The organism is Bacillus sp. NTK034 (genome assembly GCF_017303275.1).
Classification (GTDB): Bacteria; Bacillota; Bacilli; order Bacillales; family Cytobacillaceae; genus Cytobacillus.
Genome location: NZ_JAFKOJ010000001.1, coordinates 517,145 through 632,487, shown reverse-complemented (window position 1 = coordinate 632,487; position 115,343 = coordinate 517,145). Strand labels below are relative to the sequence as shown.

The window sequence follows — 115,343 nt, the reverse complement described above, 5'->3', positions numbered from 1 at the left end:
GGCATCAGGGCGTTCTTTTCGGATGATGCGGCTGACGAATTCCAGCGTAAGCGGCTCTATATATACTGCGTCAGCAATTTCAGTATCTGTCATGATGGTAGCAGGATTTGAGTTTACAAGAATGACGCGATAACCTTCCTCTTTCAATGCAATGCAGGCCTGTGTTCCAGCATAATCAAACTCTGCTGCCTGCCCGATAACAATTGGTCCTGATCCGATTACTAAAATGCTTTTTATATCTGTACGCTTTGGCATGCTGCAGCACCTTCCTCTTTATGTGATTCAATCATTTGCAGGACTTGTTCAAATAATCCATTTGCATCCTCTGGTCCCGGTGAAGCCTCAGGGTGATATTGCACAGTGAACGCAGGGACTTCTTTATGTTTTAAGCCTTCAATCGTTCCATCGTTTAATGCAATATGTGTTACTTCCAGAAGAGTACCCGAAACTGAGTTTTCTTCCACTGAATATCCATGATTTTGAGATGTTAAAGCTACTTTTCCGGTTTGCAGATCTTTAACCGGATGGTTTGAACCGCGATGGCCGAATTTCATTTTTTCTGTATTGGCACCGCATGCAAGGGCAAACAGCTGATGTCCCAGGCAAATCCCAAAAATCGGCACATTTCCTAACAGACCTTTAATCATTGTGATAGCTTCCGGAACATCCTTCGGGTCTCCAGGTCCATTTGAAAGCATAACCCCATCCGGGCTCATGCTGAGTATTTCTTCAGCTGTTGTATTATAAGGTACCACAATCACATCACAATCCCGTTTGTTCAGTTCTCTTAAGATACCGTGTTTCATGCCAAAATCCACAAGGACTACCCTTCTGCCGCGGCCAGGGCTTGGATAAGGTGTCTTAGTGGAAACTTGCTTAACCTGATCGTTCCGAAGCTTTGTTGCACGCAGTTTTTCGATGATTAATTCCGGGCTTTCATTTATGCTGCATATAGCACCTTTCAGCGTACCATGCTGCCTGATAATCCTTGTTAATTTTCTAGTATCAATCCCAGCAATTCCGGGGATGTTTTTCATCTTAAAGTATTCATCAATTGTTTGTTCATTTCTCCAGTTTGAAGGAAACTCGCTTGCTTCTTTAACAATGAACCCGGAGATTGCAGGAGAGATTGATTCAAAATCATCTCGATTAATTCCATAATTTCCGATTAAAGGGTATGTCAATGTTACAATTTGTCCGCAGTAGGAAGGGTCAGAGAGGATTTCCTGATAACCCGTCATTCCTGTATTGAATACGACCTCTCCAATCGAATTCGTATCGCTTCCAAACCCTTTTCCAATAAAAATTGTCCCGTCTTCCAGAATCAGCTGTTTTTTCATGCTCTTACACTCCCTCTGTTCCAAACAATTTTTCCGCCTGCTATTGTCATAACCGGCCACCCTTTACAATCCCAGCCAGTAAATGGCGTATTTTTCCCTTTTGATAAGAACTGGGATGGATCAATTTTTTCCTGGCGGTTTAGATCAAGCAGGACAAGATCTGCTATATTACCTTCTTCCACTCTTCCTGATTGTAAGCCGAATGCCTCAGCTGGCTTGATTGTTAAAAAATCAATCAGCTGTTTTAGTGTGAATATTCCCTTCTCGACGAAGTGTGTGTAAAGGAGCGGAAAGGCTGTTTCAAGTCCAACAATTCCAAAAGGCGCCAGCTCCATCCCCTCTTCTTTTTCTGCTGCAGTATGAGGTGCATGGTCGGTCGCGATAAAATCAATCGTACCGTCCAGCAACCCTTCTATTAAGGCAGCTCTGTCATCTGCACCTCTAAGTGGAGGATTCATTTTAAAGTTTGCATCCAAACCCGGGATATCCTCTTCACATAGAAGGAGGTGATGAGGTGTCACCTCGGCCGTTACCTTGATGCCTGCACGCTTTGCATCTCTTACCACCCTGACAGACTCTTTCGTACTGATGTGGCAGACATGATAATGGCAGCCAGAAGCTTCGGCAAGGAGTACATCCCTTGCGATTTGCACTGATTCACAGACGGAAGGAATACCATTTAAACCATTCTCTTTAGCAAAAACTCCATCATGTACGGAGCCTTTGTTAATGAGGGTATTTTCTTCGCAGTGCGCAACAATCGGCATGCTGATCTCTGCGGCGTTCCTCATTGCCTGCAGCATCATGGCAGCAGATTGCACCCCAACTCCATCATCAGTAAAAGCAAACGCTCCAGCTTCTTTCAGTGCTTTAAAATCTGTTAATTCCTGGCCAAGCTCACGGATTGTAATCGATGCATACGGCAGAACCTTGACCAACGCAGTCTCTTCAATTCGGCTGTTCAATTTTTCAAGCTGTTCCTTCGTATCAGGTACAGGCCGGGTATTCGGCATCGCCGCAACCGTTGTGAAACCGCCTTTGGCTGCTGCCTTTGTGCCAGTTTCAATGGTTTCCTTCTTTTCACCGCCAGGCTCACGCAAGTGTACATGCAGATCTATAAAGCCTGGTGCAATCAATAAGCCTTCTGCATCAATCACTTCCTGTGCCTTTTTCTCGATACCTGCACCTATCCCGGTGATTTTTCCTGACTCTATGTAAATGTCGGTCTTTACAAAATTCCCTTCCTTAGTAAGCAACTGGCCATTTTTGATTAATGTTGACATGATTAGCTCCCCCTTCAATATGTTCAATTGATCTTTTTAGTACAGCCATTCGAATGTACACACCATTTTGCATTTGTTTGAAGATTCTGGAGCGCTCGCATTCCACCAAGCAATCTGCTATTTCTACACCCCGATTTACAGGGGCCGGATGCATGATAATGCTGTTTGGCTTCATTTTTCTTTCACGCTCATCTGTAAGGCCGTATGCCAGGTGGTATTCTTCAGCCGTTTGATTGGCTTTCGATTCATGTCTCTCATGCTGAATTCTCAGCAGCATGACAACATCAGAAGTTTCAATTGCTGTGTCAACATCTTCATACATGCCATTTTCAAGCAATTCTTCATTGAACCATTCTTTTGGACCTGAAAAAACAACCTTCGCACCGAGCCGTACAAGTGCATCTGCATTGGATCTTGCGACACGGCTATGGGCAATATCACCGATGATGGCTACTTTTAATCCTACAAAGGAACCGAATTCCTGTTTAATTGTCAGCAGGTCAAGCAGTGATTGTGTTGGATGATGGCCGCAGCCGTCCCCTGCATTCAGGATGGAAACACCGCTTTTACCTGCCAATTCGTCAAAGTATCGATCCAGGCTATGGCGGATGACGACTGCATGAACACCGATTGCTTCAAGCGTTTTTACCGTATCGTATAATGATTCGCCCTTGGATACACTTGATGTGCTGACTTCAAATGGGATTATGTCCAGTCCAAGCCGTCTTTCCGCCACTTCAAAGCTGCATTTTGTCCTTGTGCTGTTTTCAAAAAAAAGATTTGCGACAAACACCTTTTGTTCAGGACTCCATGTCCCGCCGTTTAAAAAGTATTGTGCATCCTCCAGGATTTTATTGATTTCATTAATTTCTAACTCTGAGGTAGTGAGCAAATGTTTCAAGATTATCCCTCCTCTTTCAGTAAAAAAACACCCTGACAATTGGTCAGGGTGCTGCATAGTTGAGGCAGCCAGATATACGGATACACTGTTCCCGTATAGCCTGCTTGCCGCCAACACCCTTTTAAGTCTCTCTGAACTTAGTTAAAAAGCGTTAAGCTACATTATTTTTTTTTTCGTTTTCAGCTTCAAACATATCTTCCTTGGCCTCTTCTCTGCCAGGAAGAATCAGGTTCAGGAGAACGCCGCTGATCGCTGCCAGTGCCATTCCTTCCAGTTTAAATGCCCAAATTTCGATATGGGCTCCGCCAATTCCGAGTACTAGGATGACCGAAGCAATAACCAGGTTACGGTTGTTTCCAAAATCCACTTTGCTGTCAACAAGCATTCTTAATCCTGATGAAGCGATGATCCCGAACAGAAGGATCGACACGCCGCCCATTACTGGAGTTGGGATCGAGCTGATTAGTGCAGTTACCTTACCAATGAATCCGAAGATGATGGCGATGACTGCAGCACCTGCCAGTACATAGACACTGTATATTTTCGTGATGGCCAGTACGCCTATGTTTTCACCGTAAGTTGTCTTTGGCGGACCCCCGATTAATGCCGAAATCATTGTTCCTGTTCCATCAGCAAGGATGGAGCGGTGAAGTCCCGGTTCTTTAATATAATCTCTCCCAACTACTTTTCCAAGGACAAGCTGATGGCCGATATGTTCAGAGATTGTCACAACAGCTACTGGTATCATTAAAAGAGCCAGATCAAGGGTTACCCTCACTTCATAATCAGCGAAGGGGATTAAGAATTCCGGCATTTCGATCCAGGATGCCTGCTGTACAAGCGAGAAGTCTATCAGGCCCACTGCCAGTGAGTATACATAGCCGATTATGATACCTGCAAGAATCGGCACCATGCTGAGCATTCCTTTTGCATAGATGGAGAAGATGATTGTTGCACCTAAAGTGATGAGCGCTGCTGAGAAATGCAGCATGCTGTATTCACCCGTTTCAGGGTTGTTCATGGCCATACCGACTGCTGTGCCTGCTAATGCCAATCCGATTACAATGATTACCGGGCCGACCACGATTGGCGGAAGCAGATTCATAATCCAGCGGTAGCCCGCTTTTTTGATGATCAACGCTACGGCTCCATATACTAGTCCTGCCATAAAGCTTCCGATCATGGCAGCACCTGGTCCGCCAGCAGCTTTTGCTGCGATGATTGGAGCAATGAAAGCGAAAGATGACCCTAAATATGCCGGCACCTGCCATTTTGTTATGATGAGGAAAGCTATGGTTGCAAGTCCGCTTGAGATTAAAGCTATGGCAGGATTTAATCCTACTAAGAAAGGTACAAGTATAGTGGCTCCGAACATTGCGAATAAGTGCTGTAAACTTAATGTCAGCCAATGGGCTGGTGTTGGAACATCTTTTATATCTAGAATAGGCTTATGCATGCCAATCTCTCCTCTTCAATTTATTAAAAAACCCTCTTTGCCAGAGTCGCAAAGAGGGTAAAAGAGCACAGCAAAAGATAGACTGATTTTGCTGAGTCCCCCTTTGCCAGCCTCTCTGGACTGTATTTAAAAGGGCTATTTAATTTTCAAAAATGCTAACTTGATCGCTTTCATCCACTTCCTTCAGCTCGACAACAATTTTTTCCGAACTGGAGGTTGGAATGTTTTTTCCAACATAATCAGCTCTTATCGGAAGCTCTCTATGGCCCCGGTCCACGAGGACTGCCAGCTGAATCTGCGATGGCCGTCCGATATCAATCAGCGCATCAAGGGCGGCTCTAACTGTTCTTCCTGTATAAAGAACATCATCGACCAATATCACTTTCTGTTCATTTATATCTTTTGGAACATCTGAGCCTTTGACAAGCGGCTCCTGATTTTCAGTCTTTTTCGTAAGATCATCTCTATATAGAGTAATATCAAGTTCGCCTACATCAATTTTGGCACCTTCGATTTGTTCGATCCGCTCCGCCAGGCGGTTCGCAAGGTATATCCCCCTGGTACGGATTCCAATCAGGATGCAATTTTCGATCCCTTTATTTTTCTCTATAATTTCATGAGCAATCCTTGTCAGCGCTCTCCTGATTGCCTGGTCATCCAAAACTATTGCCTTTTGCTGCGGCATTCTGATCACCTCTATTATCTGATTCTCTTCAGTTAATGTTATATACAAAAAACCTCTCACCGATCTGGCGAGAGGGTAAACGATTTTATTGCTGCAGAATAAGGATACAATGCTCCTTATTCAATCCGTTTCCTTCCCAGCCTCACGGGACTGTTTTAAAGGACTTATTCAACTATAGTCATCATATAGCACAGTTGGACAGTTGTCAACGATTATTTGCCAGTTTACCTAATAGCTCTTCGAAATAAGCAGGCATAGGTGCTTCAAATTCCAGGTACTCACCTGTTCTTGGATGATTAAATCCAAGAACACCTGCATGCAGTGCTTGTCCTCCAAGATCAAGAGTCTTTCTTGGACCGTATTTAGGATCTCCTGCCAGAGGATAGCCAATGTATTTCATATGAACACGGATTTGATGGGTTCTTCCCGTTTCAAGCTGGCATTCCACCAGTGTAAAATCCCTGAAACGCTCAAGGACCTGAAAATGCGTAACCGCATGTTTTCCATTGTCAACAACGGTCATGCTTTGACGGTCTTTGGGATCGCGGGCAATTGGGGCATCAATCGTACCATAATCGTGGGGAATGACTCCATGGACAATGGCACGGTACTTACGTGTAACGGTTTTATTCATCAGCTGGTTCACAAGACTTTCATGTGCCATATCATTCTTTGCAACCATAAGAAGTCCCGATGTATCCTTATCGATTCTGTGAACAATTCCTGGCCTCATGACCCCATTTATTCCTGAAAGATCTGTGCAATGCGCCATAAGTCCATTTACAAGAGTGCCAGTGCCATGCCCGGCTGCCGGATGGACCACCATTCCTTTTGGTTTATTTACCACCAGGACATCTTTATCTTCATAATAAATATCCAGCTCCATTTTTTCCGGCACAACATCCAGTTCTTCAGGTTCAGGTATTGTTATTTCAATTTTATCATTTGCCGTACATTTGTAATTGGTTTTCGGCTTCTGCCCGTTTACAAGAACATTGCCGTCTTTAATCCATTGCTGAACCTGCGTTCTTGACCAATCCGCATTCAATGTGGATAACACTTTATCTATTCTTTCTCCTGCCTGTTCTTCAGGAATGATGTGTTCCATTTTCTCCATAAGATTTCTCCTTCTTCTTTGCTTCTCTCTCTTCAAGCAGCATCTGAATCATCAGTAGCCCTACACCAATAACCAGAGCCGAGTCAGCAATATTGAAAACGGGGAAGTCATATCCAAAAATATAAGTGTTAACGAAATCCACCACTTCTTTTCTAAATACCCTGTCAATAAAGTTTCCAATCGCTCCGCCCAGCATCAGGCCCAAAGAGACTCCAAGCAGCAATTTGCCTTTGGCAGCTTTTTGAATGTAATAAATGATACCAATTATGACAATAACGGTTATTACGTAGAAAAACCACATTTGCCCCTGCAGGATGCCCCAGGCAGCGCCACGGTTGCGGTGCGATGTAATATAAAGAAAGTCCTCAATAACTTTAACACTTTCCCCTAATTCAAAGTTCTTTACAATCAGCCACTTCGTAAACTGATCAAGTGCAATCACGAACAATGCAATTATGTAATAAAACACAAAGGCAACCCCCATATCTCATATCATTACCTTTGCATTTTAGCACAAACTGAATAAAAAACACAGCACACGCCTAAACTCAGTGGAAAATAGATTTTCTGTAGAATTTCCCCAGCCTGCTGCAGTCCTCCATTGTTTTTAAAGTAGGGATCACCTGCAGCAAATCTTGCGGAAGCAGTTCACCTGAAATTTCACATTTGCCAAAACTTCCAGATTCAATTTTGCTGAGTGTTTGTTCAATATCATGCAGCTCTTCCAATAAAATCGGTTTTATCAAAGCGGAACTATTGCCTTCCATTAGCCTTTCCAGTATTTCCTGTCTTGTATTACGGAGTTCTGTATATAGCCCTTCTGCTTTTGCATCCATGCTTTTTCCTCCGTTCTCTGATGTTTACTTTATTATTTTCTCGGAACGGATTTCAGACACGGATAAACTTTTAGCAAACGGCACAACATTTAGTGAAGGTGGAATTATTTATTAAGACTCTTTTCGTATAAATTGTTGTTTTTCGCTTATCAATGTTGTCCGTTGATTTCCGCTCCAGGCTGCTCGCTTTCCGCGGGGCGGCGGTGAGCCTCCTCGACGCTGCGCGCCTGCGAGGTCTCACCTGCCCCGCTACTCCCGCAGGACTTTGAATAAGCATCCTCGAATAAGCACCGCACGAAGGAAATGCTCCAGCATTTTCGAGGATCTCGCACCTTCCGCTACAATCAACTCAGTAAATATAATACAAAAGCAACAAACCTTGCGAATACAGCCTTTATAAAAAGGATTTGAAGAAGTCCAATTAAAAAACAGTCCCCCAATTTTTGAGGGACTGCCAGTATTTAAGCCAAGTGGCTATAATTATTTTTTACAACCTCAGCACAGCGAGGGCAAAGAGTGTCATAGCCTTCTATCTGGCCGACGTCTGGAGTAACTGTCCAGCAGCGATCGCAAGTTTCCCCTTCTGCTTTAGAAACAACTATTGCAGTGTTTTCAAATTTCACAGCATTTTCAGGAGCATCTGACAGGCCGCCTGCTACTTCAAATCCAGAAACGATAAAGATCTGCTGAAGATTTTCCTGAATTGACTCCAGAAGGCTTTTTGCTTGATCGTTTACATAAAGGGTTACTTTTGCAGTCAGAGATTTGCCAATCACCTTTTCATTACGTGCTTCTTCCAATGCTTTAAGAACATCATTGCGAAGCTTCATGAATGCAGTCCACTTTTCTTCCAGCTGCTTTGCGTTCGGAAGCTCTTGATATTCAGGCATATCCGTCAATTGTACACTTACTTCCTTCACATTCGGAATAAAGCTCCAAACTTCATCTGAAGTATGGGAAAGTATAGGTGCAACCAGTTTTGTCAGAGCAATCAGGCTCTTATATAAAACAGTTTGGATAGCACGGCGTTCTGCATTATCTTTCGCTTCAATGTATAGGACATCTTTTGCAAAATCAAGATAGAATGCACTAAGGTCCAATGTACAGAAATTATTTACAGCATGGTAGATGCTGGCAAATTCATAGCGGTCATAAGACTCGCGAACATTCTTGATCAGTTTGTTCAGCTTAACCAGCATAAACTGGTCAACTTCACGCAGGCTTTCAAATGAAACCGAGTCTGTTGCCGGGTTAAAATCATCCAGATTTCCAAGCAAAAACCTGAACGTATTGCGGATCTTTCTATACACTTCTGCAACCTGCTTCAGAATAGCATCAGATACACGGACATCAGCCTGATAATCTACTGAAGCTACCCATAAGCGCAGAATGTCAGCACCAAGCTGGTTCATGACTTTTGCCGGAACCACTACGTTTCCAATGGATTTACTCATTTTTCTTCCTTCACCATCAAGTGTGAACCCGTGGCTCAGCACACCTTTATAAGGTGCTTTTCCTGTCACTGCTACTGCAGTTGAAAGTGAAGAGTTAAACCAGCCTCGGTATTGGTCCGAGCCTTCAAGGTATAAATCTGCAGGACGCTGCAAGTCGTCGCGCTCTAAAAGAACTGCCTGATGGGAAGAACCGGAATCGAACCAAACGTCCATGATATCCGTTTCTTTTGTAAACAAGCCATTCGGGCTTCCCGGATGTGTGAACCCTTCAGGCAGCAGTTCTTTCGCTTCTCTCTCGAACCAGATGTTCGAACCATCCTCACGGAAAAGGTTGGATACATGTTCAATGGTTTCATCTGTGATAATCTCTTCCCCATTTTCCGCATAAAAAACAGGAATTGGCACGCCCCATACACGCTGGCGGGAGATACACCAATCACCGCGGTCCCGGACCATGTTAAATAGTCTTGTCTCTCCCCACGCAGGATACCAATTAGTTTCCTTAACAGCTTCCAAAAGTTCATTGCGGAAATCTTTAATGGATGCAAACCATTGGGCAGTAGCACGGAAAATAACTGGCTTTTTTGTTCTCCAGTCATGCGGATAAGAGTGAGTAATAAAAGTAAGTTTTAATAAAGCCCCAGCTTCCTCAAGTTTTTCAGTAATCGGCTTATTGGCTGCATCATAGAATAAACCTTCAAAGCCAGGTGCTTCACTAGTCATGTTTCCTTTATCATCAACCGGGCATAATACGTCCAACCCGTACTTCATGCCAACATGGAAATCGTCTTCCCCATGGCCAGGAGCAGTATGAACACATCCCGTACCAGCATCAGTTGTAACATGTTCACCCAGCATGACAAGGGAATCACGGCCATAAAGGGGATGTTCGGCAACTACATTCTCAAGCTCTGTCCCTTTTACTGATTGAACAACTTTATAGTCTTCCCATTCAAACTCTTTAGCCACTGAAGCCAGTAAATCTTCAGCAACCATAAACTTTTTGCCGTTTGCCTCAACTACACTATAGGTAAGGTCCGGATGAACTGAAATTCCGAGGTTTGCCGGAATGGTCCAAGGAGTAGTAGTCCAGATAACAATATGTGTATCTTGATCCAATACATTTTTGCCATCTTTTACTTTAAATGCTACATAGATGGACGGTGAACGCTTATCTTTGTATTCAATTTCTGCTTCTGCTAAAGCTGATTCAGATGACGGAGACCAATAAACAGGCTTTTTCCCTTTATAGATATAGCCTTTTTTCGCCATCTCCCCAAATACTTTAATTTGCTGAGCTTCGTACTCCGGCTTCAGAGTGATGTATGGGTTCTCCCAATCACCGCGGACTCCTAAGCGCTTAAATTGGCTGCGCTGGCTGTCAATCTGCTCATATGCGTATTCTTCACAAAGCTTGCGGAACTCAGCAACACTCATTTCTTTACGCTTTACGCCTTTGTTTGTCAAAGCCTGCTCAATTGGGAGACCATGTGTATCCCAGCCAGGAACATATGGAGCATTAAAGCCAGTCATTGACTTAGAGCGTACGATGAAATCCTTTAGGATTTTGTTCAGCGCATGGCCGATGTGGATGTCGCCATTTGCATATGGAGGACCATCATGCAGTACAAACATCGGACGGCCTTTTGTCCGTTCCTGGACCTTTTCATAAATATTCATTTCTTCCCATTTTGCCTGAATTTCAGGTTCGCGCTTTGGAAGATTGCCGCGCATTGGGAATTCTGTTTTTGGCATTAATAAACTATCTTTGTAATCCATTCCTTTGCCTCCTGTTTGTAACTCATTAAATACCATGATAGCCAATGAGAGCTGAGAAAAACCACAGAAAAATACAAAAAACCTTCTCATCCCAAAAAGGGACGAGAAGGTTATATTCTCCCGCGGTACCACCCTTGTAGATGAAATATGATTAAATTTCATCCGCTCAAAGAATTCTTAACGTGAATGATCCGCCTTGGCCTACTGATGGTTGTATGTTCGGCAAGGAACTCAAGGGTGATTTTCCAGCTTTTGCTTATACCCGGGCTTCCACCATCCCCGGCTCGCTTACAGAGTGAGTATCCATTCTGTTCATAAGCTTTGAAAAGTCTGTACTGTCCCTCTCATTGTTGATAAACATCGTATTTTACTTTGTTTTAAAATTATATGCGATATTTCCAGCTTTCGTCAAGCCAGTGATTCTTCTTCTTCTCTTAATGATTTAAGTTCAGTGGAATCCAGCTTATATTCCATTAAATGATCCCAATCATCGTTGTTCAGCATATCCAGCTGTGCTTCAACAAGCATTTTGAAACGTGTCCGGAATACTTTAGACTGTTTCTTTAAATCTTCAATATCCAGCGCGATTTTTCTCGCTTTGGATAGGGATTCGTTCACAATTCTGTCAGCATTCTTTTCAGCTTCTTTAATGATTAGCTTCGCTTCTTTATGGGCATTGCGCTTTACATCCTCTGCTGCTTCCTGTGCAACCACAATCGATTTATTAAGTGTTTCTTCAATTGTGGTAAAGTGGCCTATGCGTTCGTTCGTATCATTAAGCTTTTCTTCAAGTTCTTTTTTTTCCCTGATCAGGATTTCATAGTCTTTGATGATCTGGTCAAGGAATTCGTTTACTTCATCTTCATCATACCCGCGGAATCCTTTGCTGAATTCCTTGTTATGAATATCCAACGGTGTTAATGGCATGTGTGCCACCTCCCAGGTCTGTTGATCTTATGTAATTGGTTTGAGCCTGCTGGTTCATTTTCATTATAGCAGACTCCGTAGTCTTTTGATTATTTATTCGACAGGTTGTTTCAAATTCCTTCAATTTTATAAAAAATAAATTGCTATCTCTGCCTCCCAGCAATAATCCTCCATTTGTCCTTTTTTGTTTTTCCATCTATTTCTATGATTTTGGAACGGCCCTGTCCCCTGACTGATATGATGTCGCTTTGCTGGCATTCAAATGAGGGGTTTTCTATTTGCGTCCAATTGACTTTGACTAGTCCCTGTTGAATATAGAGCTGGGATTTTTGTCTTGAGATGTTGTAGATGGCAGAGATGATTGTGTCCAATCTCAGGGATGAAGAGGTGATGGAGCTTTCTTTCCACACTTCTGCTGATTGGATCGCCTCTGAAAAAGGCTGTTTTTTCAGCGATACGGAAGCCCTGCCAATCGACTGCAGCTGCAGGCTGATGTAATCTTCAATTTCCTGTGCTGCAAAAAACTGGATTCTGTCATCTTCAAAAAGGATATCACCGAACTTCCCTCTTTTTAGCCCCAAAGACATTAGACTTCCCAGGACTTGCGGGTGTTCTATGGTGACAAACTTTATAGGATATACCAGTTCAAACAGCCGAATTTGAAAATCGCTCTCATCGCTTTCATAGTAATCCGGAAATATCAGGGCTCTCCTTCTCTCTGCATCTGGGGTTCCCCCAAATAAAGAAAATAAGATTCCGGAATCCTGTCCAATAACGCTTTTAAGGATTTGCTGCTCCCTTGGATCAAGAAAATCAGTAAGCTTTGGTGCATATGTATTTTCTACAAGATCTTTCCAGTTAAGAACCTGGTCAATAAATTCTTTTTCTTCCGGTCGGAAGTGCTGATAAATGGTCATTTTTAAGTAAACCTCCATTTTAAGCAAATAAAAAAGGGCCATTTTGATAGCCCTGTTTGTAGACCTTATGATATCCAATAAAAAAGCTGCTGTAATCCTCCAGTGGCAAATCGCAAAACTAAGATAGCCACAATTGGAGAAATATCAATCATTCCAAGCGGAGGAATGATTTTGCGGAAAGGCTCAAGGTACGGTTCACAAATCCTTGCAAGAAACTGGCCAAAAGCTGATTCCCTGGCATTAGGGAACCAGGACAGCAGAATATAAATAATCAGTGCCCACGAGTAATAATAAATTGCAGATGACAATATTCCAAATACTAATTCCATTAAATGCTACCACCTCGTATTTTCTAATTCTTGTTCTTTCATCAGCTGAGAGATGTTTCCTGATACCTCAACATTGTCAGGTGTACATAGAAAAATATCAGTTCCAATCTTTTGAATATCTCCGCCAATGGCATAAACGGTTCCGCTTAGGAAGTCAACAATCCGCTTTGCCTGATCTTTTTCTATTCTCTGCAGATTGACAACAACAGCTCTTCTGTTTTTCAGCTGATCCGCAATATCCTGTGCCTCTGCATAGACACGCGGTTCAACAAGAACTACTTTAGAAGATTTCTGCACACTTTGGAGGCTGACGATGTTCTGTTTTTGAACTGGCTGCTGCTTTTGCACCTGCTTCACCGGCTCTCTTTCTTCTTCGATGATTTCCTCTTCCTTATAGTCATATTCATCATCCAGGAAGAAAAATGTTTTAAATTTTGATTTTATACTCATTTTATCAAACCTCCTGACTCTTTTGGCCTACTAAAGCAGTACCAATCCTCACCATTGTGGCACCTTCTTCAATTGCCAGGGAAAAATCATTGGACATGCCCATTGAAAGCTCAGTACAAGGAGCAAAATCAAATCCCAGATCTTTTACCTTTGTTTGCATGTCTTTAAGCTTACGGAAACAGGAACGAAGCAAATCCTCGTCTGATGAAAGAGGTGCCATTGTCATAAGGCCGATGATATTGAGATTTTTATAATCTGCCAGGCATGAAATAAAGTCAGCTACCTCTTCAGGATTTATCCCCTGTTTCGACTCTTCTCCTGAGACATTAACCTGAACAAAACAATTTATCTTTCGATCCGCCCGCTTGTCGATTTCCTTCGCGAGGGAAAGCCTGTCCAGTGAATGGATATAATCCACTTTATCAATTATATTTTTCACTTTGCGCGTTTGCAGCGTACCAATAAAATGCCAGGTTGGCTTGTCCTTTAACACATCCCACTTGGCAAGGAGTCCTTCATCTCTGTTTTCACCTAAATGAACAATACCTGCTTCAAGGGCTTCTTGTGCCCTTTCCGCTGATACGTACTTAGTAACAGCAATGAGGGTAATTTCTTCGGGCTTACGGTTGGCCTTCATGCACGCTTCCTGAATAGCTGACTCAATTTGCTTTAAATTTTCTTCTACTCTCATTTAGCTTCCGTCTTCCTCCTTCCAGCCAATAAAGCTCATCATTCTGCCTGTACTTCCTCTATCTCTTCTGTGGGAGAAAAAATAGTTTTCATGACAGCTTGTGCAATAATCAGTAATCATGATATTTTCATGAGGAATTCCTGCATTTATCAGAATTGTCCGGTTTAGTTCCTTCAAGTCAAGCTGGAATTGATTGTCACTAATTTGATTATATGGCTTTATATCGACATCTTCTAGTATTTTTTGCACTTTTGAAATAACACGATCATCAACTATATAACAATTTCCGCAAATGGAAGGGCCAATTACAGCCTGAACCTCACTTATGTCCATTCCTTCTTTTGCAAATAGCTCAGCCATCTTCCTCCCAATCCCCCCGACAGTACCTTTCCAGCCTGCATGTGCCATACCTATGGCTCCTGTCTTTTCATGCAAAAAGTAAAGCGGCACACAATCCGCATAACAGAGGGTCAGCATGACATCTTTAGAATAAGTGAAAAACCCGTCAGTACCAGAAAAGGAATCCTCGTAAATTAGTGCACCTTTCCCTTTATCATTTCTGGTAACTTTTTTTATACTTATTTCATGAGTTTGTTCAGCACCAACCCACTTTTCATGAGAAAATCCAAGCAAGTCAGCCACATGCTGCCGATTTCGGCTGACTGCTTCATAGCTGTCGTTCACATGCAATCCTACATTAAGCGTTTTGTATTCTTTACGGCTGCATCCGCCATTTTTAGTTGTAAAACCGGCCGTAATATTAGGAAAACGATCCGCCCACTCTTTTATGACAAAATACTCTTCAGTTTTTAAAGAAAATGGTTCCATCAGATTAACCCCATCATATTTTTCTATAGTTTACCACAAGGCAGGCAGTGATGACACCATTAACAACTCCTATGCTTCCTCCTCAATATATTTTGGCTCACTCGCATCCTGATAGCGGACCAGTATGACATCTTCACCAATTTTTATAATATTTTTCCACGGTATGACAATATCAGCATCTCTCCCAAAAAAACCCAACACCTTCCCCGCTCCTCCGATTATGACGGCTTCAATTTTCCCTGTATTTATATTAATATCTATATCCCCAATATTTCCAAGCTTTTTGCCGTCAGCTACATTTACAACATCCTTCATTTGAAATTCAGATATTTTCACCATCGACACTTCACTCCCAATTTATGTTCTTATTCAATATATGTTTGCCCCTATAGGAAAAATGTTTGTAAAAATAAAAAGCAGCCAAATTGGCTGCTAGCTTTGAATATTTTTATTCATTTGTTTGATTGCCGCTTTTTCAAGCCGTGAGACTTGAGCCTGGGAAATGCCGATTTCCTCGGCCACTTCCATTTGAGTTTTGCCCTGGAAGAAGCGTTTTCTAAGAATCAGTTTTTCCCGTTCATTCAGTCTTCTCATTCCCTCTTTTAGCGCTATCTCTTCAATCCATTGAATATCTTTGTTCCGTTCATCGCTCAGCTGATCCATCACATAGATCGGATCCCCGCCATCATTATAAATCGGTTCAAATAAGGAGACAGGATCCTGAATCGCATCCAATGCAAAAACGATTTCTTCATGAGGCACATCCAGCTCTTTTGCTATTTCTTCCGCTGTAGGCTCTCTTGATGTTTTGCTCATTAAGCGTTCTCTTACTTGCAGAGCTTTATAAGCAATGTCCCTTAATGAACGCGATACGCGGATCGGGTTATTATCACGCAGATACCTGCGTATTTCCCCAATGATCATCGGAACTGCATAGGTGGAAAACTTAACGTTTTGACTTAGATCAAAATTATCAATAGATTTCATTAGACCGATACAGCCGACCTGGAAAAGGTCATCAACAAATTCGCCTCTATTATTAAAACGCTGAATCACACTTAATACGAGACGCAAATTGCCGTTGACGAGTTTTTCCCGTGCGGTAATATCCCCCTTATGCATTTGCTTGAAGAGCTCTCTCATTTCTTCGTTTTTTAAAACTGGAAGCTTTGAAGTATCAACACCGCAAATTTCTACTTTATTTCGAGTCAATCCATTTCCCTCCTCAAAGGAGCTGCTGTACAAAAAACAGTATCTCCTTGGAAAGGAAAAATATGCACCGGCAAATTCAACTGCCGGATGGGGAATCGGTCAAAGCATCATAAACACTAGGTTTTCTCCTTGCAAAATTTTGTAAAAAAATTATTCCTGTTTAAATTCTAAACCATCTTATTAAATTCTTTTTTTAGTCTTTTTATTATTCGTTTTTCCAGACGAGAAATATAGGACTGGGAAATACCCAGCATATCTGCCACGTCCTTCTGAGTTTTTTCTTCACCCGATCCGAGGCCAAATCTAAGTTCCATTATTTGTTTTTCCCGATCTGAAAGCTGATGCAATGCCTTTAACAGCAGCTTTTTATCAACATTTGCTTCGAGATCTTTTGTGATAATGTCATCCTCAGTGCCAAGCACATCGGATAGAAGCAGTTCATTGCCATCCCAATCGATATTTAAAGGTTCATCAAAGGAAACTTCAGAACGGATTTTATTATTCCTTCTTAAATACATTAGTATTTCATTCTCGATACAGCGGGATGCATATGTAGCCAGCTTGATTTTTTTCTCTGGATTAAACGTATTTACAGCTTTAATAAGCCCAATGGTTCCAATGCTGATTAAGTCCTCTATATTGATGCCAGTATTTTCAAACTTTCTGGCGATATATACAACAAGACGCAGATTTCTTTCAATTAATATGGATCTTGCAGCTTTATCTCCTTTTGGAAGCTTAATCAGAAGCATTTCTTCTTCTTCCTTACTGAGTGGAGGAGGTAGTGCTTCGCTGCCGCCTATATAATATACTTCATCTGTTTTAATCCCCAGCTTAATCAATAATTTATACCAATAGTAGGATAAGCGAAGTTTTAACTTTTTCATGATTTGTCCTCCTTCTAAATTATGTTTTTGCAGAGTATAGTATATTAACTTACCTTTGCATCCGGCTTCATTGTACTTGTACCTGTAAGCATCTTAGGGTGAACGATGCACTGAAACGCATCGTCGGCAGAAAGCTGCTGCATGGAAAAGGAAACTAATCCACGCTCCACTTCTATTATTTCATTCTCTTTTTCAAGGAAAATGCAGTCAGGCTTAAATCCTATAATCAATTGGTGTTCTTGTCCAACAACCTTACATGGAATGACCCTCATTTTATGCTCCCAATCTCCGCCAATTGAATCATTGCCCATGATGATATCTTCTGGCTGCCCTGCCATTTTAATAATTTCAGGCGGGAACTCGTCAAGCCTGTCTTTAATGGATATAAACATCACCGGCATTTTCGATATGGGATCATATAACTGGTTGCCGCTGTCAATCAGGCCTTTGAAACGGTATTCTGTTTCATTGATGACAACACGCACCTTAATTAGTGAGTCATACTGAATTTTTGTCATCTCAATTCCTTCAACGTTTCTTTTTGAGAAATGCCAGGCAAGAGGAAACCCAAGAAGAACAAACAGCCAGCTGATTGGATCACCAAAGCCTTTAACACTGGCCAGCATGACGGATGAAGAAAGCTGAAAATCAAAATTAACAAAATAATGAATGCCTATTAAGGAGCCTCCAACTAAAAAAGTAGCAAAATAAAAAGTCATGAGCCCTTTTAGAAAGTAGCGCAAACGCTTAAAGCCAAAAACAGCCAATACCATTGCAACCGAGAATAATAATTTAGTGACCGGATGGCCTGAATATTCATTAAATGGTGTAAATACTAATAAAATGATGATTGATCCTATTAAGCCGCCTGCAAAAATCCTCCAAAGCCTGATTTCTCTTTTTAGTATTATGGCTGTTAAATAAAGGAGAAGGCTGTCAAACATAAAATTTAACGCCCAGATAATATCCAAATAGACCGTCAATTATCTTCCCCCTTTAGTAGAAAAGTGCAACCGCCTTGCCCACCGCCGACAAGTGACCTTGAGGGGGCAGGCGCTGGAGCTAGACTGTTATCAAAGATAAAGTTATTCTTTTGGTTTCCTCTTCAAATTCAGCATTTGATAGATTGACTTTAAGGTTAAATTCTCTCGTATATTAAAAGTGTTATGATTCTGTTAGAAAAAAGTATAGCGCATTTCAGTAAAGGAAGTGTGTCGCTTTCTGTATGCAAAAAGATAGAAATTTTCCCTATTCCCAACGGATTTTGTCATTAAATTTCTTTTTTTTGCTCCTTCATTTTTTCGCTGGGTGTGATTTATATCACATTTTTTGTTTTCTATATCAACTATAATGACAGTGAAAATAATAAGAAGGAGTTTTGCTGTTATGCTGGACACAAAAACAATTGAAATTATTAAAAGTACTGTACCTGTACTTGAAAAACATGGCGAAGATATAACGAAAACCTTTTATAAGTTAATGTTTACAAATCACCCTGAACTGCTGAACATCTTTAATCATGCTAATCAAAAACAGGGCCGTCAGCAAAAAGCTCTGGCAAACTCAATATATGCTGCTGCAAAATATATCGATAACCTGGAAGCTATTCTCCCGGTTGTCACACAAATTGCTCATAAGCACCGATCTTTAGGCATTAAGCCTGAACATTATCCGATTGTTGGAGAACATTTAATTCTTGCAATCAAGGAAGTGCTAAAAGAAGCTGCTACCGAAGAAATTATTGATGCCTGGATGAAAGCATATGGTGTGATTGCGGATGCATTCATCGGATTAGAAAGGAGCCTTTATGTTGATGCCGCAGAGAAGCCAGGAGGCTGGGATGACTTCAGAACATTTACTGTTGCAAAAAAGGAGAAAGAAAGTGATGTAATTACTTCCTTCTATTTTACACCTGAAGATGGAGGAAATATTTCCAGCTACCTTCCGGGCCAGTACATTAGTGTGAAATTAACAATTCCAGGAGAAGAATATACACATATCCGCCAATATAGCCTATCCGACTCTCCGGAAAAATCTTATTACCGAATTTCTGTAAAGAAAGAAGAAGGTAATTCTGAAAAGCCGGACGGAAAGGTTTCCAGCTATCTTCACAATGACCTGAAAGAAGGCGACCGTATAGAGATCAGTGCTCCTGCTGGAGAATTCGTTCTGGATAAAATGGATAGTCCTGTTGTTCTGCTTAGCGGCGGGGTAGGCATTACACCAATGCACAGCATGCTGTGTCATCTTGATGCAACAGGAGTAAAGCATGAAACAATTTTTGTTCATTCTGCACTCAACGGGAAAGTACATGCATTTTCAGAGGAAGTACAGGAAATTGAAAAAAAGAATCCATTGGTAAAGACATATTTCTGTTATGAAAGTCCAACAGAAGAGGATAAAGTCGAAAAAATCTACAGCAAGGATGGTTATATTACTTCAGAATGGATAAACATGATAGTGCCTAATAAAGATAGTATGGTTTATATGTGCGGGCCAGTTCCTTTTATGCAGGCAATGTACGAGGCATTGCTTGAGGCAGGCTTCCAGAAGGAAAATATCCGCTACGAATTCTTTGGGCCTTCTATGCAATTAAAGGAAACTCAGACTGTATAAATATAAATAAGCATGGCCCAAATTTTGAGCCATGCTTATTTATGTAAAAACCTGATGAAAATTGTAAAAAACCCTTGGAATCGAGTTGATTCCAAGGGTTTTTTACATCAAATATTATCTTCTGCGGTTGCGGTTGCGGAGGAACGTCGGGATATCCAAAGTTTCTTCAGGCTGTTGAGATTGGCTGCTTCTCACAGGTTCTTGCGGAGCTTCCTCTCTCTTTTGCTCACGCTTCATAGGAGCTCCCATGCCTGGAGAAGATTTAGGCTGTCCGAAAGTTGGCCTTAATGGCTTAGGCTGGATCACTTCTTCATTAAATCCAGTCGCAATGACCGTTACAACAATCTCATCTTTAAGGTTTTCATTAATAACGGAACCGAAGATCATATTCACATCCTGATCTGAAGCAGAAGCAACAATGTCAGCTGCTTCCTGTACTTCATACAGGCTTAGATTTGAGCCGCCAGTGATATTCATTAAGACGCCTTGTGCACCATCAATTGATGTTTCAAGCAAAGGTGATGAAATCGCCTTTTTCGCAGCTTCTGCTGCACGGTTTTCTCCTGCAGCGACACCAATACCCATAAGTGCAGAACCTTTATTGGACATGATTGTCTTTACATCTGCAAAGTCGAGGTTAATTAATCCCGGAACAGCAATCAAGTCGGAAATACCCTGAACACCCTGGCGCAGAACGTTATCCGCTTCACGGAATGCTTCAAGCATCGGAGTGCTTTTATCCACGATTTCCAATAGCCTGTCATTAGGAATGACGATCAGTGTATCAACCGCTTCCTTCATAGCAGCAATACCGCCGGCTGCCTGAGTGGATCGCTTACGGCCTTCAAAAGTGAATGGGCGCGTAACAACACCAACAGTCAGAGCTCCTAAATCTCGTGCAATCTGGGCGATTACTGGAGCCGCCCCTGTTCCAGTTCCTCCTCCCATTCCAGCTGTGACGAAGACCATATCCGCACCCTTCAATGCTTCTTCTACCTGCTCTTTACTTTCTTCTGCAGCTTTTTTACCTACCTCTGGGTTGGCACCAGCTCCTAGTCCCCTTGTAAGTTTGCCTCCGATTTGCATTTTCACTTCTGCTTTTGATAAATTCAGCGCCTGAGCATCCGTGTTAACAGCAATAAACTCAACGCCTTGAACACCATGCTCAATCATTCTGTTTACTGCATTGTTACCGCCGCCTCCAACGCCGATGACTTTTATAGTTGCTAATGAATCCAAATTTGTATCAAATTCCAACATGACTAATCCTCCTAATTCGTCGATATTCCTAAGAACACCTTTTTTGATTCGCTTTTTTATTCGCACTCCCAAAATGGTTTTTCAGTGCTTTTTTCTATCCGCCGAATGGCTTTTGATTCCGTTTCCCTAACCCTTGCGAATCAAATCAAGTTATTCGAAAAAGTATCCGAGGAACTTTTTAACTCTTGATGTGATTTTTTCTTCCGGCTGTTTTTCCGGCTTTGTTTTCGGTTGCGGTTGCGGTTTTTGCACTCGTTTTTCTTTTGCTTCAGGGACAGTCACTGGCTGTTCCATTTTTCTGCCCTGTATTTTAGCATTTTTATACGCGAACTTAATCAATCCAACAGCAGTCGTATACTGCGGCTCCCTCACGCCAATATAATCAGGAATTGCGATGCGGACTCTATTTTGGAAAACATCCTGTGCCAGTTCAAGGATTCCCTGTGTATTCGCTACGCCTCCAGATAATACATAGCCCCCTGGAAGATCTTTTGCTCCAAGACGTTTCACTTCGTGCTGGATAAGATCAAAAATCTCTTCCATGCGTGCTTCTATAATATCTGATATTTCCAGCTGATTAAATTGCTGGTGCTGATCGCTTCCGATGATGGGAACACTGAATACCTCATCTTCAGATGCATGGTCATAAAACGCATAGCCATACTTTGTTTTGATTTTTTCTGCATCTTCTGTAGATGTGCGGAGTCCGATGGATAAGTCTTTCGTGATATGGTCTCCCCCTACAGGTAGAACACTGGCTGCCTTTAAAGACCCATTTTCAAATATGGCAATGGTTGTGGAGCCGCCGCCAATATCAACAAGTGCAACTCCTAGACTTTTCTCATCCTTTGATAAAGCGAATGCACCTGCTGCCAGTGGCTGAAGTGTAATATCCATGATTTCAAGGCCAGCGCGTTCAACACAGCGCAGGGTGTTATGTAAAATCGTTTTCGATCCTGTAATAATGGTGCCTTCCATTTCCAGCCGCACACCAATCATTCCGCGGGGATCACTGATCTCGTCCAATCCGTCAACGATAAACTGTTTTGGAATGACATCAATGATGTCTCTTTCCGGCGGGATTGATACAACTTGTGCCGCGTCTATAACTCTAGCAACATCTTCGTCTGTAATTTCCCTATTTTCACTCGAGACTGCAACAACACCATGGGATGGCTGAAGCATAACATGATTGCCGGTAATTCCTACAATCACATTTTTTATCTCCATTCCTATCATTCTCTCAGCCTGTTCGATTGCCTTTTTAATAGAATGAACGGTTTCGTCTATATCAACAATGGACCCCTTGCGTAACCCTTCTGAATGTACATTGCCAACACCAATAATATTTAAAGAGTCATTGACCATTTCCCCAATGATTACTTTTACACTGGATGTACCGATGTCAAGACTAACATATATTTCATTGCTGTTCATTCTCTGGCACCTCCTTTTTTTTACAATTACGATTATTGAACAACAATCATTTTTTTGCTGTTGCGTGATTTAATAAGTTAGTTTATCTATAAAATTATTCGTCAAAACTAATATTTTCCCTTTTTTAAATATCATTTTTTTCTGTTTTTTCTCTGTTTTGGGACCATTTTGCGATTAAAATTCTTCTGATGACGGCAATATTTTGGAATAGTCTGACCCCAAAAGCAAATACTGCTGCTAAGTACAAGTCTACACCAAGATGGACACCCAGAAAAGCTAAACTTGCTGCAAGCAGGATGTTAAAAAAGAAACCGGAAACGAAAACTTTTTCATCATAAATATTTTGAAGCTGTGCCCTGATCCCGCCGAATAGAGTATCCAATGCCGCAAGAACAGCAATGGAAAGATAATTCGAGTATTCATCCGGCACTTTTATTTCTGTCATAAGTCCTAGTATCACACCTATGATCAATCCTAATACGGGAAGCCACATTATGATTTGCCTCCTTCTTCAGGTTTCACAGGCTCCATATATCTGATTCTCAATGCCTCGTCATATGAAGGAATCGTGATAGGCTCTGCAGATTTTTCCACCTTTACCCGCAAATTATCAATGAAAAATTCTTCAGCAGAATTTGATACTTGCATGCGATTAAAAAGCTTCTCCGCAGATTGGACATTCTCAGTTATTACTTTCACTTCAATAGGCAGGCGATTTAAGGCATAACCGTCTATCATGGTTTCTCTGTTAATATCCCTTATGACAGTAGTGTTGATGATCCTTCTTCCTCCAATGGAAATGTGCTGGGCATCATACATATTTAACTCGTTGACAAGGCGCTTGAGCAAATCCGGGGAAACAGAATCAGCCTGCTTGCCCAGAAGAAGCTCCTCATGTACCGGTTCAATGCTTATGATTATGCCTGGTCCCGTCACTTCACTTAATCCGGCTTCCATTTTTAGTTCCTCCAGCGTATCGCGAAGCACCTGCTCTTTGCTTTGTTTGCGCTTTGTTTCATATTGGGCAATTTTTTCTTCATTTGAACTGATTTCACGCAAAAGTTTTAATTGCAGTTCCTTTTCCTTAAGGATATCAGCTCTAAGCTGCCAGGTATCCCTTGTATCACGTACAGCCGGTTCCTTAACTGTTTGAAACTGTATGGCAATCATAAAGCCAATTACAACTGTTATAAAGGTAAAGCTGAATTTCTTATTGCTGTCCACTTTCATTCCACCTTGCTTTCCCGAATAAATTATTCTGTGGACAAATTTTACTATATACAAATGCTGGTTTGGCTTTACGAACCCAGTAATGGTTCCATGATGATTTCGCCCTTTTTCTCTAATGTGAATTGGATATTTTCATCTACCAATGTGTCTTTTACTCCGCCTGTCAGGTTCAGAGCAGAAGAAAGCACCTCGGCATCACCAATGGCAGTAATGACAAAAGGGGCAGGATGCTGGTAGCCGTCAACTTCTATTACAGGTCCATTGCAAACAATATAGGAACTGTGCGATAGTCGCTGGCCATTTATGGCAACTGCGGAAGCACCCGAAATATAGAGTTCATTAATCACCTTAAAGACATGGTGTTCATGGACGATATAGTTGTTAATATTATCTTCATCCGGATCGTAGTCACCATCTGCCAGAGTGACTTCCACTCCTGAGCCCTTTACTTTTACTTTGCCAAGATGCATCCTATATTTCTCAGCATCCTCAGCAAGATTAAAATAAACCTGCGCTTCTTGTGAAAGCTCTTTTTCAATATCAAGAACGTTTTCCTGTTTTGTATTTAATTCTTTTTGAAGAGCTCTGTTTTTTTCCTCCAGTTCAACAAGCTGATTACGAAGTTCCAAATCTCTTTCCCACTGTTTTCCGCTTAGTGCCGGCTTTTCTTCTTCTCTCTGTGTAAGGTGATAGGAAAATGCCATCATGTAACCCAGTACTAGAAACACCAGGGAGAATATTACATGATTACCCTTCACCTTCATTTTCTTTTTCAACTTCTTCAGCTCCCTCTGTTTCATAAGCTTTAAAATAAGAGCCTACTTCCAGGTCGATGATTCCTTTTTTCTCGGGATCCAGCTGGCTTATGATAGAAGGATAGTGTGCCATTTTTTCTGAAAAACTTCTTAAAGTAGCACTGACTTCAAAACCATCATTCATATACAAAGTAATATGGTTGGAATCAGTTTTTTTAGGAGAATGATGGATTTCGGAAATCGAATTTAACACCTCTTCAGGCAGTGATTCAAGCTCTCCAATCATCATATCAAGGATGTCACCCTCAGAAAAGTCATTGAGGATAGGAGCGTTGACAGGGATCTCCGCAACTTTTTCATCCTTTAATATGCTCCCATTCTCCATAACAGGAAGATAGTGCTTCTCTTTCGCTATGTAGGCAATGCGCTTCAGTTCATCTACCTGTATGTTAATTGTGCTTGGCAGCTGAACTTTAACACTTGAAGATTTTATTTCAGGCAGCTCTTTAAGCTTACCCTCAATGCCCTCTTCGTCAACCTTCCAAATATTTGTTTTTTCAGTAACACCGCTGATTTGAATAATTTCTTCATTATCATAAATTGAATTGCCGGAAACCTTGATTTGTTTAATATGGCTTAAGGGCGATTGAAAATAAATAACTAAAACAATCAGCGAGAAAAAAAGCAGCAGCAAAAAGATCAGTCTTCTGTTCGCTTTCTTCTTTCTTTGCTGTTTAAGCTTCGGTATTCGATCCTCCAGCGAGACAACCTTACTTTTCTCCACTTTTATCACCCCATTAAGAAAAGCGCAAGGACAATGTATTACAACAATTTAGCAGCTTGTCCCAGCACAACTTATGCAATACCAAATTAGGGAAGAGAACGGCATGTGAGCCATGCCGTTTTTACTACATTTACTGTTATCTAATAAATTATTATATCACAATAAATGGTATCCGTAAGGTATTATTCCCCGTTACTTTCGACCGATTATTTCCACTTCTGTCTCCATTTTTACTCCGTACAAATCAAAGATTGTATCCTTAATATGCTGGATAAGAGCAAGTACATCTTCCGCTTTGGCATCTCCTGCATTCACGATGAAATTTCCATGCATATTTGAAATTTGCGCACCGCCGATGGAATGCCCCTTCATGCCGGCTTTTTCAATAAGCTGGCCAGCATATTCTGGAAGCGGGTTACGGAAAATACTGCCTGCACATGGGAAGTTCCAGGGCTGGGTTTCCTTCCTATAGTCCTTATTCCTCTGCATTGCAGAGGATATTCTCTCCCGGTCTCCCTCTGTAAGCCGGAAAACGGCCTCAAGAACAATCCCTGGACGCTTCGTTTGAAGGACGGATGTTCTATAAGAAAATGTCATTTCTTCATTCGTGAGCCACTCCATCTTCCCATCCTCAAAAAGGACATGTGCCTTGGTCAGGATTTGTGAAATATCAGAACCGTGAGCACCAGCGTTCATGTAAACTGCTCCGCCTACAGACCCGGGAATCCCGCTGGCAAATTCGAGACCTGACAAGCCTTTTTTGCTGATAATTGTGGAGAGGGCAACCAATGAATAACCGCCGCCTGCCCTTAGCTCCGTTTCATTAAGATCCAGGTGATCCATGCCCCGGCCTAATTTAATGACCACACCTTCTATGCCTCCATCAGATACGAGCAAATTAGATCCTCTTCCAATTGCTCTCCATTTCAGTTCATAGCGATGGATCAATTCCATCGCTTTTGCCAGGTTTTCTATGGAAGAAGGCTCAATAAACAAATCGGCGGGTCCGCCAATTTTCATTGTTGTATGGTTAGCCATCGGCTCATTTTCTTTAACTGTTCCGATGTTTAACTCTCTAAGCTTGCTGATAAATTCGTCCATATTTACCTCCCTTTCTATTGATTTCAACCTAAATTTATTTATTCTATGCAAATTTACTATTCAGGGCTACTTCCCATTATTTGAAACCAATTCGGCCATTACTGTATAAAGCCTATTTGATGCATCACGTATTCCAAGTTTTTTCGAAGCTTCCTTCATGTTACTCATCTTTTCTTTATCTAGGATGATTCGGTCGATGCTGTCAATAAGCTTTTTGCCTGTTAACTCTTTTTCAAGCAATAATTCTGCAGCACCATGGTCGCTTAGCGCTTTTGCATTTTTCTCCTGATGGTTGTTTGTAACATATGGGCTTGGGATTAAAATGCTCGGTATTCCTAAAGAGGTGATCTCTGCCAAAGTGGTGGCTCCCGCACGTGATACGACGAGGTCTGCTCCGGCCAGCACTTCTGGCATATTGTGAATAAATGGTTTAATCATTACATTTTCAGGGCTTCCGACCAGTACTACTTCTTTTTGTACATCCTCATAATGGACATCCCCTGTAATATATAGAACCTGATAAGGCTTTTCACCCAGCTCAGCCAGAGTTTTTAGAACTGCATCATTAATTGGCCTTGCCCCTCTGCTCCCTCCAAAAATTAACACAGCAGGGACACCGGTTTTTAACCCTGCTGATAGTCTTCCTCTGATCCCATCCTGTCCCAGAACTTCTGATGCGCGCGGATTCCCTGTCATGACTGTTTTAGTTTCCGGAAAAAAAGCCTTTGCTTCTTCAAAACAGACTGCGATTTTATCAACATATCTGCTTAAAAACTTATTGGTTAATCCCGGGACGCTGTTTTGCTCATGAATAATGGTTGGGATGCCAAGCTTTGAAGCGGCATATACGACAGGACCACAAACATATCCGCCCGTGCCGATTACGACATCCGCATTAAATTTCTTAAGGATCTTTTTACTATCGCGAACGCCTTTCAGGAACCTTAAAACAGTTTTAACATTTTCAAAAGAAATTTTTCTTTTAAAACCAGTTATATGTATTGATTTAAAAGGGATATTTTCACGATTGACAATCGAATTTTCAAGCCCCTTTTCAGTTCCGATATATAGAAATTCGGCATCTTTATGTTCTTTCTGGATTTGTCTTATAAGCGCAAGTGCCGGATATATATGCCCGCCAGTTCCGCCGCCGCTAACAGCAATTTTCATTCTTTCACCTCAAAAAAGAATCTTATTAACAAAGAAAGCTTTATTTTTTCTGCCACTAATTATATACAAAGCTTTCTGATTTAGTGAACGTCATCAAGCTTGCGAGCGGAAAACACTCCCCTCTTTTCCCTATTCTACTATATTCAAAACAAATAGATAGGAACGTACATCATAATGTTAAAGAAATGTAATAATGTGCAAAATTGCAAAGAAGTTTGATAATTCTTGAATGCTGGATATATTGTATCTTCTAAGAAAAGCGGAAGCGCCTTGCCCATCCCCGGGCAGGCTGCTTGCGCTAAACAGTTATCGACGTACAAAATTTTAAACTTTCTTATTCTCCAAAAAAGAAACCCTGCTTCACAGGGTTTCCAAAATGCATGTTATAAAATGCGCTAGTACCTTGCATATCTGCTTATATTAAGCAGAACCCCTATAGCCATGAGCATCAGTGTCAATGAGGATCCCCCGTAGCTCAGAAACGGAAGTGTGATGCCAGTAACAGGCATCAGACCTGTTACAACCCCGATATTAATCATTACCTGTATAGCAACCATTGCTATGATCCCAACAGCCAGGAAACTCCCATATAAATCCGGAGCGCCAAGCGCTATGCGGATGCCGCGCCATAACAGAAGTGCAAATAATAAAAGGACAAAAGATCCGCCTATAAATCCCAATTCCTCCGCTAAAATGGCAAAAATAAAATCTGTCTGCGGCTCTGGAAGATAAAAAAACTTCTGTCTGCTCTGTCCCAGACCAAGGCCAAACAATCCTCCTGGCCCTATTGCATATAAGGACTGGATAATCTGGAAACCGCTGCCCAGAGGATCTTCCCATGGGTCCAGAAATGAAGTAATCCGCTTTATCCTGTAAGGAGCTGACAGAACAAGTGCCACAAATCCGGCCAGGCCAGCAGCGCCAAACCAGACAAAGTGGCTGATCCTCGCTCCCGCGATAAAAATCATTACGACGCAAGTACCAACCATTACAGTTCCAGTGCCTAAATCAGGCTGCAGCATTATTAATCCAAATGCTAAAAATACAAGCCCTAAAGATGGAACAAGACCTTTTCTGAAAGAGGTGATCAGCTTTTGTTTTTCTGAGAGGAATTTTGCCATAAATACAATCATGGCAAGCTTCATAAACTCCGAAGGCTGAATTGAAAATGCTCCAACGCCAATCCAGCTCCGCGAGCCATTTCGAACATTTCCGATACCTGGAATCAGCACCAGGAGCAAAAGCACAAAGCAGACAATAATTAAGACCTTTGCCCAGGTTCTCCAGGTCCAATAATCCACATTCATGATAAAAAACATTGCAATAATTCCAACTCCGGCAAAAAGCATTTGCCTTTTCGCAAAAAAGAAAGAATCATCAAATTTATAATCTGCCCAAATTGCACTTGCACTATATACCATAGTCAACCCTACAGCAAGCAGCATAAAAGTGACGATCATTAATATAAAATCGGGAGTGGTTTTTTTGGTCGGCAACGAAAACACCTCGAATGCAAGTTTTAGGGCTATCAAGGAACCTGTTTCCTGCTGAAAATAAACTTACCTGTTTTCCGGCAGTCTTAATACTTTCCTTTTTAACGCTCTAAATGTCATGCGAAGCAGTTGTATGCCTTTGCTGTCGTTTCCATAGTCCCGCAGACGAGCCCTTAATTAAGCTTATGCACCGCATCTATAAACATGTCTCCCCGAACCTCAAAAGTTTTATATTGGTCCCAGCTTGCACAAGCAGGAGAAAGCAGAATAACATCTCCTGGCTCTGAAAGTTTAAAGGCAGCAGGTACGGCTTTTTCCACATTATCGACACGCTCAACTGTTTTTATTCCCGCTTCCAATGCTGCATTTTCAATCTTTTCAGCTGTTTGACCAAAGGTTACAAGAGCTTTTACCTTTTTTAGAGAAGGGATGAGTTCATCAAAGCCATTTCCGCGGTCAAGACCGCCTGCAAGAAGAATTACAGGCTGATCAAATGCTGATACTGCATTCTTCGTTGCTAAAATGTTCGTTGCTTTAGAATCATTATAAAATTTCCTGCTCTGGTATTCGCCTACATACTGCAGACGGTGCTTTACTCCGGTAAACGAACTTAGAACCTGGCTTATGGCTTCATTCCCGACACCGGTCAGCTTTGCTGCAGCCACTGAGGATAGGATATTCTCAAGATTGTGCTCTCCCGGCAATGAAACATCTTTTCTTTCCATCACTTGTTCATCATTAAAATAAATCCAGCCATCCTTGACATATGCCCCTTCAGACAGGACTCTGGAAGTTGAAAAAGGTATTAATTCCGCCTTTGACCGTGCAGCGGCTTCCATTACTTTATCTTGATCAGCATTGACTATGAAATAATCCTTTTCAGTCTGATTCATCGTAATATTTTCTTTGGCTGCATGATACTCTTCTCTAGTGCCATGATAATCCAAATGAGCATCATATAAATTTGTTAAAATGGCGATTCTCGGCCTGAAATCCTGAATACCCATCAACTGAAATGATGAAAGCTCAATCACGATATTATTTTCTTCTGCAGCAGTCTGGGCAACCTCGGAAGCTACTGTACCAATATTTCCTGCTATCAGCGGCATTTTGCTCCCTGCCTGAAGCATTTCAAACACAAGAGTAGTTGTAGTGGTTTTTCCATTTGTGCCTGTAATCGCAATAAAAGGAGCATCAGAGACCTGGTAGGCAAGCTCCACTTCTGTAATAACCGGTATGCCCTTTTCAAGAGCTCCTTTTATCATTGGATTTTGGTAAGGAATACCCGGATTTTTTACAATCAGCTCGAACCCCTCTTCCAGAAGTTCAACTGGATGGCACCCGCATATAACCGTAATCCCCTGTTCAAGCAGTCCTTGAGCTTCAGGATTTTCCGCAAGAGGCTTATAATCATTAACAGTCACAAATGCTCCAAGCTTATGTAAAAGGGAAGCTGCACTCACTCCGCTTTTCGCGAGACCCAGCACTAATATTTTTTTATGTCGATAGCGATTGACTTCTTTCACTTACACCCACACCTCAATATAGATTCCTAAGATTGCAAACAATAGGCCAACGGTCCAGAATGTAACGACAACCCGCCATTCTGACCAGCCCACCAATTCATAATGATGGTGGAGCGGGCTCATACGAAAGATCCGCTTCCCGGTGGTCTTAAAAGATGCTACCTGTAAAATAACAGATAAAGTTTCAATAACAAAAACACCGCCGATAATAATCAGAATGATTTCAAGTTTTGTCAGGATGGCTATAGTCGCAATAGCTCCACCCAGAGCCAGTGATCCTGTGTCTCCCATGAACACCTTTGCAGGATGGGCATTAAAGACAAGGAAACCCAATACCGCTCCAACTACAGCTACAGAAAAAATGGATACTTCAAATTGAGATTGATTCCAAGCCAGTACTGCAAATGCTCCAAAAGCGATTGCAGCAGTCCCGGAGACAAGTCCATCAAGTCCATCTGTCAGATTGACAGCATTCGAAAATCCGACCAGCCAGAAAATAATAAATAAAACATATCCCCAGCCTAAATCAATCGAAATGTCTGTAAGCGGAATATGGACTTCTGTTGAAAAATCATTTTGCTTGAAAACAAAATAAAAAATAACAGAAATAATAATCTGGCCAAGAAGCTTTTGCTTTGAAGTCAGACCTAAGTTGCGCTTTAATACTACTTTAATAAAGTCATCAAGAAAACCGAGAAGTCCAAAGCCCAGTGTAACCAGCAGCAGCAAATATGTTTCTACTGTAGGTTCTGAAAATTTTCCGGTCATAAGCAACGTGGTCACCGTAACGGAAAGAAGAATCATGATTCCGCCCATTGTCGGGGTACCTGTCTTTTTCTGATGGGATTTAGGGCCCTCTTCACGGATGCTCTGCCCGAATTTCAATCTTCTCAGGAAGGGAATAAAAATGGGAGACAGCAAAACAGTAATTAAAAAGCCTGCCAATATTGTGAAAAAAATAACTTGCTCCATCATACTTATCCCCTCCTTTCCTGCTTGGCTTTTCCTGCAGCTTCAGCTAATCTTTCAGCCATCACAGCAATATCATATGTTGCTTCGTTTTCTTTAAGACTTTTTTCACCTGAAATAAGGAAATTAGTTGTGTTCATCTTTTCTTCTGATTTGCTTAATTTTTCTATATATAATTTCATGATGTCCTTTAAGCCTTTCGTTAAGTCGTTTGTATAAAAAACAGGGAAATGATTCGGGGTATATGCCGGCGTCTCGGCATTCACATGCCAGAGAGCAGCAACAGCCCCTTTTTCAATAGCTTCTTTCAGATTTTCGGCCTCTCCAAAAGGAATATAAATACCTTTTGGCTGCAGGGCGGAAGAGGACGAAGCGACCGTATGAAATTCCAGCTCACTATCCTTTATCCCTTTTACGGCCGGAAACAGTTCCGCTAAATCCCGATAAGTCAAATACATTTTATCGCTCCTCTATAGCCTCTTTTGCGACAAGGCGGTCATCAAAGTCGAAAACCTGATTCCCTATCTGCTGATATGTCTCATGACCCTTGCCAGCTATTAAAATAACGTCTCCTTTACTTGCATTTTTCACCGCATAATGAATGGCCTCTTTTCGATCGGCGATTGTTTTATAACTTTCACCTTTTACACCCTCTTCCATATCCCTCAGGATTTGGATCGGGTCTTCACTGCGGGGGTTATCAGAAGTAAAGATCGGGTCTGTACTGTACTGGCATGCAATTTCAGCCATTAGCGGCCGCTTGGACCTGTCTCTGTCTCCGCCGCATCCTACGATGGCAAAAATGCGTTTCTGGGCAAATTGCTTTACTGTTTCCAAAGCATTTTTCAGGCTGTCGGGAGTATGTGAATAATCAACAATCACAGAAAAATCCTGACCTGCATCAACGGTTTCAAATCTGCCTGCTACACCTTTAACTTCTTCAGCAGATTTGATGATTTGCGAGATTGATATTCCTGAAGCAATTCCTGCACCTATACTGGCAAGAACATTATAGATGCTGAACTTGCCTATCATTTTAAGAGAAACTTTATGCTTCCCGAATGGAGAGATCAAGTCAAATTCCGTACCGCCAGCAGTCATCTGAATATTAATGGCCCGAATGTCAGCTTCCTGATCAATCCCATAGGTTATGACATGAGCAGCCGTAGATTTTTCATATTCTGCAGAAGCGGGGTCATCTGAATTTAATATGGCATACTTAGGCTCCCCATGATTATAGGCGCTTCCGAGCTGGGCAAAAAGCAGCCCTTTTGCTCTCCTATATTCATCCATTGTTTTATGATAATCCAGATGATCCTGAGTCAGGTTTGTAAATACGGCTATATTAAAATCACAGCCATGAACACGCCCTTCAACAAGTGCATGCGAAGACACTTCCATTACGGCTGAATCTACACCTGCATCTGCCATTTTTCTAAATGTACTTTGCAGAGTCAAACTTTCAGGAGTGGTATTTTTCACTTCAAAGGTTTCATCGGCAATCTTCGTATACATCGTGCCAATTAAGCCTGTTTGCCTTCCTGCATCGGCAAGTATCTTCTCTATTAAATGGCTTGTTGTTGTTTTGCCATTCGTGCCTGTTATGCCAATTAAATGAAGCTGCTTGCTCGGCTGTCCATAAAAAGCATCAGCCAGCACGGCCATGGCCCGTTTTGTATTCTTTACCACTATAACTGGGATATCCAAATCCAATTCTCTTTGGGAAATGACAGCTGCAGCACCTTTTTCTGCTGCAGAAGCCGCAAAGTCATGGCCATCCACCGTATACCCCTCAATACAAACAAACAGACTTCCAGGTGTAACTTTCCTGTTATCGTTAACAATTGCTGTAATTTCCGGGTTTTCCCCTTTATAAGTCATATAAGGCTGCAAAAATCGCAGCAATTTATGTAATTCCATTTCTACCAATCCTCTCGTGTTAAACAAAAAAATCTAATCCTTTTTAATGATTCTGGCCATATTCATTTTTAAATCCCCAAACTAATATTCTAAATGATGGCGATATATATTGTACATGATAATTGCTTATTTAGCTATTTAATATATAGAACCTAAACCCAGAAAGTATGTTGCGGTTTCCTTACAAACAAAAAAAATTCAGGCGGCGCAGGATCATGCCGCCCTCAGTTCTATTCTTATTTGTCGTCAAAATACAACCGGATCGTTGACCCTTCTTTTAGCTTGATGCCAGGCTGAGGCGTTTGCTTGACCACTGTATTTCCTGTGCCGCTCGCATCAATTTTCAGGTTAAGGTAGAGCTCACCCAGATCCTTCTTTGTCAGACCGACCATATCAGGAACTTCTATCATTGGGGAATCCATCCATGTAAGCTCTTTTTCAATTTGATTTTTCCGCGGCTTTACTCCCATTGCCCGCAAGCTGTCCCCCATGATCTCCCCTACAATAGGTGCAGCAACTACGCCGCCAAATTGAACAGTTCCTTTTGGATTATCCACAGCCACATAAACAACAAGCTGCGGATCATCAGCAGGTGCGAATCCTATAAATGATACAATATGGTTATTTTCCAGGTACCGGCCATTTTGCGCTTTTTGTGCAGTCCCAGTTTTACCGCCTACTCGGTACCCGTCTACAAAAGCCTTTTTTCCTGATCCTTTTGCTACAACTGATTCCAGCGCTTTTCGGATTTCATCTGATGTTTCCTTTGAGATTACTTTTCTCTTTGCATCAGGTGATTTTTTCATCAATATTTCCCCGGTAGCAGGATTAATAAGCTCTTTGGCTATATAAGGGGTATATAGTGTTCCGCCATTAACGGCTGCCGAAATGGCTGCTACCTGCTGAATCGGGGTAACGGAAACTCCCTGTCCAAAAGCAGTAGTTGCCTGCTCAACAGGACCAACCCGATCGAGGTTAAATAGAATCCCTTTCCCTTCGCCCTGCAGGTCGATACCGGTCTTTTCGCCGAACCCAAAGTCGCGGATATATTTAAACAGTTTTTCTTTGCCTAATCGCTCACCCAGCTCTACAAAACCAGGGTTACAGGAATTCTGGACTACTTCCAGATAAGTCTGGCTGCCATGGCCTCCCTTTTTCCAGCATCTTAGTCTGGCACCGCCAACTTCAACAGACCCCGGGTCGTGGAAATGATCCTTTTCCAAGTCTACCTTTCCCTCTTCTAACGCAGCTGCCAGAGTGATAATTTTGAATGTAGAACCAGGCTCGTATGTACTCCAGATTGGCAGGTTGCGGTTGTAAATTTCCGGGGGTACATTCCTGAAATTTGCAGGGTCAAAATCGGGCCTGCTGGCCATGGCAAGAACTTCTCCATTATTCGGATTCATGGCAATTGCTATTATTCCATCAGGGTTGTATTCAGCCTGGGCAATATCAAGCTCCCTTTCTACGATTGTCTGAATCTTGGAATCAATGGTGAGCTTTAAATCCATTCCATCAACTGGCGGCTTGTAGTCATCCGCCATATCGTTCATCCGTTCACCCTTTGCATTCGCATAAAACTTAACAGATCCTTTTTTTCCCTTTAGTTCTTCATCATAATATAATTCAAGACCCATAAGACCCTGATTATCAATTCCCGAAAATCCCAAAACATGCGAGAGATAATTCCCGAAAGGATAATGGCGTTTTGAATCTTCTCCGATATATATGCCTTCAATTTCCAGGGCACGGATTTCTTTCGCTTTTTCATGGGAAATCTTTCGGCCTTCAGGGATTTTCACACTTGATGCTCTTTTTGTGATAAGCTGGTAAGCTTTTTCTTTTGACATATTCAGCACTGCAGCCAATTTCTCTGCAGCATCCCCAGGATCTTTTATTTGCCTGGGGACAACATAGACAGTTGGGGCACTGACATTCGTAGCCAGCGGAACACCGTTGCGGTCGACGATTTCCCCTCTTTCCGGTTCGAAAGGGATGTCTCTGCTCCACAGTTCCTTTGCGCCATCTGTAAGCAAATTGCCCAGAAAGAATTGAACATATCCAAGACGCAAATCAATAATAAAAAAAACGAGAATACCAACAAACAACGCTGCAGTCAGCCGTTTTCGAACGGTTACATTTGATACACGCATGTACGGACGAACCTCCTTAGATTATGGCTCGTTCCAATATATGCTTGTACATAAATGAATAGAACGCACTGCCGCTCATCCGGCAGTACGTTCTAAATTAATCCAGCACTGCTTCCTCTTCATCCTTCTGCTCTTCTGATTCTAAGTTTTCCTCATTGTATTTCTCTGCAGGCGGCTCAAGTTCTACGATTAAATAGTCACCTTCCCTGAGTGCAGAACCAGCCTTCAGATTTTGTTTCACCACATATCCGCTTCCTACAGTATTCAGCTTTAAGTCAGCAAGCTTTGCCACCTTCATAACGTCCCTAAGCGACCATCCATTCATTTCAGGCACCGTTAACTCGCCTTCCGTTTTTAAGATTACACGTTCTCCTTCCAGCAAATTGTACATATTTCCAGGGACCTGTCTTTCAACCTTGCTTCCCTTTCCCAGTACAATAGCTTCGAAACCGGATTTTTTCAATTCTGCTTTTGCTTCCTCAATTGTTTTGCCTTCCACTTCAGGTGCTTGTTCAGAGTTTGCCTTCAGTTCCTTTGCCGGCTCAATATTTAAATATTGAAGACTGCTTTTCATCACAGGAGTAAAAATCTTGGAAACCGGCTCAGCACCGTTTGTACTGAGGTCAATATCCGGCTGCTGGACCGCTACATAGATGATCAGCTCAGGATCATCTTTTGGAGCCATGCCTAAAAAGGAGAAGATAAAATTTTCATGTCCCGTTAAATATCCTCCGCCATTTGGGTCAGGGATTTGAGCAGTCCCCGTTTTTCCGGCAACCTCATAGCCCTCAATATTATACCTTTTGTAGCCCGTTCCATTTTCGGAAGATACCACCGTTTCCAGGATATCCCTTGTTTTCTTAGCCGTTTCTGCCGAGATTGGATTCCCCTTCACTTCCGGCTTTGTTTTTTTTAAGACTTCATTCTTATCAGCATCAACAATACTGCTGATCACATGAGGCTCCATCATTTTGCCGTCATTTGCAATGGCAGTAGCTGCCTGTACCTGCTGAATCGGCGTAATGGCAGAACCTTGCCCGAATCCGGTCGTTACCTTATCAAGCGGCCACTCGTAAGCGATTTTTCCGCCTGTTTCATTCGGCAGGTCAATTCCAGTTGGATTTTCAAATCCAAACTTTGTTATATATTCCCTGTATTTTTCATAACCAAGCTTCTCTTTAACTATTTTCGCGAAAGCCACGTTCGACGAACGCTGAACGCCTTCAAGGTAAGTAATGGACCCCCAGCCCCGTCCCTGGTTATGATCGCGTATAGCTGGTGAGTTTTCTGTTACTTTATAACTTCCTGATTTATACCATTCATTCGGATCAAATTTTCCTTCCTCAATGGCTGCAGCCAAAGTAAAGATCTTCATCGTGGAGCCAGGCTCAAATGAATTTTCGATCACTTCATTATGCCACGTATCTTCAATGCCTTCTTTTGTTTTCGGATGGAAGGATGGCCTCTGTCCCATTGCCAGAATCTCGCCCGTTTTGGCATCCGCGACTACGGCAACCATCTTTTTCGGCTTATACTCTTCGTCTACTTTATTCATGGAATCTTCGAGGAAAGTCTGGATCTTTTTATCGATTGTCAAATACACATCTTTACCATTTTGAGCAGGCTGGATTTTTTGATCTCCATTCGGGAGGAGATAGCCCCATATATCACTTTCGTAGCTGAACATTCCATCTTTTCCTGTGAGCACATCATTCAAGCTCTGTTCAAGGCCCAGCATCCCTACTGTATCGGTTTTATTTGTCTTCGATTTTTTCTTTTCTACATATCCGACTAAATGTGAGGCGAAGACCCCATTCGGGTAGAACCGTTTTGAATCAGTTATGAATGTAATCCCCGGTAATTTTAAATCTTCAATTTCTCTTTTAGTCTTTAAAGGAAGATCGCGACCCTCTTTACCAAATTCCACCTGGAATGGTGTTTCCCCATCTTTTGTTTTCTTCGTTAGGATCCTATATATCTCCGACTCTTCCAGATCAATAGCTTTTGAAAGCGCCGCTGCTGTTTTTTCAGGGTCTTTCACATAATCCGGTTTCATGCTTTTATCGAGGATTGCTACAAGCTTGTAGGAAATAGTATCCTCGGCAATGACTTCACCATTGCGGTCATAAATAGTACCCCTTTTGGCTTGAATTGTCTTTTCCCGTTCATATTTTTGCTGAGCTTTTGCTGCAAGTGCATGTCCCGCTGCTTCACCTGTAACCTGAATGGAAACAAAGCGGAAAATTAATACAAAAAAGAGCAGGCTGAATATTAAAAATAATATCGCTGCTCCAAAATTGATATTTGGCTGTTTCTTCATTAATCTTCCACGACCTTGACATTATTTCCGCTGAATTTAAGTCCCATTTCCTCAGCTTTTGCTTTAATGCGCTCGTATGTACTTAATTCGCTCACTTGCATTTTCAGATCTGTATTCACTTTATTCTGCGTTTGAATTGCTTCCTCTGTTTGCTGAATTTCTTTATTCACTTCGTAGATGGCTGCCTGATTTGAGACCATTTGCACTGCACCAAAACATACAATACCAGTAAAAGCCAGTCCCAGTATTTTTTCCCCGGGGGAAAGCCATGACTTTTTTGATTTTAATTTTTTGGGGGCCTGGACGGGCTGGGTTTGCACATCAAATTGTTTTTCTTCCTGAATTTTTCGGGCTAAATTGCTCATAATTCCCCTCCTGTAATTTTTTATTTATGGTCTGCTGCGGTATAGGTATTTACTTAAAGCTTTTCTGCTATTCTCAGTTTAGCGGACCTTGCACGATTATTGTGTTCCAGCTCTTCTTCTGATGGCAGAATCGGCTTTCTGTTAATAAGCTTTAGGATTGGTTTATATTCATCTGGAATAATCGGGAGGCCGGGAGGCAGATTTGGTGTTTCACTGGCTTTTTTAAAGGCAGCTTTGCAAATCCGGTCCTCCAATGAATGAAACGTGATCACGCTGATTCTTCCATTGGGATTTAATATGTCAATAGCCTGGTGCAGAGAGTCCTCAAATACACCGAGTTCATCATTAACAGCTATTCTAATGGCCTGAAATACACGTTTGGCGGGATGTCCGCCTTTTCGTCTGGCAGGAGCAGGTATTACCTCTTTAATCAGTTCAACCAGCTGGCCTGTTGTTTCTATCGGGGAAACTTCCCTGGCCGCTTCAATCTTCCTCGCAATTTGCTTCGAGAATTTTTCTTCTCCATATCTGAAGAAGATCTTCACAAGTTCACCATATTCCCAGCTGTTTACCACATCATAAGCGGAAATGTCAGCGCCTGTATCCATTCTCATATCAAGCGGGGCATCATTATGATAGCTGAAACCTCTTTCAGGTGTATCCAATTGAGGTGATGAAACACCAAGATCATATAAAACACCATCTACTTTTGATACACCAAGATTTGAAAGCTCTTCCTGCAGATACTTGAAATTACTTTTGATGATCGTAATTCTGTCACCATATTCCGCCAGTCTTTCCTTTGCGTGAGCAATGGCTGTGTCATCCTGGTCAAATGCGTACAGCTTTCCCTTTTCAGACAGCTGGGAAAGAATTAATTCACTGTGGCCTGCGCCGCCCAGTGTACAATCCACATACACTCCATCAGGATGGATATTTAAGCCTTCTACTGTTTCTTTTAATAGCACTGTTGTATGTTCAAACATTGTTGTATGAATCCACCTTTCCAATCCGAAAAGCACGAGACGCATAATAGGCATCTGGAGCTAAACAAATATCTTTGTATCATGGGAAATTATATTAATAAAACATTCCCATTATATATCAAACCCAATCATGTTTTCCGCAATATCAGAAAAAGATTCCTCTGATTCTGCAAAATAATCTTCCCAAAGATTTTTGCTCCATATCTCGATCCGATTGGAAACGCCCAGCACTACACATTCTTTTTCCAATTTTGCATATTGCAGAAGCGGGGAAGCAATATTTATTCTTCCTTGTTTGTCAATTTCACATTCAGTGGCACCTGAAAAGAAAAAACGGGTAAATGCACGGGCATCTTTTTTGGTCAGCGGAAGGCCCTTTAATTTTTCTTCAAGCTGCCTCCACTCATCCATGGGATAGCCAAACAAACATTGATCAAGTCCTCGTGTCAAAACAAATGTTTCACCCAAGTTATCACGAAACTTGGCTGGCACGATGAGACGGCCTTTATTATCAACGTTGTGATGGAACTCACCCATGAACATACCCACTGCACCCACTTTCTAACTCAAATGTACCACAATCCCCCACTTTCCTCCACATGTTTTTAATTATTCTACCACTTCATATAAAATCCTGCTTCCCATAAGGTATTCCCCCATTTTTCGTTCGTCTTTTTATTACATTTTCTTTAAAGTCTTTACTGTTTTTTCACAGAATTTTTATGTGGGGAAATAGTCAGGAGATAAAGGGAATTCACCCCTTTTCTATCAAAAAAAAGACCTCATCCGCATGGAAAAGGTCCGAAGAATAATGGCGAATATTAAATTTTTATGACTTTGTGTGTCCCATCAAAACGAAAGGAGTAATCAATAAATTCTTCAAGGAAATCCATCCCATATTTATTAAGGTAATAGAGGACATTCCAAACTCTCTCCTGAGGAACTCCACCCGGTCTCAGGGAGTTTTCAGCTTTTTCATATTTCTTAATGATTACATCATGTTTTTGCTGGATGGATTTCTGGATTTTATTCTCCATGAAATCCATCTGCCTTATTAAAAGATCTTCATTTTTCTTTAACATTGGCAGTAGGGCGTGAACCTCTTTCATAGTAAGCTCTTCGATTAGCTCATAGTTTTGTTTTACTTGAGCTTTTGTTTTTCGGAAATGAGCTTCTATGCTTTCATTTTTAATACTCCTCATATACTCATCTTTAACTGATTCCGTACCAGATACAAGCACGCCCTGCAAATCAAGTCCTAATTCCAGCAAATCACTTTCCACAGAACGTTCTAAGATAGTGATATTTAAACGGGGCATAATAGGAGGCATTTTCATTCCAAACCATTCAAATGCCATTTTTAGTTCAGCCCAATAGGCAATTTCGCCAGGCCCGGCTATAAAGGAAAGAACCGGAAACAGGCATTCCTGTGTGATGGGCCTCGTCACCACATTATTGCTCAGTCGTTCGGGATGGTTTTCTGCAATCTCCAGAAGCTCATTCATTGTGAACTCATGAGTGTGTTCCTTACCCGTAAATACCTTTTTCTCCTGATTGAACTCCAAAAGAATTCTTTCTTTATGCTTTTCGTCATAATAAAATAGGTTGGCAGCATTTTCACTTAAGTCAATGGCATTTGGAAAGCCTGAATTCTCTAAATTCTGCTGCTGGCTTTTCACACGTTTTGTAATATATTCAAAACCTTTGATTTGTTTGCCAAAAATGCTGCTTTCAAGTCTGCGAAGCTTTGAGTCACCGGAATCAATCAGAAGAAGCCCTGATTCTTTAAATAAATGCATAATTATGCCGGCAAAGAACTCCACATAGGTTTGAGAATGCGAAATAATTTCTTCTAATCGCAGAACGAGATTTTTTGTGTGTTTTGTCTCTCCGAAAGTCTCAATGATGTCTCTCACCCATTCCCTGCACTTTTCACGGTTCAAAGGGATATTTGAAACCATCTTCTTCTCTAAAACTTTTTCAGGATATGTCTTTTTTTCCATTTTATTATTCTTCTCGATGAAAATATGATTTACTTCGTGATAGTCATGATCTTCCCCAGCAATCCAGAATACAGGAACAACCGGGATTCCCTGCTCACTTTCCTGCTGCTTTGCAAGATTTATGATTGAGATGATTTTATGTATTGTGTAAAGAGGTCCCGTCAGAATTCCTGCTTGCTGCCCTCCGATTATCACTGCACTATTTTCCTGCTTTAGCTTCTTAAGCGAGTCATGAACAGCAGGGGAAGAAGGAAATTGATCCATAAACTCTCCAATATATTGAGAAAGTTCATTTCTCATAAACGACCGGCCCCTCAGTTCAGCTAATCGTGCTTTATAATCAGAGTCGGAATTATAACGATAATGAAAAAACTGCATAATTTCTTCTGTTTGTGCTATATAATCTGTTGCAAACCGGTTTGTTGCCGGCAATGAGAGATTAAGAATCTCCATTAATGAACTTCCTTTCTCATAGCTGATCAATTTTAATTTTCATCTTATGAGTATAGCATTGTCTTAAATGAAAATAAAAAAACTTTGCTTACCTAAATGCTTTAATTCTAAATGTAAAATAATTATGTTCTCAGAATGCTTACTATGGAATAAAGACAACAGAAGTTACCCTTTGAACAAGCCCTATGAATATCAGAACTATATAAGCGGTGAAAAAGAGTAAAAAATTGAATCTCCAGAATCCTTTGAATAAGACACGCAGATTGATTTCCTGCTTAATTCTCCAATGCATAATAATAAAAGTGACCGCTGTAATCAGCAGGGATAGGACTATCATCCACAAATAGGATTTATCCCAGATTACGATAATTAGATAGTGAACCGCCATAATTAATAATAATGTGCTGACATCCAGGGCAATATGGACAGATCTTTTGTGTTTTTTAGTAATTTGTTTGCTGATAATAAAAACAGCCAGATATCCGAGCAGCGGTATGGTCACCAATGTTGCAATTAGGCTTGAGAACACAGTGTTCAACTCATTTCCCCCTTTTCTCCCTGCCTTTGATCTGACAATAAAGACTTTCAGAATATGGAGCAGACATCTTCTTCTTCTCAGCTTTCTCCAGGATATATCCTAAAATTGCATCTATCTCTGTTTCTCTGCCTTCTTCGATATCCTTAAGCATTGAGGATCTGTTCATCCCTGTTTCCTCACAAACACTTTTCACATGGGTTAGAGCACCTGCTTTATCAGGAATATCTAATATGGCACTTACCTCGTCAAATAACTTCAAAAATAGCTGATGATAATATTTATTTGCTAAGAGCTCACCATTTCTCACACGGAGAACTGCTGTAAGAGGATTTATAACACAGTTTACGATTAATTTTTCAATTAGCATTTCTTTGTAATCCCCGACAAATTTAAAAGGAAAATAACTAGATGCCGAATCGGATATTTTCGATAATAGATCCACATCCCCCTTTAAAGCAGCCACTTTGGTGACCCCAATCCCAGTATGCCGCACTGTGTCAGGCTCTGACTTTAAAGCTCCATGCTCTACACTGCCCACATAAAGATTTTCCGCTTCAAGCATTTCAGCCCACTTCAAATGCTCCATGCCATTTTGCAAAAACAAAAATGATCCAGACTGACTGGTATTCATTTCCAATAATTCCTTTACAACTTCAGGAATGCTGTATTGCTTAACCGCAATGATTGTTAAATCCTCTTCCCCCTTCCATGCTTTAAAATGGCATACCTTGACGGGGGCATTACTGCGAATGCCTTTTCTCTCGATTGTAAGTCCATTAATGCGCAGCTTTTGCAATTGACTATTTCTTCTAATATAAACACGGACTTCATGATTTTCATTCAAATAATGAGCAAACAGAAGGCCAATGGCGCCTCCTCCGATAATAGCTATTCTCATAACTGACTCCACCATTTTTACTTTTTAAGCATATTTTAACAAATTAAGATAAATTCATGGGTAAAATGGAATGTTTTAATTATTAATTCCAATATATATTTTCTTAATTCCATTTTTCATCAGATAAATCCTTTAAAAAAATCCCTTTTTCGAAAATCGAAAAAGGGATTTTTTTAAAGGATAAAGTATTAAACTGGATAAACTGGATGTTTGCGAACGCTGAATGTCAATTCTTTAGTCTCATACAGATTAAAACGGTTAATTAAAACATTTCTTAATTCCTGAGGTGCAACAATATCGTCAACAATTAATTCTGAGGCAAGCTTATAGATATCAATTGTTTCTTTATATTCCTGCTGTTTTTCCTGTACATATTTAACCTTTTCTTTCGGGTCCTCAATCGCATTGATTTTATTGGAATAAACCGCATTTACTGCTGCTTCAGGACCCATTACAGCGATTTGTGCTGTAGGCAGGGCTATACAGCAATCAGGTTCGAACGCTGGCCCGGCCATAGCATACAATCCGGCTCCATATGCCTTTCTGACGACAACTGAAATTTTCGGCACTGTTGCAGAACTCATCGCAGCAATAAGCTTGGCACCATGCCGGATAATCCCCGCTCTTTCAACCTTAGTCCCAATCATAAATCCAGGGACATCTGCAAGGAATAATAGCGGAATATGGAAAGCATCACAAAGCTGAATAAATTTCGCGGCTTTATCAGCGGAATCTACAAATAAAACCCCGCCTTTAACTTTTGGCTGGTTGGCAATAATCCCTACAGGCCTCCCCCCTATCCGAGCAAGTCCCGTAATGAGTTCCGCAGCAAAAAGTTTCTTAATTTCAAAAAAGCTGCCTTCATCAATTACGGAATCAATACACTCATACATATCAAATGGGGCATTTTGATTTTTAGGGATAATTTCTTCAAGACTGCGGCCGGATTTGGGCATTGCCGCCTCGAGCTTCACTGATTTCTCTTTGAAGCTTGCAGGGAAGTACGCCAAATATCTTCTTGCTGATTCAATAGCCTCTTCTTCACTATATGCAAGCACATCACCACAGCCGCTGACAGAACAATGCATGCGGGCGCCGCCCATTTCTTCAAGGGTAACCTTCTCTCCTATAACCTTTTCCGCCATCCTTGGCGAACCCAAATACATAGATGCATTTTGATCTACCATAACAACGATATCACAAAACGCAGGGATATAAGCTCCGCCTGCAGCAGAGGGTCCAAAAAGCAGACAAATCTGCGGTACCATGCCTGAAAGTTTTACCTGGTTATAAAAAATTCTGCCTGCTCCGCGTCTATTCGGGAACATCTCGAGCTGATCCGTAATACGGGCACCGGCAGAGTCAACCAGGTAAAGAATCGGAACTTTTAACTTCTCTGCTGTTTCCTGTATACGGATGATCTTTTCAACTGTCCTCGCACCCCAGGAACCGGCTTTTACTGTGGAATCATTAGCCATTACGCAAACTGTCTGGCCATTTATTCTTCCAACTGCTGTTACAACTCCATCTGCCGGAAGATCACTTTCCTGGCAGTTCGCAAACTTGCCATCTTCCTCGTAGAATCCGTCATCAAAAAGAAGTTCAAGCCGTCTTCTGACAAAGAGTTTGTTTTGGGCTTCATTCTTTTCATGATATTTTGGATGTCCGCCAGCTTCTATTACCCTGCTTCTTTCCTGCAGCGTCTCAGTTAATGTCTTTGCAGTGGTCATTCCCATCCTCCTAAAATATGAATTTTCCATACTTCGTTAAACTTGCTTATTGCTTCACGGTGCAAAGATGGCTCAGCGCAAGCCCCCCTGTCACTGGATATCCGTGTCCCAGCCCTTTTATTCGAATACGATCAGCACATCGCCTTCATTAACAAAATCTCCTATGCTTACCTTCACTTCAGCTACTTTTCCAGCAGCTTCGCTTTCAACCGGAATCTCCATTTTCATTGATTCAAGCATTAATACTTCCTGGCCTGCATTAACCTCCTGACCCGCTTCGACCAAAACATTCAATACAGTACCTGCCATTGATGATGTAATTTCTTTCATTGTTATTTCCTCCTTTTAGTTAACGGCAAATGCCTTCTGCGCTAGAAATGATGTAGAATAATTCCCTTTACGGAAATCTTCGTCTTTTAATATTTCTTTAAATAAAGGTGCATTCGTTTTAATGCCTTCAATTTTAAGTCCATCAAAGAATTGCAAGGCATTTTCTATCGCTTCATCCCTTGTTTGACCAAATATAATGCATTTTGCGATCATTGGATCATAAAATGGGCTGACTGCTGTATTCGAAGCATATCCATAATCAACGCGTATTCGCGGAGAATCTGTCCATTCAAATTTAGACAATTTGCCAGGAGAAGGCATAAAGCTTACGGGATCCTCAGCATACAGTCTAAATTCAATTGAATGGCCAGACTGCTTAATGCTATTTTGCTGCAGCGGCAGCTTTTCACCTCTTGCTGCAAGCAGCTGCCACTCTACAAGATCCAGCCCAGTTACTTGTTCAGTTACGGGATGTTCAACCTGGAGTCTTGTGTTCATTTCAAGAAAATAAAAGTTCTCCTGCTCATCCACTATAAATTCAATTGTTCCGGCATTTTTATAATTGACCGCTTTGGCTGCAGTCAAAGCAGTATCATACATCTTTTGTTTTGTTTGCTCTGAAAGGAAAGGTGATGGTGATTCCTCCACTACTTTCTGATGTCTTCTTTGAATAGAGCAATCTCTTTCAAATAAATGTACGATATTCCCATAACGGTCACCAAACACCTGTATTTCGACATGTCTGGCATTCTCTATATATTTTTCGACAAATACTTCATCAGAACCAAAATAAGCTTTGGCGCGGGCTTTTGTGGAGTCGAAAGACTTAGTGAGCGCTTGCTCATTTTCACAGCGTACCATTCCAATTCCTCCGCCTCCTCCACTGGCCTTCAGCATGACTGGATAGCCCATAGAATTTGCAAGACTGCATGCTTCCTCAAGTGTGGATGTTCCCTCTCCGCTTCCTGGGACAACCGGTACTCCCGCGTCCTTCATAGTTTTGCGGGATACAATTTTATCCCCCATCAATTCAATGGTTTCAGGATCTGGTCCAATAAAAGCAATCCCTGCATCAAGTACAGCTCTTGCAAAGCCGGAGTTTTCTGATAAAAATCCATATCCAGGATGAATTCCATCCACATTTTCATTCTTTGCAATTTCCAGAATGGCTTCTGTCTTTAAATAAGATTTATTAACAGGCGGCTCACCTATACGGAAAGCATATGTAGCTTCTTTAACAAACGGAAGGTCTTTGTCTGCATCAGAATATATAGCAACAGTCTCAATTCCCATTTCACGGCAGGTTTTTATTATTCTTAAAGCAATTTCTCCCCTGTTGGCAATCAGAATTTTTCGCACAATCTGTCCCCTTTCTCAATGTAGTAATTCCTGCAATAATATATATTTCTACAATCTTCTGCCTATTTCCTGCTGTTTTTGTAAACGCTTTCTGATTTTTATAAAAAAACTAAAAATATATTAAGTTTTTCATATGTGCAGAATTTTTTGTTTACTTGTTATATAATAATAGATATAGAAAAAACCTTTCAATTATCAGGAAGGCATTATAAAGCGGTTACATCAGCAGAATTCCTATACATCTATGGCTAAGGGGGAAATTTTATGAAATATAAAGTTGAAAAATTAAAAGTAAATTATAAAACACTGGAAGAGTTTAAGAAATTCAAAGAGTATGGACTGCAGGAGCTGTCAATGCTTGAAGACCTTGAAGCTAATATTATTGAAAATGACAGTGAGTCGCCTTTCTACGGCATTTATTTTGGGGATAAGCTTGTAGCACGCATGAGCCTTTACCAGATAGAAGCAAGATTCGACCGATATTTCGAACCCGCACAGGATTATTTGGAGTTGTGGAAGCTTGAAGTCCTGCCTGACTATCAAAACAAAGGCTATGGCCAGACACTTGTAGAATTTTCCAAAGGGTTTGGACTTCCTATCAAAACAAATCCACGCGTAAAATCGAAAGCTTTCTGGGAGAAAATGGGATTCGAACCCGTCCATTATGATATGGAACGCGATTTGGGTGAGAATCCGCTGGCCTGGTTCCCGGCAGGAGTTAAAGAACAAACCCATTAAGCTGCTGTCCACTAAAGCTAAGACATTAAATAAGCGGACTAATTTTGTCCGCTTATTTCTATTTATTTACCGTTATCTATTTCTCCACCTTTTCAGGCTTTATATCGGGATTCACAGTAAAATTCAAGTTTTTGTGGCGGGTGCCGTCTTTTAGACCGACAATCTTTCTTGCACTTTCCATAATTTCTACCAGTGCTTTGTAATCCTGCTCCATCGTATTCAATTCTTTAATTAATTTTTCATTTTCCGCTGCCAGGTAGTACATTTGCTTCTCAAGCTCCTGAATGCGTTTTTTAGGAAAAGGATCTTCTGAGACAGCAGGCTTCTGAGCACTTTCATATAACTCTTTCAGGAATGAGACTAATTCCTCAAACTCGATAGTCCTTTTAATTGCCTGAACTGAGTTTTCATTTCTTTTTTCCGTCTTTTCCTCTGGAACAGCAGGTAGCTCATGATCTCTTTGAACAGCCTCCGGGTTTTTCTTCATTTCTTTTCTCTGTTTTTTTGCCAGTTCAATTCCTGTTTTATATTGTTTTCTTACATAGGAATTCCAGCGAAATCCGCAGGCAGCCGCGGTTCTGCTTAACTGTTTGCCAACTTCTTCAAATGCCTGAAGCTGAGTTCCTCCTTCACGTATATGTCGGAGCACAACTTCTGCAAGCAGCAAATCTTCATCTTGAGACCAAGCATCCTGACGTGTAGAAGACATCAGTGTATCCCTCCTAGTGTTTTTCTTTATACATATGCCAATGCTAGAAAAGATAGACTGATATCATATTATAAAGTGTAACTTTATTCATCATCAGGAAATTAATGGGTTATTGTCTATATCGGAAGAATATGCTTAGCGCTTATTCAGGAAACTGTCAACTTTATTATGGTGCGCTTCTCCCTCCCATAAAACCGAACAGCGACGCACTTCTTGATCGATTCTCTCTTCTAAGCCAGCAGCAGTCCACTTTTTTACAAGAAGGTCTTTATAAGCTTCCAAAACCTCACTCTCAAGCCTGAGCATTTCTTCCAGAAAGCTCCTGCACCCGTCGATTGGATCCCCTTTTATGACAGAATGTATGAAACCTAATTCTTTTAATTCCTTATCAGAATATAATTTTGCTTCCATCAGCATTCTTAGGGCATTGGCAGGAAGCATCTTTTCCATAATGATGGAACCGCCGCCCCATCCGGTTGTTATGGCTAAGGTTCCCTGGATAAAACCGGCTTTTATTCCTGCATTGGCAATCCGGTAATCACATGCAGCAGCCAGCTCACAGCCGCCGCCGACAGCTGTTCCATTCAATATGGCAATAGTTGGTTTTGGAAGAAATAGTATTTTTTTTAAAAGACTAGCCATTCTGCTTAACATTCCAAATGCTTCATGTTCAGTCTTTAAGCTGTGAAAGGAAGATAGATCACCTCCTGAGCAAAAAGCACGGCCTCCCTCACCGGTAATCGCAAGTGCCTTAACTGATTTCTCTCCTGCTTTACGGAGTGAGATCTCAAGACCATCCATAACTTCATAGCTTATGGCATTTCTTTTCTCAGGCCTGTTAATCTTAAATACTAAAAGTCCATTCTCGAATTCTTCAATTATGTAAGGGTTCATGGCTGCCTCCTTGTATTTGGTTAAACTATTTTTAATATTAGCAAAAATACTCATAGACTTGTACTTATCGATGAGCCAAATCAATGCCAAAAAAACGACAAAAGCACAAGAACTAAGTTCTTGTGCTTTATATCTAAAGGATTAGTCGTTAACTACTTCTTTTCCTTTGTAAGTTCCGCAAGCTTTGCAAACGCGGTGAGCAAGTTTCATTTCACCACAGTTTGGGCATTCTACCATACCAGGAACCTGTAATTTAAAATGGGTACGACGTTTTCTCTTCGCAGTTTTAGATGTTCTTCTAAAAGGTACAGCCATTCTTCCCACCTCCTTAAAGAGTATTAGAGGATGTCCATAGGAATTGGACACACCCATTAAGAAAGTTATGAAGGCCAGAGCAAGCTGGTGTCTTCAAGTGCTTCTTGTTTTTCTTCCGTTATGAATCGGAAGAAGGATCATTCTGATCAAAAAATTGAGCAAGTCCGGCAAGACGAGGATCTACTTTATCCTGTTTATCCTGCTCCTGAATGACCTCCCAATCCTTGCCGGATTGAGGAGCTCCTTCTTCACTGCTGTCTTCGCAGAAAACTTGCATTGGGACTTCGAGTAAAAGGATTTCATGAAGGATCGGATTTAAATCAATCACATCCCCTTTTACCTGGTGAACCTCCTCTTCAGTCTCATAATCAAGACCTTTTAAGAGGAAAGTTTCGGTTGTTTCAACATTAATTGGATAATTTACGTCAACTAAAGTACGAGAACAAGGCAGTATTAAATGACCCTTTATATTTAAATGAAAAGTCACTTTGGCAGAATCGATATCCGCACGGCCCGTCACATGCATTGGTGATGCACCGCGTATTTCCGGATTCAGTTTCATGACCTCATCAACATTGACAGTTTCATCAATGGGAAAATCCTTGCTTCGATATTTTTGTAACTGACTTAAAGTCCATTTCATACGAATCACCCCAAGGCAACAAAGGTAATTATAGCCTTCCTATAATTATTTGTCAATATTTTTTCTTTACACTATAATGTAGCTAATATCCTACTATTGAAGGCTTCTTTAGTAAAAAAGTTTTTGCAGGATTTTTAGATTTTGTTTCTTAATACTTTTTCCAATACATTTCTTTTTAAACCTTTTCGAGGAGTATGTCAATATGAATGCAACAGGTGTAATTGTAGAATATAACCCTTTTCATAATGGCCATGCCTTTCATTTGGAGCAGGCAAAAGAATTCTCAGGTGCAGAAACCATCATTGCTGTCATGAGCGGCAACTTTCTGCAAAGGGGAGAACCTGCATTAGTTTCCAAATGGAAGCGTGCAGAAATGGCGCTAAGAGCTGGTGCAGACATTGTGTTTGAGCTTCCATACCAGTTTGCAGTTCAGCAGGCAGATATTTTTGCCAGCGGCGCTGTATCCATTTTAGAAGCTGCCGGCTGCAGGAGCCTTTGTTTCGGAAGTGAATCCGGTAATATGGAAAGCTTTCACCAAACGCTATCTTTTCTGGAGGAACATAATGCCGATTATCAGGAAAAGGTCAGAGTGCATCTGGATGCAGGCTTCAGCTATCCAAAAGCAACATCCATGGCGTTCCTGGACCTGAACCCCCAAGGTGAATTGGTAGACCTTTCAAAACCAAATAATATTCTTGGCTTTCAATATTTAAAATCAGCCAGAAGACAAAATTCATCGATGGAGCTTTTTACAATTGCAAGAAAAAGCGCAGGTTACCATGATGAACAATTTGCTTCAGATTCCATAGCAAGTGCGACAAGCATCAGAAAAGCACTTTTTTCCGAGAATGGAGAGATTGAATGCATTCGCCAATATGTTCCTGAAACTACATATCAGGGTTTACTCCACTATAAAAAAGAGTTTGGCGGATTTCACCAATGGGAACAATACTGGCCTTTTTTAAAATTCCGTCTGGTCCATCTTCAGCCAGAAAAGTTAAGAGGCATTTATGAAATGGAGGAAGGCCTTGAGCATAGATTTCTATCAGCAGCACTCCAGGCAGAAAGTTTTCAGCAGTTTATGGAAAAAATTAAAACGAAGAGGTACACCTGGACAAGGCTTCAGCGGGCTTGTGTACATATCCTCACGAATACAGAAAAATCAGAGATGCCCAATAAACCATTAAAAGCAAAATATTTGCATCTTTTGGGGATGTCCAAGAACGGCAGAAAGTATTTAAACAGGCATAAATCCGACTTAAAACTGCCGCTGATTTCAAGAATTTCTTCACATAATGCACAAAAGCTGCATTTGGATATCAAAGCTTCCCGGGTATATGCAATGGGTATAGAGGGTGCTCGGGACCAAAATCTAATGCAGAAAGAATTTAATCAGCCGCCTATTATGGTTGATTAAATCATTAACTATATAATTTTATAAACTGACAGCAGAGTTTGTCAGTTTATAAAAATGAAAAGCCAGCTGCATTTCTTAATTGCCGCTGGCTTTTCATTGATTGGTGCATATTCCAATTAATCCAGGTTCCTTAAATATTCAACCGCATCATCAAAAGTGTCCACAGGAATAATTTTCATATCAGTCTTGATATCCCTGGCTGTTGCAACAGCGGCTACATAATTTGAGTCTTCTGCTCCTTTTTCATTAGGGGCAAGGAAGATTTCTGCTCCGGCTTTGTCAGCGGCCACTATTTTTTGCTCGATGCCTCCTATTCTTCCGACTGTCCCTTCCGAATTAATAGTTCCGGTTCCAGCTATTTTATAGCCTCCAGTCAAATCTTCTTTTATAAGCTGATTGTAAATCTCAAGTGAAAACATCAGCCCGGCTGATGGGCCGCCAATTTCTTTACTGTCAATATTCACGGCTGGTTCGACCTCTATTTCTTTGTCATCGACCAGGGTGATTCCCACGCCCGGCTTTCCTGTTTCTTTAAGTGTCTTTAAAGGAATCGACGTTTCCTTAGTCTTATCCTGGCGTTCAAAGGTTAATGTTATTTCACTGCCTTCCTGTTTATTTGATACCATGCTGATAAATTCATCAGAGGACTTGAACTCCTTGCCGCCCACTTTAAAAATGCGGTCACCAGCCTGCAGTTTGCCGTGAGCAGGCATATCAGGCAGCACATTAAGGACATATACGCCATTATAATGGTAATGAATAGGTATACCAGCTTTTTTATAGGCAGTTTCAATAGCAGCCACTTTGGAAGTTGCCATAAGATGCAGCTGCCGTACATTATATTCTTCTTCTGTTTCATTTTCGGAACGTATTTCTTCTTCAGGATATAGTTCCTGATACTTGCTGAATTTAGCAGCTACGTATGCATATATGTTAGCCCGGCCCATTCTTACAGTCGTCAGCATAAAACTGCCCTGTTCATCATTGCCGTTTTCAACCTCAATAATTGGTTCCAGCTCTTTAGCCATACCTGGCTTTGATACATAGTAAGGCAGATAATAAAACGAACTGACCAGAAGAATAACAGCCAGAACCAAGAAGGAACGGGTATAAAACTTGCTTCTCATCTATCAGGATGCTCCTTCCATTTAGTTATGTAATGATAAATACTGTCAATATGCTTTTTTGCTTCCTCTTCGCCGATTTTGATGATTTCTTCAATATTGGTAAATGCACGGGAACTATACATCTCGACCCGGGGCCTGATCATAAAATCAGAAGCTATTTCCCGGTGAGTAACCAGCTCCATCTGCATGATATCCAGACTTTGCATAATAATGTCATAGATTGAAGTTATTTCGGCATTCGTTTTGACATGTGAGACATCGATTGCGATGATAATATCAGCCCCCATTTCTTTAACAACAGACACAGGAACCCTGTCCACTACTCCTCCGTCCACTAAAAGGCGTCCATTTAATTTTTCAGGCACAAATATGCCCGGGATGGAAATGCTTGCCCTTACAGCATCAGAAATCGGGCCGCTCTTAAAAACAACCTTTTCTCCAGTCATTAAATCAGTAGCCACAACATTGACAGGAATATCGAGGTCCTCAAGATTTTTTCCATGGGTAAATATACGGATCAGTTCCTTTACTCGTTTCCCTGCAATAAAACCCATTTTAGGCACGGTGAAATCTAAATAATACTTCCTTTTAAAAGCCTTGGAAAGCTTATATAAACGGTCAGCATCAAGCCCAGCCCCATAAAAGCAGCCTACCATGGCACCCATGCTGCTGCCGGCAATATAATCAATCGGTATGCCGGCTTCCTTCAAGACCTTGATGGCACCGAGGTGGGCGAATCCCCGAGCTCCTCCCGAACCAAGTGCCAAACCTATTTTCGGTCGCTGCAAAAGACTCCCCCCTCAAAACGCCAATGGCCGAACTTTGCCTTTAAGTTATTCTATTCTTTTTATTTCCAAAAGAAGCATACAATAAAAATCTTCAGCTGAAAATTCACATTTGCCTGTACCTAATTCTATGGTCTATTTTAAACTTCTATGAGTATATTGAGTTATATGGGGACAAGACTTTACAGCAAAAATTTGACCCTTGTATACCCTTGACATTAAATGAAAAAGGCCAGAGAAAATATATCTTCAAACGCTTCTTTATTTTATCATTGTTTAAAATCATTGCACAGTCAGTACAACTTGAGGGAGGCTTGTCCGTGTTTCGTTCCAAATTAAAAACGGTTACTCTTGCACTCTCTGTAACCTTAATGGCCATCTCATTAATTTCCTTTCCCCAGGAATCGGTTGATGCATCAATCAGGGGATTAAATATGTGGTGGGAAATTGTGTTTCCCTCATTGCTGCCCTTCTTCATTGTATCAGAAATGCTGATCGGCTTCGGTGTAGTAAAATTCATTGGGGTACTCCTTGAACCTTTGATGAGACCTTTATTCAGAGTACCTGGAGTTGGAGGGTTTGTTTGGGCAATGGGAATGGCTTCAGGCTATCCAGCCGGCGCCAAACTGACCGCAAGACTGCGGCAGGAAGGACAGCTCTCAAAAACAGAAGCAGAGCGCCTGGTTTCTTTTACTAATTGTTCAAATCCTTTGTTTATCTTCGGTGCTGTATCAGTTGGTTTTTTTAATAATGCCAAGCTTGGGGTAATATTGGCCCTGGCTCACTATCTCGGCAATATTACCGTCGGTTTATTAATGAGGTTCTACGGAAAAAAAACCAGACAGTCTCCCCCTGGCGCAAAGACATCAAAACCATCTTTACGGGCAGCCTTATCAGCTCTTCATCGGACAAGAATAAAAGATAATCGCCCGATAGGCAAGCTTCTTGGGGATGCAGTCATGTCATCCATCCAAACACTTTTGATGATAGGCGGATTTATCATATTATTCTCTGTTATTAACAAACTTCTATATCATCTTGGAATCACGGCATTCCTTGCTAAAGGCATAGAAGCTGTATTGTCAATATTCAGTCTGCCAGCAGAATTGAGCATCCCATTCATTTCAGGCTTATTTGAAATAACACTTGGCAGCCAGATGACAAGCCAGGTTCAGCAGGCAACATTAATGCAGCAGGTCATTATTGTCAGCTTTATACTCGCATTCAGCGGCTTCAGCGTACAGGCTCAGGTTGCAAGCATCCTGGCCCAAACTGATATTAATTTCAAGCCTTTCTTTTTTGCAAGAATCGTTCATGGCTTTGCAGCTGCCTTTTATGCATTCATCCTTTGGCAGCCAATTTATGAACGGTTTTACAATACGGAGCAGCCATCCAATGCCATACCGGTCGGGTTTTTTGAGAATAATTCATTTTTCGGAAAATTATTTGATGGAATAGCCGCTTCAGGACCGCTTATAACCATACTTGCACTTTCTGTTTATACCTTTATGCTCGCAAGGCGCTTGGACAAGAGATAACAAAAAACGGGTACCTATCAATCGGGCACCCGTTTTATATTATTCAAAGTACAATCTGCGGGTAAGACACCCCGCTTTATGTTTAGCTAAACTTGTTCTTAAGAGCTTTTTCTACAGTGTCAGGAACGAGTTCTGATATGTCCCCGTTATATTTTGCGACTTCTTTCACAATGCTTGAACTTAAGAACGAATACTGATTATTAGTCATGATAAAAAAGGTTTCCACTTCATCATTCAAGACTCTGTTCATGGATGTTATCTGCATTTCATATTCAAAATCAGAAACAGCCCGCAAGCCTCGGATGACAGCATTCGCATTAACAGATTTTGCATAATCCATCAGCAGCCCCTGAAACGAATCTACTTTAACATTTTTAATATCCCTTGTAACTTCTTCTATCAGCTGAATTCTTTCTTCAACAGTGAAAAGAGGTTTTTTTGAAGAGTTATTCAATACAACTACATAAACCTGTTCAAATACCTTTGCCGCCCTCTTAATAATATCCAGATGGCCATAAGTTATTGGATCGAAGCTGCCTGGACAAACCGCGATGCCGCCCATTGATATCCCCCTGTCATGTTCTTATTATGTATCGTTTTCCATAAGCATTCTAAGTATGTATTATTAAGCCCAGCTGTAAATAGAGATAGATATTATCCCGTAATTTTCCTGTTTCCGCTGAACCAGTCTCCCCACTGTATCAGGGAGCTCTACATCAGAACCATGTTCGCATAGAATCGTTCCCTGACCCGAAAGCAAATCATTCTCATCAATAACGTTCAGAAGCTTAAGAAGCTGCTGCTTGCGATAAGGCGGATCGAGAAATATATAATCGAAAACAAGATCTCTTTTTAATATTGCCTTAATGGCACGATCCGCATCATTTCGATATACTTCCACCTTTTCTTCAAAACCGCATGTCCGAATATTTTCATGGATGGTTTGGATGGCCTTTCCGTCCCTATCCACAAAAATGACCTTGTCTGCTCCTCTGCTGAGGGCTTCGATGCCAAGACCGCCGCTGCCCGCAAATAGATCAAGCCCATAGCCCCCGTCGAAATACGGCCCAATTATATTAAAAATAGCTTCTTTTACTTTATCAGTAGTCGGACGGGTTGAACTGCCCGGAACAGCTTTCAATATTTTCCCTTTTCTTGTTCCTGATACCACTCGCATACTATCACCGCTAACCTGCAAAATTTCAATTTCCCTGCCTGCTGAGAAGGGAAAACTGCTTTTTTCTATCCTATCCTACCATATCTTACAAATGGTAGCCACCCGGCAAATTGTAAGCGGAATCATCATCCGAAAAAAATATAACATGAAGTGTATATTGGTGAGGATTGTGGAAATAATGTAATTAACAGCATCTATTCGAGGATGTTGTTGCCAACCGCGGAGAAGACTTACGTTTCCCCATAAGTTCTTCCTCCGGTTTCTCCTCTCCCTTTGCCTTCTATCCTGAAAAGGATATAGAAGGACCCTGCAGTTATCTGCAGGGCTTTTTATTTTGAATTTATTTAGCCCGGTTCGGAATTCAGCTGAATCTCGCCTTCTTTATCTTCAGCAGAGACTCCGAAGAGAGATTTAAACCATTGAATTTCCATAAATACGGTTCCGTTTTGATTGGTTAATGGATTTTCAAGCAGTCCATAGTCTTCTTCATTATAAATAAAAACATTTTTATTTAAATAAAACCGATAAATGTTATTCCCCTTTGATAAAAGCATCGTTTCCTCACTGGATAGGAACTTAACCTCATAACCTAATGCCTTCATCGTCACTGCAAACGGAAGAAGCCTCTTTCCATCTCTATAGATTAAATCAATGCTTGCTTTCTCAGCACCAGACACCAATAGTTTTTTTTCTTTCTGAAAATACAGAGGAACAACTGGAGCATCGCCTTTGGTATTCATCGTGAAAAAATGTGTATTAAGACCTTTCACATCACTTAAGAGCTTGTCCAGTTTTTCTGCATTCAAAGAATTCACCTTTATTGCTTTCATAAGAAAGGCTTTCAGCTGATCTTCGGTTAGCTCGCCCTGCAATTCCTGCAGGGCTGCGCTTCCTTTCGATGAAATGGGATTCATATCTAATAAGCCTGAGGTTAAAACATCGATTATCCACATTTGAGTGTTTTCTGCAAACTTTCTTTGAAACTGCAATGTAATAATATCCTTTTCCAGCATTTTGGCCTCAGTACGAGAAGATGCAATAAGGATATTTTCATCCTTATATTCAGGATATTGATCAGTAAAGATAATCGTCAAGAATGGAAAATTCCCAATGTCATTTAGTTTTTGGAAATTTAAGCTGGCTGCCTGTATGTCTTCTGAGTATACCTCTGCGTTGTTAATAGCTTTCTTCAACAGCGGTTTTTGCTGCCAGTAAAGTGTTGGAACATCCCCTCTGCCCTCGAAATAATAATAATCAATATGGTCTAATTTTTTTCGGGCTTTTAGCCGGATTCCCGCAGCCCATGAACCCTCTCTTTTGAAAGAATCCGTAAGAGTTATGGACAAGCCTTCAGCCTTTTTGCCGGGAATTTTCACAAACCAATTTGTTAACAATAATGCTTTATTTCTTTCATTTATCGGTACAGTATATTCAAATATCATCTGATCATCAGAAGAAAAAAAGGTAAAAGGATTTTCGTCTGCTGAATCACAGGCTTCTCCCGTTCCATTCTTGCATTTCCATTTAAATAGAGTGTCGGGAATAACAAGCCTATATTCTTCATGTGCCATGAGTCCGTTTATCTTTTGAGTGATTTTAAGTTCCTTTAAACGTGTTTCTACTGTGATTTCCTGTGTAATAGCCTCGGAACTCTCCAAGGCAATCGCATGCTCAGAATAAGCCTGCCACTGCCAAAACAGCATGCCTGAAATGATTCCAGACAAAATTAAAAAAATAAATAAAGATGCCTTCCACATTGCTATGCCCTCTTAATCAATTTCTTTTAACCTAACAATACCAAAGGGAAGGTCATCCGTCACATTTATTTTGTATAATTTGTATGAAATTTCATCTTTTATGCCCGGATAGAGTTTTTCATGAACAACGGTGATAATATGATCATAAAATTTCTTCGCCGCATTCCTAAGTACATTTTATGCAAAGTCAAAGTCCATACCATGATCTAAAATACAGCTCATATCCCCAATACTCATACAGGTAGATGCCCAATCATTAAACGATACACCTTGTGACGATATAAATTCTTCAAGTTCGCCAAGGGTCAGGGAAAAGACATCCATATTATTTGCTGCTGCCAGCATCCCTTTTGCACTGAGTGCTGCGATGATGGAGACCACAATAAAACCATTCATATGATGAATATCCCTTTTTTCAATAGCAGAAATATCCGATTTTACTAAGTATGCTGCCCATAGAAGAAATGTCATCGAAAGAAAAAGGTAAAGCATTCAATCACTCTCCCCTCTGCTTTTTAGGTGCTACTTCTATTTTTATGCTGAAAATGATAAAGTATGGATGGACAAAATGTATTTTATTTTTAAGAAGTGAATGCTAAGAGTTTTAAGGGGGTTCTATTTTGATACAGCGTTTTATAGAAATTGGTGAAGGATACTCTGATATTTATGAATTAATTGAAATCGCCCGGGGAAATAAGCATCGTTTGTCCCACATGGCTGCTTTCCATACGAGCATTGATAATAAAGAAGTGACTTCCCTGGCAGTCATACTGAAGCCGACAGACCCTGGCGGATTTCAGCCTCTATATTTATGCCGGGAAGGAATACCGAATCCAAAGGCAGCACCAAATAAACGATATGAATTATTCGCGGATGCTGCGGAAAACCTGAATAAGGAAATTATTCAGCTGACAGTAAAACCATCTGTTATCTTTAATGAAAAGGAATTATATTTTCAGTATTTGATTGGGATCTTAAGGCTTAATCACTATATTGCACCACTGCAATAAAAGATTTTACAAAAAGGCATGAGCTTATGCTCACGCCTTTTTAGATTCCCATCTTATAATCATATTCTTTAGCCTTGTCCGGTTTGGAATTTTCAAATTCCGTTTTAAGGAACGGCTTATAGGATGGCTCCACTTTTTTAACAAAAGAATAGGAATTTATCTTCTCCATAATTGTTTCCGTATCGGCAAGATCACAATATAGCACTACATATTTCAGCCGTTTTGAAACATAATGTACATTTCCAAATCTTCTTAACATTTTCGCCTGTTTTAATGAATAAAGCCATACAATTATTCCTTGCCTTTGACCAAGCATATAGTTTTCCCCTTCAGCGATCGTTTGTTTTATTTAGTCTAGCATAGAAAAATGACAGTTTTCAATGGGAAGGTTCAAACTGTGCATTAATTCAAAACAAAAACCAGCATAAGCTGGTTTTTTTAAGCAGAACACCCACAGCTGCCTCCAGAACCGCAGCCGCCTCCGCAGCTTGATTCAAAGAAGGGATTGCCGGCAGGAACCTTAATATGTTCAGAGACAGAACGCCCTATCAGCATGCTTACCTCATCGAGCAGGTTTTGCAGGCCCGTTTCGGCTCTTCTGAACTCTGCCACATGGGCATCCATATCCATGTCACGCTTTAGCTCCCTTATGGACATCATCACCATTTTGTATTCGGGATGATATTTGCCAAATCGCTGAACTTCTTCATACAGTTCTTTCATTTTGACAAAGTCCTGAATCTTCCTTTGTGTTTCACGGCTGTTCTTTAATTTATATAAACTTTTGCGGTAATGTTCCGCTTCTTCAGATTCTGTAATCATCGCTGCAAGTTCGTCAGCTTTGTCCAAAATAGCCATTCTTTCTAATGTAGCAAGCAAAACAGCTCACCTCCGTTTCTTATTTTATCATGAAACGGTTTAAAGCTAAAGCAAGTAAACTAAGGGATCATTACAATAAACTCTCTTTTTGAAGATGCCTCAGCACTGTTGCCTTTTATGAGCTCCAGTCCAATTCGATGTTTGCCTGATGGAAGTCCTTTTACTATAAAAGCAGCTGAATGGATTTCATCCTTCTTCTTTCCGTTCACATACAGCAGAATTTTCCCCTTTTCTTTGCTGCTTTGTTTCCTAAAGGAAACGTCCTGCACAATGCATTCAACGAAAATGTCTCTTCCTTTCACCTGGTGCCTGACAAAAAAGGGATCTTTGGCTGCGCTTTCCACACCTGAAAGAGGCATAAGCGATGCTGCTTCAACTTCTTTTACTGGAATGGCTTCCATTTTTGTTTCTGGTTCTGGTAAATCTTTCTGACATGCTGCAAGTAAAAAAATAACCAGAGATAAAAAGATGCATTTTTGCCTTTTCATTATTTTACACTCCTTATGATGGCATCCGTAACCATTTCATAAAGATAGTGTTTGCCCCGCAGCTAATTTTTACTCTTTAATTATTATAGCGAAAGCACCTTGCCCACCCTCGAGAAGTCAATGGCTTTAAAAGCTGGACAGAACCAATAAAAAGCTCTCTCGGTTACGAGAAAGCTTCCTAACTGGATTGAGAATTCATAGCCTGAAACATGCTCATCATCATGGAAGCCATTTGCACACCATTAGTAAACTTTTCAACTTGGTGGGGAATCGTTTTTTTGTAATAATGCAGCGCGGCAACTTCAAGAGATTGAATTTCATTTGGATTTCTGCTTAGTGTTCTATACCAATGAGGCTGCTCACGGATAAATTGCTTTAGTTCCTTTTTTTGTTCAAGATACTCGACAATATCTTTTCTCATCTTTTTAACCCCTTAATCCTTTTTAAATGTAAAAGGGCTGCTTGGTTTAGTCACACTTGGCTTTGAGCCTCCCGATGGTTTCTGGCCACCGCCCTGGAATTGGGAAATAACACCCTGTACTGCTGAAAGCGCCTGGCTGAGATTACTGATGTACCCCTGCATTTGATTCGTATCCATTTGCTTAAGAGTCCCCATAATACTGCCCATCCAGTCACTTTTTTTCTCTTCTGGCTTTTGTGCTTCTTCTTTGTTTTCTCTATAGGAATCCCACCTTGAATCTTCTTCCCCAAGCAAATACCAATCCTCATATAATTCCTGCCAGGTTGTATTTCCAGCCCTGACTTCCTTGATGATTCGCGGATTCTGTTTAACAAACTCTTTAAACTTATCGACGGAGGGATGAAGTTTCGTTTTGGTCATGCCATATCACCTCGTTCTGATACAAATGCCTATAATACCATATGACAGTGAATGGAAAAGGTGAATGAAATGCCTGCTCTATTCAGTCATTAAAATAAATTCAAAAATTCTGCCATTAATGATAATATATGAATGCAGAAAGTTATCGAAAGGTGAATTATAATGAATAGAGATCTTATGGAATTATTTGATCAGTGCACCAAGAATGCAACTGAGGAAGAATTAAACGCTTTAGAGTCCCTGCTTTCAGGTTTTCATAAAAGACAGACCGGTCAAAACAGTTCCTATATCGGGGGACTTCTTCATATGGAACGGCAAATAACTGAGGATGAATGCATTCTGACTGTTCCTTTAAGTCAGATAGTTAATAATCCGCTTGGCATTCTCCATGGGGGAATAACCGCAACCATTATTGACTCTGCCATGGGAACACTTGCATCTTCACTGCTACCGGAAGGCTTTGGGGCTGTTACGACACAGTTAAACATTCATTATCTTGCAGTTGGTAAAGGGGAATACGTGACATGCAGAGCGACGATTGATCATAAGGGCACAAAAAGCATGGTATTATCTGCAGATGTACTCCGTTCGGATGGAAGAAAAATTGCACAGGCAACAGGCAGCTTTTTTATCATCGAAAAGAAAAACGTTAATAATTAAAAGCAGGTGGGAAGATGGTCACCGCTATCGTTATACCAATAATCTGCCTTTATTTTTTTTGGCTGACAAAAAAGGAAATGCGTGAGGGTTATGAGAAGTGGGCAAGTTTACAAAATGTTCCTGAAGAGGCCATAATATCGGGTGAAGTCGTCCAAATCAGCGAAAACAGGCAGCGCTATAATTACAGCCGCTATGTTCATGTTCTTGAGCTGACCATCCAAACAAAGAACAGCACGCAATCCAATTTAAAAAAAATCACCCCTTTAATGAAAAATACCATAATCCCTTCTGTGAAAATTGGCGATGCAGTTCACCTATATGGAAATTGGAAAGATGACTTCTTTCATGTTGGCCGTATTCGAAATGTTAGAGCAAAAAAAGAGCCTACTTAGGCTCTTTTTTAATTTCAGGGTTCTCCATCAGCTTTTTTTATAAAGTTTTGCGTATAATGCTTTTTATAAACTCCAACTCCAAGATGGGTAAATTCTTCGTTCAGCAGACTATCCCGATGGCCTTTGCTGTTAAGCCATCCTTCAACGACAGCGGGGGCATCTGTATAATTTGCAGCTATGTTTTCCCCTGCAGCCTCAAATGAGACTCCTTCAGCTTTGAGCCGGTCTGCCAAATCGCCATAAGTTTTAGAAGTATGCGAAAAGTCATTGCTTTCATACATATCTTTACTATGGCCAAAAGCTGCGGCTGCAGTCATATCATCCCATATCAGCGGCTGTAAATGATGTCTGACCCTTATAATATTTGTAAGGTCAAAAATTTGCTTCTCTTTCGCTCTCTCTACATCCTCCTCAAAAGCAGGAGATGGCTGTGGGGGCTCCAACAATTCACCGCGGTAAACCATTTCATACGGACGAAGCTTAATTAAGGCGGCTGCATCCATTACCCTCACACTGGAGAGTGTCCCTGTAAATCTATCTATATTCAGCTGTGCATAATATTCTCCAATCATAACCAAGGGCCTTGTATTGAGGTCATCTTCAGACAATTCGAAACGATATGAGCTATCTTTTACTTTTAAGTTGAAATCTGTTTCAAAAAAGACGGAAGCATATAATTCACCGATGGGCTGTCCTATTTTGAAAGGATAAATGTCTGCATCTTCACCTGTCGCAAACAAACTAACCACTTTATTTTTACTTACCCCAGCCTGAATATACTCAGTGCTGCTTTTATTATAAATCCACCAATCGTAACCATAAAAAGAAGGATCTATTCTGGACGGTGCTCCTAAACTTTCTTTAAGTCCCGCGGCGGATTTTCCCATTAGTGATGCCAGACCTTTTTCAGGAAACCCTGCATTGGAAGATAAACTATTGTCATTGTTATTTATATCCTTAACTGCACCAGGCTGTGTATTTTCCTGATTGACAAGTATTTCCCCATTCTCATTACGTCCAATATCTATGTAAAAGCCCACTGCAAGAAAAATGGAAATTAATATTAAAATTCGAAAAAGTGCCTGCAGAGAACCGTCCCTCCCTTCTCTCTTACAATGTATTTAAAAGTATAACATGCAGGGTGTACTGAGTAATGAAATCCGAATAAAATTCTCTCAATATTTACTATTAATCATACCATTAGGTGTATTGTTTATCTATTCTTTTCACAACATCTTGTATGTAATGTTTTACTTAAAATAAAAAGAACACCCTAATGGTGTCCTCTTAATGATGTGCTTCACTTTCGTGTTTTGAAATATCAGTAAGTGCTTCGCCAGCCTGGTCATCTGTTAAATGACGGACGGCAAAGTCTCCGAGTGATACGATTCCCACAAGCTTGTCACCTTCCACAACAGGAAGCCTGCGAATCTGATGTTCAGCCATCAAGCGTGCTGCTTCCCGAGACTCTGTATCCCTGGTAACGGTTACTAAACGGCTGCTCATAATATCTTCTACTTTGGATGAAGCAGGGTGTTTTTCTGCAACACAGCGGAGAACAATATCCCGGTCAGTAATCATTCCTACTAGCTTTTCGTTATCCACAATCGGGATAGCCCCTACGTTTAATTCTTTCATCTTAACTGCCACTTCATAGACATTGTCCAATAGAGAGCAGCTTTCAACATGGCCGGTCATAATATCACGAATCTTTTCCATTTTTTATCCTCCTTCATTTTTCTCAACAATGAATATGGTCCAATAGTGACCGTGCAAGCCTCCTTGAATATATCCAGCACCAATATGTGTCGCCTTTTTGCTTAGAATATTTTCCCGGTGGACTGAGGAATTCATCCAGGCAGCAAACATTTCATCAGCTGTTTTATAGCCCGCCCCAATGTTCTCCTTTACGGTCAGAAAAGAAATCTGCTGATTCCTTAACATTTCTGTAGGATTTCCATACGTAGGAGAATTATGTGAAACATATTCTAATTTCATCATGTCAAAAGATTTTTTCTTGGCTGCACCATTCAGATGCAAATCTACAGACAATGGTTTTAACCTTAATTCTTTTCGTTTTTGGTTGGCAAGCTCCATAAGCTCATTTTCATTCACATCCATTTTAGGAATAGCTCTTTTCCTTCCATGGCCAGGAATGATAATAATTTCACCTGGAAAAATTAAATCAGGGTTTTCTATCTGGGGGTTGCTATTAATAATATCTTGTAAATCCTGCTGGAATCTTAGGGCAATTTCCCAAAGAGTGTCCTTTTGCTCAACCCTGTAATCTGCTGCAGCGCCCGCAGGATCTGCTGTTAAAAATATAAGAAATAAGAAGATAATGATTGTTTTGAATTTCTGCAATTGACGCTTCCCCTTTCACAGTTTGGCAGCTCTGAATTCTATTTGCTTATCATAAGGCAGCCAGTCCTAAATTAATTCCTTTTCAACTAACGTTCTTTGAGATATGGATGTTTTCTTGCATGAATCCGTTGCATGTTACGCTTTTTTCTACTATTATTAAATTTGAGATAAACTTGTTAAAATTATGCATGGATCGTTCATCTGAACCATGGATTGTTTTCAGGAGGGACAATAATGAAATTTGAAAACACAGGTCTGGAAAATAAAAAAGCAGACTTAACCCGCTTAGATGAAGTAATGCTTTCACACGGCCTTGTCCGTGAAGGGCAATGGGATTATGAAAGAGTTACATATGACCGCAAGTTCGAATTAAAAGAGGGTGTTTTTTACCTTCGTGTATTTGGATATGCTGCTGAAGGTGATGTAGGAGCACATAGAGCAACCATCCAGATTATGACTCCCCTGCTTGGCAAGCATTATTATCCGCATGGGATAGAATACGGTGAAGGTGAAAGCTTCCCAAAATCATTAGTAAGTCAATGCGAGAAAATTCTAAGTGAGATCAAAGCAGAGATTGACCAATTCGCTGAGTAATTTTTGCTTTTTCATTATGATTAATGAATGTATTTTCTGCATGGAAAAGACGCATGTACATCATGCGTCTTTTTACATTAGCTGTATGAGTTCAAAATTCAGTAATCAGTGCTCCGGAAGACTGTTTCCGGCAGGTATAATTTTTTAATTGAGAGATCAACTCTTTTAACTTCCAGTCCGGTTACATGAACAATTTCATCTTTGATTTCTTTCTGAATCTGGAGAGTTTCCTCCAAAATATTTTTTCCCTTTATTAAGTTAATCTTGATCTTCAAATATACTTCAGTATTCCTAAAAGATATGGAGATCGGATCTTTTATTTTCTTAAAGAATGTGAATCTTTTATGATTGAGCGGAATGACGCTTTCTCTTTCCTGCAGACTGGATTCTACGATTGCGGAGATTATATCACTGGCTGCCTGAATCGTCTCGAAGTCAAGATGATCAATATGCATCCTTCTTTCACTTCTTTCTGTACGATTTATTATATTCCGGGCAATAATCTCTCAGTTTCAAACCAATTATTTTTAGTTTTTATAATATTTAATGCATACTATAATCAAAGTGTTACGGTCTTTTGATGGTTAACAACATTGGGAAAGGGGACTTATTTTGTCTGCGATTTTCACAAAACGTTTTTTATTAATATTGATTGCTGTAATTCTTATAACTGTCCTTTTTTATTTCATTTTGCCTGTTTCTGTTCCGCTAATTGTTGCATTTTTTACGGCATTAATCCTGGAGCCAGCTGTGAAACTGCTGCAAAATAAAATAAAAATAAGCCGAAGAGTATCCGTGCTGATTACTTTTCTGGGATTTGTCCTCTTCATTGGATTATCAGGCTACTTTATTACGACAAAAGTGATAACAGAAGCCATTAAACTTGTTGAAAATGCTCCTATGTACATTAATGAAATTACAAAAGCATGGCTCAGGGCAGAAGCGGACTTTTCCAATGCTGCCAAGGACCTTCCTAAAGACCTTGTTGCTGAAATTAGCAACCAGATTCAATCCTTCCTTAATAAAACGAAGAATGACCTTGTCGCATACGTAAATATTGATAGCTTAAAAGCACTTCTGACAAACATCCCGAACTATCTTGTCAGTTTCATCGTATATTTGATTGCCTTATTTTTGTTTTTAATAGATCTTCCGCGATTAAGAAAAGGTTTGTATAATCACCTTACAGAAAGAACTGCAGATAAAGTCAAATTTATGACCTCACGGCTCTCTTATGTCGGATTTGGCTTTTTCAAGGCTCAATTCCTAGTAAGTGTGATTATCTTTATCGTTTCCCTGATTGGATTATTATTCATCAATCCAGAAATGGCATTGATCATGTCAATAATCATTTGGGTTATTGACTTTATCCCTATTATTGGCTCTATTGTCATTCTTGGCCCGTGGGCATTGTTTCATTTATTGACAGGAGATTTAGCTATGGGGACACAATTAGCCATTCTGGCAGCCGTCCTCTTAATCATCCGCAGGACAGTTGAGCCAAAGGTAATGGGCACCCATATAGGGTTATCTCCGCTTGCTACGCTAATAGCGATGTATCTTGGCCTGAAACTCATTGGAATACTGGGCTTCATCATTGGCCCATTACTGGTCATTGCCTTTAATTCCGCAAAAGAAGCAGGACTTATTAAGATGAATTTTAAAATATAAACTTAATGAAAATGCAAAAAAGCGTCCGCCTGGACGCTTTTTCTTTCCTGAATACATCTCAACTGAGTTTCCTTAAAAAAAGTCATAGAAAAAGGATTTTTGCACAGGAATTTTTCTTTCAAGTATTTCTGCATCATTTCTTGGACCTTTTATTGCACCTAGATCATACAACTCTATTGGCCTCTTATAGCCAATTATTATCGCTGAAAGGGCATTGATAGACATATGCAGACCTCGTGCAGGAGGGTTTGTGCATTGGCTTCCTTCTTTCTCTTTAAACACCCTGACACCATCGTCAGCAATTAAGTAGCTTCCATTATTCCATGGTGCATGGTGATCCTCAATATGCAGAAAGACATTTTCACTATTTTCATTGAATGAATATTGGCCGAGACACTTTTCAGCATTGACGATTCTCCCCATAAAGTACGGAAAAACCTCCATTTTTAAATTAGGCTGATTCAGGTAATAAGGAAATGGATCGTGTACCGATGTAATGATCTTTACTTCCTCAACCATCGAATCATGCTGACAGATAAAATTCCATAAATTCACTCTGGCATCCTGATTTAATGCTGCAAATTCTTCGACATCCATTTTATTGTCTTTTACCTTAAATAATATATAGCCCTGTCCTTCACCTGCTTCGTCAAAATACACAGCAATCTGGTAGTCAGAATACACAAAGTTCTCCCACCAATATGAGTCTCTCACAAGCCCGCCTGAATACCTCAGCATATATTCTTTATAAATCTTTTCGATGGTTTTTGTGTGCTGGTTCTTAGTATATCGTTTAATGGTCCCTGAAGATTTTCCTGCCATTACTAAATCTATTCTGTTAATAAGTGTTTTCTTATATTCGGTGAATATCTCCCATCCGTATTTCCGATAGAAAGAAATATTAAAAGGATGCAAAAATGAAAATAGCTGATTCTTTTTGTTCATCTCGGCCAAAGCGTGCTTTATCAGTCTGCTTACATACCCTTTTCTTCTGAATTCAGGATATGTTGCCACACCTGCAACACCTCCCATGTCCCATTCAAATCCATTAATATGAACTTTAAGGGGGATGATGTGAAGCTTGGCAGCCAAACTTTCCTCTTCCCAAATACCAAAAATGGAATGACTTTCTAATCGTTCCTTCCGGGCAGGAATTTCAGCTTCAGGCACATTGTACTGAAAGGCATACATGGAAAGCTTCATGGCCTCTATATATTCATTCTCTGATAATTTTCTTACCGACACCAAACTCACTCCCAATTATATATCATGATAAATATTCGCCATATACTTAATAAGTCCTTTTAAAATAGGGAAGCGGATATTATTTTGAGCATAAAAAATACCGCTAAATAGATAGCGGTATCCTTAACCGATTAAGTACCCAAAATCGCCTTTATAACGGAGGTTGTTTCTCCACCGTGATAGAAAACATACAGCAGCAGATAAACTGCGACACCTGTTATGCCAGTAAAGAACCAGACAACACTGGTAACTGGGCCTAACTTTCTATGGGCAGCCAATTTATTTTTATAGCCTGTATATAATGAGATTATCCCTAACACTGCTCCTACAGTTGCAAGCGTAATATGGAAAATTAAGAAAATTGTATAATAAATTTTTATATCATCAGGGCCCCCAAAAGCAGTATTTCCTATAAAAACTGTTCTGCTGGCATATATGATAAAGAAAATAACAGCAAACACAGCAGCCAAAGTCATTGTTTTTTTATGAGCTTCAAGCTTCTTTTTGCTAATTTGAACCCAGCCAATCGCAACTGTTATTGCACTTAGCACAATAAAAGTCGTGCTGATGGTAGGCAGTATAGGCAATGAGTATTCCATAAATTCTTCCTCTCTCCAATATCGGTTTGAAATTCAATAGCATGTTATTGATTATTACAAAGTTAATTTTAGTAGAGTGCACTGTTTTTTTCAACAAACTGTAAGGGCATTTAATAAAAGTTCCTTAAATGTTCAATATTTATCAATAAGTAAGCATAGATTTCATTGCTGGTATAAGAAAGAGGCAACTCATTTTTTTATAAAAAAAACTCCAGCTGCACACTGGAGTTTCCATTTATTTTACTAAATGCGGATTTAACAATGGTTCTTCCTCTGAAGGTGTAATTTCCTGTTCCTTTTTATACCATGCATAGAAGATTTGTGCGAGGATGATGCCATAGACAATTTCCTGAATGATCTTCATAATTACTCCGCCAAGCTGCTGGTCATGTATAAGTGACATTGAGTTAAACATTTCAGGACCGCTGAGGTTCAGGCTTGCCAGTGTCGCAGAAGGGACACATAACTGAAGGGCCTGCGCCCAGGCATTCGGATCAGAATATGTGTTGTACATTGGAGTATCTGCAAATATGATCAGTGCACACGCAGGTGTCAATAAAACACCATTGGCAAAAACATATCCTACCTTTCTCAGGCCGTCAAGGGACTCCATTTCAGGAAGCTCATTAATCGTTGGCCACCACATAAAGATCGCAAGCAGGAATAGAGCAGATGTATACACAGTATGGAGCATCATATCCGTTTTGACCACATCAAAAACATCTGGTATGTGGTACATGGAAAATACTCCATTAAACAGGATTATTGCTACTAAAGGCTTTGTAAAAAGTCGGAATACCGGTTTAATAGCTTTATGATTAATCACTGCTCTCCACACCCACTGAGGGATTCCCATAACAACAAGAGGAGGAACAACTAGATACAGTATTGCCATTTGAATCATATGAGCATAAAACATTAAATGACCCATAAGATCAACAGGGGAGCCCTTAATGGCATATAACACTGCCATCGCCACTGTAAAATACACTCCCTGCCTTCTAGTTAAAGGCTCACTACTTTTGAACTTTCCGCGGTACTTTATTGTAATCATATAGTAGCCTGCAAGTATCAATAGTACAAATAAAAAGAAATATGGACTCCAAAGTGCACGAAAACCGAATATTTCTAAAGACATGCTTTCACCTCATTCAATATTGCTCAAACTGCCAAAAACGCATCCTGCCATGAATATTCTGCTTTCCAGATTGACAAGTATCATTATACTCTTTTCAGCCTGCGATCTCAATAATTCAGTAAATGCTTATTAATTGCCAAAGCTGCGTTACATAAAAAGAAAACCGGCCATCAGCCGATTTTCTCTTATACTACCACCAAATAACAGTCAAGAAAGCAATGATTGTGATAAATCCGACTAATGCTCCGGAATATAAGAACAATGCAGGTGCTTCATGACCTTTGTGACTCATATGCATGAAATAATATAATTGAAAGATTACTTGCACGAGAGCAAGAATCAGGATGAATGGAACAATAAACCATCCAGAGAAACCTTCATAACCTGCTGCTACGAACGCAACAATTGTCAGGAAGATCATAAGTGCAAATGTGATAACTTGATGTTTCATCTCTTCTGCACTTTTTTTGCGTCTATATTCAATGTCTACTCTTGGGTTACCTGAGTTTGGTTGTTGATTGGCCATCAGTTTATCCCACCATTCCCATTAAATATACTACAGTGAAGATGAATACCCAAACAACGTCGATGAAGTGCCAGTACAGGCTGGCAACATAGAACTTAGGAGCATTGTAAAGGCTTAATCCCCTCTTGCTGTTGCGGATCATTAAAGTAGTGATCCACAGTAAACCAAATGCAACGTGACCGCCATGGAAGCCGACTAATGTATAGAAAGCTGAACCAAAGGCGCTGCTTGTAAAGCTATGATGAAATTCATGCACATAGTGATTGAACTCGTAAATTTCCAATCCTAGGAATCCAAGTCCAAGCAAAACAGTAATTCCAAGCCATAGCTGCATCTTTTTAAAGTTAAAATTCTTCATATGGTACATAGCGTACACGCTTGTTAACGAGCTTGTTAATAATAGCATCGTCATAATGAATGCCAATGGAATTTCAAACAAGTCCTTCGCTAAAGCCATATCACTGCTAGGTACTTTATCTTTTAAAGCAAGGTATGTTGCGAAGAGGGATGCGAATAGAACCGTCTCTCCCCCAAGGAAAAACCAGAAACCTAAGAATTTGTTCTTGGCTTCGAGGGTTTGCTTTTCAGGCGACGCCGGCCAAGTTTCATAAGTCATTTTTTGTTCAGCAGCCATTATGCCTTAACCCCCTTATCATTATTATCTTCCAAATCTTCTTTATGAATGTGGTATCCATGATCATCCTTAACAGAACGAACAAACATTGAACCTAAGGTAATAAGCATACCAGCGATTAGAACTGGAATACCCCAGCTGTGCTCCGCACGGTACATTGCACCAAACGCAGCAACAAATAGACCTAAAGAAATTACAAATGGAATGAAAGAGTTATTTGGCATATGGATATCACCAAGCGGTTCAGCAGGTGACATGCCTTGTTTGCCTTCCATCTTTTCAAGCCAATATGCATCAAGACCGCGAACCAGCGGAAGCTGCTTGAAGTTGTAGAATGGAGGCGGTGATGGAATGGCCCATTCTAAAGTACGGCCATCTCCCCAAGGATCATTGCCAACTTTTTCATTTTTAACACTTGTAATGACAATATTAATTAACATAATGATTACTGCAGCTGCCATGAAGAAGGCACCGACAGTACTAACCATATTTGCCGTTTCTAGTCCCTGTCCAGGAAGGAAAGTGAAGATGCGGCGCGGCATTCCCCAAAGCCCCAGGAAATGCTGGATAAAGAATGTCAAATGGAATCCAATAAAGAATAATACGAATGTAATTTTTCCAAGGAACTCGTTTAACATTGTTCCAAACATTTTTGGCCAGTATAGATGTGCACCAGCAAATAGTGCAAACACAACACCGCCGACAATAACATAATGGAAGTGAGCAACTACAAAGTAGCTGTCATGGTACTGATAATCCTGTGCAGCAGATGCAAGCATTACACCGGTTACACCACCAGCTACGAATGAAGGAATAAAGGCAACAGCCCAAAGCATTGGAGTTGTAAACGTTATGCTTCCGCCCCACATTGTAAATAGCCAGTTAAATATCTTAATACCAGTCGGTACTGCAATCGCCATTGTGGCAACGGCAAAAATCGCGTTAGCAATCGGCCCCATACCAGTTGTAAACATATGGTGAGCCCATACCATGAATCCTAAGAATCCAATAAGAACCGTTGCGAATACCATGGAAGAGTATCCGAATAGGCGCTTTCTTGAGAAAATCGAAAATATCTCAGAGAAAATTCCGAAAGCCGGCAATACCAAGATGTAAACTTCCGGGTGACCAAAAATCCAGAAGAAGTGCTCCCAGATAATTGTATTACCGCCCATTGCAGGATCAAAGAAGTTAGATCCAAACATACGGTCGAAAATTAACAGGAACAATCCTACTGTTAAAGCAGGGAATGCAAATAAAATCAAAGCAGATGTAACAAAAGTTGCCCATGTGAACATTGGCATACGCATATATGTCATACCAGGAGCACGCATGTTAATGATGGTAACAAGGAAGTTGATACCCCCGATTAAAGTACCAGCACCTGATATCTGCAGCCCAAGTGCATAGAAGTCGATCCCATGCCCTTCAGAAGCAATTGATAAAGAAGCATAAGAAGTCCAGCCGGCATCAGGAGCTCCGCCTAAGAACCATGATAGGTTCAAGAAAACTCCTCCAAAGAAAAACAGCCAGAATCCTAAAGAATTCAAGAATGGAAATGCTACGTCACGCGCACCGATCTGCAGTGGCATAACTGCATTCATAAAAGCAAAAATTAGTGGCATTGCCGCCAAGAAGATCATCGTTGTACCGTGCATTGTTAATATCTCATTATACAATCCGGCACTTACAAAGTCATTATTTGGTACTGCAAGCTGGATACGGATGAACATGGCTTCTAATCCGCCAAGCAAGAAGAAAAATCCGCCAGCTATAAGATAAAGGATTGCGATTTTTTTATGGTCAACCGTTGTTAAGTAATCCCATAAAACCGCTCCGACACCTTTTTTTTGTGCTAAGGTACTCACAATTTTACCTCCCTTTTCAAAAATCCCCTATTGTTCGGTAACTTTCAAGCCCATTAAGTATTCTGTAAGGGCATCAAGCTGTTCTTCAGTCAATTCGCCATACGTACCTGTCATTTTATTTCCAGGCTTGAATGTCTCTGGATCTCTTAACCAATCCTTAAGATCTTCCTCAGTATGGTCAAGGATACCAGCAATACGGTCACGATCACCGAAGTTCGTCAAGTTAGGAGCTAGACGAGCTGCTTCAGGAGCAGTGTTAGCCGGTGTTACAGCATGACAGCCGATACAGCTGTTGTTGAAGACTTCCTGACCAGCTTGAGCCAGATCTGTCTCTGCCTTTTTAGGTTCTTTAACGTCCTGCATGGCAGTTACCCATTGATCGAATTGATCACGTGGAACCGCTTTAACTTTGAAATCCATTAGAGCGTGGGAAGGACCACAAAGCTCAGCACATTTTCCATAGAAGAAATTATCAGCCTCAGCAGCTTTTTCACCATCAAATTTCAGCCAGAATTTGTTCACGTTGTCAGTGTTCGTATCCAGCTTACCGCCTACAGCTGGGATCCAAAAGGAGTGCTTAACATCTGAAGCAATCAGATTGAAATAAACTTTTTCATCAGTTGGCACAACTAATTCCTGGCCAGTGATAATTTCCTGGTTAGGATATTCGAATTCCCACCAGTATAAGTTTGCACGCACATTAACAACAAGTGCATCTGTTTTGCCTTCTTCATTCTTCTTTTCCATTGGGCTTACATCTGCAAGCTTAAAGGTAGCAGAAACTGTAGGTACAGCAAGAATTAGAAGCAAAAGAATAGGAATAACAGTCCAAATGATTTCCAGTTTGTGGCTTCCTTCAACTTGTTTTGGAATTCTGTCGTCCTTGCGGCGGAATTTAAAAACAACAATAAAGAAGATTACTGTTACGACCGCAATTACTCCTACCATTATTGCAGTACTTAACACCATCAAATCAAATTGTGTTTGCGCCACTTCGCCGGCAGGATTCAGCGTAGATAAATACGGTTTGCCGGAGCAAGCGGAAAGAATGAGCGCCATCATTGCAAACAGAGAAAAAAGACGCCACTTTGCAAGCCTTTTCATAGCTTAATCAAACCCCTCTTTCGTAAAAATTTCATTTTTTGAATTGTTTGATCAAAAAATATGGATAAATCCTCTCTCGTTACTAGCGAAAGAAAGAATTTCCTAACTAAGTTAGATAAGTGTGATGATCACCATAGCTACAAACATGATGGTCAGATATTGCAGGGAGTATACAAACATTAATGTAGCCCATTTTATATCATTGTTAAATTTCCTTGCATATAATCCCGTCAATAACCATCCAATGTTCAAAACTGTGGCAAGGATTAAAAAAGACAATCCAAGCGATGGCATAAGAAATGGCAGCGGCAATAATGCTGCAACCCAAATGTAAATATGCCTTTTGGTAGTTTTAAACCCTTTTACAACTGGAAGCATGGGAACTCCCGCAGCCCGGTATTCTTCCACCCTTCTCATTGCTAAAGCGTAAAAATGAGGAGGCTGCCAGATAAAAACGATAGCGAACAGCACCCAAGCCATTGGGTCGAGATTGCCATCGGCAGCTGCCCACCCGATCAGCGGGGGAACCGCTCCTGAAATGCTGCCTACAATCGTATTGGATACAAATCTGCGTTTCGTCCACATTGTATATAAAACAACATAACTGAAAACGCCAATTAATCCAATTGCAGCTGCTGCTGCTGTTGTAAACATTAAAAAGGCCGTACCAAGGCCAATAAGCAGAAAGCTCAAAAGTGCAACCTTGCCCGGGTTTACTTTCCCAGTAACAGTTGGCCTCCCTTTTGTTCTTTCCATTAATGGATCAATGTCGCGGTCAATATAATTATTTAAGCTGCACGAGCCTGCAATAATCAATGAGGAGCCAATGACTGTATAAAGAACCAGATCAAGATTATTGAAAAATCCCTTTCCGGAAAAATGCAGTGCAAGCCAAAGACCGGTGAAGGTTGTAATCAGATTGGAGTTTACAATGCCGATTTTGATAAGGGCAAGGAAATCCTTCCAAACTGTAGTCTCAGGTATATCTTTTTGAAGGCTTCGCTCACTGTCCTCAATAGCAGCATCACTCAAAGCCCGTGAGTTAGACATATCTTTTCCTCCTTTATCTCTTATCGCAGACAATAGCATCTTTTCACTACACTTACTATAAAGCATAAATGCCTGCAAAGCTATGTTCGCGATAAAAAACGAGGGGTAAACCCTTGATGAATAATAATAATCCTAATAGTTTTCTACCATTAATAATGTATTCAAACTGTTTATTATCTAAATGAAACTAAACCATTTCTCTGTATATTAAATCACACTTTAAAACTCTTTTGTGAATTTTTTTAGAATAATTTATGACTAATTTGTGTCAAAAATTAAATTCACTTAAAGAATGGTTGCTTTTTTGAGATAATAATACTGCTTCAGAAAACTAAGGAAGAAAAAATATACTCACTTTTATGTATTTTGTGATACTTTCCGCGACAGGGGTTTACCATTTTATACCCCCTTTATATTTCTAGCAAACTCCATTACAAGTTTCAACCTTTTTTACTATAATTAACTTTATTAATTTTATTACTGTTGTAAAAAAAGCTTTATTCCTGTACTATCGAAAAAGTAAAATGACGCACATTACTATATGGCTTTTTATAGAATCTTTGATAAGATAGATAACGGACAAATACTTAGTAATTAAATCGTTTTCCCATTGATAGACATAGAATATTTAAAGAAGGTGAAAGGCTTTGCAACGATCTTTAAAATGGTTTGCCGTTCTTACAACTATCGGCATGCTTTTAATTTTGCTCGGCGGTGCCCTGGTAACTAAAACTGAATCCGGAATGGGATGCGGGAAATCCTGGCCGCTTTGCAATGGTGAATTTGTTCCAAGCGACATTACTCCTGAATTGATTATCGAACTGGCGCACAGACTTGTTTCAGGCTCAGTTGGTTTTATGGTCCTGATATTATCGATTTGGACATGGAGAAAATTGGGACATATAAGGGAAACAAAGTTTTTATCACTCACTTCGTTCTTCTTCCTTGTCCTCCAGGCTTTAATCGGAGCGGCCGCAGTAGTGTGGGGGCAATCTGATTTTGTACTTGCCCTTCATTTCGGGATTTCTTTAATATCTTTTGCAGCAGTACTGCTTTTGACTTTGCTTATTTTTGAAGTAGATAAGAAATTCGAGGCCGAGAAGCTCATTATTGATAAAAGAATGAGGAAACATATTATTGGAGTTTCTATATACAGCTATGCCGTAGTATACACTGGCGCGCTTGTGCGCCATGTTAATGCAAGTCTAGTCTGCCGTGACTGGCCGCTTTGCTTTAACGGTTCTTTCGCTCTTCCGGAAAATATGTATGAATGGGTGCAAATGGGCCACCGGGCTGCTGCCGGATTAATTTTCATATGGATCGGTTTCATTACTTTTCTTGCAATTAAGCATTACAAGGAACAGAAAGTCGTTTATTGGGGCTGGATCATTTCATTTATCTTAGTAACGCTTCAGGTTGCTGCTGGTGCATTAGTTGTATTAACCCGACTTAACTTGTATATAGCTCTTGCCCACGCCTTCTTTATTTCCTGCTTATTTGGGCTATTAAGCTATTTTATCCTTCTGTCCTCACGGAGCAGGAAGAATGAGCTTGCTGTTTCAGCTGTCAGGGAAAAAGAGAAAAATGATGAATCTCCTATCCCGACCGTTACTTCCATTCCATAATTGCATAAAACAAAAGAGCTTCGGCAATCGCCGAAGCTCTTTTGTTTTATTTATCGCAGTCTAACGGGCAGTACCCCCCCACTTCATGACAGAGTGGAATCAATAATGGAGGATACGTGGGGGAAAAGCCCTCCCATTTGAAGTTTCACTTTATTTTGAGAGCTCCAGCAATAAGTCTCCAGTTTGAATTGCTTCACCGTTCGAGACATAGATATCTTTAACTGTTCCAGAGAATGGCGCCTGTACAGTTGTTTCCATTTTCATGGCTTCTGTAATCATTAAGTGATCGCCTTTTTCGACTTTTTCACCTTTTTCTGCAAGCACCTTGATTACAGTTCCCGGCATGCTGGCAGCAATATGACTTTCATTATGCGGATCAGCTTTTGCTTTGGAGGCTACAGTTGCTTTAATACTTTCATCTTTTATGCTTACTTCACGAGGTTGGCCATTTAGCTCAAAATACACAATTCTTGTGCCATCAGCCTGAGGCTGGCCAATAGAAACTAATTTTACGATTAACGTTTTACCTGTCTCAATTTCAATTTCCACTTCCTCACCCAGTCTTAAACCATATAGAAATGTTGGGGTGTCAAGAACAGAAATATCACCAAATTGTTCACAGGTCTTAATATAGTCCATAAATACTTTTGGATAAAGTGCATAGGCAATCGCATCAAAGCTTGTAACCTGCCTGCCCAATTCTTTAAAGAGTTTTTCTTTTAAGGCATCAAAGTCCGCATCTTCAAGAAGTTCTCCCGGGCGGACAGTGATTGGCTCCCTGTCTTTCAATATGACCTTTTGCAGTTCTGCCGGGAATCCTCCATATGGCTGTCCTAAGTAGCCTTCAAACAATTCTACAACTGAGTCAGGAAAATCCATAGATTTGCCTTTATTCAAAACATCCTGCTCTGTCAGCTGATTCTGGACCATAAATAACGCCATATCACCAACTACCTTGGAAGAAGGTGTAACTTTAACAATATCACCAAACATTTGATTCACACGGGAATACATGTCCTTAACTTCATCCCACTTCTCTCCAAGGCCAACAGCTTTAGCCTGCTGCTGAAGATTACTGTATTGTCCGCCAGGCATCTCATGCTGATAGACTTCTGAATGAGGAGCCTTCATACCGCTTTCGAAGTCCTGGTAGTATTTGCGCACATCTTCCCAATAGTATGATAACTGCTCAAGCGCCTGAATATTAATTTTTGGCTGTCTTTCATTCCCCTGGAGTGCGTAATATAAAGAATTAGCACTTGGCTGGGATGTTAAGCCTGCCATTGTGCTTAGGGCCGTATCCACAATATCCACCCCTGCTTCAATAGCCTTTGCATATGTGAAAATTCCATTTCCGCTCGTATCATGAGTATGAAGATGAATCGGAATGTCAACAGTCTCTTTCAATTCAGAAATAAGGGTGTAGGCTGATTGCGGCTTTAATAAACCAGCCATATCTTTGATTGCCAGTATATGGGCTCCCTGATTCTCTAACTCTTTTGCCAGGTCTTTATAGTATTTAAGATTGTACTTTGTTCTGGCAGGATCCAAAATATCACCTGTATAGCACATGGAGGCTTCTGCAATTTTTCCTGTCTGGCGGACAGCATCAATTGCAACTTCCATCCCTTTAACCCAGTTAAGGCTATCGAAAATCCGGAAGACATCAATGCCAGCATAGGCTGATTTTTCAACAAACTCTCTTATTACATTATCCGGATAGTTTTTATATCCCACTGCATTTGAAGCACGAAGAAGCATCTGAAATAAAACATTTGGCATTTTTTCGCGCAATGTCAGCAGCCTTTCCCAAGGATCTTCTTTCAGGAATCTATATGCTACATCAAAAGTTGCACCGCCCCACATTTCAAAGGAAAACATATCAGGAAGCAATTTTGCTGTCGGTTCTGCGATATGCTTCAGGTCATTTGTCCTTACTCTAGTCGCCAGCAATGATTGATGGGCGTCACGGAAGGTTGTATCAGTAATTAAAACTTCTTTTTGCTCTTTAATCCATTTAACTAGTCCTTCAGGACCCTGATTATCTAAAATTTGTTTTGTCCCGTCCTGGTAATCTGTGCTGTATTTTAATTTTGGCACCCGCGGCTCATCAAATACCGGACGTTTTTTCTTTTCAATTCCCGGGAATCCATTAACAGTTACATTCCCGATATAATTAAGCATCTTCGTTCCGCGGTCTTTCCTTTTCGGGAACAGGAATAGTTCAGGAGTTTCATCAATAAATGATGTATCATATTCTCCTCTTAAGAATTTCTCGTGTTTTACTACATTCTCAAGGAAAGGAATATTTGTTTTAATGCCCCTGATACGGAACTCCTGCAGGTTCCTCACCATTTTTGATGCTGCCTGCTGGAAAGTCATAGCATGTGTTGAGAGTTTAACAAGCAGTGAATCATAATAAGGTGTAATCACTGCCCCCTGGAAACCGTTCCCCGCATCAAGCCGCACACCGAAACCGCCGCCCGATCTGTAAGCCATTAACCGGCCAGTATCAGGCATGAAGTTATTTAAAGGATCTTCTGTTGTAACACGTGATTGAATGGCAAATCCATGAATATGAATATTTTCCTGTTCAGGAACACCCACTTCTTTGCTGTGCAGCGCATATCCTTCAGCTACTAAAATTTGTGTTTGTACAATATCAACTCCTGTTACCATTTCGGTGATCGTATGCTCAACTTGCACGCGCGGATTTACTTCAATGAAATAAAACTGATCACCTGATACCAGAAATTCCACAGTTCCTGCATTAATATAGTCTACATTCTTCATAAGATTGACAGCAGCCTGACATATATCATCTCTTAATTTTTCAGAAAGGGATACGCAAGGTGCTACTTCTACAACCTTTTGGTGACGCCTCTGGACTGAACAATCTCTTTCATATAGGTGGATAATATTTCCTTCATGGTCACCAATGATTTGAACCTCTATATGTTTTGGCCTTTCTATGAATCTTTCAACATAAACTTCATCATTGCCAAAAGCAGCTTTAGCTTCCGACTTTGCACGCTCATATGATTCCTTTACTTCTTCCAGGCTCCTTACGATGCGCATGCCTCTTCCGCCACCGCCAAGTGAAGCTTTTATGATAATCGGGAATCCATGATTTTTGCCAAAGCTAATCACTTCATCCAGACTTTCTGCAGGGCCGTCACTGCCTGGAATAACCGGAATTTCAGCAAGCTGTGCTTGCGTTCTTGCTTTAACTTTATCTCCAAACATGTCCAGATGCTTAGATGCAGGACCGATAAATATGATGCCCTCTTCCTCGCAGCGTTTTGCGAATTCTATATTTTCAGACAGAAATCCGTATCCTGGATGAATGGCATCGACATCACTGCTTTTCGCAATGTCAATAATTCCTTCAATATCAAGATAGGCATCAATCGGTTTTTTTCCCTCTCCTACCAGGTAAGCCTCATCTGCTTTATAGCGGTGATAGGATCCGGAGTCCTCTTTAGAATAGATGGCTACCGTCCGGATATCCAGCTCTGTGCAGGCACGGAACACACGAATGGCAATTTCTCCTCTGTTGGCTACTAATACCTTGTTAATTCTTCGGCTCAATCAAAACACCCCGTCTTTATGTATTTTTTGGCAATATTCTGCCAAATTCAAGTTGAGGCCGGGTGGGTTTCCCGCTAGCCGGCCTATATTACCTTGATTGGCTGCTCCCTGATGGAAGCAATTATGTAATCAGCTTCTGCTGATTGATGTATAAATAAAGCACTGAAAAATTTTCTGTGCTTATTTACGAATGGAAAATGATTTTTCGGAAGCCAGTTCCATGGATTCCGGTTTTGTCTGCTCATCTTTATTTTTGTATTTTTGTTCATAATTCACAAACATTGAGACATTTACTAAAATCCCCATAGCAATCGAAAGCTGAAGCAGAGATGAACCTCCATAGCTGATAAAAGGAAGTGTGACACCAGTCAGCGGCATAACACCGGAAATCCCTGCAAGGTTGATGAATGCCTGAATTCCTATCATCGCGGATATGCCAATAGCCAATAAGCTGCCAAAAGCATCTTTACACTTTAAACTGATAAAGATTCCCCTCAGGACAATATACCCGAGAAGCAATATCACAAAACCTACTCCAAATGCCCCAAGCTCTTCTGCGATTACAGCCATTATGAAGTCTGTATGAGCTTCAGGAAGATAACCAAGCTTTTGTATACTTTCACCAAGGCCCAGCCCTTTTAATCCGCCTGCACCAAGGGCAATATAGGAATTCGAAAGCTGATACCCGAATTCGGAACCAAAAGGATCTCTAAAAGCTTCAACCCTTCCCATTCGATAAGGTGCAAAAATCTTATCTTTTAGAAGAAGGATAAAAGGCGCAGCTAACAATACTCCGAATAGTCCAAGTCTAAAAATGTTTTTGAAATTCATGCCTGATGTAAAAATTACGGCAGCAGCTACCAGAAAAATAATCATCGCGGAACCAAAGTCTGGCTGAACTGCAACAAGCAAAGCGGCTAGAATCAGATATGCAAGCGGGGGAAGAACCCCTTTATTAAACTCATTAATATAGGGCTGCTTTTTTGCATAGACAGCTGCTAAATATATGATAACTGAAAGCTTGACAAATTCTGCAGGCTGAAGGCTTCTGCTCCCGATTTCAAACCAGCTCATCGCCCCTCCGGCTACTTTTCCAAAGATAAATAGCGCAATCAGGCCGAATAACGAAATGAACACCATCGGAACAAGAAATTTATTGCTTTGCATAGCTTTGTAAGGAAATAGAGCGACAATAATAAAAACAATTGCTGAGATAATTAAATGCATTTTTTGCTTATTATAAAAAAAGTCGCTTTCCTGACCATAGATCTGAACAGCTGTTACCATGCTTGCACTGAAAACCATAATGAGTCCAAAAACAGATAACAGGGCTACTGCAATAATCAGGGTATAATCATATGATTTTAATATTTTTTTAAACATCCAGCCCTCTTCCCTTATCTTCTAAGTTTATTACTTATTCTACTATAGTATTGAATATCCTGCTTTGAAGAAAAGAAAAGTTAATTTAACTGTAACACAGCAAAGAAAAAAATTCTATAATTATGTCATACTAATTTAAAATTAAGTTATACAAATAGGACTATTCTTTTCTTATAGATATACTATTTCAATTCTTTTAAAAGTTCATCCAGTTATAAAAAAACTCAAACAATCTTTAAAAGATGTTTGAGTTTTTTTTTATTTTTTTACTGAGGCTTCGTGGAGAATGGATAGCTCCCTTTCCAATTCATCTAAAATAGCCTTGCCTTCAGCCTCTTCAATTAATCCAAGACGGACAGCAAAATCTATTTCTCTGGATAAACCAAACATCTGGGTATCAAGAACCTCCTCATATAGAGGACATTGAGGCATAGTAAGGTTATCCATTTGCACCTTAATTAATTTTAATATTTTAGCAGCATCCGCCTTTAATAGAGCATTTGCTTTTTCTTTGTGATCAATAATCATGTCAGAAGCCAACTTTCAATCCCTCCATTTCCGAGCGATTATCCTATCTATAAATTTTATACTTAAGCTTGGAAAAAAGCAAGGATAATAAGGGATTCCGAAGAGAAATGATTCTGGTTTTTCAGCAGAACACCGCTAATATGGCATGTCATCAGCCACACTCCAGGATTCGTCCTGTTCATTAATATCGCCTTTACCAATTGAACGACTGACAAGCAGTTTAAAAATCTGTATACTTAAACATACATACTTAAAGCATACATAGAACTGCCAGGAGGTTCAAAATGGAGAATATAATTGCCTTTAAAGGAAACGTTAAATACCAAATCACCTTAGATCCAGGAGTCTGGATATTCGATGATAGGAGAATCGATTTAACAACATACTTTAATCAGGAATATATCAGGAAAAATGAACTTGAGGAATATACCAAAGCAGTCTCAAAGCATTGGGATAGAGAAATCATGGAAGGTGCAGTATTTCCTCCAACACTTAAAACAGAAAAGAAATTTGAAAAAGAAAAGGTTCTTACAGGCACATTCGGCATACCTTTTAAACCATTCCTAAAGAATGCAGAACCTAACGACAATGCAGAAATCGTTATCATCGAAAGCGAAGATGGGGAGGCCCGTTTAACTCTATCTCAAGCCGAGGAATTAATATTGGGGTTTTCACAGGATGGTAAACCTTTAAAAGAAGATGGACCAGTTCATGTCTATTATGGGGATGGAAGCAATCAAAGCTCCCCCATAAAAAGAGTGAAGGGATTTAGAGTGGAATGACCGGAGAGGGCGATTGTGCATCGCCCTTTTTTATTTAAAGATAATAGACCTCCCCGGCATAAAGACTGCAGATTTCGCAGTCTCTTCCAGGCTGGCTATAATAGGTCAGCCGCAAGCTGGGCAAGGCCTGATCTCTCACCCTTAACAAGCTTGACATGGCCTGAGATAACCTGATCTTTGAACCTTTCCACGACATAGGTGAGACCGTTGTTATAAGCATCCAGGTATGGATGATCAATTTGCTCAGGATCTCCCATCAGGACAATTTTACTTCCTTCACCAACCCTGGTTAAAATGGTTTTTACTTCATGCTTCGTCAGGTTCTGTGCTTCATCTATAATAATAAATTGATCTGGTATGCTTCTGCCCCTAATATATGTCAGAGCTTCAACCTCAATAGAGCCCATACCTGCCAATATCGCATCCAATTCACCTGGCTTTTTGACATTAAACAGGTACTCCAAATTATCAAAAATTGGCTGCATCCATGGCCTTAACTTCTCCTCTTTTTCTCCGGGAAGGAATCCCAAATCTTTTCCTACCGGCACAATGGGGCGAGCCACCAGCAATTTTTTGTACTGCCCATAATCTTCTGTCTGCATTAAGCCGGATGCCAGCGCCAGAAGAGTTTTTCCAGTCCCCGCCTTCCCGATAAGCGTAACAAGCGGCAGATCATTTCTCAGCAATAGCTCGAGAGCCATTGTCTGCTGGACGTTTCTGGGCTTAATCCCCCAAATATGATCATGGTCAAAAATGAGCTTTTTCACTTTCTTCCCACTTTTGTCCACAATACCAAGTGCAGACGAAGATGAACCCAGCGCATCTTTCATCACCAGAAACTGATTCGGGTAGAAAGGATGGTTTGCAATTTCTGATAGCGGCAGTTCACTTTTTTCATAAAAGCGGTTCATAATATCGAGACTGATATAGACTTCCAGAAATCCAGGATATAAATGATCATTTTCGACCACACGGTCACTTAAGAAGTCTTCTGAAATTAGCCCGATAGCATCCGCTTTAACTCTGACAAGGGCATCTTTGCTTACAAGAATAACCGTTCGTCCATTTTCTTTTGTCTCTTCCTCAAGTGATAAGTTTTTTGCAACTGCCAAAATCCGATTATCATTTGTTTTTTCAACAAAAATCTCTTGAAGTTCATGAAATGATCTATGATTTAACTCAATTCGCAGGCTTCCGCCATTTTCAAGAGGTATTTTCTCATGCAGCTTACCCGTCTCCCTCATGCTGTCAATCAGCCGGGATACTTGCCTTGCGTTCCTCCCAATTTCATCCATATACCTTTTCTTAGAATCAACTTCTTCTAGAACTACAGCCGGGATGACTACTTCATTTTCTTCAAATGAAAATATGGAATTAGGATCCTGCAACAAGACATTGGTATCTAATACGTAAATTTTACTCAATATGATGCCTCCTGCTCCTCTTGTGTCTTTTTAAAGCAAATTACAAAAGCGGGGTCCCCTGCATGCGGATTTGCAGCTTCATGAAAGAATCACCTTCAATCTTGATGGAATATTCTCCTGTTGTTTTATATTATTCATTCTTTTAAAGATGTTGATTAATCAGGAATAAAGCTTTCTTATGAAGTGGACAAATCTATCTTGGTAAAAATATATGTAATGCCGAATAAAGATAGAAGAAATTTTGCACAATAACATTAAAGAATCTCATTATTCCTGAACCTGAAAATTCAAGTGTCCACTTTCAATTTCAGGGAAATTTTGATCGCCCGGAGGTGTCAAATATGAATAAATGGCTGCTGATATGCATGACAGGATTGCTATTATCAGGGTGCGGTATGAACGGCAATCAGGCGCTGGACCATCAGGAACAGCAAAATGCCAACACCATAAATGTTAAAAATAGTACAATACAGGAAGTTGACAGGGAAACTGGACAGCAAGTTTCCAGGCATCTTGTCAATTTGGCTACCAGAGTTCCTAATGTAAATGATGCGACTGCTGTTGTCCTTGGACGTTTTGCTATAGTCGGAGTAGATGTGAACAAAAACCTCGACCGTTCTGAGGTTGGAACAATTAAATATTCAGTTGCCGAAAGCCTCAAAAATGATCCTCATGGTGCAAGAGCAATTGTAGTGGCTGATCCGGATATTAACGCAAGGCTGCGGGAAATAGCTGAAGACATTCAAAACGGCGAACCCTTGCAAGGAATCATGAATGAACTGGCAGATATCGCTGGCCGGCTTATGCCTGAAGTTCCTGCCGATTTAGTTGATCCAAAAAAGAAAAATGAGAAAAACGCAACTGAAGATCCAAAGAAAAAACTCGACAATAATCAGGAAAAACAGCTCGAACAAAAACAGGAAAAACACTCGAATTATCATAAATAAAAGGGTTGCAGGCACCTATACCATTTTAACTAAGTGGCATAGGTGCCTGCCCCTTTTTTAGCCAAAAAAAACTTAGTTCCCGAGGGAACTAAGCTTTTTTCATCGCTTCCATAACCTGTTTGTCCAAACGGGCTGCTGCGTCTTTATCATATGTTTTGTCATATTGCGGTTCCACAGTGATTTTAGATCCGTAAAACATGACATCACGGACTTCTTTCACAGTGATTTCCATAAGTGCAAGCTTAAGAGGTACTCCGTCCATCTTTTCTGCCTTAACCGAAGCTTCACCAGCGATGGAGTATGTAGATTCATTCGCAATAATATTCAGCACAACCATGTTATTGCTATTTATGTTTTGAACAATCCTGGAACGGTTATCGACAGCAAAATACAATGTTTCCTCATTTTTTGCCAAAACCCATGAAATCGCATTAACGTTTGGTCCGCCGGTTTCAAAGTCAATAGTGGCAAGAGTAACAAAACGTTCCTTCTGCAGTTCGTCATATAATGGTTTAATTAATTTGGGTTCTACCTGATTTGCCATTCTTTTCCCTCCCTTAATAATTTAATCATAGTATGATAACGCTTTTCTTTCAACCAATAACATCCTTTACCTCAAGTCTGTTAGAGCCTTGGCTCTTTCTATACTAATATGAACTAACACAATAAACCCGATACGGCCTGACCCAAAAAAATTGTAATTTGCCGCAAAGCATTCGAATCAATCCTTAACTTATACTATAATGGTATTAACTACAGCTAAAACAATATGAGGTGTCCTATGCGAGTAAAATGTGTACTTTGTGATAAAATCGAATCAATTGAAAACGAGTCCTTACAGGCTAAACGGCTTCGAAACCGCCCTATTCACACATATATGTGCAAACCATGCGAAACAAGAATTACCGAAAATACTCAGAAAAGAGCAGATACCGGAAACTTTAAGCTCTATCGAAGCCAAGTCCAGGAGGAAGAATGGTAAATCAGGCGAAGCATAAAAAAGCCGTCCCTAACATCATTTAGGGACGGCTTTTCTTATTTCTCTGGATAATTCACATACTTTTCAGGTTCATTTTGAATCTGATCAAGCATCACTTCTATTAACTCACGTGGAAAACGGCTCTTCTTCCGTTCTGTATCCTTAGTATAATGCACAAAGTACATTACTTCATCTTTTTCAACTTCGATATCAGAAATCTTATGCTCTTGTGCAAGAATGTCAAAAAACATTCTTTCTGTGTCTGCTGCTGCTGTATCATCCGGACGTTCATCACAGACAATTTTTATCGTTAACCAGTTATACAGTGAATCCTGCAAAGATTTCATCTCAGTCTCTCCCGGTTATTCCGCCTTTGCCTGTTCCTTCTTTTCCTGGTGAAGGCGGATTTTATAGATAATCAAAATTAACGCAGCAACCACAAGGCCTTCTGCTACAGGAAGGAATACCCCAAGAAATGTCAGCACGGTACATCCTAAAATCAAGAAGGTATATATAACAGCTGATTTTATTATAGGAAGTTTCTTGGCAAACCCCAATTTAAAAACCAGTATGGACAGTAGAACAATTGTTATATATAGAAGCCACATTCCAGTTGTGGGATTCTCATGGACTTTGAACAAAGCAGCGAAAAAAGACAGGCGCTGTGAAACATCCATATCCTTCTCTCCTCCCCTTCTTAGCCTTAGTTAGTTTCAGCGTATTTTTTCTTTTTGGCCATTCTTTCACGTTCATTTTTATCAAGAATTTTTTTGCGCAGTCTGATTGACTCAGGTGTTACTTCAAGCAGCTCATCATCATTCAAATATTCAAGAGCTTCTTCAAGAGTCAAAATACGCGGCTTTTTAATTACATTCGTTTGATCCTTATTAGCAGAACGGATGTTGGTTGCATGCTTTACTTTAGTAATATTGACAGTAAGGTCATTTTCGCGAGTATGCTCTCCAACAATCATTCCTTCATAGATTTCAGTACCTGGTTCAACGAAAATGGTACCTCTATCCTCTACTTGCATAATACCATATGTGGATGACTTTCCGCTTTCCATGGAAACAAGCACACCCTTGCTTCTGCCTCCGATTTGTCCTTTAATTTCAGGCTGGTAGCTGTCAAATGTGTGATTGATAATACCATATCCGCGAGTAAGCGTCATAAATTCTGTGGAGTAGCCAATTAGTCCGCGGGCTGGGACGTTGAATGTCAGTCGCACTTGGCCATTTCCGTTATTGACCATATCAAGCATTTCACCTTTACGTGTACCCATTGATTCAATGATTGAGCCGGTATTATCCTCTGGCACATCAATTTGAACACGTTCTACCGGTTCGCAGCGAACACCATCAATTTCTCTAATAATTACTTCAGGCTTGGAAACCTGCAATTCAAAACCTTCACGGCGCATATTTTCAATGAGGATTGATAAATGAAGTTCTCCACGTCCAGATACAACCCAAGCGTCAGGTGAATCTGTATTTTCGACACGAAGACTCACATCTGTCTCGAGCTGGGCACGCAATCTTTCTTCAACTTTTCTGGCCGTAATATACTTGCCTTCTCTTCCTGCAAATGGGCTGTTATTTACAACGAAAGTCATTTGCAATGTTGGCTCATCTATTCTTAGAACAGGCAGTGCTTCCTGATGTTCGACAGGGCAGATTGTTTCCCCGACGTTGATGTCTTCCATTCCGGAAACAGCGATCAAATCTCCTGGAAACGCTTCTTGAATTTCCTCGCGTTTAAGGCCGAAGAAGCCAAAGATTTTTGTAACCCGGAATTGCTTAACTGAACCATCAAGCTTCATTAAGGCAACCTGCTGGCCAACCTTGATTGTTCCCCGGAATACACGGCCAATTCCGATTCTTCCCACATAATCATTGTAATCTAAAAGTGCAACCTGGAATTGTAGCGGCTCTTCACGATTATCAATAGGTGCTGGTATATGGTCTATAATTGCTTCATAAACAGAATGCATATCATCATCCTGTTTATCAGGAGTTGTACTTGCAGTCCCAGCAATAGCAGAAGCATAAATAACCGGAAATTCAAGCTGGTCCTCGTCTGCACCAAGTTCGATAAATAAATCGATAACCTCATCAACAACTTCTGTTGGGCGTGCAGATTCCTTATCAATTTTATTTACTACTACGATTGGTGTTAATTTTTGCTCCAAAGCCTTTTTGAGTACGAAACGTGTTTGAGGCATACAGCCTTCATATGCATCAACTACCAATAAAACACCATCAACCATTTTCATGATACGTTCCACTTCACCGCCGAAATCTGCGTGTCCAGGCGTATCCAGAATGTTAATTCTGGTATCTTTATATTTAACTGCAGTGTTTTTAGCTAAGATCGTAATACCGCGTTCTCTTTCCAGATCGTTTGAATCCATTGCGCGCTCTTCCACGTGCTCATTTGAACGGAAAGTCCCGGACTGTTTTAAAAGCTCGTCAACCAATGTTGTTTTACCATGGTCAACGTGGGCTATAATTGCAATATTTCGAATATCTTCTCTTAATTTCAAAAGATTTCCTCCTATTTATAGAAACTGAATCATTTTTTCAACATTTTTCACAACTGATACATTATATCACAATTACTATAGAAACCTAAAAGCTTTTTGTGTAAAATAATGTTGAAAAGGAATTATTTCTGATGTATGCTGTTCATTTTTATTCTCTTTACATATTTTTTGCCAGTATTTACTTAAAATAATCCGCTTGGGAGTGTAAAAAATTTATGAACAAAATCAAGTGGCCTTTATTAGCCTTTGCGATTGGGGCAGCTCTATGCATGATGGGCATAGGCGTTGCTGTAGCTGAAAGAAGCATAATAGGGATGATCATTGCCATCATTGCTTTAATTTTTGTAATGGGATACGGTTTTAAAACAAAGAAGAAAATGAGAGAAGACGGTTTATTATAGAAACGGCAATAAAAGCTGCAGCTCTGAGCTGCAGCTTTATCAAATTAATGGACAGACCATTATTAAGAAGTCTTTGCCATCGGGAGAAGCCTCCATTTTGAATTGCTCAAAGCCGGCATCACTTAAAAAATATATCCAATCATGCCGGTTCTCAGGAACACCTGAAAAGAAAGACTTTTCTCCTTTTTGCTTTAATTCTTCGGCTAACAGCTCAATAATCTTAGTACCGATTCCTTTCCTGCGAATACTGTTCTTAACCAGGATGGTACCTAGCCAGGGTTTCCGGTTAGAAGGAGATGAATTTAAGTGGAATGTGACGGCTATCCGTTCTCCATCGAGCCTCCAAATTCTCCACTCCCCGTTTAATTCCTGATACCTCGCCATATAATCCCTCAGGTTATGCCCGCTTTTTTCTTCTTCTTCCCAGGCAGCACTATCCTTAATGACCTCTAAAAAAAATGGCAAGTCTTCATCTGTGAACCTGCTGCTTGATATATTACCAATTGCCATTTTTTAAGTATTCTTTCATGATTTCCTGATGAAGCCCAGGCTTAGAGACAAAAACAGAATTGTTTTCAAGATAATTCAGAGGATCACCTTTAACGGTTGTTGCAATTCCTCCCAATTCCTCAATCATGATCACACCAGCGGCGAAATCCCATGGAGCCAGACGCATTGTTATGTATGCATCAACCCTACCGGATGCAATATATGCCATTTCAATTGCTGCTGAACCATAGGATCGGGTTCCTCTTGCATTTCTTACGAGGGGAGCCAGGAGTGATGGATCAATTCTTCTATTTTCCGTAACCCAGGTAGCATTCAATCCGATTATTGCCTTTGATACATCCGTTTCCTTTAATGGCGGAAGTTCCAAATCATTCAGGAAAACACCCTGCCCCTTCATGCAATGATATAACTCATCATGGACTACATCGTAAATTAAACCAACTTTTCCCTTTCCGTTTTCATAAATGCCTATTGATATAGCAAAGTTTCTTTGCTGATGGACAAAATTCATTGTTCCGTCAATTGGATCAATAATCCACACAATTCCTTCCATATCGCTTAGTTTATTACCGAAACCCTCTTCACCCAGGATTCGATGGCCAGGATATTTTTCATTAATTTTTTTTATGAAGAATTGTTCTGTTTCCTGATCTATATCTGTCACTAAATCGTTTGCATTTGACTTGGTGGTGATGGTCAAAGTTTTGCTGAAAGAATTTTTAATATTTTCGCCGGCCTCTCTAATCAAGGCTTTGGCATATGTATGAATTTCACTCCAATTTGTCATAGGTCCGCCCTCCGCTTGGTATATCCTTAAAATATAACTAGCTTAAATGAATTAGCTGGGTTCTTCAAGTTATATACTCTCCTATGATGCGGGTTATCATTTGCAGGTAAAAACAATTGCCAAAATAATAAACGAACTCCTCATGAAATCAGGGAGTCCGTTTCTAATTATTTTTTCTTTTCATTTGCATTTTTTCTGCCTTTTCTCCTTTAGTCACAATTAATCTTAAAGTGCTTTTAATCTAAGAAGTTCCTGCCTGATTTTTTCAAGCTTTAGCTTAGATTGTTTCTGGAGATCTTCATTTTTTTCTGACATGGCATCAAACAAAGTAGCTAACTCATAATCCATTTCCAGCCTTAAGACCGCTGTTCTTTCCCTATCACCATTTTTTTTCTTCACTGTATTCATAAGTTGTTTCATTAGACAGTACACCCCTTCCAATAGTGATTAATTTTCTGATTATTTTTACTATTATCATATGAAGGACAATTCTCAGTTGCAACTAATTTGTGCGATAACCTAAAACTTTATTTAGCCGCTTCTTCAGAGCTTAAAATTTTTGGATTGTTCGAGGTTATGCTACAATATTTGACAAAGCATATAGGAGGTTAGCTTATGTCTTTTTCTGGTTTTACAAACGATGATTTCGATGTCTTCAAAATAGATGGACTTGATGAAAGAATGGACAGGTTAAAATCTGTTATTAGGCCTAAGTTGGAAGACTTGGGACGCCATTTTGCACCTTCTCTCTCAAACATGTCCGGAGATGAAATATTCCCTCATGTTGCTAAGCATGCCAGAAGAACAAAGAATCCGCCAAATGATACGTGGGTTGCATTTGCAGGCAATGCGCGGGGATACAAAATGGTTCCTCATTTCCAGATAGGTTTATGGGAAACGCATGTATTCATCTGGTTTGCCATCATATATGAAGCACCGAATAAAGCTGCTGCAGGCAAATCTTTTGAAAACAGCCTGGATATATTTTATAAAGAAATACCCAAGGATTATGTCTGGTCAGGCGATCACACAAAACCAGATGCTGTTCCTCATAATCAAATTTCCAAAGAAGAATTAAAATCCATGTTTCAGCGCCTGCAAAATGTTAAAAAAGCTGAAATTCTTTGCGGCTATCATATTTCTCGAGAAGATGCCGTTCAGATGTCATCTGATCAGTTTATTCAAAAAGCTGAATCTGTATTTAGAAATTTATTACCCCTATACAAAATGGCATAAACATGTTTCGCATATCGTGGAATAGGCAGCTAAAAAAACAAAACCTTCAAATTGAAGGTTTTGTTTTTTTACTAAGTCTATTTCTGCATTCTTACTTTATCCCCTGCTGAACGTTCTTTGGCCAATTTAACGGTCCTATAGGAGGAATAACCGCTTTGTTCTTCAAATTCATCACAAATGTTTTTCTCGTGGGCTTTTCCCGGAACGATTTCCTTAAAGCGTCTATATGCATTCATGAATTGTTCCCGCTCAATTCCTTTTTCGTATGCCATTTCAATGCTTTCAAAGTATTTAATAACGTCAACTATTTCTTCGGTTGACCAATCCTGGTCAATCGGGTACTGATATTCCATTTCACTTCACCTCATTTATGATAGTCATGATGTATTTTCACATTATTTTATCAATATTAAACCCATTTTCCCCTGATTGATTCTCCTTCTGCAACGATCCGCTGGAATAGTTCTTCAACTGAGGGGATATCCTTAATTAATCCCATAACTTGTCCAGCCCATGCAAATCCTTCATGGCCGTTCCCTTCATATATATATTTTTTATTAGCATTCCCGCTAATGTAGTCTTTTAATTGCTCATAGCCGCCGTTTTGTTTTTCGATTTCGAGTATTTTTTCCGTCCATGAGTTAGCTATTACCCTTGCAGGTGCACCTATAGTTCTTTTTATTACTACTGTGTCATTTTCTGTTCCTTCGACTAAACGATTTTTATATAATTCAGAAGCATGGACGCATTCCTTTGTCGCAACAAATCTTGTCCCCATCTCAATACCCTCTGCTCCAAGACTTAAAGCTGCCATCAGGCCCCTGCCGTCTCCAATTCCTCCTGAGGCAATAACAGGAATGGATACAGCATCAGCCACCTGAGGAACTAGAACGAAGGTTCCAATATCATCCCTGCCTAAATGTCCTCCGCCTTCCTGTCCAACGACCATCACAGCATCTGCCCCAAGTTCCTCTGCCTTTACTGCCTGCCGTTTTGCCGCCACAAGTACAAGTTTCTTAACATTTACACCCTTTAACTGATCAAAAATAGGCGCAGGATTCCCCCCTGTCATAGAAATAACAGGAACTTCTTCTTCAATTGCAATATCCAGGTAATGAGAAAATGGCCTTCCATGCTGCCCAATAGCAAAATTAACCCCAAATGGTTTATCTGTCAATTTCTTAACCTTTTGGATCTCGTCTCTTAATTTTTCCGGGCTGCTGAGAGACATTGCAGTAATCTGCCCTAATCCTCCTGCATTTGAAACAGCTGCTGCCAAGTCTGAATAAGCAAGATGGGCAAGGCCACCCTGTATAATTGGATATTTAATTTTTAATAATTCTGTCACACGTGTGTTCCACTTCATTTATAAACCCTCCATTTCTTCCTGACTTTTTATTTCTATTTATAAGGTTAAAATTCCTGTTAACTTCTAAAACTAATGGCAAATCGAAATGTGGTGGCGGCTGTCCAGGGACGACAAGCATATGACGAACCCTTCAATCGGGATTGGGCAAACCTTTCGTCTTCAGGAGCGGTAACCAGACAGGCTTTATCAGGATGAATATGCAATAAAACTTTCTATGCAAAGGGATTGAATAATGCTATAATGCAAATGTTTTATAACAGCATGAGCATATTGAAATATTAATTTTAAAGAGGTGTGGGAATAAGTTGTCTCAATACAAAACACCGCTGTTCAGCGGTTTGCTTGCACACGCAAAAAAGGATCCGGTACAGTTTCATATACCCGGCCACAAAAAAGGTGCCGGGATTGATCCGGAATTCAGGGAATATATAGGTGATAATGCACTCGCCATTGACCTGATCAACATTGGTCCACTCGATGATCTTCATCAGCCAAAAGGCATTATAAAAGAAGCACAGGATCTTGCAGCAGAGGCTTTTTGGGCGGATAAAACATTCTTCTCTGTACAAGGAACGAGCGGAGCCATCATGACCATGGTTATGGCTGTCTGCGGGCCAGGGGATAAAATCATTGTTCCGAGGAATGTTCATAAATCCGTCATGTCTGCAATTGTTTTTTCAGGGGCAACCCCTATTTTTATACATCCTGAAATTGATGAAAACCTGGGTATATCTCACGGCATTACAACTGAGTCAGTCTCGAAAGCACTGGAACTTCATCCGGACGCCAAAGGGGTATTAGTAATTAATCCTACTTATTTCGGTGTATCTGCTGATCTTAGGAAAATTGTTGAAATAGCCCATTCATACAATGTGCCTGTACTTGTGGATGAAGCACATGGTGTGCATATTCACTTCCATGACGAACTTCCATTATCAGCCATGCAGGCCGGCGCTGACTTAGCAGCAACGTCAGTCCACAAACTGGGCGGATCGATGACACAAAGTTCAATATTAAATATGAAAGGGAATCTTGTTTCGGCCAAAAGGGTACAATCCATTTTAAGCATGCTGACAACAACTTCCACTTCTTATTTATTGCTTGCCTCCTTGGATGTTGCCAGAAAACGTCTTGCGACTGAAGGAAAGGACCTTATTCAAAAGACTATTGATTTGGCCCAGTCCATTCGCCGCCGCATCAATGAAATTGACCGGCTATATTGTGTCGGCGAAGAAATACTGGAAACAAAAGCGGCGCATGACTACGATCCGACCAAATTGATTATTTCTGTCAAAGAACTTGGCATGAATGGTTTCGATGTGGAAAATTGGCTCCGGGAACATCATAATATTGAAGTAGAAATGTCTGATTTATATAATATTCTTTGCATCGTTACCCCCGGTGACACTGAAAGAGAAGCTGATATTTTAGTTTCTGCTCTTGCCGAACTCGCTAGTGAGCGCAAAGGAAATACTGAAAAGCTTGAAACTCAAGTGCTGCTGCCTGATATTCCCGTTTTATCACTTACACCCCGTGACGCATTTTATGCTGATACAGAACTGGTTCCATTTGACGAGTCAGAAGGAAGAATTATCGCTGAATTCATTATGGTTTATCCACCCGGAATACCTATATTTATTCCAGGAGAAATCATTACTAAGGAAAACCTGCGTTATATAAAAACGAATATGGAAGCGGGACTTCCAGTTCAAGGGCCTGAAGATTACGACTTTAAATATCTTCGTGTTATTGAAGAGCACCGGGCCATCAGATAATGCAAAAGAGCCTTCCACTTTTAGGAAAGGCTCTTTTTATGATTAACGATTATTTTTTGTATTCTCTGTTTTTTCTCCGTCACAGCAATTACATTTTTTTGAATATAGTACAGTTACTTTTTCATCCTCAAAATGATCAATAGTTGAATTGCAAGCCTGGCATACGATTGTACCCATCTTTTCATTCTCCTTTTCATTGAGTTTTAATTTTAGTTGAAAGCGCTTTATCTATATATCAATAATAATATAACACTATTAATTTATCAAGCCTAATTGTATAACATAATTATTGTTTTTTATTGGTATTTACGTTAACGCCATTTATAAACCTTTATTATTAGTATGACATAATAAAAAAAACAGACCAATTTGGCCTGTTTTTTTTTGCTTAATCGTATTGTTCTTCAAAACGCGCACCGGGGATTGCTTCTGAGAAAAACTCGCTTAAATCAGCCGCCTGTTCATATAAATCAAGCTTGAATGCCTTTTGCAAGTATTCGATGTCTTCGAGATCTTTAGGGTCGAGGAGAGTTGAGCGGCCAGTCTGCATACAAATAACCAGAGGCTTGGAAAAGAAGAGGTTTGTATAGACAATTCCAAAATCATAACGGGTTGACTCTGTCGTAAAGCCAACAAAACGGACATTCACGTTTTCATGCTCATCATAGAGCTTCTCAAATAAATCCATAAAATTCCTCCTTTTTAAATAAATATTTAGAATATTATTATAATTTAATATAGGCGATTTGACAAGTAATTTAATTTTGCCTTACTATTTTAAGTTGTCATAAGATTTTATCTAATGCTAGAATGAAGGAGGACGTTCGTTACCATAATTTTGGGGATAATGGGGGGATAGATGTTGGCGGCTAATTCTTTTATCAAGCTGGTTCCTTCATCAGCTAAGGAAAATATTTCAACAGAAGAGCTTAAAGAACTTTTCTTATATTATAAGGATATTACAGGCAAAACAGGCAATCAGATAAATTGGGACTATAATGATGCAGCCTTTCCTTATGAAATTAAAGAGAAGCCTGATGCAAAAGGAACCTGGTTTTACCTTTATTCTGACCATGACCGATATAACGCCATATTGCTAGGCGTTGATAAAGAAAAAGTTATTGAGGAAGACGGTTCTGAACGGGAGCAGGCGTACATACAGGTTACATTGCCGGAAGGTGCAACATTTGGAGATAAAGGTAAAGCAAATGAATTTTGCAAATTTCTCGCTAAAAAGCTGCAAGGTGAATTGCATCTCTTCAATGGAAGAATCATGTACTATTATAAAAAAAAATAATTGATTCCAATAAAAACGTTGAGAACAGCAGCTGCTGTTCTCATTCTATTTCCTGGCTGATTTGAGCGGGATCAACTGTGGTAAATCCTTTATTCTGCAGACCTTTCACAATATCCTCTAGAGCTTCTTTTGTCCATTGCCTATCATGCATCAATAAGTTTGCACCATTCACTAAAAAGGGTGAATTAATCATTATATCTGCCAAAGCTTCTTTTGACTGATATTCCTTTTCCCAGTCATATCCGTATGTCCAATTCATGAGGAGCATGTTTTCATCCTTGGCGACTTTTCTGCTGTAGTCAGAAATGGATCCGAATGGTGCCCGGAAGAACTTTGGCCTCTCTCCAATAATCTCTTCTACTCGGTCATTAAGACCAACAATTTCTTTATACTGCTGTGCCTCTGATAAGGTTTTCAGGTTGGGGTGGCTGTATGTGTGATTACCGATAGCAAACCCAAGTTCGTGTATTTCCTTCAAAACTTTTGCTTCTTCCGGAGTATCAATGAAGTGCCCATTAACAAAAAATATAGCCGGTGCAGCTAGTTTTTTTAAGATCCTGGCCATCTCCAATGCATTTTTATCCGGCGCATCGTCAATGGTCAGTAATACAACTTTTGAATTTGCCTGATTCATTGGTTCTATTGTCCAATTACTTGCATTTATCCTATATTGCGGTTCTAATAAGGATACTGCTTCTTCTTCCGGCTCTTCTTCGGCATCTTCTTTATTCTTCTCCGATTTCGATTCATGAAATTTGGAATGGTCATCCGAATTATTTTCTTCTTGCTTATACTCTTCTTTTTCCAATTCTGATGGCTGACTTTCAACCGCAGTATGATCCGTACACGATGCCAGAATCATTAGAAAGAAAACACCTATGACAAGTCCTGTTATTCTCATATTGACCTCCTGCAGTGCATATTCCTTTAAACTCACACCAATAAGTGTTAGTATGTAAAATGGCCTTTTTAAAAGAGTTGTTCCCCTTTTTGACACCTTACCATTACCTACTGATTTTACCCGAAACAGGTCCGTTTTGAACATTCAAAAGTAAAATTCAGAATTCAGTTTTTGATCTTTACATCCTTTCGATTTTACATTGGCGATCTTTTTCGGGAAGCTGCTCTCCCCTGCTGAGCTTCAAAATGCTTTAAAAAATCAAGCTATACTGTCAGAAATGCGGAATACTTATTTTCCTGCATTTTAAGGATTGGGAGTTTTACAGAATTATTTTATTTAGGTTCATTTTATTAAGAATTGGAGGGATTGGATGAAGAAACTGACACCCGTTTTTACGGTTTCAGTCATATTCACAGCAATATTTATTTTATGGGGACTTGTCCCAAAGACCATACTGCCAAAAGGCAATCTTGATTCTGTTACATCAACTATTCAAGGATTCATATTGGAGAAGTTCGGCTGGTTTTACCTATTATCAGCTTCTATCTTTTTGATTTTTTCAATCCTATTAGCATTCAGCAAATACGGGAATATTCGTCTGGGCAAGGATGCAGATAGGCCAGAATATAGCTATTTATCCTGGTTTGCCATGCTTTTTAGTGCCGGGATGGGAATAGGCCTGGTTTTTTGGGGAGTATCAGAACCAATGTATCACTTTTATGCACCTCCATTTCTGGAAGGACAGACACCAGAAGCAGCTAGGGCAGCCATGAGGTACTCCTTTTTCCATTGGGGTCTTCATCCATGGGCTATTTATACTGTCATTGGGCTTGCACTCGCGTATTTCCAGTTCAGAAAAGGTGCACCGGGAGTTATCAGCTCCATTTTGAGGCCAATTTTAGGGAGCAAAGTGGATGGGCCGCTGGGCGTAATAATTAATTTTATTGCCGTCTTTGCTACTGTTTTTGGAGTTGCAACATCATTAGGTCTGGGTGCTATTCAGATTTCCGGAGGACTATCTGGAATATTCGGCAGTATCGGTAATAATTTCACCACTCAATTAATTATTATTATCGTTGTAACCGTCTTGTTTATGCTTTCAGCACAGACTGGATTAAACAAAGGAATAAAATATTTAAGTAATTTAAATATTATCTTAGCAATTTCTTTATTATTATTTCTGCTGTTTGTAGGTCCGTCTAACTTTATAATGGACCTGTTCACAACGACGATTGGCTCTTATCTTCAAAACCTTCCATCCATGAGCTTCAGGCTCAGCCCCTTTGATCAGGAGCTGACATGGTTTCAGGATTGGACCATTTTTTATTGGGCATGGTGGATTGCCTGGGCGCCATTTGTTGGTACGTTCATAGCCAGAATATCCCGTGGAAGGACAATAAGAGAATTCGTTATTGGTGTACTTGCTGTTCCCACCCTATTTGGGGCACTTTGGTTCTCTGTTTTTGGAGGAACAGGTATATACCTTGAATTCTTCGAGGCTAAGCCTATTATGGAAACAATTGAGCAGCAGGGAATGGAAGTAGCACTGTTTACTGTGTTTGATAACTTCCCTTTCAGCACTGTTCTCAGCTCATTGGCTATCTTCTTAATCAGCACATTCTTTATTACTTCTGCAGACTCAGCTACTTTTGTTCTGGGAATGCAGACGACGAACGGAAGCCTGAACCCTCCGGGTAAAGTAAAATTTGTCTGGGGCATTATTCAATCAGCATCTGCAGCCATCCTTTTATGGACAGGAGGTCTCGAAGCACTCCAAAGGGCTTCCATTATAGCTGCACTTCCATTTACCATCATTATGCTTCTAATTGTGGTTTCGCTGGCTAAATCGTTTAAAGAAGAAGTCATCCCGAAAAAAAACAGCTGATAAAGCCTAAAAAAATCGGCACCTGCAAAAGGTGCCGATTTTTTCTCTTTTCCCGTAACTTTACCAATGAGACAAGTAGGACATTGCAAAATGGAAAGATGCATATAAGCTTAGGCTCATAACAGTTACCATAAATGTTTTTTTAGCAGACTTAATTACCCAATTTCCAATGTTTATTGCCAAATAGAAAAAAACAAAAAACATAATGACTTTATATATGAGCTGGTCATATTTTGACAGCCATTCAATGAAAGTATATCCGCTCCAAATTAACATCTGCAGCAAAAGAGCTGTATAAATCTTCATACACTCCACCACCAAATTTTTTAATCCTTACCCGTTATTTTAATAGAAGAAACACTTGTGTATGTAATATATGTTGAAAAGGATATTCTTATTTTTCATTTCTGTAACATTTGAATGACAAGCCAAAATTTTCTATCGCTATATGATAAAATACTCATTAATATTAGATACTTATTATGAATTGCTCATCAACTGTTAGAAGACTGGAAAATTACCAAGACTTCTATACTACTTCAGATAAAACAATCTTATGTCATAAGGTGGAATTTATAATAAAGTGAGGGCAAAATGATGAAAGGTCTGCCGCTGATATTAATTACTGCACTCTTGTTTGTGACCTCTTCATGCAATCATAAGGAAGTAAAAAAAGAGCTGAAGATAGACGATAGTGTTAAACAGCTCATTTTTTTCACGGATAATAAACAATATGAACAGGAAATTGCCTATTATGATGCCATCATCGAATTAAAGAGCAACTATCCGGAACTGATTAAGAATATGAAAGTCATTACAGCATCTGAATCCAGCCATATAAGCAATTATAATGTAGAGAACTGCCCTGCCATGCTGCTGGTATATCAAGATAAAGTGATTGTAGAAATAAAAGGCACTGTACCCAAAGAGAAGATTATTAATCCACTTGCCGATGCTATGGATGAAAAATAATCATCATTTACAAAAAAATCCTCCCCTGGCAGGAAGGATTTTTTTAATTATTATTTTACAATGTGAATTGGGCTTCCAATAGCAACTTCTGCTGCTTCCATTGTGATTTCACCCAATGTTGGATGAGCATGAATAGTCATGGCAAGATCTTCTGCAGTCATGCCTGCTTCAATAGCCAAACCTAGCTCAGCAATCATATCAGAGGCACTTGCGCCAGCGATTTGGGCACCGATTACTAGGCCGTCTTCTTTGCGTGTCACTAGCTTTAAAAAGCCGTCAGTGGAATCAAGCGCAAGGGCACGGCCATTAGCTGCGAATGGGAACTTCGCTGCCGTAACTTCGATTCCTTCTTCTTTAGCCTGCTGCTCAGTATATCCTACAGAAGCCAATTCAGGCTCAGAGAATACCACAGCTGGGATTGCTAAGTAATCAATTTCTGCGTTATGGCCTGCAATTGCTTCTGCAGCAATCTTACCTTCGTAAGAAGCTTTATGAGCCAATTGAGGACCTGCAACAATATCACCAATAGCATAAATGTTGCTTACATTCGTACGGCATTGTTTATCGATTTCAATAACACCGCGTTCAGTCATTTTAATGCCGGCTTGTTCTAAGCCCAGTTCGTCTGTATTTGGACGTCTTCCAACCATTACAAATACATAATCTGCATCAAGAGATTTCTCTTCGCCTTTTTCTTCAAACTTAACGGTAACTCCGTTTTCATTCTCTTCAACACCTTTAGCAAGTGCCTTCGTAATGAATTCAACGCCTTTTTTCTTTAAGTTCCGTTTAACAAGTGATGACATTTGCTTCTCAAAACCGATAAGGATATCATCTGCACCCTCAAGAACTGTTACTTGAGAACCAAAATTCGCATAAGCTCCGCCAAGTTCAATTCCGATAACACCGCCGCCAATAACGACGATTTTTTCAGGAATCTCTTGAAGTGCAAGGGCACCTGTTGAATCAAGAACTCGTTTAGAGAATTTAAACGCTGGCAATTCAATTGGACGAGATCCTGTAGCAATGATCGCATTTTTAAACGTATAAGTTTGTGCGGAATTATCATCCATTACACGAAGGGTATTCGAATCAACGAAGTAAGCTTCCCCGCGTACGATGTCGACTTTATTGCCCTTTAAAAGACCTTCTACTCCTCCAGTAAGCTTATTAACTACACCGGATTTAAATTCTTGTACTTTTGTAAAGTCAACTTTTACATTTTCAGCTGTAATACCCATTACATCTGAGTGCTTTGCATTCTCGTAGCGGTGGCCTGCTGCGATTAAAGCCTTTGAAGGAATACATCCAACGTTTAAGCAAACTCCGCCCATATTAGCTTTTTCTACGATTGTTACTTTTTGTCCAAGCTGTGCTGCGCGAATCGCTGCAACATATCCACCAGGACCCGCACCAATGACTATAGTATCTGTTTCGATTGGGAAATCTCCTACTACCATTTGTTATTACGCCTCCATTAACAATAGTTCTGGATCGTTCAGTAAACGCTTGATGTGATTTAATGCATTTTGTGCAGTTGCTCCATCAATAATTCTGTGGTCAAAGCTTAGTGACAATGCCAATACTGGAGCAGCAACAATTTCTCCATCCTTCACTACTGGCTTTTCAGCTATGCGGCCAATTCCAAGAATCGCAACTTCAGGATGATTGATAACCGGAGTAAACCATTGACCGCCGGCAGAACCGATATTTGTAATTGTGCATGAAGCACCCTTCATTTCATCTGGAGAAAGCTTGCCATCACGCGCTTTACCAGCTAGCTCATTGATTTCATTTGAAATGGCGAATGTAGACTTGCGGTCTGCATCCTTAACAACTGGCACAAGAAGACCTTTTTCAGTATCCGCTGCAATACCGATGTTGTAGTAATGCTTTTGAATGATTTCACCTGCTGCATCATCGATTGAAGTGTTTAGTGCCGGGAATTCACGCAATGCACTTGTTAATGCTTTTACCACATAAGGAAGGAATGTAAGCTTAATTCCTTTATTAGCTGCAACTTCTTTAAATTTCTTGCGGTGTGCAACAAGTTTTGTAACATCAATTTCATCCATTAATGTAACGTGTGGAGCCGTATGCTTAGAGTTTACCATAGCTTTCGCAATAGCTTTACGGATTCCGCTCATTTTCTCGCGTGTTTCTGGATATTGTCCAGCAGGAATCGCCTGTGCAGCTGCAGGTGCAGTTTCTTTTGCTTCAGCTTTTGGTGCAGCTTCCTCTGCAGGTGCTTCAGCAGACTGAGCTTGTGCCCCGCCATTCAGGAAGGCATCAATGTCAGCTTTTTGAATGCGCCCATTTTTGCCGCTTCCAGCTACCTGGCGAATGTCCGCGCCTTTGTCACGAGCATATTTTCTAACAGAAGGCATCGCAATAATGCGGCGGTTAGGATCAACATCAGCCTCGGAAATAACTACTCCTTCTTTTGGTGCATCTTGTGCAGGAGCTTCTTCCTTCTTCACGTCCTGGCCAGCTTCAGCTGTTGCCTGTACTTGTGCTTCTGTTTTTTCTTCTTTAGGAGCCTCATCTTCATGGTCTCCCTTAAATTTAAGGTCTTCATATCCTGGAGCATCAAAAGTGATCAATACTTGACCTACAGTTGCGACTGTACCTTCTTCAACAAGAATTTCTTCAACTTTACCTTTAACAGGGGAAGGAATCTCTACAACTGCTTTATCATTTTGAACTTCACAAAGCACGTCATCTTCTTGTACTTCATCGCCTGGCTTTACAAACCACTTGACGATTTCACCTTCATGGATACCTTCACCGATATCAGGCAATCTAAATTGGAATGCCAATGGAATTCACCCTCCTATTATTTCGCTCGTTCATAGTAAAACACGTCAGGGGGATATTTTCCCCCTTGTGTTATCAGTTATATACAATTAAAATTCAAGAACTTTTTTAGCTGTCTCGATTACATCTTTATAGTTTGGAAGCCAAACCGTTTCAGCTTGCGGGAAAGCAAATACAGTATCTGGTGCAGCTACACGCAGGACTGGAGCTTCCAGGCTGAGAATTGCACGATCATTGATTTCTGCAACGACATTTGCTGCAATACCAGCTTGTTTTTGCGCTTCCTGAACAACTATTGCTCTGCCTGTTTTCTCAACAGAAGCAATAATCGTTTCGATATCAAGCGGTGCAACAGTACGCAAGTCAATTACTTCAACTGACTTGCCTTCTTTTTCAAGCTCTTCAGCCGCTTTTAATGATTCATGAACCATTGCGCCGTAAGTCACAATTGTTAAGTCTGAACCTTCACGCTTTACTTCTGCCTTGCCTAGAGGAATAGTATATTCTTCTTCAGGGACCTCCTGGCGGAAAGAACGGTATAATTTCATGTGCTCAAGGAAAATAACCGGGTCGTTATCACGGATAGCTGAAATAAGCAACCCTTTTGCATCATAAGGTGTTGACGGGATAACAACTTTAAGGCCAGGCTGTTGAGCCATTAAGCCTTCAAGGCTGTCCGCGTGCATTTCAGGAGTATGTACGCCTCCCCCAAATGGTGAGCGGATTGTAACAGGTGCGCTGTATCTTCCGCCAGAGCGGTAACGCATACGTGCAAGCTGGCCGGAGATAGAATCCATTACTTCGTAAACGAATCCAAAAAATTGAATTTCAGGTACCGGACGGAAGCCCTGTAAACCAAGACCGACTGCCAGACCGCCGATTCCGGATTCAGCAAGTGGTGTATCAAATACACGCTCTTCGCCGAATTCTTTTTGAAGGCCTTCGGTAGCACGGAAAACGCCGCCGTTTACGCCCACATCTTCACCGAATACCAAAACATCCGGATCGTTGCGCAATTCTGTGCGAAGAGCATCAGTAATTGCCTGAATCATTGTCATTTGCGCCATGGCTTACTTCGACTCCTTTTCTTTGTATATTTCATACTGTTCTTTTAGGTTATAAGGCATTTCTTCATACATGATGTTCATAAGGTCAGTAACCTTTTGTTTAGGTGTGTCATCAGCCTTTTTAATTGCTTCTTTAATATCTTCTTTTGCTTGTTCAATTACTTCGTTTTCCATGTCTTCATTCCAGATGCCCTTATCTTCAAGGAACTTGCGGAAACGAACAAGCGGATCTTTCTTTTCCCATTCATTATCAAGATCAGAAGTACGGTAACGTGTTGGATCGTCACCAGCCATTGTGTGTGGACCGTAGCGGTAAGTCAAAGTTTCGATTAGTGTAGGACCTTCACCATTCAATGCACGTTCACGCGCTTCACGAACAGCTGCATACACAGCAAGCGGATCCATACCATCAACCTGAATTCCAGGTATTCCGGCTGCCACTGCTTTTTGTGCAATTGTTTTCGCGGCTGATTGCTTTTCTACAGGAGTAGAGATGGCAAAGCGATTATTTTGAACAATGAAGATAGCAGGTGCTTTGAATGCTCCTGCAAAGTTGATGCCTTCATAGAAGTCACCTTGTGAAGCACCGCCGTCGCCAGTATAAGTGATGGCAACTTTCTTTTCGCCGCGCTTCTTCATTCCAAGAGCGACCCCTGCAGTCTGAATATATTGGGCTCCAATGATAATCTGAGGTGAAATGACATTTACACCTTCAGGGATGTTTCCGCCTTCGAAGTGTCCGCGGGACCATAGGAAAGCCTGGTATAACGGAAGGCCGTGCCATATGATTTGAGGAACATCACGATATCCTGGAAGAATGAAATCTTCTTTCTCCAATGCAAAATGGGATGCAAGCTGAGAAGCTTCCTGTCCTGCAGTAGGAGCATAGAAGCCCAAACGGCCTTGTCTGTTAAGTGAAATAGATCGCTGATCAAGAATGCGAGTATATACCATACGGCGCATTAATTCCTGAAGCTGCTCATCGCTTAAGTCAGGCATAGCTGATTCATTAACAACCTTGCCTTCTTCGTTTAAAATTTGTAGAGTTTGGAACTGTTCTTCAACTGTTTCGAGCTGTTTTTTAGCATCGAATTGTGCCTTCTTTGTTTTAGAAGCCATATCAGTCACCCTTTCCTTTCATAAAAAGACGTTAATTAAGAGTTTTTATACACAAAATTTAGGTTACCCAAAACGAAGCCATATTAGATACTCTTTCAAAGGCATAAAGTTTTCTCATTTAGGCATGTTTTATTAAGCATCTCTAAATAGCAGAACATGTGACTGCCATATGCATACTTTTAAATAGTGTTCCACAGATCACTTCTAAAAAAACGTCTTTCTGTTCATCTTTAACTATCATATTCTGTATCAATTTATTTTGCAACATAATTGATACAGAAATAATTACGAGATTTAGTTTAATACACCTTCAAGACCTTAGTCAATTACCTTGCTTTTTGTTTTTCACAGTATGCATACTTTTTATATTTTTTATTGATAACCTAAACTGTATTATCGGCTTATTTCTATCTGTACTATAAAAAACTCTTATATTTTGATGTGTTATAGTAAAGAAAAATCACCTGTCATTATCTTAAAATAAAAAGAACTGCTCCCAAATAGAAAGCGGATTCATTGTGAGTCTCTGTTTCCTTCCATTCCTGCTTTTAGAATAGCCAAAAAGCAAAAAAATGCCGGGCATAAATATGCCGGCATTAATATTATTCTTCTGTATTTACTTCAAGACCTGCTTCTTTATAGAAATCCAGTTTTGATTCATTATACTCTTTTGTTTTTTCATTGAACTGCTTATTTGAAGCCAGTATTTTTTCATACATGTCATTTATTTTGCTTACCTGGTCTTCCAGCTGTTCTAGAGTAAGATCTTCCTTTTTAAACATGGCATATAACTCTTTATCTAATTGCGTCGCTTTCGAATAATCCTCGTAAAGAGTGTCATGGATTTTATACCTGTCCATCATAATTTCATACAGCTCTTTGGCTTTATCTTTTAATTTTTGATCCTCTATCTCCTCTATGATCGGAGATAATGATTCAAATTCATTTTTTGACGCCAGGATGCTTTCCTGCTCTTTGTCCATATGAGTTATCCGCTGATCCACAATGGAGGAAGCTTCATCAGACAGCTTTTTAATTTCCTCGAAATCCTTCATTCCCAGGTTGATAATTTTATCGTATAATTCCTTTTCTCTTTTCTCCAGCTTTACGAGCGGTTCCTGCTGCTTCTCAAATTCCTTTTCTTTAGCTACTACATCCTCCAGCACATCATACATTTTTTCCTCCGGATCAGGACTGTTCATACAGCCTGTGAGGATGAAAGCCCCTATGATAAAAACAAGCAGCAGTCTGCTTTTGTTCAAAATCGACACATTGAAACCTCCTTACTAATAACATTTTTAACTATAAAGGTACCTGTCCGGTTTGACAATAGCCCTTTGGTTTGACACACTTCGCACCATTGCAGAGCTTGTCCTTTTTACAAGTATAATTTAAATCTATTCACTTCATTTTTCCTTTATGACTTGGGCAAAGGCCTACACCAAACATCATATGAAACATAGGCTATATTAATCGTCCGATGCGGCAAGTCAAAAAAAAATGGACGATAATCTTACTTTAGGGAGGTTATCCTTCATGTACGGATATGGCGGATACGGTTATGGATGCGGTTATCCAGTAGCAGGAGCCGGCTGCGGCAGAGGATTTGCGTTAATTGTAGTATTATTCATTCTCTTAATCATAGTTGGCTGCGCTTGCTGGAAGTTTTAATTACTTGAGAAGGTGCCAAGGGCGCCTTCTCTTATTAACTTTTTTGCCCCGCTCTGATAGACTGAATATAATTAAATAGACACATGGCTTTTTTGGGCTATGCCATTTGATCTTCTTGCCAATAATTTAGCCATTTTTCTATTCTTTATTACTTAGCGGGAGTGATAATCATGCTGAGCATGAAAGATATTATTCGCGACGGCCACCCAACTTTAAGGAAAATTGCCGCGGAAGTGAACATGCCTCCATCTTCAGAAGAAATACAAATCTTAAAAGAAATGATGGAATATGTAAAAAACAGCCAGGATCCAGAGCTTTCTGCAAAATATGGCTTAAGGGCCGGCATTGGTTTAGCTGCTCCTCAAATTAATATTTCGAGGCGGATCATCGCTGTTCATGTTACCTATAACCAGGAGCTATACAGTTATGCTCTCTTTAACCCTAAGATCATCAGCCATTCTGTGCAGCGTTCTTATCTGGCTGCTGGGGAGGGCTGTCTATCTGTTGATGAATCCATACCCGGTTTTGTGCCCAGATATGCAAAAGTGACTGTAAAAGGTACCGACCTGGAGGGCAAAGAAGTTAAACTTAAGCTTAAAGGGCTGCCAGCCATTGTATTTCAGCACGAAATTGATCATTTGAACGGAATCATGTTTTACGATCACATTAATAAACAAAATCCGTTACAGCCGATTGAAAATGCAATTGCTATAGAACGGTAGATTGCTGCTGCATAGCATAACAAAAGGAAAGCCTCCAGATAATTATACGGATGCTTTCCTTCATTTTCTATATTAATTGAAGTTCCTTTAGTCCCTTCCAAATTCCTTCATCGTCCACGCCGGAAGTTACATGGTCTGCTGCCTTCTTAACCACATCTTCTGCATTGCCCATTGCTATCCCGGTTCCGACAGCGTTAAGCATCTCTATATCATTTAGTCCATCTCCAAACGCATATACATCCTTCAAATCAAACCCAAGCCTTTTTATCATTTGTTTTATTCCCTCAGCTTTAGACCCGCCTGCAGGCAAAACATCAACAGAGTATGGATGCCACCTGATAAAGCCAAAATCAGGATATATAGAAGAAGAAATATACTTTTCCTCATCCTTTTCCTCACAGAACAGCAGCGATTGATATAATTCCCTGCCGCTGTAAAACTCACGATCTTCCTCCGGATGCGGGAACTTTAAGCTCCCCATGCTTTCCTCAATAAATGCATGGTGGTGTACAGTAGATTTCATCGTTTTCTCATTCATAAACACCAATGGATGCCCGTTTGACTGTGCATGCAGGTATAGCTTTTCAATCTCAGATGATTTTAGAGGATTCCGGTAAATAGGTTCGTTTTCGAATACTACATATTGACCATTAAAGCTGACAAATGAATCAATATCAAGATCGCTGCGAAGACTTTCAAACATGAAAGGAGCCCTGCCGGTAGCAATTGCCACGAAAGTCCCATTCTTTTTCAGCTTGACGATTGCCTCTTTCGTACTGTCCGGCAAGTTTTTATCGTGATCTAATAAAGTCCCATCTATATCAAAGAAAACAATCTTTTTCATTTAAAAATTAACTTCCTTTCAAGCGTTATTTTACTGGCTGCTATTATATGATTTCCATATGATTTACCGTAATAAAACACTAAACCCACAAAGTTAAAAAGTCAATTTCCGTGCTATAAACAATGAATATTTCCATTTTTATCCACGAGAGATTTAACTATCTTACCATATAATATAATTAAGAAAAGCGGAAGCTCCTTCCCCCACTTACACCCTCGAGGGGCAGGGCTGCTTGCGCTAGACCGTTAGTAAAAAGACCTCATTATTTACAAAAATCTGTTTAAAACGTCCTTGCTGCCTTTACTTTGGACAAGGATCGTTTAAAATAGAAAGTAAGGAGTTGATCCACTATGTTAAAGAAGCTGAGAAAGAAGCTTTTAAAACAGTGGAATGAAATGCTTCGAAAAAAATCTATTGCCTGACAAATTTGAGCCCTTCAAACTTGCGAAGGGCTCCTTCCTTATTGTAAATTGGTTATCAGTATACTTTTTTACATAGATTCGGGAGCATATTAGGACTGAGAAGAATTTATTATTCATATCCGGCAGGAAAAAACATGTAATACATGTTATTATTTTATATATTAGATAAAAGTTTTTTATCGGATTAAGGAGAGATAGAAATGATTTTCAAGGTATATTATCAGGATTCTAAGACAGAGGTACCGGTTAGAGAAAAAACAAAAACTATTTTTGTGGAAGGCGATTCTGAAAGAGACGTACGCAAAAAGCTGGCTGACCGCAACTATAATATTGAATTTGTAACATCTGTCCAAGGAGAATTCCTGGAATATGAAAAACAAAATGAAGACTTTAAAGTATTGGAGATTGAGTAATTTATGAAATTTGTTAAAAATGATCAAACAGCCGTTTTTGCTCTGGGCGGACTGGGTGAAATCGGAAAAAATACTTATGCTGTGCAATTCCAGGATGAGATTATCCTAATTGATGCTGGAATTAAATTCCCTGAGGACGAACTTCTCGGAATCGATTATGTTATTCCTGATTACACTTACTTAGTGAAAAACGAAGATAAGATCAAGGGATTATTTATCACTCATGGACATGAAGACCATATTGGAGGAATTCCATATCTCCTAAGAGAAGTTAATATTCCGGTCTACGGCGGAAAGCTGGCCCTTGGCCTGCTTAGAAATAAACTTGAAGAACACGGACTCTTGAGACAAACCACTCTTCATGAAATCAAGGAAGACGATATCATTAAGTTCAGAAAAACATCCGTAACTTTTTTCCGGACGACTCACAGTATCCCTGATTCATATGGCATCGTTGTTAAAACACCGCCTGGACAAGTTGTTCACACTGGGGACTTCAAATTTGACTTCACTCCTGTGGGAGAACCGGCCAACCTGACAAAAATGGCTGAAATCGGAAAGGAAGGCGTCCTTTGCCTGCTTTCTGACAGCACAAACAGCGAAATACCTGAATTCACTATGTCTGAACGCCGGGTTGGCGACAGTATTCATGATATCTTCCGCAAAGTTGAAGGACGGATTATCTTTGCCACTTTCGCTTCTAATATCCACCGTCTTCAGCAGGTGACTGAAGCGGCCGTCACGAATGGCAGAAAAATTGCTGTTTTTGGAAGAAGCATGGAAGCAGCTATAAATATCGGACAGGAATTGGGTTATATTCAGGCACCAAAAGACACCTTTATTGATGCGCATCAAATTAATAGACTTCCAGCCAATCAGGTGACTATACTATGTACAGGAAGCCAGGGAGAGCCAATGGCAGCCCTATCAAGAATTGCTAACGGAACGCATCGCCAGATCCAAATCATTCCTGGCGACACTGTTGTATTCTCTTCCTCACCCATTCCCGGGAACACAATTAGTGTCAGCAGAACCATTGACAGACTTTCCCGTGCAGGTGCAGAAGTCATATATGGCAAGCTAAGCGATATTCATACATCAGGTCATGGCGGTCAGGAAGAACAAAAACTAATGCTTCGCTTAATTAAGCCAAAATTCTTCATGCCGATTCATGGTGAATACAGAATGCAGAAAATGCATGCCAAATTAGCTGTGGATTGTGGAGTGGATGAAGAGAACTGCTTCATCATGGATAATGGTGAAGTACTGGCCCTCAGCGAAGATTCTGCTCAAGTAGCAGGAAAAATACCGTCTGGTTCTGTTTATATTGATGGAAGCGGAATCGGTGATATCGGAAATATCGTTTTACGGGACCGCCGCATTCTTTCTGAAGAAGGTTTAGTGGTTGTCGTAGTAAGCATCAATATGAAGGATTTCAAAATTGCCGCCGGCCCTGACTTAATTTCCCGCGGATTCGTCTACATGAGGGAATCCGGAGATTTAATCAATGATGCACAGGCACTTATTACAAAACACTTAAGCAAGGTTATGGAACGCAGAACAACTCAATGGTCAGAAATCAAGAATGAAATCACTGACACACTTGCACCATTCCTTTATGAAAAAACAAAGCGCCGTCCAATGATTTTACCAATTATCATGGAAGTTTAAAACCTTTATTGGCGTGTGTAGATCTATAATGTATTTTGTATAAAATAAAGGCTGTATCACTCACTTGAGAGATACAGCCTTTTCAAATTAAGACATCACTTTCTTTTCAAAACGGTTGATATCTACGTCTGCTCCAATAACAATTAGGATGTCGTCAAATTGTATTTTTTCATTCGCCTGCGGAGATACGATAATTTCATTTTTTCTTTTGATTGCAACAATGTTGATACCGTACTTTGCACGGATATCAAGATCAATAATGCTATGGCCGGCAAGTTTTTCATTAGCCACGATTTCTACAATGCTATGCTCATCCGATAGTTCCAAATAATCCAGAACATTATTTGAAACGATACTATGGGCAATCCTTCTGCCCATATCCCTTTCAGGATGAACAACATGATCTGCTCCTATTTTCCTCAATACCTTTGCATGATAATCATTTTGAGCCTTAACCGTAATCCTTTTAACTCCTACCTCTTTTAAAATTAATGTGGTCAGGATAGAGGCCTGAATATTATCGCCAATCGCCACTATAACATGGTCAAAATTGCGTATTCCCAAACTCTTGATAACGGATTCATCCGTAGTATCGCCAACCACTGCGTGTGAAGCGATTCTCGCAAATTCGTTCACACGGTCTTCATTTACATCAATCGCCATTACTTCCATGCCTTCTTCTGCCAGAGCATGGCAGATGCTTCCTCCAAAACGTCCAAGTCCGATAACAGCAAATTCTTTTTTCATCCTATCTTCCCCCAGCAAAGTTAGCAATATAGACAATAATACCATAATAGCACAGACAGGAGTCTATCCATAATATGTTCCTTCCTGACAAAATAAAACCTCCGCTCGGAGGTTTCATTTTGTTCATTCACATTGCATCAAGCATATTGAACTGTGCTTTTACCAAATGATAATATTCACCTTTTGCATTCATCAATTCTTCATGATTTCCTTGTTCTAATATATTTCCATGATCCAGCACAAAGATTTGATCGGATTCACGGATCGTAGATAGCCTATGGGCAATAATAATGGCTGTTCTTCCCTTCAGAAGTGTTTTTAAAGCATGCTGAATTTTCACCTCTGTCTCAGTGTCAATACTGGCAGTAGCTTCATCAAGTATAAGAATCCGCGGATCTGCAAGCAAAGCACGGGCAAAGGAGACGAGCTGCCTCTCTCCCACTGATAATATATTTCCTCTTTCTTCCACTTCAGTTTCGTATCCCTTTGAAAGTTTTTCAATAAATCCATGTGCACCAACAGCTTTGGCTGCTTCCACCACTTTTTCATCAGTTGCATCAGGTCTGCCAAAACGGATGTTATCATAGATTGTTCCTGAAAATATAAAAGTATCCTGCAGCACCACACTGATTTGCCTGCGCAAACTTGATAAGGAAACATCCGTTAAGTCATAGCCATCAATTTTCACAAAACCTCCCGAAGGATCATAAAAACGGCTGATTAAATTCGCAATCGTCGTTTTACCCGATCCTGTATGCCCGACTAACGCCGCAGTTTGCCCTGATTTTATCTCAAGGGAAACCCCATTTAAGGCTGTTCTTTTTTCATCATAAGAAAATGTGACATTCTCAAATTCAATCTTACCTTTTATCTCCGGTAAAAGAAAGGCATCGTTCCTTTCCGAAACGATTGGTTTCTCATCGAGAAACTCAAAGATTCTTTCAGATGACGCCATTCCCATGAGCAGCTGGTTATACACCATACCAAGCCGGGAAATAGGCTCCCAGAACATCCCTAAATAAAAAGCAAAAGAAACAAATACACCGATCGAGATTGACCCATCCTGAATCAGATGTGCCCCAAACCAAATCAGTACAGCCGTACCCAGGGCATTGGTCAATTCAACCAGCGGCCTGAACATCGCATTTTTCTGGGATGCAATTCTCCAGCTTTCAAAATTCTCAGTATTCACACCATCAAAGAATGCCATATTCTCTTTTTCCTGTGTAAAAGACTGGGTAATCCTTATCCCCTGAATACTTTCATTTAAGTGAGAATTCAATTTGGATTGTTTTAACCGGACGGTTTGCCACGATCTGCGGATATTTCTCCGCAAACTAGTGGAAATAAAAAACATGATAGGCAAAATAACCATTATAGCCAGAGTCAGTTCAGGGCTAAGTGTAAATAAAATAATAAAAATCCCTGCAAGCATGATCAGATCCATCAGAAGATTTATGACTCCATTGGTAAACAGCTCCTGAAGCGAATTTATGTCATTCATGATTCTTACCAGTATGGATCCTGCCGAACGCTGATCAAAAAAACGATGCGAAAGCGTTTGTACGTGTGTAAATAAATGTTTCCGCAGATCATAAATTACACTTTGGCCCAGCTTATTCATCCATTTAATCCTGAAATAGTTTGCAGCATATGAAATGGTGTAGAGAAGCGCAATCACTGAAACTAGAAAGGCAAGCAGTTGACCGTCCTTTTCAATCAAAGCTTTATCTAATGTGTACACACCGATTAAGATCGGAATAATCAGTCTGACTGCTGTATTTATTAAAACCATTATAATAGAGAGCGGAAGCAAATTTTTTCTGTATGGCTCCATATAACTGAACAAGCGCAGCATCTGCTTCCAGTTAAACGGCTTCTCAATGACTTCGTCTGCTGAGTATTGAAATCTATTTAACACATTATCATTTCTTAATTTAGTTTTTTTCAAGGGGGCACCTCCTAGCCTGCATTTGATTGGAGAACCACATCGCGGTCCTGATATTGAATATCGTAAATCCGCTGATATGGGCCATTATTTTTAAGGAGCTTTTCATGTGTCCCCCGTTCAGCCACTCTCCCGTTTTCCAGTACAAGGATTTCATCTGCATGCTTTAGTGAAGAAATCCGGTGGGCAATGATAAAGGTAGTTCGATCAGCCATTACTTCTTTCAGAGCTTTTTGTATTCTGAATTCTGTTTCCATATCCACAGCACTTGTTGCATCATCCAAAACTAAAATGCTGGGATCTGCACAGATGGCCCTTGCTATCGCAATCCTTTGCTTCTGACCGCCTGAAAGCCCCATGCCCCTCTCGCCAAGTACGGTATCGTATTGATCAGGAAGTTCCATGATAAATTCATGTGCCTGTGCACGTTTGGCAGCTTCAATGATGTCCTCCATGGTGGAATCAGGTTTCCCAAATGCAATATTCGCTTTAATCGAAGAAGAAAACAAAAAAGATTCCTGAAGAACAAAGCCAATGTTTCTTCTCAGTGATTGAAGAGAGTACTCCTGCACATTTACCCCATCAATAATCACATGACCTTCAGTTGGCTCATAAAATCTTGTCATAAGCTGTGTTAGGCTCGTTTTCCCTGATCCCGTCGAGCCTATTAACCCGATCACCTTTCCTGGCTCAGCATGAAAAGAGATATTGGATAAAGCGTCATTATCATCCTTGCTATATTTCAGCGTAACATTGCGAAATTCCACCTCACCCAGCAAACGTTCTGCCTTCACACATGATTCTATATCCTCAATCTCATTATCTGCCTCAAGGATCTCAATGAGACGCTCTCCGGAAGCTTTAGACTGCGAAAATAGATTAACGATAAAACCAAGATTCATAATAGGCCACATAATATACCAGACAAGGCTATAAAAAGCGACTAGTTCCCCTGGCTTCAGACTGTCTGCCATAACAAGATAACCTCCGTAAGCCAGGAGCAATACAACACTTAAATTGCCCAGAAACTCCATTAACGGAAAATACTTAGCCCAAATATCAGAAGTAAAAAGATATTTATCCTTATAGTCACTGTTAGAGTCATTGAATTTATTAATCTCAAAATCTTCTCGTGATAATGACTTCACTGTATTGATTCCGCTTATGTTTTCCTGGACTTTTGTATTCAGCCGCCCAAAGGATTTGCGGATGCTCCGGAATGCCGGATGCACAGCTTTATCGAATTTAAAGGTGACTACCGCGAGGAAAGGCAGCGTAATAAGAGTAACAATCGCCAGCGGAATAGAATAATAAAACATGACAGAAACACTGATAAGGATCAGTAAAACAAAACGAATGAGTTCAGAAAATCCGAATGAAAGAAAAAAACGGAACCCCTCAACATCTGCAGTAAGCCGCGACATTAAATCGCCTGTTTTTGCATTGTCATAATATCTAAACGGCAAGAACTGCAGCTTTTCATAAAGTACATTTCTAAGTTCATAGACCGATGTGATCCCAAACAAATCACCGGTGTACTGATGGATATAAGTCGCTGCCCCTTTTACAGCCATTATGGCAATGAAGCCTAAGGCCAAATAGGGTATCCACCCATAATTCCCCCCTATGACAACCTCATCAATTGTCAGCTGCAGGATCATTGGATACACAACCGTTATCGCTGTCACAATAAACAGAAAGAATATGGACCAGATAAAATAATGTTTGAATGGCCAATAATATTGCTTTAATTTTTTAAATGTTTCCATTTGCATTCCCCCTTTAACTTGCTGAAAAATTAGAAAAGTTAGAACGTAATATTAAATATATCGAGTTTCGAATTATTTTTCCACCCCTTTTTGTTTGATTTTTCCACTTTTTTTGAAGTCTATCTTTTTAGTGAGTCTATGAAAGCTCCTAATCATTATTAATGCCCTTGAAAGTCGATAATATGGCTTCCAATCTAGAAAACTGCATTAAAATTTAGAATTCCCATCCACCCATTATCTAGTGCTGTCCACATGATAGAAAGGCTAACCGTTTGCATATAAAGCGCTGTTGCGATAAAATGATGACTTTAATCATACTGAAAGGAAGCGTTAGAATGGAGAATCTAAATTTATCGCAAATAAATTGGGAAGCCCTGCTGATTGATGCCGGACTTATTCTATTAAAGCTCGCAGCTATCTATTTTGCCTTTTTAATCGTTAAGTCTGCAGGGAATAAAATCATACATAAAAGTTTTGAGGGAATCGGAAGGAAGGAAAGAATATCTCCAGGAAGATCGAAGACACTGCAAAGTCTAGCTAAAAACATT

General features: G+C 40.2%; 121 protein-coding genes and 1 other annotated feature (2 of these 122 running past the window's edge). Of the genes, 24 read left to right on the top strand and 97 right to left on the bottom strand.

Annotated elements, in window-relative coordinates:
- From carB to spoIIGA, 20 genes are all read right to left on the bottom strand, one after another.
- Nucleotides 1–255: the start of a carbamoyl-phosphate synthase large subunit gene (gene carB, locus JI665_RS03310; protein WP_206836216.1), read on the bottom strand. Its footprint begins 2,958 nt before the window's first position; only the first 255 of its 3,213 coding nucleotides appear in the window; the start codon lies at nucleotides 253–255; its stop codon lies off the left edge, out of view.
- Nucleotides 234–1,340 (bottom strand): carbamoyl phosphate synthase small subunit, encoded by a 1,107-nt coding sequence (locus JI665_RS03305; RefSeq protein ID WP_206836212.1) that lies wholly within the window; start codon nucleotides 1,338–1,340, stop codon nucleotides 234–236. The genes carB and JI665_RS03305 overlap by 22 nt, the downstream gene beginning before the upstream one ends.
- Nucleotides 1,337–2,623, bottom strand: coding sequence for a dihydroorotase (locus tag JI665_RS03300; protein WP_206836209.1), 1,287 nt, complete (start codon nucleotides 2,621–2,623; stop codon nucleotides 1,337–1,339). The genes JI665_RS03305 and JI665_RS03300 overlap by 4 nt, the downstream gene beginning before the upstream one ends.
- Entirely contained in the window at nucleotides 2,586–3,524 is a 939-nt protein-coding gene (locus JI665_RS03295; protein WP_206836205.1) for an aspartate carbamoyltransferase catalytic subunit, read from the bottom strand. The genes JI665_RS03300 and JI665_RS03295 overlap by 38 nt, the downstream gene beginning before the upstream one ends.
- A gap of 151 nt (nucleotides 3,525–3,675) precedes the next feature.
- Nucleotides 3,676–4,980 carry a solute carrier family 23 protein gene (locus JI665_RS03290; RefSeq protein ID WP_206836201.1) on the bottom strand — a complete coding sequence of 435 codons (1,305 nt, stop codon included), beginning with the start codon at nucleotides 4,978–4,980 and terminating at the stop codon, nucleotides 3,676–3,678.
- Nucleotides 4,981–5,119: 139 nt separating this feature from the next.
- Nucleotides 5,120–5,665, bottom strand: a complete 546-nt coding sequence (gene pyrR / locus JI665_RS03285) for a bifunctional pyr operon transcriptional regulator/uracil phosphoribosyltransferase PyrR (protein WP_206837642.1) — start codon at nucleotides 5,663–5,665, stop codon at nucleotides 5,120–5,122.
- 205 nt (nucleotides 5,666–5,870) lie between these two features.
- Complete coding sequence (locus JI665_RS03280; protein ID WP_206836198.1) at nucleotides 5,871–6,782, bottom strand: RluA family pseudouridine synthase; 912 nt, start codon at nucleotides 6,780–6,782, stop codon at nucleotides 5,871–5,873.
- Nucleotides 6,754–7,251: a signal peptidase II gene (lspA, locus tag JI665_RS03275; RefSeq protein ID WP_009330836.1), complete on the bottom strand. Its 498-nt coding sequence runs from the start codon at nucleotides 7,249–7,251 to the stop codon at nucleotides 6,754–6,756. Before lspA ends, JI665_RS03280 begins: the two co-directional genes overlap by 29 nt.
- A gap of 79 nt (nucleotides 7,252–7,330) precedes the next feature.
- Nucleotides 7,331–7,618, bottom strand: coding sequence for a hypothetical protein (locus JI665_RS03270; RefSeq protein ID WP_206836195.1), 288 nt, complete (start codon nucleotides 7,616–7,618; stop codon nucleotides 7,331–7,333).
- 461 nt (nucleotides 7,619–8,079) lie between these two features.
- Nucleotides 8,080–10,851: an isoleucine--tRNA ligase gene (gene ileS / locus JI665_RS03265; RefSeq protein ID WP_206836191.1), complete on the bottom strand. Its 2,772-nt coding sequence runs from the start codon at nucleotides 10,849–10,851 to the stop codon at nucleotides 8,080–8,082.
- 94 nt (nucleotides 10,852–10,945) lie between these two features.
- Nucleotides 10,946–11,208: a binding site (T-box leader), on the bottom strand.
- Between the two features lie 51 nt (nucleotides 11,209–11,259).
- Nucleotides 11,260–11,778: a DivIVA domain-containing protein gene (locus JI665_RS03260; protein WP_206836186.1), complete on the bottom strand. Its 519-nt coding sequence runs from the start codon at nucleotides 11,776–11,778 to the stop codon at nucleotides 11,260–11,262.
- Nucleotides 11,779–11,921: 143 nt separating this feature from the next.
- Entirely contained in the window at nucleotides 11,922–12,695 is a 774-nt protein-coding gene (locus JI665_RS03255) for an RNA-binding protein (RefSeq protein ID WP_206836184.1), read from the bottom strand.
- Between the two features lie 65 nt (nucleotides 12,696–12,760).
- Nucleotides 12,761–13,024 carry a YggT family protein gene (locus tag JI665_RS03250; RefSeq protein WP_009330847.1) on the bottom strand — a complete coding sequence of 88 codons (264 nt, stop codon included), beginning with the start codon at nucleotides 13,022–13,024 and terminating at the stop codon, nucleotides 12,761–12,763.
- A gap of 6 nt (nucleotides 13,025–13,030) precedes the next feature.
- Entirely contained in the window at nucleotides 13,031–13,474 is a 444-nt protein-coding gene (locus JI665_RS03245) for a cell division protein SepF (RefSeq protein ID WP_009330849.1), read from the bottom strand.
- A gap of 4 nt (nucleotides 13,475–13,478) precedes the next feature.
- The gene (locus JI665_RS03240) at nucleotides 13,479–14,165 is read right to left on the bottom strand and encodes a YggS family pyridoxal phosphate-dependent enzyme (RefSeq protein ID WP_206836181.1); all 687 of its coding nucleotides are present in this window, start codon (nucleotides 14,163–14,165) and stop codon (nucleotides 13,479–13,481) included.
- Nucleotides 14,166–14,993, bottom strand: coding sequence for a peptidoglycan editing factor PgeF (pgeF, locus tag JI665_RS03235; RefSeq protein ID WP_206836179.1), 828 nt, complete (start codon nucleotides 14,991–14,993; stop codon nucleotides 14,166–14,168).
- A gap of 69 nt (nucleotides 14,994–15,062) precedes the next feature.
- Nucleotides 15,063–15,332: a YlmC/YmxH family sporulation protein gene (locus JI665_RS03230; RefSeq protein WP_206836176.1), complete on the bottom strand. Its 270-nt coding sequence runs from the start codon at nucleotides 15,330–15,332 to the stop codon at nucleotides 15,063–15,065.
- A 93-nt stretch (nucleotides 15,333–15,425) separates the two neighbouring features.
- Nucleotides 15,426–16,205, bottom strand: coding sequence for an RNA polymerase sporulation sigma factor SigG (gene sigG / locus JI665_RS03225; protein ID WP_026041699.1), 780 nt, complete (start codon nucleotides 16,203–16,205; stop codon nucleotides 15,426–15,428).
- A 167-nt stretch (nucleotides 16,206–16,372) separates the two neighbouring features.
- Nucleotides 16,373–17,092 (bottom strand): RNA polymerase sporulation sigma factor SigE, encoded by a 720-nt coding sequence (gene sigE / locus JI665_RS03220; RefSeq protein ID WP_009330857.1) that lies wholly within the window; start codon nucleotides 17,090–17,092, stop codon nucleotides 16,373–16,375.
- A gap of 44 nt (nucleotides 17,093–17,136) precedes the next feature.
- The gene (gene spoIIGA / locus JI665_RS03215; RefSeq protein WP_206836173.1) at nucleotides 17,137–18,075 is read right to left on the bottom strand and encodes a sigma-E processing peptidase SpoIIGA; all 939 of its coding nucleotides are present in this window, start codon (nucleotides 18,073–18,075) and stop codon (nucleotides 17,137–17,139) included.
- Between the two features lie 403 nt (nucleotides 18,076–18,478).
- On the opposite strand from spoIIGA, the gene hmpA reads away from it, so the two are divergent.
- Nucleotides 18,479–19,708 (top strand): NO-inducible flavohemoprotein, encoded by a 1,230-nt coding sequence (gene hmpA / locus JI665_RS03210; RefSeq protein ID WP_206836170.1) that lies wholly within the window; start codon nucleotides 18,479–18,481, stop codon nucleotides 19,706–19,708.
- Nucleotides 19,709–19,822: 114 nt separating this feature from the next.
- Here hmpA and ftsZ read toward each other — a convergent pair whose 3' ends face one another.
- The 24 genes from ftsZ to JI665_RS03090 all read right to left on the bottom strand — a co-directional run bounded on the left by ftsZ (nucleotide 19,823) and on the right by JI665_RS03090 (nucleotide 46,488).
- A complete protein-coding gene (gene ftsZ / locus JI665_RS03205; RefSeq protein ID WP_206836167.1) occupies nucleotides 19,823–20,968 on the bottom strand; it encodes a cell division protein FtsZ in 1,146 nt (381 codons plus the stop codon).
- Nucleotides 20,969–21,118: 150 nt separating this feature from the next.
- Entirely contained in the window at nucleotides 21,119–22,405 is a 1,287-nt protein-coding gene (gene ftsA / locus JI665_RS03200; protein ID WP_206836165.1) for a cell division protein FtsA, read from the bottom strand.
- 124 nt (nucleotides 22,406–22,529) lie between these two features.
- On the bottom strand, nucleotides 22,530–22,898 hold the full coding sequence (locus JI665_RS03195; protein ID WP_206836162.1) for a small basic family protein: 369 nt from the start codon (nucleotides 22,896–22,898) through the stop codon (nucleotides 22,530–22,532).
- Nucleotides 22,898–23,629 carry a DUF881 domain-containing protein gene (locus JI665_RS03190; RefSeq protein WP_370225072.1) on the bottom strand — a complete coding sequence of 244 codons (732 nt, stop codon included), beginning with the start codon at nucleotides 23,627–23,629 and terminating at the stop codon, nucleotides 22,898–22,900. Before JI665_RS03190 ends, JI665_RS03195 begins: the two co-directional genes overlap by 1 nt.
- A 74-nt stretch (nucleotides 23,630–23,703) precedes the next feature.
- A complete protein-coding gene (locus tag JI665_RS03185) occupies nucleotides 23,704–24,435 on the bottom strand; it encodes a DUF881 domain-containing protein (RefSeq protein ID WP_206836155.1) in 732 nt (243 codons plus the stop codon).
- A complete protein-coding gene (locus JI665_RS03180; RefSeq protein ID WP_206836152.1) occupies nucleotides 24,383–25,174 on the bottom strand; it encodes a cell division protein FtsQ/DivIB in 792 nt (263 codons plus the stop codon). The genes JI665_RS03185 and JI665_RS03180 overlap by 53 nt, the downstream gene beginning before the upstream one ends.
- Nucleotides 25,175–25,366: 192 nt before the next feature.
- The gene (murB, locus tag JI665_RS03175) at nucleotides 25,367–26,275 is read right to left on the bottom strand and encodes a UDP-N-acetylmuramate dehydrogenase (protein WP_206836150.1); all 909 of its coding nucleotides are present in this window, start codon (nucleotides 26,273–26,275) and stop codon (nucleotides 25,367–25,369) included.
- A gap of 66 nt (nucleotides 26,276–26,341) precedes the next feature.
- A complete protein-coding gene (murG, locus tag JI665_RS03170) occupies nucleotides 26,342–27,445 on the bottom strand; it encodes an undecaprenyldiphospho-muramoylpentapeptide beta-N-acetylglucosaminyltransferase (RefSeq protein ID WP_206836147.1) in 1,104 nt (367 codons plus the stop codon).
- Nucleotides 27,446–27,840: 395 nt separating this feature from the next.
- Nucleotides 27,841–28,941 (bottom strand): stage V sporulation protein E, encoded by a 1,101-nt coding sequence (gene spoVE, locus JI665_RS03165; protein WP_206836145.1) that lies wholly within the window; start codon nucleotides 28,939–28,941, stop codon nucleotides 27,841–27,843.
- A 170-nt stretch (nucleotides 28,942–29,111) separates the two neighbouring features.
- On the bottom strand, nucleotides 29,112–30,464 hold the full coding sequence (gene murD, locus JI665_RS03160; protein ID WP_206836141.1) for a UDP-N-acetylmuramoyl-L-alanine--D-glutamate ligase: 1,353 nt from the start codon (nucleotides 30,462–30,464) through the stop codon (nucleotides 29,112–29,114).
- Entirely contained in the window at nucleotides 30,465–31,439 is a 975-nt protein-coding gene (gene mraY, locus JI665_RS03155; protein ID WP_113881859.1) for a phospho-N-acetylmuramoyl-pentapeptide-transferase, read from the bottom strand.
- 2 nt (nucleotides 31,440–31,441) lie between these two features.
- The gene (locus JI665_RS03150; protein WP_206836139.1) at nucleotides 31,442–31,891 is read right to left on the bottom strand and encodes a hypothetical protein; all 450 of its coding nucleotides are present in this window, start codon (nucleotides 31,889–31,891) and stop codon (nucleotides 31,442–31,444) included.
- Between the two features lies 1 nt (nucleotide 31,892).
- The gene (locus JI665_RS03145) at nucleotides 31,893–33,353 is read right to left on the bottom strand and encodes a UDP-N-acetylmuramoyl-L-alanyl-D-glutamate--2,6-diaminopimelate ligase (RefSeq protein ID WP_206836135.1); all 1,461 of its coding nucleotides are present in this window, start codon (nucleotides 33,351–33,353) and stop codon (nucleotides 31,893–31,895) included.
- Between the two features lie 236 nt (nucleotides 33,354–33,589).
- Nucleotides 33,590–35,506 carry a stage V sporulation protein D gene (locus JI665_RS03140; protein WP_206836132.1) on the bottom strand — a complete coding sequence of 639 codons (1,917 nt, stop codon included), beginning with the start codon at nucleotides 35,504–35,506 and terminating at the stop codon, nucleotides 33,590–33,592.
- A gap of 97 nt (nucleotides 35,507–35,603) precedes the next feature.
- A complete protein-coding gene (locus JI665_RS03135) occupies nucleotides 35,604–37,826 on the bottom strand; it encodes a penicillin-binding protein (protein WP_206836129.1) in 2,223 nt (740 codons plus the stop codon).
- Entirely contained in the window at nucleotides 37,826–38,191 is a 366-nt protein-coding gene (ftsL, locus tag JI665_RS03130; RefSeq protein ID WP_206836127.1) for a cell division protein FtsL, read from the bottom strand. The genes JI665_RS03135 and ftsL overlap by 1 nt, the downstream gene beginning before the upstream one ends.
- A 53-nt stretch (nucleotides 38,192–38,244) precedes the next feature.
- A complete protein-coding gene (gene rsmH / locus JI665_RS03125) occupies nucleotides 38,245–39,177 on the bottom strand; it encodes a 16S rRNA (cytosine(1402)-N(4))-methyltransferase RsmH (protein WP_206836124.1) in 933 nt (310 codons plus the stop codon).
- Nucleotides 39,178–39,288: 111 nt separating this feature from the next.
- Nucleotides 39,289–39,720 (bottom strand): division/cell wall cluster transcriptional repressor MraZ, encoded by a 432-nt coding sequence (gene mraZ, locus JI665_RS03120; protein WP_206836120.1) that lies wholly within the window; start codon nucleotides 39,718–39,720, stop codon nucleotides 39,289–39,291.
- Between the two features lie 278 nt (nucleotides 39,721–39,998).
- Nucleotides 39,999–41,633: a bacillithiol biosynthesis cysteine-adding enzyme BshC gene (gene bshC, locus JI665_RS03115; protein ID WP_206836117.1), complete on the bottom strand. Its 1,635-nt coding sequence runs from the start codon at nucleotides 41,631–41,633 to the stop codon at nucleotides 39,999–40,001.
- A 142-nt stretch (nucleotides 41,634–41,775) separates the two neighbouring features.
- Nucleotides 41,776–42,162, bottom strand: coding sequence for a DUF3397 domain-containing protein (locus JI665_RS03110; RefSeq protein WP_312886137.1), 387 nt, complete (start codon nucleotides 42,160–42,162; stop codon nucleotides 41,776–41,778).
- A 10-nt stretch (nucleotides 42,163–42,172) separates the two neighbouring features.
- Nucleotides 42,173–43,069 carry a 2-dehydropantoate 2-reductase gene (locus JI665_RS03105; RefSeq protein ID WP_206836111.1) on the bottom strand — a complete coding sequence of 299 codons (897 nt, stop codon included), beginning with the start codon at nucleotides 43,067–43,069 and terminating at the stop codon, nucleotides 42,173–42,175.
- 188 nt (nucleotides 43,070–43,257) lie between these two features.
- Entirely contained in the window at nucleotides 43,258–44,799 is a 1,542-nt protein-coding gene (locus tag JI665_RS03100) for an acyl-CoA carboxylase subunit beta (protein ID WP_206836108.1), read from the bottom strand.
- A gap of 117 nt (nucleotides 44,800–44,916) precedes the next feature.
- Entirely contained in the window at nucleotides 44,917–45,129 is a 213-nt protein-coding gene (locus JI665_RS03095) for an acetyl-CoA carboxylase biotin carboxyl carrier protein subunit (RefSeq protein WP_009330910.1), read from the bottom strand.
- 15 nt (nucleotides 45,130–45,144) lie between these two features.
- Nucleotides 45,145–46,488: an acetyl-CoA carboxylase biotin carboxylase subunit gene (locus JI665_RS03090; protein WP_206836105.1), complete on the bottom strand. Its 1,344-nt coding sequence runs from the start codon at nucleotides 46,486–46,488 to the stop codon at nucleotides 45,145–45,147.
- Nucleotides 46,489–46,752: 264 nt separating this feature from the next.
- On the opposite strand from JI665_RS03090, the gene JI665_RS03085 reads away from it, so the two are divergent.
- Nucleotides 46,753–47,226, top strand: coding sequence for an N-acetyltransferase (locus tag JI665_RS03085; RefSeq protein WP_206836102.1), 474 nt, complete (start codon nucleotides 46,753–46,755; stop codon nucleotides 47,224–47,226).
- A 76-nt stretch (nucleotides 47,227–47,302) separates the two neighbouring features.
- Here JI665_RS03085 and JI665_RS03080 read toward each other — a convergent pair whose 3' ends face one another.
- The 4 genes from JI665_RS03080 to JI665_RS03065 form a co-directional block, all read right to left on the bottom strand.
- Nucleotides 47,303–47,935 (bottom strand): RsfA family transcriptional regulator, encoded by a 633-nt coding sequence (locus JI665_RS03080; RefSeq protein ID WP_206836100.1) that lies wholly within the window; start codon nucleotides 47,933–47,935, stop codon nucleotides 47,303–47,305.
- Nucleotides 47,936–48,070: 135 nt separating this feature from the next.
- Nucleotides 48,071–48,829: an enoyl-CoA hydratase/isomerase family protein gene (locus JI665_RS03075; protein WP_206836097.1), complete on the bottom strand. Its 759-nt coding sequence runs from the start codon at nucleotides 48,827–48,829 to the stop codon at nucleotides 48,071–48,073.
- A gap of 141 nt (nucleotides 48,830–48,970) precedes the next feature.
- Nucleotides 48,971–49,144 carry a 50S ribosomal protein L32 gene (gene rpmF, locus JI665_RS03070; protein WP_009791160.1) on the bottom strand — a complete coding sequence of 58 codons (174 nt, stop codon included), beginning with the start codon at nucleotides 49,142–49,144 and terminating at the stop codon, nucleotides 48,971–48,973.
- Between the two features lie 118 nt (nucleotides 49,145–49,262).
- A complete protein-coding gene (locus JI665_RS03065) occupies nucleotides 49,263–49,787 on the bottom strand; it encodes a YceD family protein (protein ID WP_206836095.1) in 525 nt (174 codons plus the stop codon).
- Between the two features lie 202 nt (nucleotides 49,788–49,989).
- On the opposite strand from JI665_RS03065, the gene JI665_RS03060 reads away from it, so the two are divergent.
- Nucleotides 49,990–51,204 (top strand): nucleotidyltransferase, encoded by a 1,215-nt coding sequence (locus JI665_RS03060; RefSeq protein ID WP_206836092.1) that lies wholly within the window; start codon nucleotides 49,990–49,992, stop codon nucleotides 51,202–51,204.
- A gap of 116 nt (nucleotides 51,205–51,320) precedes the next feature.
- On the opposite strand, the gene JI665_RS03055 is transcribed toward JI665_RS03060, so the two are convergent.
- Together JI665_RS03055 and JI665_RS03050 are read right to left on the bottom strand one after the other, a co-directional pair.
- Nucleotides 51,321–52,331 carry a SepM family pheromone-processing serine protease gene (locus JI665_RS03055; protein WP_206836090.1) on the bottom strand — a complete coding sequence of 337 codons (1,011 nt, stop codon included), beginning with the start codon at nucleotides 52,329–52,331 and terminating at the stop codon, nucleotides 51,321–51,323.
- Entirely contained in the window at nucleotides 52,328–53,119 is a 792-nt protein-coding gene (locus JI665_RS03050) for a patatin-like phospholipase family protein (protein ID WP_206836086.1), read from the bottom strand. Before JI665_RS03050 ends, JI665_RS03055 begins: the two co-directional genes overlap by 4 nt.
- 317 nt (nucleotides 53,120–53,436) lie before the next feature.
- Here JI665_RS03050 and ylbJ point away from each other — a divergent pair, with 317 nt between their 5' ends.
- Entirely contained in the window at nucleotides 53,437–54,654 is a 1,218-nt protein-coding gene (ylbJ, locus tag JI665_RS03045) for a sporulation integral membrane protein YlbJ (protein WP_206836083.1), read from the top strand.
- An 82-nt stretch (nucleotides 54,655–54,736) separates the two neighbouring features.
- Here the strand turns inward: ylbJ and coaD are convergent, their stop codons facing one another.
- From coaD to JI665_RS03025, 4 genes are all read right to left on the bottom strand, one after another.
- The gene (gene coaD, locus JI665_RS03040) at nucleotides 54,737–55,216 is read right to left on the bottom strand and encodes a pantetheine-phosphate adenylyltransferase (RefSeq protein WP_206836079.1); all 480 of its coding nucleotides are present in this window, start codon (nucleotides 55,214–55,216) and stop codon (nucleotides 54,737–54,739) included.
- A gap of 63 nt (nucleotides 55,217–55,279) precedes the next feature.
- On the bottom strand, nucleotides 55,280–55,831 hold the full coding sequence (gene rsmD / locus JI665_RS03035) for a 16S rRNA (guanine(966)-N(2))-methyltransferase RsmD (protein ID WP_206836077.1): 552 nt from the start codon (nucleotides 55,829–55,831) through the stop codon (nucleotides 55,280–55,282).
- A 344-nt stretch (nucleotides 55,832–56,175) separates the two neighbouring features.
- Nucleotides 56,176–57,588, bottom strand: coding sequence for a stalk domain-containing protein (locus JI665_RS03030; RefSeq protein WP_206836074.1), 1,413 nt, complete (start codon nucleotides 57,586–57,588; stop codon nucleotides 56,176–56,178).
- Nucleotides 57,589–57,765: 177 nt separating this feature from the next.
- On the bottom strand, nucleotides 57,766–58,080 hold the full coding sequence (locus JI665_RS03025; protein ID WP_206836071.1) for a hypothetical protein: 315 nt from the start codon (nucleotides 58,078–58,080) through the stop codon (nucleotides 57,766–57,768).
- A gap of 128 nt (nucleotides 58,081–58,208) precedes the next feature.
- Here JI665_RS03025 and JI665_RS03020 point away from each other — a divergent pair, with 128 nt between their 5' ends.
- Nucleotides 58,209–58,598, top strand: a complete 390-nt coding sequence (locus JI665_RS03020) for a DUF7147 family protein (RefSeq protein ID WP_206836068.1) — start codon at nucleotides 58,209–58,211, stop codon at nucleotides 58,596–58,598.
- A 40-nt stretch (nucleotides 58,599–58,638) separates the two neighbouring features.
- Here JI665_RS03020 and JI665_RS03015 read toward each other — a convergent pair whose 3' ends face one another.
- The 5 genes from JI665_RS03015 to JI665_RS02995 form a co-directional block, all read right to left on the bottom strand.
- Entirely contained in the window at nucleotides 58,639–58,914 is a 276-nt protein-coding gene (locus JI665_RS03015; protein ID WP_009330926.1) for a YlbG family protein, read from the bottom strand.
- 122 nt (nucleotides 58,915–59,036) lie between these two features.
- Nucleotides 59,037–59,477, bottom strand: a complete 441-nt coding sequence (locus tag JI665_RS03010; RefSeq protein ID WP_206836065.1) for a YlbF family regulator — start codon at nucleotides 59,475–59,477, stop codon at nucleotides 59,037–59,039.
- A gap of 59 nt (nucleotides 59,478–59,536) precedes the next feature.
- On the bottom strand, nucleotides 59,537–59,965 hold the full coding sequence (locus JI665_RS03005; protein ID WP_206836062.1) for a hypothetical protein: 429 nt from the start codon (nucleotides 59,963–59,965) through the stop codon (nucleotides 59,537–59,539).
- A 178-nt stretch (nucleotides 59,966–60,143) separates the two neighbouring features.
- Complete coding sequence (locus JI665_RS03000; RefSeq protein WP_009330929.1) at nucleotides 60,144–60,386, bottom strand: YlbE-like family protein; 243 nt, start codon at nucleotides 60,384–60,386, stop codon at nucleotides 60,144–60,146.
- 12 nt (nucleotides 60,387–60,398) lie between these two features.
- Nucleotides 60,399–60,806, bottom strand: coding sequence for a YlbD family protein (locus JI665_RS02995; RefSeq protein ID WP_206836059.1), 408 nt, complete (start codon nucleotides 60,804–60,806; stop codon nucleotides 60,399–60,401).
- A 162-nt stretch (nucleotides 60,807–60,968) separates the two neighbouring features.
- Here JI665_RS02995 and JI665_RS02990 point away from each other — a divergent pair, with 162 nt between their 5' ends.
- Both JI665_RS02990 and JI665_RS02985 read left to right on the top strand, forming a co-directional pair.
- Entirely contained in the window at nucleotides 60,969–61,466 is a 498-nt protein-coding gene (locus JI665_RS02990) for a PaaI family thioesterase (protein ID WP_206836057.1), read from the top strand.
- A gap of 14 nt (nucleotides 61,467–61,480) precedes the next feature.
- Entirely contained in the window at nucleotides 61,481–61,858 is a 378-nt protein-coding gene (locus JI665_RS02985) for a hypothetical protein (protein ID WP_206836054.1), read from the top strand.
- A gap of 14 nt (nucleotides 61,859–61,872) precedes the next feature.
- Here JI665_RS02985 and JI665_RS02980 read toward each other — a convergent pair whose 3' ends face one another.
- From JI665_RS02980 to JI665_RS02970, 3 genes are all read right to left on the bottom strand, one after another.
- Nucleotides 61,873–62,898, bottom strand: a complete 1,026-nt coding sequence (locus tag JI665_RS02980; RefSeq protein ID WP_312886129.1) for a CAP domain-containing protein — start codon at nucleotides 62,896–62,898, stop codon at nucleotides 61,873–61,875.
- 247 nt (nucleotides 62,899–63,145) lie between these two features.
- Nucleotides 63,146–63,577, bottom strand: coding sequence for a CBS domain-containing protein (locus tag JI665_RS02975; protein ID WP_206836052.1), 432 nt, complete (start codon nucleotides 63,575–63,577; stop codon nucleotides 63,146–63,148).
- A gap of 3 nt (nucleotides 63,578–63,580) precedes the next feature.
- Entirely contained in the window at nucleotides 63,581–64,222 is a 642-nt protein-coding gene (locus tag JI665_RS02970) for a CAP domain-containing protein (RefSeq protein ID WP_206836050.1), read from the bottom strand.
- 234 nt (nucleotides 64,223–64,456) lie between these two features.
- On the opposite strand from JI665_RS02970, the gene JI665_RS02965 reads away from it, so the two are divergent.
- Nucleotides 64,457–64,816, top strand: a complete 360-nt coding sequence (locus JI665_RS02965; protein WP_206836047.1) for a YugN family protein — start codon at nucleotides 64,457–64,459, stop codon at nucleotides 64,814–64,816.
- A gap of 98 nt (nucleotides 64,817–64,914) precedes the next feature.
- On the opposite strand, the gene JI665_RS02960 is transcribed toward JI665_RS02965, so the two are convergent.
- Nucleotides 64,915–65,271, bottom strand: a complete 357-nt coding sequence (locus JI665_RS02960; protein WP_244671069.1) for an Asp23/Gls24 family envelope stress response protein — start codon at nucleotides 65,269–65,271, stop codon at nucleotides 64,915–64,917.
- Between the two features lie 157 nt (nucleotides 65,272–65,428).
- Here JI665_RS02960 and ytvI point away from each other — a divergent pair, with 157 nt between their 5' ends.
- Entirely contained in the window at nucleotides 65,429–66,487 is a 1,059-nt protein-coding gene (gene ytvI, locus JI665_RS02955) for a sporulation integral membrane protein YtvI (protein WP_206836046.1), read from the top strand.
- A gap of 72 nt (nucleotides 66,488–66,559) precedes the next feature.
- On the opposite strand, the gene JI665_RS02950 is transcribed toward ytvI, so the two are convergent.
- The 8 genes from JI665_RS02950 to cyoE form a co-directional block, all read right to left on the bottom strand.
- The gene (locus JI665_RS02950; protein WP_206836043.1) at nucleotides 66,560–67,732 is read right to left on the bottom strand and encodes a GNAT family N-acetyltransferase; all 1,173 of its coding nucleotides are present in this window, start codon (nucleotides 67,730–67,732) and stop codon (nucleotides 66,560–66,562) included.
- 131 nt (nucleotides 67,733–67,863) lie between these two features.
- Nucleotides 67,864–68,331, bottom strand: a complete 468-nt coding sequence (locus tag JI665_RS02945; protein WP_206836040.1) for a DUF420 domain-containing protein — start codon at nucleotides 68,329–68,331, stop codon at nucleotides 67,864–67,866.
- Between the two features lie 235 nt (nucleotides 68,332–68,566).
- Nucleotides 68,567–69,469, bottom strand: a complete 903-nt coding sequence (gene ctaG, locus JI665_RS02940; RefSeq protein WP_206836037.1) for a cytochrome c oxidase assembly factor CtaG — start codon at nucleotides 69,467–69,469, stop codon at nucleotides 68,567–68,569.
- Nucleotides 69,470–69,659: 190 nt separating this feature from the next.
- On the bottom strand, nucleotides 69,660–69,995 hold the full coding sequence (gene ctaF / locus JI665_RS02935; protein ID WP_206836034.1) for a cytochrome c oxidase subunit IVB: 336 nt from the start codon (nucleotides 69,993–69,995) through the stop codon (nucleotides 69,660–69,662).
- A gap of 4 nt (nucleotides 69,996–69,999) precedes the next feature.
- Complete coding sequence (locus tag JI665_RS02930; protein WP_009330943.1) at nucleotides 70,000–70,629, bottom strand: cytochrome (ubi)quinol oxidase subunit III; 630 nt, start codon at nucleotides 70,627–70,629, stop codon at nucleotides 70,000–70,002.
- A complete protein-coding gene (gene ctaD, locus JI665_RS02925) occupies nucleotides 70,629–72,497 on the bottom strand; it encodes a cytochrome c oxidase subunit I (RefSeq protein WP_370225106.1) in 1,869 nt (622 codons plus the stop codon). The genes JI665_RS02930 and ctaD overlap by 1 nt, the downstream gene beginning before the upstream one ends.
- Nucleotides 72,498–72,524: 27 nt before the next feature.
- A complete protein-coding gene (gene coxB / locus JI665_RS02920; RefSeq protein WP_019381689.1) occupies nucleotides 72,525–73,601 on the bottom strand; it encodes a cytochrome c oxidase subunit II in 1,077 nt (358 codons plus the stop codon).
- Nucleotides 73,602–73,712: 111 nt separating this feature from the next.
- Nucleotides 73,713–74,651 carry a heme o synthase gene (gene cyoE / locus JI665_RS02915; RefSeq protein ID WP_244671068.1) on the bottom strand — a complete coding sequence of 313 codons (939 nt, stop codon included), beginning with the start codon at nucleotides 74,649–74,651 and terminating at the stop codon, nucleotides 73,713–73,715.
- Between the two features lie 647 nt (nucleotides 74,652–75,298).
- Between cyoE and JI665_RS02910 the strand changes: the two genes are divergently transcribed.
- On the top strand, nucleotides 75,299–76,276 hold the full coding sequence (locus JI665_RS02910; RefSeq protein ID WP_206836032.1) for a COX15/CtaA family protein: 978 nt from the start codon (nucleotides 75,299–75,301) through the stop codon (nucleotides 76,274–76,276).
- A 150-nt stretch (nucleotides 76,277–76,426) separates the two neighbouring features.
- Here JI665_RS02910 and pyc read toward each other — a convergent pair whose 3' ends face one another.
- The 3 genes from pyc to JI665_RS02895 all read right to left on the bottom strand — a co-directional run bounded on the left by pyc (nucleotide 76,427) and on the right by JI665_RS02895 (nucleotide 81,790).
- Complete coding sequence (gene pyc, locus JI665_RS02905; RefSeq protein ID WP_206836028.1) at nucleotides 76,427–79,867, bottom strand: pyruvate carboxylase; 3,441 nt, start codon at nucleotides 79,865–79,867, stop codon at nucleotides 76,427–76,429.
- Nucleotides 79,868–80,047: 180 nt separating this feature from the next.
- Complete coding sequence (locus JI665_RS02900; RefSeq protein ID WP_206836026.1) at nucleotides 80,048–81,250, bottom strand: FtsW/RodA/SpoVE family cell cycle protein; 1,203 nt, start codon at nucleotides 81,248–81,250, stop codon at nucleotides 80,048–80,050.
- Between the two features lie 258 nt (nucleotides 81,251–81,508).
- Nucleotides 81,509–81,790, bottom strand: a complete 282-nt coding sequence (locus tag JI665_RS02895) for a YlaN family protein (RefSeq protein WP_206836024.1) — start codon at nucleotides 81,788–81,790, stop codon at nucleotides 81,509–81,511.
- Nucleotides 81,791–82,062: 272 nt separating this feature from the next.
- On the opposite strand from JI665_RS02895, the gene JI665_RS02890 reads away from it, so the two are divergent.
- Nucleotides 82,063–82,560 (top strand): peptidyl-prolyl cis-trans isomerase, encoded by a 498-nt coding sequence (locus JI665_RS02890; protein WP_206836022.1) that lies wholly within the window; start codon nucleotides 82,063–82,065, stop codon nucleotides 82,558–82,560.
- 95 nt (nucleotides 82,561–82,655) lie between these two features.
- On the opposite strand, the gene JI665_RS02885 is transcribed toward JI665_RS02890, so the two are convergent.
- Entirely contained in the window at nucleotides 82,656–83,984 is a 1,329-nt protein-coding gene (locus JI665_RS02885; protein ID WP_206836020.1) for a PhoH family protein, read from the bottom strand.
- Between the two features lie 341 nt (nucleotides 83,985–84,325).
- Here JI665_RS02885 and JI665_RS02880 point away from each other — a divergent pair, with 341 nt between their 5' ends.
- Complete coding sequence (locus JI665_RS02880) at nucleotides 84,326–84,931, top strand: YhcN/YlaJ family sporulation lipoprotein (protein WP_206836019.1); 606 nt, start codon at nucleotides 84,326–84,328, stop codon at nucleotides 84,929–84,931.
- Nucleotides 84,932–85,019: 88 nt separating this feature from the next.
- On the opposite strand, the gene JI665_RS02875 is transcribed toward JI665_RS02880, so the two are convergent.
- A complete protein-coding gene (locus tag JI665_RS02875) occupies nucleotides 85,020–85,475 on the bottom strand; it encodes a pyridoxamine 5'-phosphate oxidase family protein (RefSeq protein ID WP_206836016.1) in 456 nt (151 codons plus the stop codon).
- Nucleotides 85,476–85,712: 237 nt separating this feature from the next.
- On the opposite strand from JI665_RS02875, the gene JI665_RS02870 reads away from it, so the two are divergent.
- Complete coding sequence (locus tag JI665_RS02870) at nucleotides 85,713–85,913, top strand: YlaI family protein (protein ID WP_206836014.1); 201 nt, start codon at nucleotides 85,713–85,715, stop codon at nucleotides 85,911–85,913.
- A 53-nt stretch (nucleotides 85,914–85,966) separates the two neighbouring features.
- On the opposite strand, the gene JI665_RS02865 is transcribed toward JI665_RS02870, so the two are convergent.
- The 3 genes from JI665_RS02865 to typA are packed head-to-tail and all read right to left on the bottom strand — an operon-like array spanning nucleotide 85,967 to nucleotide 88,452.
- Entirely contained in the window at nucleotides 85,967–86,257 is a 291-nt protein-coding gene (locus tag JI665_RS02865) for a hypothetical protein (protein WP_206836013.1), read from the bottom strand.
- 15 nt (nucleotides 86,258–86,272) lie between these two features.
- Nucleotides 86,273–86,587, bottom strand: coding sequence for a YlaH-like family protein (locus JI665_RS02860; RefSeq protein ID WP_009330961.1), 315 nt, complete (start codon nucleotides 86,585–86,587; stop codon nucleotides 86,273–86,275).
- A gap of 26 nt (nucleotides 86,588–86,613) precedes the next feature.
- Entirely contained in the window at nucleotides 86,614–88,452 is a 1,839-nt protein-coding gene (gene typA / locus JI665_RS02855; protein ID WP_206836011.1) for a translational GTPase TypA, read from the bottom strand.
- Nucleotides 88,453–88,667: 215 nt separating this feature from the next.
- On the opposite strand from typA, the gene JI665_RS02850 reads away from it, so the two are divergent.
- Nucleotides 88,668–88,853 (top strand): YlaF family protein, encoded by a 186-nt coding sequence (locus tag JI665_RS02850; RefSeq protein ID WP_113881805.1) that lies wholly within the window; start codon nucleotides 88,668–88,670, stop codon nucleotides 88,851–88,853.
- A gap of 39 nt (nucleotides 88,854–88,892) precedes the next feature.
- Here the strand turns inward: JI665_RS02850 and JI665_RS02845 are convergent, their stop codons facing one another.
- The 3 genes from JI665_RS02845 to JI665_RS02835 form a co-directional block, all read right to left on the bottom strand.
- Entirely contained in the window at nucleotides 88,893–89,363 is a 471-nt protein-coding gene (locus JI665_RS02845; protein ID WP_206836009.1) for a GNAT family N-acetyltransferase, read from the bottom strand.
- Nucleotides 89,350–90,150, bottom strand: coding sequence for an inositol monophosphatase family protein (locus JI665_RS02840; protein WP_206836007.1), 801 nt, complete (start codon nucleotides 90,148–90,150; stop codon nucleotides 89,350–89,352). Before JI665_RS02840 ends, JI665_RS02845 begins: the two co-directional genes overlap by 14 nt.
- A 225-nt stretch (nucleotides 90,151–90,375) precedes the next feature.
- A complete protein-coding gene (locus JI665_RS02835; protein WP_035328635.1) occupies nucleotides 90,376–90,570 on the bottom strand; it encodes a hypothetical protein in 195 nt (64 codons plus the stop codon).
- Nucleotides 90,571–90,765: 195 nt separating this feature from the next.
- Between JI665_RS02835 and JI665_RS02830 the strand changes: the two genes are divergently transcribed.
- On the top strand, nucleotides 90,766–91,386 hold the full coding sequence (locus JI665_RS02830; RefSeq protein ID WP_206836005.1) for a YktB family protein: 621 nt from the start codon (nucleotides 90,766–90,768) through the stop codon (nucleotides 91,384–91,386).
- A 77-nt stretch (nucleotides 91,387–91,463) separates the two neighbouring features.
- Here the strand turns inward: JI665_RS02830 and JI665_RS02825 are convergent, their stop codons facing one another.
- Together JI665_RS02825 and JI665_RS02820 are read right to left on the bottom strand one after the other, a co-directional pair.
- The gene (locus JI665_RS02825; RefSeq protein ID WP_206836003.1) at nucleotides 91,464–91,739 is read right to left on the bottom strand and encodes a UPF0223 family protein; all 276 of its coding nucleotides are present in this window, start codon (nucleotides 91,737–91,739) and stop codon (nucleotides 91,464–91,466) included.
- Between the two features lie 56 nt (nucleotides 91,740–91,795).
- Nucleotides 91,796–92,752: an NAD(P)H-dependent flavin oxidoreductase gene (locus JI665_RS02820; RefSeq protein WP_206836002.1), complete on the bottom strand. Its 957-nt coding sequence runs from the start codon at nucleotides 92,750–92,752 to the stop codon at nucleotides 91,796–91,798.
- Between the two features lie 308 nt (nucleotides 92,753–93,060).
- Here JI665_RS02820 and JI665_RS02815 point away from each other — a divergent pair, with 308 nt between their 5' ends.
- Nucleotides 93,061–94,530, top strand: coding sequence for an aminotransferase class I/II-fold pyridoxal phosphate-dependent enzyme (locus JI665_RS02815; protein ID WP_206836000.1), 1,470 nt, complete (start codon nucleotides 93,061–93,063; stop codon nucleotides 94,528–94,530).
- Nucleotides 94,531–94,572: 42 nt separating this feature from the next.
- Here JI665_RS02815 and JI665_RS02810 read toward each other — a convergent pair whose 3' ends face one another.
- Together JI665_RS02810 and JI665_RS02805 are read right to left on the bottom strand one after the other, a co-directional pair.
- Nucleotides 94,573–94,707, bottom strand: a complete 135-nt coding sequence (locus JI665_RS02810) for a GapA-binding peptide SR1P (protein ID WP_019381676.1) — start codon at nucleotides 94,705–94,707, stop codon at nucleotides 94,573–94,575.
- Between the two features lie 211 nt (nucleotides 94,708–94,918).
- Nucleotides 94,919–95,218: a DUF3055 domain-containing protein gene (locus tag JI665_RS02805; protein WP_206835998.1), complete on the bottom strand. Its 300-nt coding sequence runs from the start codon at nucleotides 95,216–95,218 to the stop codon at nucleotides 94,919–94,921.
- Between the two features lie 171 nt (nucleotides 95,219–95,389).
- Here JI665_RS02805 and JI665_RS02800 point away from each other — a divergent pair, with 171 nt between their 5' ends.
- Entirely contained in the window at nucleotides 95,390–95,827 is a 438-nt protein-coding gene (locus JI665_RS02800) for a DUF1885 family protein (protein WP_206835996.1), read from the top strand.
- A 40-nt stretch (nucleotides 95,828–95,867) separates the two neighbouring features.
- Here the strand turns inward: JI665_RS02800 and JI665_RS02795 are convergent, their stop codons facing one another.
- The gene (locus tag JI665_RS02795; RefSeq protein ID WP_206835994.1) at nucleotides 95,868–96,728 is read right to left on the bottom strand and encodes a polysaccharide deacetylase family protein; all 861 of its coding nucleotides are present in this window, start codon (nucleotides 96,726–96,728) and stop codon (nucleotides 95,868–95,870) included.
- Between the two features lie 370 nt (nucleotides 96,729–97,098).
- Here JI665_RS02795 and JI665_RS02790 point away from each other — a divergent pair, with 370 nt between their 5' ends.
- A complete protein-coding gene (locus tag JI665_RS02790; protein WP_206835992.1) occupies nucleotides 97,099–98,613 on the top strand; it encodes a glycine betaine uptake BCCT transporter in 1,515 nt (504 codons plus the stop codon).
- 60 nt (nucleotides 98,614–98,673) lie between these two features.
- Here the strand turns inward: JI665_RS02790 and JI665_RS02785 are convergent, their stop codons facing one another.
- Nucleotides 98,674–98,919 carry a hypothetical protein gene (locus JI665_RS02785; RefSeq protein WP_009330977.1) on the bottom strand — a complete coding sequence of 82 codons (246 nt, stop codon included), beginning with the start codon at nucleotides 98,917–98,919 and terminating at the stop codon, nucleotides 98,674–98,676.
- 288 nt (nucleotides 98,920–99,207) lie between these two features.
- On the opposite strand from JI665_RS02785, the gene JI665_RS02780 reads away from it, so the two are divergent.
- Nucleotides 99,208–99,585 (top strand): small peptidoglycan-associated lipoprotein, encoded by a 378-nt coding sequence (locus JI665_RS02780; protein ID WP_206835991.1) that lies wholly within the window; start codon nucleotides 99,208–99,210, stop codon nucleotides 99,583–99,585.
- A 50-nt stretch (nucleotides 99,586–99,635) separates the two neighbouring features.
- Here JI665_RS02780 and lpdA read toward each other — a convergent pair whose 3' ends face one another.
- From lpdA to JI665_RS02755, 5 genes are all read right to left on the bottom strand, one after another.
- Nucleotides 99,636–101,045, bottom strand: coding sequence for a dihydrolipoyl dehydrogenase (gene lpdA / locus JI665_RS02775; RefSeq protein WP_206835989.1), 1,410 nt, complete (start codon nucleotides 101,043–101,045; stop codon nucleotides 99,636–99,638).
- A gap of 6 nt (nucleotides 101,046–101,051) precedes the next feature.
- Entirely contained in the window at nucleotides 101,052–102,404 is a 1,353-nt protein-coding gene (locus tag JI665_RS02770) for a dihydrolipoamide acetyltransferase family protein (protein WP_206835986.1), read from the bottom strand.
- Nucleotides 102,405–102,491: 87 nt separating this feature from the next.
- Nucleotides 102,492–103,469 (bottom strand): alpha-ketoacid dehydrogenase subunit beta, encoded by a 978-nt coding sequence (locus JI665_RS02765; protein ID WP_206835984.1) that lies wholly within the window; start codon nucleotides 103,467–103,469, stop codon nucleotides 102,492–102,494.
- Nucleotides 103,470–103,472: 3 nt separating this feature from the next.
- A complete protein-coding gene (gene pdhA / locus JI665_RS02760) occupies nucleotides 103,473–104,588 on the bottom strand; it encodes a pyruvate dehydrogenase (acetyl-transferring) E1 component subunit alpha (RefSeq protein ID WP_009330982.1) in 1,116 nt (371 codons plus the stop codon).
- A gap of 602 nt (nucleotides 104,589–105,190) precedes the next feature.
- A complete protein-coding gene (locus JI665_RS02755; protein ID WP_206835981.1) occupies nucleotides 105,191–105,859 on the bottom strand; it encodes a YkyA family protein in 669 nt (222 codons plus the stop codon).
- Between the two features lie 265 nt (nucleotides 105,860–106,124).
- Between JI665_RS02755 and JI665_RS02750 the strand changes: the two genes are divergently transcribed.
- Nucleotides 106,125–106,259, top strand: a complete 135-nt coding sequence (locus JI665_RS02750; protein ID WP_081757237.1) for a YjcZ family sporulation protein — start codon at nucleotides 106,125–106,127, stop codon at nucleotides 106,257–106,259.
- 170 nt (nucleotides 106,260–106,429) lie between these two features.
- Nucleotides 106,430–106,981 carry a peptide deformylase gene (gene def / locus JI665_RS02745; protein WP_206835978.1) on the top strand — a complete coding sequence of 184 codons (552 nt, stop codon included), beginning with the start codon at nucleotides 106,430–106,432 and terminating at the stop codon, nucleotides 106,979–106,981.
- 67 nt (nucleotides 106,982–107,048) lie between these two features.
- On the opposite strand, the gene JI665_RS02740 is transcribed toward def, so the two are convergent.
- Complete coding sequence (locus JI665_RS02740; protein ID WP_206835975.1) at nucleotides 107,049–107,825, bottom strand: Cof-type HAD-IIB family hydrolase; 777 nt, start codon at nucleotides 107,823–107,825, stop codon at nucleotides 107,049–107,051.
- 622 nt (nucleotides 107,826–108,447) lie between these two features.
- Here JI665_RS02740 and JI665_RS02735 point away from each other — a divergent pair.
- Both JI665_RS02735 and rnjA read left to right on the top strand, forming a co-directional pair.
- Nucleotides 108,448–108,660 (top strand): DNA-dependent RNA polymerase subunit epsilon, encoded by a 213-nt coding sequence (locus JI665_RS02735; protein ID WP_113881784.1) that lies wholly within the window; start codon nucleotides 108,448–108,450, stop codon nucleotides 108,658–108,660.
- Between the two features lie 3 nt (nucleotides 108,661–108,663).
- The gene (gene rnjA / locus JI665_RS02730) at nucleotides 108,664–110,331 is read left to right on the top strand and encodes a ribonuclease J1 (RefSeq protein ID WP_009330987.1); all 1,668 of its coding nucleotides are present in this window, start codon (nucleotides 108,664–108,666) and stop codon (nucleotides 110,329–110,331) included.
- Nucleotides 110,332–110,418: 87 nt separating this feature from the next.
- Here rnjA and JI665_RS02725 read toward each other — a convergent pair whose 3' ends face one another.
- From JI665_RS02725 to JI665_RS02715, 3 genes are all read right to left on the bottom strand, one after another.
- Nucleotides 110,419–111,078 carry a potassium channel family protein gene (locus tag JI665_RS02725; protein WP_206835972.1) on the bottom strand — a complete coding sequence of 220 codons (660 nt, stop codon included), beginning with the start codon at nucleotides 111,076–111,078 and terminating at the stop codon, nucleotides 110,419–110,421.
- A 127-nt stretch (nucleotides 111,079–111,205) separates the two neighbouring features.
- Entirely contained in the window at nucleotides 111,206–113,029 is a 1,824-nt protein-coding gene (locus JI665_RS02720; protein WP_206835969.1) for an ABC transporter ATP-binding protein, read from the bottom strand.
- Between the two features lie 11 nt (nucleotides 113,030–113,040).
- Nucleotides 113,041–114,795, bottom strand: a complete 1,755-nt coding sequence (locus tag JI665_RS02715; RefSeq protein ID WP_206835966.1) for an ABC transporter ATP-binding protein — start codon at nucleotides 114,793–114,795, stop codon at nucleotides 113,041–113,043.
- A 335-nt stretch (nucleotides 114,796–115,130) separates the two neighbouring features.
- Here JI665_RS02715 and JI665_RS02710 point away from each other — a divergent pair, with 335 nt between their 5' ends.
- Nucleotides 115,131–115,343: the 5' end (the start) of a mechanosensitive ion channel family protein gene (locus tag JI665_RS02710; protein WP_206835963.1), read on the top strand. The gene runs 648 nt beyond the window's last position; the window shows 213 of its 861 coding nt (coding positions 1–213); the start codon lies at nucleotides 115,131–115,133; its stop codon lies off the right edge, out of view.

Coding starts and splice junctions, on each gene's coding strand:
- JI665_RS03305 (WP_206836212.1), bottom strand. CDS start 1,340: ATGAAAAAACAGCTGATTCTGGAAGACGGGACAATTTTTATTGGAAAA.
- JI665_RS03300 (WP_206836209.1), bottom strand. CDS start 2,623: ATGTCAACATTAATCAAAAATGGCCAGTTGCTTACTAAGGAAGGGAAT.
- JI665_RS03290 (WP_206836201.1), bottom strand. CDS start 4,980: ATGCATAAGCCTATTCTAGATATAAAAGATGTTCCAACACCAGCCCAT.
- pyrR (WP_206837642.1), bottom strand. CDS start 5,665: ATGCCGCAGCAAAAGGCAATAGTTTTGGATGACCAGGCAATCAGGAGA.
- JI665_RS03280 (WP_206836198.1), bottom strand. CDS start 6,782: ATGGAGAAAATGGAACACATCATTCCTGAAGAACAGGCAGGAGAAAGA.
- JI665_RS03270 (WP_206836195.1), bottom strand. CDS start 7,618: ATGGATGCAAAAGCAGAAGGGCTATATACAGAACTCCGTAATACAAGA.
- ileS (WP_206836191.1), bottom strand. CDS start 10,851: ATGGATTACAAAGATAGTTTATTAATGCCAAAAACAGAATTCCCAATG.
- JI665_RS03260 (WP_206836186.1), bottom strand. CDS start 11,778: ATGCCATTAACACCGTTGGATATTCATAACAAGGAATTCAGCAAAGGA.
- JI665_RS03255 (WP_206836184.1), bottom strand. CDS start 12,695: ATGACCATTTATCAGCACTTCCGACCGGAAGAAAAAGAATTTATTGAC.
- JI665_RS03250 (WP_009330847.1), bottom strand. CDS start 13,024: ATGGAATTAGTATTTGGAATATTGTCATCTGCAATTTATTATTACTCG.
- JI665_RS03245 (WP_009330849.1), bottom strand. CDS start 13,474: ATGAGTATAAAATCAAAATTTAAAACATTTTTCTTCCTGGATGATGAA.
- JI665_RS03240 (WP_206836181.1), bottom strand. CDS start 14,165: ATGAGAGTAGAAGAAAATTTAAAGCAAATTGAGTCAGCTATTCAGGAA.
- pgeF (WP_206836179.1), bottom strand. CDS start 14,993: ATGGAACCATTTTCTTTAAAAACTGAAGAGTATTTTGTCATAAAAGAG.
- JI665_RS03230 (WP_206836176.1), bottom strand. CDS start 15,332: ATGGTGAAAATATCTGAATTTCAAATGAAGGATGTTGTAAATGTAGCT.
- sigE (WP_009330857.1), bottom strand. CDS start 17,092: ATGAAAAAGTTAAAACTTCGCTTATCCTACTATTGGTATAAATTATTG.
- hmpA (WP_206836170.1), top strand. CDS start 18,479: ATGCTGGACACAAAAACAATTGAAATTATTAAAAGTACTGTACCTGTA.
- ftsZ (WP_206836167.1), bottom strand. CDS start 20,968: ATGTTGGAATTTGATACAAATTTGGATTCATTAGCAACTATAAAAGTC.
- ftsA (WP_206836165.1), bottom strand. CDS start 22,405: ATGAACAGCAATGAAATATATGTTAGTCTTGACATCGGTACATCCAGT.
- JI665_RS03195 (WP_206836162.1), bottom strand. CDS start 22,898: ATGTGGCTTCCCGTATTAGGATTGATCATAGGTGTGATACTAGGACTT.
- JI665_RS03185 (WP_206836155.1), bottom strand. CDS start 24,435: ATGAAACAGAGGGAGCTGAAGAAGTTGAAAAAGAAAATGAAGGTGAAG.
- murB (WP_206836150.1), bottom strand. CDS start 26,275: ATGGACGAATTTATCAGCAAGCTTAGAGAGTTAAACATCGGAACAGTT.
- murG (WP_206836147.1), bottom strand. CDS start 27,445: ATGAAAATTGCTGTTAGCGGCGGCGGAACTGGCGGGCATATATATCCG.
- mraY (WP_113881859.1), bottom strand. CDS start 31,439: ATGATGGAGCAAGTTATTTTTTTCACAATATTGGCAGGCTTTTTAATT.
- JI665_RS03150 (WP_206836139.1), bottom strand. CDS start 31,891: ATGTATTTGACTTATCGGGATTTAGCGGAACTGTTTCCGGCCGTAAAA.
- JI665_RS03145 (WP_206836135.1), bottom strand. CDS start 33,353: ATGGAATTACATAAATTGCTGCGATTTTTGCAGCCTTATATGACTTAT.
- JI665_RS03140 (WP_206836132.1), bottom strand. CDS start 35,506: ATGCGTGTATCAAATGTAACCGTTCGAAAACGGCTGACTGCAGCGTTG.
- JI665_RS03135 (WP_206836129.1), bottom strand. CDS start 37,826: ATGAAGAAACAGCCAAATATCAATTTTGGAGCAGCGATATTATTTTTA.
- ftsL (WP_206836127.1), bottom strand. CDS start 38,191: ATGAGCAATTTAGCCCGAAAAATTCAGGAAGAAAAACAATTTGATGTG.
- rsmH (WP_206836124.1), bottom strand. CDS start 39,177: ATGTTTGAACATACAACAGTGCTATTAAAAGAAACAGTAGAAGGCTTA.
- mraZ (WP_206836120.1), bottom strand. CDS start 39,720: ATGTTCATGGGTGAGTTCCATCACAACGTTGATAATAAAGGCCGTCTC.
- bshC (WP_206836117.1), bottom strand. CDS start 41,633: ATGGAGATTCTTAATCTCTCATTGCCGGCAACAAACCGGTTTGCAACA.
- JI665_RS03105 (WP_206836111.1), bottom strand. CDS start 43,069: ATGAGAATAGCTATTATCGGAGGAGGCGCCATTGGCCTTCTGTTTGCT.
- JI665_RS03100 (WP_206836108.1), bottom strand. CDS start 44,799: ATGACCACTGCAAAGACATTAACTGAGACGCTGCAGGAAAGAAGCAGG.
- JI665_RS03095 (WP_009330910.1), bottom strand. CDS start 45,129: ATGAAAGAAATTACATCATCAATGGCAGGTACTGTATTGAATGTTTTG.
- JI665_RS03085 (WP_206836102.1), top strand. CDS start 46,753: ATGAAATATAAAGTTGAAAAATTAAAAGTAAATTATAAAACACTGGAA.
- JI665_RS03080 (WP_206836100.1), bottom strand. CDS start 47,935: ATGTCTTCTACACGTCAGGATGCTTGGTCTCAAGATGAAGATTTGCTG.
- JI665_RS03075 (WP_206836097.1), bottom strand. CDS start 48,829: ATGAACCCTTACATAATTGAAGAATTCGAGAATGGACTTTTAGTATTT.
- rpmF (WP_009791160.1), bottom strand. CDS start 49,144: ATGGCTGTACCTTTTAGAAGAACATCTAAAACTGCGAAGAGAAAACGT.
- JI665_RS03065 (WP_206836095.1), bottom strand. CDS start 49,787: ATGAAATGGACTTTAAGTCAGTTACAAAAATATCGAAGCAAGGATTTT.
- JI665_RS03060 (WP_206836092.1), top strand. CDS start 49,990: ATGAATGCAACAGGTGTAATTGTAGAATATAACCCTTTTCATAATGGC.
- JI665_RS03055 (WP_206836090.1), bottom strand. CDS start 52,331: ATGAGAAGCAAGTTTTATACCCGTTCCTTCTTGGTTCTGGCTGTTATT.
- coaD (WP_206836079.1), bottom strand. CDS start 55,216: ATGGGCGGCATCGCGGTTTGTCCAGGCAGCTTCGATCCAATAACTTAT.
- rsmD (WP_206836077.1), bottom strand. CDS start 55,831: ATGCGAGTGGTATCAGGAACAAGAAAAGGGAAAATATTGAAAGCTGTT.
- JI665_RS03030 (WP_206836074.1), bottom strand. CDS start 57,588: ATGTGGAAGGCATCTTTATTTATTTTTTTAATTTTGTCTGGAATCATT.
- JI665_RS03025 (WP_206836071.1), bottom strand. CDS start 58,080: ATGCTTTACCTTTTTCTTTCGATGACATTTCTTCTATGGGCAGCATAC.
- JI665_RS03015 (WP_009330926.1), bottom strand. CDS start 58,914: ATGCTTGGTCAAAGGCAAGGAATAATTGTATGGCTTTATTCATTAAAA.
- JI665_RS03005 (WP_206836062.1), bottom strand. CDS start 59,965: ATGAAAAGGCAAAAATGCATCTTTTTATCTCTGGTTATTTTTTTACTT.
- JI665_RS03000 (WP_009330929.1), bottom strand. CDS start 60,386: ATGAGAAAAGATATTGTCGAGTATCTTGAACAAAAAAAGGAACTAAAG.
- JI665_RS02995 (WP_206836059.1), bottom strand. CDS start 60,806: ATGACCAAAACGAAACTTCATCCCTCCGTCGATAAGTTTAAAGAGTTT.
- JI665_RS02990 (WP_206836057.1), top strand. CDS start 60,969: ATGAATAGAGATCTTATGGAATTATTTGATCAGTGCACCAAGAATGCA.
- JI665_RS02985 (WP_206836054.1), top strand. CDS start 61,481: ATGGTCACCGCTATCGTTATACCAATAATCTGCCTTTATTTTTTTTGG.
- JI665_RS02975 (WP_206836052.1), bottom strand. CDS start 63,577: ATGGAAAAGATTCGTGATATTATGACCGGCCATGTTGAAAGCTGCTCT.
- JI665_RS02965 (WP_206836047.1), top strand. CDS start 64,457: ATGAAATTTGAAAACACAGGTCTGGAAAATAAAAAAGCAGACTTAACC.
- JI665_RS02960 (WP_244671069.1), bottom strand. CDS start 65,271: ATGCATATTGATCATCTTGACTTCGAGACGATTCAGGCAGCCAGTGAT.
- JI665_RS02945 (WP_206836040.1), bottom strand. CDS start 68,331: ATGGAATACTCATTGCCTATACTGCCTACCATCAGCACGACTTTTATT.
- ctaG (WP_206836037.1), bottom strand. CDS start 69,469: ATGTCTTTAGAAATATTCGGTTTTCGTGCACTTTGGAGTCCATATTTC.
- ctaF (WP_206836034.1), bottom strand. CDS start 69,995: ATGGCCAATCAACAACCAAACTCAGGTAACCCAAGAGTAGACATTGAA.
- JI665_RS02930 (WP_009330943.1), bottom strand. CDS start 70,629: ATGGCTGCTGAACAAAAAATGACTTATGAAACTTGGCCGGCGTCGCCT.
- coxB (WP_019381689.1), bottom strand. CDS start 73,601: ATGAAAAGGCTTGCAAAGTGGCGTCTTTTTTCTCTGTTTGCAATGATG.
- cyoE (WP_244671068.1), bottom strand. CDS start 74,651: ATGTCTAACTCACGGGCTTTGAGTGATGCTGCTATTGAGGACAGTGAG.
- JI665_RS02900 (WP_206836026.1), bottom strand. CDS start 81,250: ATGTTTAAAAAAATATTAAAATCATATGATTATACCCTGATTATTGCA.
- JI665_RS02890 (WP_206836022.1), top strand. CDS start 82,063: ATGGAGAATATAATTGCCTTTAAAGGAAACGTTAAATACCAAATCACC.
- JI665_RS02880 (WP_206836019.1), top strand. CDS start 84,326: ATGAATAAATGGCTGCTGATATGCATGACAGGATTGCTATTATCAGGG.
- JI665_RS02875 (WP_206836016.1), bottom strand. CDS start 85,475: ATGGCAAATCAGGTAGAACCCAAATTAATTAAACCATTATATGACGAA.
- JI665_RS02870 (WP_206836014.1), top strand. CDS start 85,713: ATGCGAGTAAAATGTGTACTTTGTGATAAAATCGAATCAATTGAAAAC.
- JI665_RS02865 (WP_206836013.1), bottom strand. CDS start 86,257: ATGAAATCTTTGCAGGATTCACTGTATAACTGGTTAACGATAAAAATT.
- JI665_RS02860 (WP_009330961.1), bottom strand. CDS start 86,587: ATGGATGTTTCACAGCGCCTGTCTTTTTTCGCTGCTTTGTTCAAAGTC.
- JI665_RS02850 (WP_113881805.1), top strand. CDS start 88,668: ATGAACAAAATCAAGTGGCCTTTATTAGCCTTTGCGATTGGGGCAGCT.
- JI665_RS02845 (WP_206836009.1), bottom strand. CDS start 89,363: ATGGCAATTGGTAATATATCAAGCAGCAGGTTCACAGATGAAGACTTG.
- JI665_RS02840 (WP_206836007.1), bottom strand. CDS start 90,150: ATGACAAATTGGAGTGAAATTCATACATATGCCAAAGCCTTGATTAGA.
- JI665_RS02835 (WP_035328635.1), bottom strand. CDS start 90,570: ATGAAACAACTTATGAATACAGTGAAGAAAAAAAATGGTGATAGGGAA.
- JI665_RS02830 (WP_206836005.1), top strand. CDS start 90,766: ATGTCTTTTTCTGGTTTTACAAACGATGATTTCGATGTCTTCAAAATA.
- JI665_RS02825 (WP_206836003.1), bottom strand. CDS start 91,739: ATGGAATATCAGTACCCGATTGACCAGGATTGGTCAACCGAAGAAATA.
- JI665_RS02820 (WP_206836002.1), bottom strand. CDS start 92,752: ATGAAGTGGAACACACGTGTGACAGAATTATTAAAAATTAAATATCCA.
- JI665_RS02810 (WP_019381676.1), bottom strand. CDS start 94,707: ATGGGTACAATCGTATGCCAGGCTTGCAATTCAACTATTGATCATTTT.
- JI665_RS02805 (WP_206835998.1), bottom strand. CDS start 95,218: ATGGATTTATTTGAGAAGCTCTATGATGAGCATGAAAACGTGAATGTC.
- JI665_RS02800 (WP_206835996.1), top strand. CDS start 95,390: ATGTTGGCGGCTAATTCTTTTATCAAGCTGGTTCCTTCATCAGCTAAG.
- JI665_RS02795 (WP_206835994.1), bottom strand. CDS start 96,728: ATGAGAATAACAGGACTTGTCATAGGTGTTTTCTTTCTAATGATTCTG.
- JI665_RS02790 (WP_206835992.1), top strand. CDS start 97,099: ATGAAGAAACTGACACCCGTTTTTACGGTTTCAGTCATATTCACAGCA.
- JI665_RS02785 (WP_009330977.1), bottom strand. CDS start 98,919: ATGAAGATTTATACAGCTCTTTTGCTGCAGATGTTAATTTGGAGCGGA.
- JI665_RS02780 (WP_206835991.1), top strand. CDS start 99,208: ATGATGAAAGGTCTGCCGCTGATATTAATTACTGCACTCTTGTTTGTG.
- lpdA (WP_206835989.1), bottom strand. CDS start 101,045: ATGGTAGTAGGAGATTTCCCAATCGAAACAGATACTATAGTCATTGGT.
- JI665_RS02765 (WP_206835984.1), bottom strand. CDS start 103,469: ATGGCGCAAATGACAATGATTCAGGCAATTACTGATGCTCTTCGCACA.
- pdhA (WP_009330982.1), bottom strand. CDS start 104,588: ATGGCTTCTAAAACAAAGAAGGCACAATTCGATGCTAAAAAACAGCTC.
- JI665_RS02750 (WP_081757237.1), top strand. CDS start 106,125: ATGTACGGATATGGCGGATACGGTTATGGATGCGGTTATCCAGTAGCA.
- def (WP_206835978.1), top strand. CDS start 106,430: ATGCTGAGCATGAAAGATATTATTCGCGACGGCCACCCAACTTTAAGG.
- JI665_RS02740 (WP_206835975.1), bottom strand. CDS start 107,825: ATGAAAAAGATTGTTTTCTTTGATATAGATGGGACTTTATTAGATCAC.
- JI665_RS02735 (WP_113881784.1), top strand. CDS start 108,448: ATGATTTTCAAGGTATATTATCAGGATTCTAAGACAGAGGTACCGGTT.
- rnjA (WP_009330987.1), top strand. CDS start 108,664: ATGAAATTTGTTAAAAATGATCAAACAGCCGTTTTTGCTCTGGGCGGA.
- JI665_RS02725 (WP_206835972.1), bottom strand. CDS start 111,078: ATGAAAAAAGAATTTGCTGTTATCGGACTTGGACGTTTTGGAGGAAGC.
- JI665_RS02715 (WP_206835966.1), bottom strand. CDS start 114,795: ATGGAAACATTTAAAAAATTAAAGCAATATTATTGGCCATTCAAACAT.